A 110,133-nucleotide genomic window follows, 5' to 3' on the forward strand; every position below is an offset into this window, starting at 1 on the left:
GAGGCGGGTGAGAGTGGACGCGTCCGCGGCACGCAGCGCGTGCAGTACCGCGGCGGAGTTGATCCGTCGCAGCAGGGAGGGATCCCCACCGGTGAGCCGCCCCAACGTCCGTCTCCCTCGCTCGGCGTATGGGGCGGATCGTAGCCGGTCAGGGGGTGTGCGGCGAGCCCTGGAGGGGCGCGGGCCGGGTGCCCGTCATGGGCCCCGTGCCCCCGACGGAGGGTCAACGGAGGGTCAATTGTCAGACCTGGCAGGTTTACTGAGGGCATGAGACTGGACGAGCAGTTGAACGCCATCGACCTGTTGTGCCTCCGGCCGTTCCCGGCCGAGCGGGGCCGGTCCGCCTTGGCCGAGAGCGGGCCGGGCTTCCACATAGCCGGTCTGCGGGTCGGCGACGCGCTCTGGGACGCGGACCTCACCGAGGTGGCGGAGGCGGAGGAGGAGTTCGACGCCGGACTCACGGCTCTGGTCCAGGCGCTGTCGTTACGGTGGGGCGCACCCGAAACCGTCGATCTCGCCGCTTGTCTGGAGCGGACGGCGAGGGGCCTGCCGGTGCGGCCTCCGCTGGACACTCTCTGCGGATATGTGCCGCGGATGCACGGCTGGCGGGTACGGGGCCGCTGGATCGGCGTCGGGGTGGGGCAGGGCGGCCGCGAGCTGCCCTTTCAGCTGCTGGTGGCGGTAGGGGAGGAGGACGTGGTGGACACGGTGGACGCGGTGGACAGGGCCGGATAGCGGGGGGAGGAGGACGTGGTGGACACGGTGGACGCGGTGGACAGGGCCGGATAGCGGGCCCGGCGTTCGTGCCGTCCGCCGCGTCGTCCTCAGCCGTGCCGGGGCTCCGTCGCGTCGGGCTCCGGGAACGCCGCCGCGCGCAGGCGTCCGTACTCCTCCGCCATCGTCCGCAGGGTCCAGTGGGCGTTCAGGCCGCTCGGGTTGGGCAGCGCCCAGATGCGGGTGCCGCCCAGGGTGCGCTCCTGCGGTCCGATCGTGGCGCGCTTGTCGTCGAAGGCGACGCGGTACGCCGTGACACCGGCGACGGCGAGCCAGTGGGGGCGGAGCCGGGCCACCTTCTCGGCCAGCAGCCGGCCGCCCTCGCGGTACTCCGCCGCGGTCAGCTCGTCGGCCCTGGCGGTCGCCCGCGCCACGACGTTGGTGATGCCCAGGCCGTGCGCGAGCAACTCCTCCTGCTCGGCGGGCCTGAACTGACGGGGCGTGAATCCCGAGGCGTGCAGGACCGGCCAGAAGCGGTTGCCGGGTCGGGCGAAGTGGTGGCCGGTGGCCGCCGTCATCAGCCCCGGGTTGATCCCGCAGAAGAGCACCCGCAGGCCGCTCGCCGCCACGTCCGGGACGAGGCGGTCACGAGCGGCCTCCAGTTCTTCGGGTGTGAAGCGCATGTCAGAGGATCGCGCCCGGGGTGTACGCGGCGGCCTCCGGGTGCTGCTTGGCGACCTCCTCGATCCGGGCGACGACGGACGCCACCTGGTCGGCGGCGGCACCCGTGAAGGAGAGCTTGTCCGCCATCAGCGCGTCCAGCTGAGCCCGGTCCAGCGGGATCCGCGCGTCGGCGGCCAGCTTGTCCAGCAGCTCGTTGCGCTCGGCGCCCTGCTCGCGCATCGCCAGCGCCGAGGCGACCGCGTTCTCCTTGATCGCCTCGTGCGCCACCTCGCGGCCGACACCGGCGCGTACGGCGCCCATCAGCACCTTCGTCGTGGCGAGGAACGGCAGATAGCGGTCCAGCTCACGGGCGATGACGGCCGGGAAGGCGCCGAACTCGTCGAGCACGGTGAGGAAGGTCTCCAGCAGACCGTCCAGTGCGAAGAAGGAGTCCGGAAGGGCCACCCGGCGCACCACGGAGCAGGACACATCGCCCTCGTTCCACTGGTCGCCGGAGAGCTCACCGGCCATCGACGCATAGCCGCGCAGGATCACCATCAGGCCGTTGACGCGCTCGCAGGAGCGGGTGTTCATCTTGTGCGGCATCGCCGAGGAGCCGACCTGGCCGGGCTTGAAGCCCTCGGTCACCAGCTCGTGACCGGCCATCAGCCGGACCGTCTTGGCGAGCGACGAGGGGGCTGCGGCGAGCTGCACCAGCGTGGTGACCACGTCGTAGTCCAGGGAGCGCGGGTACACCTGGCCGACGGAGGTGAAGGCCCGGCCGAAGCCGAGGTGCGCGGCGATCCGCTGCTCCAGCTCGGCGAGCTTGCCCGCGTCGCCGCCGAGCAGGTCCAGCATGTCCTGCGCGGTGCCCACCGGGCCCTTGATGCCGCGCAGCGGGTAGCGGGAGAGCAGGTCCTCCAGCCGCGCGTACGCCACCAGCAGCTCGTCCGCCGCGGTCGCGAAGCGCTTGCCCAGCGTCGTGGCCTGCGCGGCGACGTTGTGCGAGCGGCCGGCCATCACCAGCTCGGCGTGCTGCGCGGCCAGCGAGCCCAGGCGCGCCAGCACGGCGACCGTGCGGTCCCGCATCAGCTCCAGCGACAGCCGCACCTGCAGCTGCTCGACGTTCTCCGTCAGGTCCCGGGAGGTCATGCCCTTGTGCACCTGCTCATGGCCGGCCAGGGCGTTGAACTCCTCGATCCGGGCCTTGACGTCGTGCCGGGTGACCTTCTCGCGCTCGGCGATCGACGCCAGGTCGACGGTCTCCAGGACGCGCTCGTAGTCGGCCGGCGCCTGCTCGGGGACCTCCACCCCCAGGTCCTTCTGGGCACGCAGCACGGCGAGCCACAGCTTCCGCTCCAGCTTGACCTTGTATTCGGGGGACCACAGCACGGCCAGCTCCGTGGAGGCATAGCGGCCGGCCAGAACATTGGGGATGCGAGGCTTCGCAGACACAGCAGTCACGTGGTCAGAGTCTACTGGCGATTCGCGCAGGCCAGCGCCCCGGTCCCGGCCGTACTTTCCTCCAAGCGGCGTACCGGGCGCTCACGCCTCGTACGGCACCAGTTCGGGGCGCTTGGCCGGACGTCCGTCCCCGGAGGACCGGCCGGTCAGCCGTCGGCCTATCCAGGGCACCAGATGCTCCCGGGCGAAGCGCAGGTCAGCGGCGCGCCGCGCGCCCCAGGCCGGCGGTACGGCGGCCGGCAGCGGCGCGTCCCAGTCCGACTCCGCGGGCAGGCCGAGCGCCTGCCAGACCGCCTCCGCCACCCGGCGGTGCCCCTCGGCGTTCAGATGCAGCCGGTCGTCCGCCCACAGCCGGGGATCGGCCAGGGCCTGTGACGCGTACAGGTCGACGACCACCGCGCCGTGCCGCGCGGCCACCTCGTCGATCCGCGCGAACAGCCGCTCCATACGCGGGCGGCAGCGCTCCAGCACCGGACCCCGCCGGCCCGGGCTGCGCATCAGCACCAGCTGCCCGCCGCCCTTCGCCAGCAGGTCGGCGGCGGTCTCCAGCGTGGCGCACACCCGCTCCACCTCGCACCGGGGCCGCAGGACGTCGTTGAGGCCGCCGACCAGGGTCACCAGGTCCGCGCCCATCGAGGCGGCCGGCCCGCACTGCTCGTCCGCGATCTGCCCGATGAGCTTGCCGCGCACCGCGAGGTTGGCGTACCGGAAGCCGGGGGTGCGGGCCGCCAGCCGGGCGGCGAGCAGATCGGCCCAGCCGCGGTACGAGCCGTCCGGCAGGCCGTCCGACATCCCCTCGGTGAAGCTGTCGCCGACCGCGACGAAACTGGTGTATCGGGCATGCGTCTCCATAGCGCGGAGATTTTATCGGCCGTACGTTCTGCCCCGTCCCAGGGAGGGGGCGGAACGCGGGGCCGAGGCGTCACAGCACCAGCTGCCTCAGCACGTCCTCCATGGTCACCAGCCCCGCCAGCCGCCCGTCGTCGCCGATCACCGCGGCCAGGTGGGTACTGGAGCCGCGCATCGCCGTCAGGACGTCGTCCAGCGGCGTCGAGGCCTTGACCCGGGCGATCGGGCGCAGCGCCGAGACGGGGAACGGCAGCTGCCGCGGGATGGCGCCCAAGGCGTCCTTGACGTGCAGATAGCCGAGGATGCGCTGGGTGTCGTCGACCACGGGGAAGCGGGAGAAGCCGGACGCGGCGGCGAGGCGCTCCAGCTCGTCGGGCGTGGTCCCCATCCGGGCGGAGACGACCTTCCCGACCGGCAGCACCACGTCCCGGACCGGGCGCCGGCCCAGTTCCAGAGCGTCCCGCAGCCGTTCCTGGGCGCGTTCGTCGAGCAGCCCGGCCTGCCGGGAGTCCTCGACCATCCGCGCCAGCTGGTCGTCCGAGAAGGTCGCCGCCACCTCGTCCCGGGTCTCCACCCGCAGCAGCCTGAGGAGCCCGTTGGCGAACGCGTTGATCGCGAAGATCACCGGGCGCAGCGCCCGGGCCAGCGCGACCAGCGGCGGCCCGAGCAGCAGCGCGGTGCGCACCGGCTCGGCCAGGGCGACGTTCTTCGGCACCATCTCACCGAAGAGCATGTGCAGATACGTGGCCAGGGTCAGCGCGATCACGAACGAGACAGGGTGGACCAGCGCGTCCGTGATGCCCACCGCGTGGAACACCGGCTCCAGCAGGTGCGCGATGGCCGGCTCGGCGACCGCGCCCAGCACCAGGGTGCACAGTGTGATGCCCAGCTGGGCGGCCGCCATCAGGGCCGAGACGTGCCGCAGACCCCACAGCACATGGCCCGCCCGGCGGTCCCCGCGCTCCGCGTACGGCTCGATCTGGCTGCGGCGCACCGAGATCAGGGCGAACTCGGCGCCGACGAAGAAGGCGTTGACGACGAGCGTCAGCAGACCGACGAAGAGCTGGAGTGCGGTCATCGGCCGGCCTCCTCACCCCGCGCCTGGGTGCCGTCCGGCGGCGGGGCGTGCAGCAGCACCCGCGCCGCGCGGCGGCCGGTGGCGTCGAGGACGTCCATCGACCAGCCGGCCACCTCCAGGTGGTCGCCGGCGGCCGGTATCCGCCCCAGTCCGGCGGCGATCAGGCCGGCCAGGGTCTCGTACGGGCCCTCCGGCAGCCGGAGGCCGATCCGCGCCAGCTGGTCGGCGCGGGCCGCGCCGTCGGCCTGGTAGAGACCGCGGCCGTCGGCGTCGGTGCCGGCCGGCGCCAGGTTGGGGGTCTCCAGCGGATCGTGCTCGTCGCGGACCTCGCCGACCACCTCCTCGACGATGTCCTCCAGCGTGGCGACGCCGGCCGTACCGCCGTACTCGTCGATGACCACGGCCATGGTCCGCTTGCCCGAAAGCCGGTCGAGCAGCCGGTCCACGGTCAGCGTGGCGGGGACCAGCAGCGGCTCGCGCAGCAGCTCGGCGACCGGGTGACGGGGGCGCCGCTCGGCGGGGACGGTCAGTACGTCCTTGATGTGCGCGATGCCGACGACCCGGTCCAGGCTGCCGCGGTAGACGGGGAAGCGCGACAGCCCGGTCGCCCGGGTGGCGTCGGCGACGTCCTCCGCGGTGGACTGCACGTCCAGCGCCACCACCTGCACCCGCGGCGTCATGACGTTCGCCGCGGTCAGATCGGCGAGGTTGAGGGTGCGGACGAACAGTTCGGCGGTATCGGCCTCCAGCGCGCCCTCCCTGGCGGAGTGCCGGGCCAGCGCCACCAGCTCCTGCGGGCCGCGGGCCGAGGCCAGCTCCTCGGCGGGCTCCAGCCCCATCCGGCGGACCAGGCGGTTGGCGGTGTTGTTGAGGTGCCGGATGAACGGCCGGAAGGCGGCACTGAATCCGCGCTGGGCGGTCGCCACCTTCCGGGCGATGACCAGCGGGTTCGAGATGGCCCAGTTCTTCGGGACCAGCTCGCCGACGACCATCAGGACGACCGTGGACAGCGCGGTACCGAGGACCAGGGCCAGCGAGTCGGCCGCCGCGTGCGGCAGCCCCACCGCGTTGAGCGGCCCCGTCAGCAGAGTGGCGATGGCGGGCTTGGACAGCATGCCGATGACCAGGCCGGTGACGGTGATACCGAGCTGGGCACCGGAGAGCTGGAAGGTGAGGCCACGGACCGCCTTCAGGGCGCTCTGCGCACCCCGTTCGCCGCGCTCGGCGGCGCGCTCGAGGTCACTGCGCTCGACGGTGGTCAGCGAGAACTCCGCCGCCACGAAGACGCCGCAGGCCAGGGTCAGCAGGATCGCCACGCCCAGGAAGAGCAGCTCGGTCATCGAGTCACCTCCGTCCCATCGTCGGCCAGGATCGGAAGGTTCGCGCAGTGTCGCGAGGGCGCTCGACGACTGGGAGGGTCGCCCATGACTGGACGCTCACACACCTTTCAATGGGGGAGGGGAAATCCAATGGTAAAGGATAAGCAAAAACGCTGCGCTTGGCTTGCTTCCCACGTTGTCGTCTGCGGCGCCGTACCTTCCGTTTCGCCGTTGCGCCTGCGGCGGGCGTGGGTGGGTCGGGCGCGGGTCCGCTCCTCCGGACTGGCGTCCTGCGGAGCGGCCCCTCCCGGGAGTGGGAGGGAAAACGGTGAGTGGGGGTGTACGCGAGTGGTCCACTGCCTGCAGGCGATCGGCTACTTACACCCCCCACCGGTCTTCTTCCACCCACCCACGGGAGGGGGCGGACCGCAGAACGAAGTTCGGAGGGGCGCACCCGTGACGTACAGCCCCGCGCAGCGGCAAACAGCCCGCCGCCAGGCGACACGGCGGGAAAGCCAAGAACAAACGGGGCGCCACGACGGGCGCAACGGCGAAACGGAAGGTACGGCGCCGCAGCCAAAAACGTGGGAGGCAAGCCAAGCGCAGCGGAACGGCGCCCGCAGCCAAAAACGTGGGAAGCCCCTAGCGGAGCGCAAGCGCAGCGGAGAGCCACCGGACCGCCCCCGCCCGGAACACCCCCGGCGGCAGCGCCCCGGCGCCCTCCGGGATCCGGCCGAGGAGGGGGGCGCCGGCCGCGTCGGGGAGGTCCGCCAGGTTGCAGCGGGCCGCCAGGTCGGGCGCGGCCGGCCAGCTGCCGATGACCACGCCGGGGCAGGAGAGCCCGTAGGTGCGCAGGGCCAGTGCGGTGAGCGCGGTGTCGTTGAGGGTGCCGAGACCGGCCCGGGCGACCACCAGGACCGGGGCGTCCGCCAGCCTGGCGGCGTCCGCGAGGGTGTGGCCGTCCGCGTCGAGGCGGACGAGCAGACCGCCCGCGCCCTCCACCAGGACGAGGTCGTGCGAGGCGGTCAGCTCGGCGGCCGCCTCGACGATCTCCTGGGGGCCCATCGGCGGCATACCGGCCCGTCGCGCGGCCGTCGCGGGGGCCAACGGCTCGGGGTAGCGGGCGAGTTCGGCGGTGGTGACCGCACCGGCCAGCCGCTCGACCTCCGCCACATCGCCGGGCTCGTGCGCGGCGACGCCGGTCTGGGCCGGTTTGAGCACCGCCACCGACCGGCCCCGGGCGAGCGCCGCCGCGGCGATCGCGGCCGTGGTCACGGTCTTGCCGACCTCCGTGCCGGTGCCCGTCACGAACAGCACTGCCATGGTGTCGTGCTCCTTCAGCCTTCGCGTGCCGCTGCGCACACCGCGGCGCAGATCCGTGCCAGATCGTCGTCATCGGCGACGTACGGCGGCATGGTGTAGATCAGGTCGCGGAACGGGCGCAGCCATACGCCCTCCCGGACCGCCGCCCGGGACGCGGCGGCCATGTCCACCGGATGGTCGAGCTGGACCACACCGATCGCCCCGAGCACCCGCACGTCCCGTACCCCCGGGATGCCCCGGGCCGACGCCAGCCCCGTCCGCAGGCCGGTCTCGATCCGCTGGACCTCCCGCGCCCAGTCCCGGGAGAGCAGCAGCTCGATCGAGGCGCTGGCGACGGCGGCGGCGAGCGGGTTGCCCATGAAGGTGGGGCCGTGCGCCAGCACCGGCACCGCGCCGCGGGAGATGCCGTCCGCCACGGCCGAGGTGCACAGCGTCGCGGCCAGAGTGAGGTATCCGCCGGTCAGTGCCTTGCCGAGGCACATCACATCGGGCGCGACGCCGGCGTGTTCGGCGGCGAAGAGGGCACCCGTACGGCCGAAGCCGGTGGCGATCTCGTCGAAGACGAGCAGGACGTCGTGTGCGTCGCAGGCCTCCCGCAGCACCCGGAGGTAGGCGGGGGAGTGGAAGGACATACCGCCGGCGCCCTGCACCACGGGTTCGACGATCACCGCCGCCAGCTCCCCGGCGTGCCGGCCGATCAGCTCGCGGAGGTGGGCCGCGTACGCCTCGTCCGGCGGGGCGTCGAAGCCGGGCGGCGGGGCGTCCGCGAAGAGCTGCCGGGGCAGCACGCCCTGCCACAGCTCGTGCATCCCGCCGTCCGGGTCGCACACCGACATCGGCTGCCAGGTGTCGCCGTGGTAGCCGCCCCGCCAGGTCAACAGCCGTTGCTTGCCGGGCTTTCCGAGCGAGCGCCAGTACTGCAGGCACATCTTGACGGCGACCTCGACCGACACCGACCCGGAGTCGGCGAGGAAGACGTGCCGGAGCGGTTCCGGGGTGAGGTCGACGAGTTGTTTGGCCAGGCGGACGGCGGGCTCGTGGGTGAGCCCGCCGAACATCACATGGCTCATCCGTTCCAGCTGGCCGCGCGCCGCCTCGTTGAGCACCGGGTGGTTGTAGCCGTGCACCGCCGACCACCAGGAGGACATGCCGTCCACCAACTCGTCCCGGCCCTCGGCCGGTTCGGCCAGCCGCAGCCGGACTCCGGAGGCCGACTCGACCAGCAGCGGGGTGGCCGTGCCGGGCATCGGCCCGTACGGATGCCAGACGTGCTGCCGGTCGAGCGCCAGCAGTTCACGGGCGGTCGGGGCCGGACCGAGCGGCTCAGGCATTGGGCGGGAGGTCGGTACCGGCACCGCGGCGGCGTACGGCGACCAGGTCGCGGTGGGCCTCTCCGGACGGGGCGGTGGCGGCCGGTGCGGTGGTGGCGGCCGGTCCGTCGGTGGCGGCTTCGGCGTCGGCTCCGCCGCAGCCGGGGCGGCGGTGTCCGGGCAGGGTCGCGGTGCCCGGGTCCTCGACCTCGAAGCCGGCGTCCGCGATCATCGCCAGATCGTCCTGGCCGGCCTGGCCCTCGCTGGTCAGATAGTCGCCGAGGAAGATCGAGTTGGCCAGGTGCAGGGCGAGCGGCTGCAGGCTGCGCAGATGGACCTCGCGGCCGCCGGCCAGCCGTACCTCGATGTCGGGGCAGACGAACCGGACCATCGCCAGGATCCGCAGCGCGCGTTGCGGGGTGAGGTTCCACTCCTTGGCCAGCGGGGTGCCCTCGAAGGGGATCAGGAAGTTGACCGGGACGGAGTCGGGGTCCAGTTCGCGCAGTGCGAAGACCACGTCGACGAGGTCGGCGTCGCTCTCGCCCATCCCGGCGATCAGGCCGGAGCAGGCGGACATCCCGGCTGCCTGGGCCTGCTGCACGGTGGAGACCCGGTCGGAGAAGTCGTGCGTGGTGCAGATGTCGCCGTAGGTGGCTTCCGAGGTGTTGAGGTTGTGGTTGTAGGCGTCGGCGCCCGCGGCGCGCAGCCGCTCGGCCTGGCCGTCCGAGAGCAGTCCCAGGCAGGCGCACACCTCGACGCCCTCGTTCTGCTCCTTGATGGCCGAGATGGTCTCCGAGACCCGGTCCACGTCCTTGTCCGTGGGACCGCGGCCGCTGGCCACCAGACAGACCCGCTTGGCGCCGCCGGCCACCCCCGCCGCGGCCGCCTTGGAGGCCTCATCGGGCTTCAGCCAGGTGTACTTGAGGATCCCGGCCTTCGAGCCCAGCCGCTGGGAGCAGTACGAGCAGTCCTCGGGGCACAGGCCCGACTTGAGGTTGACCAGGTAGTTGAGCTTGACCCGCCGCCCGAACCACTGGCGGCGCACCTTCCCGGCCGCGGCCACGACGTCGAGCAACTCGTCATCGGACGTCGCCAGTACGGCCAGTGCCTCTTCGCGGGTCGGCGACTCGCGCCGTAGTCCCTTGTCCACCAACGTGTTCAGCAGGTCCATGGCCATGATCCTGGACTACGCCACCTCCTCGTGTCCAAGGAGGAATCCCACAACGAGCGGAGACCGGTGTGTGGGTATTGCCACACCGTGAGCGTGCGGAACGACCGCTAACGTCTATCGACAGCCCACAATCGAGGCCGAACGACGAAGGACGCCGATGCCGCAGGACTCCGCCCCGCCGCTGCTCCACGACGCCCCGCCGGCCGGGCCGCACGGCGCCCTTCCGTCCCGGCCGTACGAGGCCCCGCCCGCTCCGCGGCCGTACGGCGCGGTCTTCGACTGGATCGACACGGCGCGGGCCGAGCGCCAACGGGCCGGACTCGTCCGCACGCTGCGTCCGCGGCCCGCCGACTCGACGGTGCTCGACCTGGCCGGCAACGACTACCTCGGACTGGCCCGGCACCCCGAGGTCACCCACGGGGCCGCCGAGGCCGCACACCGCTGGGGCGCCGGTGCCACCGGCTCCCGCCTGGTCACCGGCAGCACCGAGCTGCACGCCCGTCTGGAGGAGGAACTCGCCGCGTTCTGCGGCTTCGAGGCCGCTTTGGTGCTGTCGTCCGGTTATGCCGCGAACCTCGCCGCCGTCACCGCGCTCACCGCACCCGGCACCCTGGTGGTCTCCGACGCCGGCAACCACGCCTCCCTCATCGACGGCTGCCGGCTCTCCCGGGCCCGGACCCGGATCGCGCCGCACGCCGACCCGGAGGCCGTGCGCGCCGCGCTGACCGGTCACGAGGGCCGGGCGCTCGTGGTCACCGACTCGGTGTTCTCGGTCGACGGTGACGCGGCGCCGCTGCCCGGCCTGGCCGCGGCCTGCCGGGCACAGGGCGCCGCGCTGCTCGTCGACGACGCCCACGGTCTGGGCGTCCTGGGCGACGGGGGCCGGGGTGCGCCGTGGGCGGCTGGACTGGCCGGTGACGGCGATGTGGTGGCCACCGTGACGCTCTCCAAATCGCTGGGTTCCCAGGGCGGTGCGGTGCTCGGCCCGGCCCGGGTCATCGAGCACCTCGTCAACACCGCCCGGTCGTTCATCTTCGACACCGGCCTCGCTCCGGCCGCGGCCGGGGGCGCGCTCGCGGCGCTCCGGCTGCTCGGCCGGGAACCGCGGCGCGCCGCCCGTGCCGGACGGAACGCCCGCGCGCTGCACGCCCGGCTCACCGCGGCGGGCCTGACGGCGGCCCGGCCGGACGCCGCGGTGGTCGCGGTACGCGCTCCGTCGCCGGACGCCGCGGTCCGCTGGGCCGCCGACTGCCGTGCCGCGGGGCTCGCGGTCGGCTGCTTCCGGCCGCCGTCCGTGCCCGACGGGATCTCCCGGCTGCGGCTCACCGCCCGTGCGGATCTGACGGAAGGCCAGCTCGACCGGGCGGTCGGGACGATCGTGGCCACCGCGCCGACTGACGGGCCGACGGGCTGACGGGCTGACGCGGCGGGGCGCTACCGGGGCGGCGGCCGGAACGCAGTCTTGTCCCGTTCGTCCCAAATCCGGTCTCGCGTAGCAGAGTTCACCGCATCGAGCGATAGATATCTGTATATGTTGGTGGATCCGGCATTGCACCGGCAGCATGGGTGGCAGTCTGACGCACAGCAGAAGTCCGAGGCCGAATGGGCATTCCGAGCGGCATCCCGGCTCCCCAGGTCAGGACCGGAGCCGGGCCTCGGTGGGAAAGGGACGGCTTCGCGATGGCAGACCACCAGGAATCCTCACTCACGCTGCCGAGTGCTCCGGCCTCGGTACTCCTCGCCCGCAGACACGCCTTGACGGTGCTCGCCGAATGGGGCATGCCGGCCGGCTCCGAAACCGCCGACTCCATCCGTCTGATCGTCTCCGAACTCGCGACCAACGCCGTTCAGCACACCTTCGGTCAGTCCCCGACGTTCACCGTCGAGCTGCGGCTCGAGCGTGACGAGGTGCTGCGGGTCGGGGTCACCGACAGCCATCCGCGGCGGCCGCGCCGACTGCCCGCCGCCGTGCAGCAGGACAACGGCCGGGGGATGACCATCGTCCGGTTTCTCGCGGCGGAGGCCGGCGGCCGTCTCTCGGTCGTTCCCACCGCCGTCGGCGGCAAGACCGTCTGGATCACGATGCCGTGGAAGGTCACCGTCCCCTGAGTCCTCCGAGTCCTCGTCGCGGGTGCAGGAACCTTTCGCTACCGGGATCTTCCGTACCGGAATCTTCCGGGGTGTCCCGCCGCCGGCGCGCGTCACGGCGCGGCGGAGTGGCGGGCGAACGCGCCGCGCAGCAGGGCGCGCAAGGTCTCCGCGGCCGGGCTGCCGCCACCGGGACGGTGGACCACCGAGATCCTCCGGAGCAGCTCCGGCGGGTCCAGCCGGCGGATCCCCAGCGGGGTCACCGATCCCTCCGCCATCATCTCGGGGACCACCGCCACCCCGATCCCCGCGCTCACCAGCGCGCACACCACCGCATAGCCGGGCGACTCACAGCGCACCGCCACGCTCGCCCCCGCGGCGGCCAGCGCCGCCTCCACCCCACGCCGGTTGGGGTTCGCCGGGGCCATGCTGACCAGCGGGTGACCGGCGAGCTCGGTCAGCGGCAGCCGTCCGGCCCCCGCCGACAGGGCATGGCCGGGCGCGGTGACCAGCACCAACTCCTCGGTCAGCAAGGGCTCCAGAGCCAGCCCGTCCGGGACCGTCATCGCCTCACCGGGCACATACTCATGCGTCAGGGCCAGATCGACCTCGCCCAGCGCCATCGCCTCGGTCTCCTCCGGCGGTACGTACTCCGTCACGCTCAGCTCCACATCGGGGTGGGCACGGCGGAACGCGCTCAGCACGGGCGGCAGCAGATGCGTACCGGCCGTCATGAACGTGCCGACCCGCAGCACGCCGCCGGAGAGCCCTGCCAGCCGGGCCAGCTCGTGCCGCGCCTGCTCCAGTTCGTCGAGCACCCGCCGGGCCCGTACGAGCAGCAGCTCACCGGCCGCCGTCAGCCGCGCCCCGCGGTGGTGACGGACCAGCAGCGCCGCCCCGGCCTCTCGCTCCAGCTTGGCGAGCTGCTGGGAGAGCGCGGGCGGGGTGTAACCCAGCCGGGCGGCGGCCCGGGTGATGGAACCGGCCTCCGCCACCGCCACCAGAGCGGCCAGTCGAGTGGGGTCGTACATCACAACCTCTTTAGCCCCCCGAAGAAGAATGTCAATACCTATTAAAGGCTCTGACCAGCAATGATGCTGTCATGGACGGACAGCTGATCGCCTTCACCGGAGTCGCCGCGGGCATGATCGCCCTGCCGGGCGCGGACTTCGCGGTCGTGGTGCGCAACGCCCTCGACTCGCGCCGGGCGGGGGTGGCGACCGCCATCGGGGTGGCGGGCGGACTCCTGGTGCACACCGCGCTCGCGGTGGCCGGGCTGGCGGCGGTGCTGGTCGCCGTGCCCGCGCTCTTCGGCGCCGTCCAACTCCTCGGCGGTGCCTACCTGCTGTACCTGGGCGGGCGCGCGCTGCTCGCTCTCCGCGGCCGTCCGGTGGCCGCCGGTGGGGAGCACGCGACCGGCCCGGACGCCGCCCCCGACGGTGCGGGGCCGGCGGCCCGGCTCGGCGCCGCACAGGGACTGCGCCAGGGCTTTCTGACGAACGCGCTCAATCCCAAGGCCCCCGTGCTCTTCCTCAGCCTGCTGCCGCAGTTCGTTCCGGCGGACCGGCCCGCACTGCCCCGTACGCTGCTGCTCGCCGCCATGATCGTGGCGATGGCGCTGGTGTGGTTCCCCGCCGTCGCGCTCCTCGTGGACCGGCTGGGCGGCTGGCTGCGCCGCCCGAAGGTGTCCCGGGCCCTGGAGGCCGCCACCGGCTTCCTGCTCACCGCCCTGGGCGGCATCCTGCTCGTCGAGGTGGTCCTCGCCTGACGCGGGGCGGGCACCGGGCGACGGCCGCTGTCGCCCTGTGGCGGGCAGCGGCAACCGGCCGGGACGAGGTCCGGCCGCGGCTCAGCGCACCCGCCCGTACCGGACGGTGCCGCTCCAGATCTTGTCCAGCCGCACCACGGCACCGGTCTTGGGCGCATGCCAGATCTGGCCCCCGCCGGCGTAGATGCCGACGTGGTAGATGCCGCTGCCCGAGGAGAAGAAGACCAGGTCGCCACGCTTCCGGGAGGGGGCGGAGACATGCCGGGTGTGGCCGTACTGCGCGGCGGCACTGCGCGGCAGGTCCCGGCCGGCGCGCTTGTACGAGTAGAGGGTCAGGCCCGAGCAGTCGAACGAGTGCGGCCCCTGGGCGCCGTACTCGTAGGGGGAGCCCTGCTTGGAGGCCGCGATCCGGAGCGCGCGGACGGCGAGGGACGCGGCTTCCGCGTCCGGGGCCGTTCCCGGGGCGAGAGTGGTCCCGCCGAGGGTGGCCAGTGTCAGAGCGGAGACGGTGCCGGCGCGCGCCAGCAGGTGTGGCGTATGCGTGCGCACGGTCATGCGCAAACCCTTCGTCAGCCGCCTGCGAAGGGAGACCTGTCGGGTTCGGGCAGGCGAAGATGCCCGGCCGTGTGCGTACGGCTTCACCCCAAGGAGTCCGTCGGCCGTGCGGCCCCGGACCCCGTCCTGCTCGGGTCCTCCGCTCCCGCCGGTCCACGTCGTCGACCTGGCATCCGGTACGGCGGCGGGATTGGGCGCCCGTCCGGACCGCCCCGCCGTCTGGCGGGGTCTTGTCGTCGAAGGGATCGTCACGCACCCGCGGACCGAATTCCGAGCGGGAAATGCCGTATGTGAGATGGGTAACATTTGACCCAAATGGCGATATTTCTGTTCCAGACGGCCGAGAGCCGGGTGTGCCGGCCCCCGGACCTGGGGTGAAACATCACCGGCCGAGGGAATTCCGCCCGCTCGCGCAAGTTGACGCTCCCTCACCCCGGACCCGGACGCTACGCCGTCCGGGCGGCCCCGAGGCGAGCGTGCCGGATCAGCTCTCCTTGCCCGGCGGCACCGTCACCCGCCCGGCCCGGCGCTCACCGTCCAGCGCCCGCAGCGCCCGCGCCAGCGTCTCCCGGTGGAACTCGCTCTCGCCCCGGTCATGCATCAGCGTCAGGGCGTCGCGCAGCGCGGTGGCCCTGCCGACCAGCGCCTGGGCGGCGCGCAGCCCGCTGTAGGTGTGGCCGCCGCGCGCCGGGTTGATCCGGCCCAGCAGGTCGACCACCTCCAGATAGCAGTCGATCAGCCGGCCCTCGGCGCGCGTCAGCGAGGGCAGCGGCGGCGGTCCGGCCTGCGGCATCCGGTTCACCCCGCCAGGGGCCGGAGGGCCGACTGCTTGCGCTGCTGGGTGAGCCCGTCGATCAGGCCGTACTCCTGGGCGGCACGGGCGTCGAAGATCTTGTCGCGCTCGATGTCCGCGGCGATCCGCTCGCGGGGCTGCCCCGTGTGCCGCGCCAGCATCTCCTCCAGCATGCTCTGGGTGCGCAGAATCTCCTGTGCCTGGATCTGCAGATCGCTGGTCTGGCCCTGGACCGGTTCGCTGAGCGCGGGCTGGTGGATCAGGATCCGGGCGCCGGGCAGCGCCAGCCGCTTGCCGGGGGTGCCGGCGGCCAGCAGCACCGCGGCGGCGGAGGCGGCCTGGCCGAGGCAGACGGTCTGCACCTCGCACGACACGAAGCGCATCGTGTCGTAGATGGCGGACATCGCCGTGAGCGACCCGCCGGGGGAGTTGATGTAGAGCTGGATGTCCTGCTCGGGCGAGGCGTGTTCGAGGTGGATCAGCTGCGCCATGACGTCGTTGGCGGAGGTGTCGTCGATCGGGGTGCCCAGGAAGATGATCCGCTCGCTGAGCAGCTTCGAGTACGGGTCCATGGTGCGCGAGCCCTCAGTGGTGCGCTCGGTGAACTCCGGAAGGACATAGCGGGCCGTCGGTCGCGTCATGACCGCTCCTCTCCTCTGTTCTGCTCTTCGGTTCTGCTCTGTAAAAAATGTACAGGACGTACATCCCGTTAGAATGGGAGCATGGCCTACGAAATTCCGGTGACGCAAGCCCGTGCGGAGCTGGCGGATCTGATCAACCGCGTCGTCTACGGCGGTGAGCGGGTGGTCGTCACCCGGCACGGCAAGCCGCTGGTGGCCCTGGTGTCCGCCGCTGACCTGCAGCTTCTTGAGGAGCTGGGGCGGCGCGAGGAGGGTGCGGAGGGCGAGCAGGTGATCAGCACGGTGTCGACCGTGCGGCAGCTGTCGTCCGCTCCGGGCGAACGGCGGCGGTTCGGTATCGCCGCGGAACACCGCGACCCGGCCGCCGGGGACCGGCGACCGGGTCGGGAGAGGTGACGGTTCGGCCCGCGGGCTGACCGCGTGTCAGCCCGCGCCGCCCGTACGGGCGGGCCCGCTCAGGAGCTGAGCTCCCACACGGCGTGGGCGATGGCGTCGGTGTTGGTGTCCAGCGCCTTCTCGTCGATGTTCTTCACGGTGTCGCAGGACTGGTGGTAGCAGGGGTCGAACGGCTTGCCCGCCTCGCCGCCCCAGTTCTTCGCCTGCTCCGGGGTCTTGGTGTAGTCGGCTCCGGAGAAGAGGCCGCCGACCGGGATGCCGGCGTCCTTGAAGGACGCGTGGTCCGAGCGGCCGTCGCCCTCGGTCTCGATCTCGGTGGCGATGTTCTTCGCGGCGAACCAGTCCTTGAAGACCTTCTCCAGGCGGGTGTCGTCGTCGTAGACGAAGTAACCCGGGTTCGGCGAACCGATCATGTCGAAGTTCAGATACGAGTCGATCTTCGACTTCTCGGCGCCGAGGGCGGAGACATAGTGCTGCGAGCCGACCATGCCGTCCTCCTCGTCGCCGAACCAGGCGAACCGCAGGTGCTTGGCGGGCTTGAGGTCCGCCTTGGCGACCGCGAGGGCGACCTCCAGGATGCCGGCCGAGCCGGAACCGTTGTCGTTGATGCCGGGGCCCGCGTCGACCGAGTCCACATGGGCCCCGGCCATCACGGTCTTGCTCTCGTCGCCGCCCTTCCAGTCGGCGATGAGGTTGTAGCCCTTGGCGCCGTTGTTGTCGAACTCCTGGACCTGGGTGGTGAATCCGGCCTGGTCCAGCTTGCCCTTGATGAAGTCGATGGACGCCTTGTGGCCCGGCTGTCCATGGGCGCGGTTGCCGCCGTTGGCGTCGGCGATCGACTGGAGCTGGTCCAGGTCGGCCTTGACGGCCTTGACGTCGATGTCCGGTGCGGCGGCCGGCGCGGTGCCGGCGTGGGCGCCGGCCGCGGTGAGGAGGGTGGCGGCCACGGCGGCGACCGTACCTGCGGCGAGCGAGGCCCGGCGTATGCGGGGGGAACGGGACACGGTGAGGCTCCGATACGTGTGTGGGGGGTCGGCGCGGAGTCTGATGAACGCGCCGTTTTGACGCGCCCATGAGGATCGCGATCACCCGGGAGATCGTCAAGAGCGCATATCGGACAGCCGTGTTCGCGGAGCGGCGTGTGTCGTGATTGCGGCGAAAAGAGGCGATGTGCCCCTCGGTCGTGCCACCTGTTCTCGCCGGTCCTGGTGTACCGCCGGGGTGGGAATGCGCCAGGTGTTTCCTTGTGCGGCCGGGGGGTGGGCGCGGCCGTTACGGCGATTGGGGAGCGTGTATTTCCGTGCGGTAACAGGCGGTGGCGCCGTCGTGTTACGTGGGGCACCGGAAGGGGTGCCGAAGGGCCTCTCGGCGTAACGCCGCTGAAATCCCGCCGAACTACTCTCCGGGTGGTGGAGGCTTTTGATGCCAACTGCTGGAACTCGGTTTGCTCCTCCTTTAATTACTGAGTGGTACACCTATTGTTGCGGGTGTGCTCACGCCCGTGACCTGGGTGGATGTGTCCCGGGCGGGAAAACTGTGAGGTGGAACGTATGCAACTGACCCCGCATGAACAAGAGCGGCTGATGATTCATGTGGCGGCGGATGTGGCCGAGAAACGACGCTCCCGCGGACTGAAGCTGAACCACCCGGAATCCCTCGCCCTGTTGACCGTGCACATCCTCGAAGGCGCCCGCGACGGCTGTACCGTCGCCGAACTCATGTCCTCCGGCCGTAAGGTCCTCACCCGCGACGAGGTGATGGAGGGCGTCCCGGAAATGCTGCACGACGTGCAGGTCGAGGCCACCTTCCCCGACGGCACCAAGCTCGTCACCGTTCACGAACCCATCAACTGACCGCGGGAGAGCCCACGATGATCCCGGGACAGATCTTCCACGCCGACGAGCCGGTGCGCCTCAACGAAGGCCTGCCCCGTACGCGTCTGACCGTCCTCAACGCCGCCGACCGCCCCGTCCAGGTCGGCTCCCACTACCACTTCGCCGAGGCCAACCCCGGCCTCGACTTCGACCGTGCGGCCGCGCACGGCAAGCGGCTGAACGTCGCGGCCGGCTCCGCCGTGCGCTTCGAGCCCGGTATTCCCACCGAGGTCGAACTCGTCCCCATCGGGGGCAAGCGGATCGTTCCTGGCCTGCGCGGTGAGACCGGAGGCCCCCTCGATGGCTGAGCTGACCCGCCAGGCGTACGCCGACCTCTTCGGCCCGACCGCCGGCGACCGGATCCGGCTCGCCGACACCGACCTGGTCATCGAGATCACCGAGGACCGTTCGGGCGGGCCCGGCCGAGCCGGTGACGAGGCCGTGTTCGGCGGCGGCAAGGTGATCCGCGAATCGATGGGCCAGTCCCGCGCCACCCGCGCCGAGGGCGCTCCCGACACCGTGATCACCGGCGCCGTCGTGCTCGACCACTGGGGCATCGTCAAGGCCGACGTCGGCATCCGCGACGGCCGGATCACCGCCCTGGGCAAGGCGGGCAACCCGGACACCATGGACGGCGTCCACCCCGAGCTGGTCATCGGCCCGGAGACCGAGATCATCGCCGGCAACGGCAAGATCCTCACCGCCGGGGCCATCGACACCCACGTCCACTTCATCTGCCCCCAGCAGGCGGACGAGGCGCTGGCCTCCGGTGTCACCACGATGATCGGCGGCGGCACCGGACCGGCCGAGGGCAGCAAGGCCACCACCATCACCCCCGGCGCCTGGCACGTCGCCCGGATGCTGGAGTCGATGGACTCCCTGCCGGTCAACGTCGGGCTCCTCGGCAAGGGCAACACCACCTCCCTCGCCTCGATGCGCGGCCAACTGCGGGCCGGCGTCCTCGGCTTCAAGATCCACGAGGACTGGGGCGCCACCCCCGCGGTCCTCGACGCCTGCCTGACCGTCTGCGAGGAGAGCGGCGCCCAGCTCGCGATCCACACCGACACCCTCAACGAGGCCGGTTTCCTCGGCGACACCCTCGCCGCCGTCGCCGGCCGCTCCCTGCACGCCTTCCACGTCGAAGGCGCGGGCGGCGGCCATGCGCCCGACATGATCGCGATGGTCTCCCAGCCGAACGTGTTGCCCGCCTCCACCAACCCGACCCGGCCGCACACCGTCAACACCGTCGAGGAACACCTCGACATGCTGATGGTCTGCCACCACCTCAACCCGGCCGTCCCCGAGGACCTGGCCTTCGCCGAGTCCCGGATCCGGCCCTCCACCATCGCCGCCGAGGACATCCTGCACGACCTCGGCGCCATCTCGATCATGGCGTCCGACGCCCAGGCCATGGGCCGGATCGGCGAGGTCGTCCTGCGCACCTGGCAGACCGCGCACGTCATGAAGCGGCGCCGCGGTGCCCTGCCCGGCGACGGCCACGCGGACAACCACCGCGCCCGCCGCTATGTCGCCAAGTACACCGTCAACGCGGCCGTCGCCCAGGGCATCGACCACCTCGTCGGCTCCGTCGAGGACGGCAAGCTCGCCGATCTGGTGCTGTGGGACCCGGCGTTCTTCGGCGTCCGGCCGCAGCTGGTCATCAAGGGCGGCCAGATCGCCTACGCGCAGATGGGCGACGCCAACGCCTCCATCCCCACCCCGCAGCCGGTCCTGCCCCGCCCCATGTTCGGCGCCACCGGCCGGGCACCGGGCAGCAACTCCGTCAACTTCGTCGCCCCGCAGGCGCTCGCGGACGGCCTCCCCGAGCGCCTTCCGCTGGCGAAGCCGTACGAGGCGATCCACAGCACCCGCGGCGTCACCAAGGCCGATATGCGCAACAACGACGCCCTGCCGCGGGTCCAGGTCGACCCCGACACCTTCACGGTGACCATCGACGGCGAGGTGGTCGAACCCCGGCCGGCCGCCGAACTCCCCATGACCCAGCGGTACTTCCTCTTCTGACCGGCCGGCCGCCATGAAACACCCGAAAGAAGCCTTGAATCCCCTGAATCCCCTGAAACACCTGCAACCTCCGCAACCCCTGAACTCCCCGACGCACACCACGGACCACCGATGACCCGCGCAGCGCTGCTCGTCCTCGCCGACGGCCGGTTCCCCGCCGGAGGGCACGCCCACTCGGGCGGCGCCGAACCGGCCGTCGCCGCGGGGCACATCACGGACGCCGCCACCCTGGAGACCTTCTGCCGGGGCCGGCTGCACACCGCCGGCCTGGTCGCCGCCGGGCTCGCCGCCGCGGCCGCGGCCGGCTGCGACCCGCTCCTGCTGGACGACGCCGCCGACGCCCGTACGCCCGTACCGGCACTCCGTCAGGTCGCCCGGCGGCTCGGCCGGCAGATGATGCGGGCGGCCCGCGCCACCTGGCCCAGCGCCGCCCTCGACGCGCTCGCCGCCGCCCGCCCCCGCGGGGCGCACCAGCCCGTCGTCCTGGGCCTGGCCGCCCGGTCCGCGGGCCTGACGCCGCTCGACGCCGCGTACGCCGTGGCATACGAGACCCTCAGCGGCCCGGCCACCGCGACCGTCCGGCTGCTCGGCCTGGACCCCTTCGACGCCACCGCCGTGCTCGCCCGCCTCGCCGCCGACCTCGAACAGGTCGCACAGGAAGGCACCGAGGCCGCGGCACGCGTCGCCACCGAAGGGACCGACGCCCTGCCCGCCGCCTCCGCGCCGCTGCTCGACATCAGCGCGCAAGCGCACGCCGTCTGGCCGGTACGCCTCTTCGCCTCCTGACCCCGCCCGGCACCCCGCCGGACCCCGGGCCGCCCCCCCGGGTGGCCGTACGACACACCGGAGTTGACCATGCACCTCGACCACCACGAGACCTTCCCCGAGCGCCACACCTACAGCGCGGCCGGGCCGATACGGCCGGACGGGCGTCGCCGGGCGCTGCGCATCGGCCTCGGCGGCCCGGTCGGCACCGGCAAGACCGCCACCGTCGCCGCGCTCTGCCGCGCGCTGCGCGACGAGCTGTCCATCGCCGTCGTCACCAACGACATCTACACCCGCGAGGACGCCGAATTCCTGCTCCGCGAGGCGGTGCTGCCGCCGGAGCGGATCGCGGCGGTGGAGACCGGGGCCTGTCCGCACACCGCGATCCGCGACGACATCTCCGCCAATCTGGAGGCGGTGGAGGACCTGGAGGACGCGGTGTCGTCCGAGGGGGGCGGCGGCCCGCTGGACCTGGTGCTGGTGGAGTCGGGCGGCGACAACCTCACCGCCACCTTCTCCAAGGGCCTGGTCGACGCGCAGATCTTCGTCATCGACGTGGCCGGCGGCGACGACATCCCGCGCAAGGGCGGCCCCGGCGTGACCACCTCCGATCTGCTGGTCATCAACAAGACCGACCTCGCGCCGTACGTCGGCGTCGACCTGGACGTCATGGCCCGGGACGCCGGGGCGCAGCGCGGTGAACTGCCCGTCGTCTTCACCGCGTTGAAGTCGGAGAACGGCGTCAAGCCGGTGGCGGACTGGGTCCGGGCCCGGCTGGCGGAGTGGACCGCGGGCCCGGCGTGACTCCCGCGCCGCTCCAGCAGACCGCGCCGCCCCAGCAGACCGCGCCGCCGCGGACCACGGCCGCGCCGGCCGTGCCGCCGCCGACCGCCGCCTCCGTACTCCCGGTCGCGGGCCTGCGCGCCACCGCCCGCATCCTCGCCCGGGCCGATACGGACGGCACGACCCGGCTGCCGGTGCTCGACGGCGACGGTCCGCTCGCCCTGCGCCGCGTCCGTACGGGCACCGGCCAGGCCCGGGTCTGCCTGGTGGGCGCCATGAGCGCGCCGCTCGGCGGCGACCGGCTGGCCATCGAGGCCACCGTCGAGGCGGGCGCCGCGCTGTGCGTCACGTCCGCCGCGGCGACCGTGGCGCTGCCCGGCCGCACGGCCGCACCCGCCACCTACGACGTGCGGCTGACGGTCGGCGACGGAGCGCGGCTGGACTGGCTGCCGGAGCCGCTGATCTCCGCCGCGGGCAGCGACCTGAGGATGACCACCACCGTCGAACTGGCCCCCACCGCCCGCCTGGTGCTGCGCGAGGAGCAGGTCCTGGGCCGCAGCGGCGAGCGGACCGGAACGCTGCGCAGCCGGCTCACCGTCCGCCGCGCCGGCCGCACCCTGCTCGACCAGGAGACGGCGTACGGGCCCGGTGTCCCGGGCTGGGACAGCTCGGCCGTCCTGGGCGGCCACCGCGCCGTCGGCCAGCTCCTGGTCGTGGACCCGGAGCCGGCGGAGAGACCGGCCGAAGTGCGGCTGCTGGGCGATGCGGCGTCGGACGGGCGGCAGGGCGGCGGTGCGGGCCAGGGTGTCCTGGCCCCGCTCGCCGGCCCCGCCGCGCTGGCCACCGCCGTGGCCCCCGACGCGCTGTGGCTGCGGCGGCTCCTCGACGAGGCGGCCGCCCGGAGCGGCACCGCCGGCTGAGTCCGGTCCCTCCGGCCCGGGTTGCCCTATACCTCCAGCTCGGGTTCGAGCCGGGCCAGGCGGTGGCGGGCCATGGCGAGGTTGGCGCGCTTGCGGTCCAGCACCAGGTACAGGAAGAGCCCGTTGCCGCTCTTGGCGGTGAGCGGACGGATGATGTGGTACTGCGTGGACAGGGTGATGAGGATGTCCTCGATGGTGCCCTGGAGTCCCAGCAGCTCCATGGTGCGCATTTTCGCGCGGATCACGTCGGTGTTGCCGGCCGCGGCGACATCGAGGTCCATCACCTGACTGTCGCCGAGGGTGGCGAGCGCCATCCCGCTGGTGTAGTCGACGAGCGCGGCACCTATCGCGCCCTCGATGGTCGACATCGCCTCGGCGAGCACGGATTCCATATGAGACATGGGGGATTCAGCCTTTCTTTCGGTTCTTCTTCGGTTCTTCGGCGGTGTTCCGGTGTTCCGGTTTCCGGTGTGCCCGGTGCTGCGGTCGTGCCCGGCGCTGTGGTGGTGCCGGGTGCCGCCGCGCGGCGGGTGCCTCCCGGAGGCGGGCGGGCGGCGGGTCAGCGCGGTGCCTCCCCCGCCCTCGGCTGCTCCCGGGCGGGGGGAGGACCCCCATGAGCGGGAGGTACCCCGCCGTCGACCAGCGCGCCGATGCGTTCGGCCGCCCGTCTGGCCTCCAAGTGGAGCCGTCCCACGTTGGTGTCCGGGCCGGCGACGGCCGTGAGGACCGCCCGGCGGCCGGCTGCGTAGGCCGCGACATAGCCACCGGTGCCCCGTGTCAGGGACTCCTCGAAGCCACCCTGCCCGGTCGCCTCGGTGAGGCGCTTGGCGACCCCGATGGCCGCGGCGGTCAGCGCGGCGAGACCGTCCGGTTCGATGTCCGCCAGATCGTGGGCGATCACCATGCCGTCGGCGCTCGCCACCATCCCGCCCTGGAAATGCCGTACTTGCTCGCGCAGCGCCAGCAGCTCGTCCCGTAACCGGGGCTCGATCGTCATCAGTCTCCTTCTTACGGCACGCCGTACGAGGGCGCGCCTCATGCGGTGCGGGGTCCTCGGTCGCAAGGGTTCACAGGTTCTCCTCCAGAGCCGTACGCAGTCGGACGAGGAGGGCGATGTCCGGATCGGTGATACGCGCGAGGTCCGGCAGGTCCGGTACCGCGGGGTGCCAGACCACAGGACGGCGCTGACCGTCGGCGGGCGGTGGCTGTCCCCGCAGCCCCGCGCCGGGCCGCCGCCGGGGGAGCGGCCGCGCCGTCGCCGGCATACGGACCAGGCCGGCCGCCGCGAGCCGGCGGACGTCCAGCAGCGTCACGAACGCGGACTGGCCCAGCGCACCGGCGAGTTCGCAGGGGGTGTGCCGACCGTCGGCGCGGTCCAGCAGCCGCCGCTGCCGGCTCGTGGCGGGGAGGACATTGCCGGCCGGGTGTACGGGGACCACGGGCGCGGTGTCGGCCGCCGCCCAGGGACGCAACTGGTCGAGCAGGGCGCGGCGGCGGGCCGTGGCCCGCAGCAGCGCGGCGGCGCTGATCCGGCGGACGACGCCCAGCCAGTGCCCGGTCCCCGGGGTGAACGAGGTGTCCTCCGGCGGCAGCGGCAGCGCGAAGAACGCCGCGTCGAGCAGCGCCGCGAGATGGCAGATCTCCAGCTCCCCCTGGGTCAACCAGCCCTCGCTGACCAGGAACTGGCCGCCGCGCCGCTGCGGGCCCGCGGTCTCGGCGGCGTACCGCCAGCCCCGCGGCGGCACCTTGCCGGCCGCGGTGAGCCGTACGCCGAGCCCCGGCGCGGCGGTGTCCTCGACGTAGGTGACCGCGCCGTCGAGGAGGTAGACGCAGCCGTGCGGGCCGCGCAGGGCGCCGGTGACGCGCTCGGCGGCGCACCGGTCGAGCAGCCCGGCCGGCGCGGGCTCGCGGGAGAAGGCCGGGTCGGGTAGGCGGGAGGAGGCCGGGTCGGGTAGGCGGGAGGAGGCCGGGTCGGGTGGGCGGGAAGAGGGGGGCAGGCCCATGGCTGGTTCCTTAACCGTTGGTGCGAGGGGGCGGAGCGCGGCGGTCAGGAGGTGACCAGCTCCGCCGCCAGATCACGCAGCCGCAGCCGGGCGACGGCGAGATTCGCCTGTGCCCGGTCCAGCCAGAGGTAGAGGTACGTCTGGCTGTCGAAGGCGGTGTGCACGAAACGGATCAGGTGGTAGCTGCCGGCGGCCGTGATGATGAGGTCCTCCAGTGCCGGGCCGGTGGTGCCCGCGGTGTCGAACGTGGCGTTGCGCGCCACGGCCTGCACCACTTCGGCGGTGTCCGCGGCGGCCGCGTCGGGATCGCCGTGCGGTGCCTGGCCGACCGTGCCGAGCGTCAGCCCGCTGGTCCAGTCGATCAGGCCGGCGCCCAGGACGCCCGGAATCCGCATCGCCTGGGACAACACCTGATCGATACCCGGCACTGCGGAGCTCCTTCGCGACGGCTTGAACGGGCGCTTGAACGGGCGCGAAAACGCCGAAGCCCTCCCTGTGGCGGTGTGTGGGAGAGCCTTCACGGAAGGTTACTGAAGGTGTGCGACAGGCACATGCCTCCGGGACAGGTCAGGTGCAATTGACGTGTTCTCGCCCCTCCTCGGCACTCCGGCGGCCAACGCACCGGGCGCCGGCCCGTACGCCGGCCGGCCGTCGATGCGCGCCGGGGTCCGGCGGTGTACTCACCCCCCTCGTCAACTCACCGCCATCCCTGGTGGGTTGAACGTTCCGCCGCTACGGCGCAGAGTGCGCGAAACCGCGCGCCGCCGCCCGCGCGGCTTGGCTGGAATGTGCCGGCTCACCCACCCTCTCCGGCCGTTCCGCACGGGCCACTGGCGAACCGAAAACCTACAGGTTGGTAAAGAATTGGGGTCCGAGCCTGTTCAGGAGGGGATGCCGGAGGCCAGGATTCCTCCGTAGACCTGTGATCACCACAGCCACAAGTGGCCACCGAGCAGGGGGAAACCACCACGTGAGAAGAACAGCAGCGCTCGGCGCCGCCGGCACCCTGGTGACCGGCGCGCTCCTCACCGGAGCGATAGCCGCCCCGCCCGCCAGCGCGGGCCAGCACCCCAAGAACGGAACGGCCGAAGCGCGCGGCGTACAGACCGCCGCCGCCCGCGCGGCCGAGCAGGGCATCGACTGGCAGGACTGCCCCGCCGACTGGGGCCTCAAGTCACCCGTCCAGTGCGGCTATGTCACCGTCCCGGTCGACTACGCCCGGCCCGAGGGCCGCACCATCAAGATCGCCGTGGACCGGGCGGTCAGCACCGGCAGCAAGAAGGAGCGCCAGGGCTCCCTCCTCTACAACCCCGGCGGCCCCGGCGGTTCGGGCATGAGGTTCCCCAACCGCATCACCACCAAGAGCCCGGTCTGGGCCAAGATCGCCAAGGCGTACGACTTCGTCGGCTTCGACCCGCGGGGTGTGGGCCACTCCGCGCCGATCTCCTGCGTCGATCCGCAGAAGTTCGTGAAGGCCCCGAAGGCCGACCCGGTGCCGGACACCGAGGCCGACAAGCGCGCCCAGCGCAAGCTCGCCAAGGAGTACGCGCAGGGCTGCCTGGAGCGCAGCGGTGACCTCCTGCCGTACATGACCAGCGAGAACACCGCCCGCGACCTGGACGTGGTCCGCGCCGCGCTGGGTGAGAAGAAGCTCAACTACCTGGGCGTCTCCTACGGCACCTACCTGGGCGCCGTCTACGCCACGCTCTTCCCGGACCACGTCCGCCGGATGCTGTTCGACAGCGTCACCAACCCGGCCCGCCACAAGGTCTGGTACCAGGCCAACCTCGACCAGGACATCGCCTTCGAGACCCGCTGGGGCGACTGGAAGAAGTGGGTCGCCCGGCATGACGCCACGTACCACATCGGTGACACCCCCGAGAAGGTCCAGGCGGCCTGGGAGGAGCTGCGCGCCACCGCCAAGAAGCACCCCATCGGCGGCGTCGTCGGCCCCGCCGAGCTGACCGGATACTTCCAGAACGCGCCGTACTACGACTCCAGCTGGGCCCCGGTCGCCGAGACCTGGAGCGCCTACCGCGCCGGCGACAGCAAGCCGCTGGTGAAGAACGCCGGACCGGACCTCAAGGACACCGCCGGCAACATCGCGGCGGAGAACGGCAACGCCGTCTACACCGCCGTCGAGTGCACCGACACCGCATGGCCCACCAGCTGGCGGAAGTGGGACCGCGACAACACCCGCCTCCACCAGCGGGCACCGTTCATGACCTGGGCCAACGCCTGGATGAACCTGCCCTGCGCCACCTGGCCGGTCAAGCAGCAGCGCCCGGTGGAGGTCAGGACCGGCAAGGGTCTGCCGAACGTGCTGATCGTGCAGAGCGAGCGGGACGCGGCCACGCCGTACGACGGTGCCGTCGAGCTGCACAAGCGGTTCGAGGGCTCCCGCCTGATCACCGAGCGGGACGCCGGCTCGCACGGTGTCACCGGGGAGACCAACTCCTGCGTCAACACCCGGGTCGACGCCTACTTCCTCGGCGGGAGGACCGATGCCGCGGACGTGACCTGCGCTCCGCACGCGGAGCCGGAACCGTCCAAGGACAAGGGCAAGGACAAGGCCGCCGCCAAGTGACCCGCCGTCACACCCGACGGTGACACCGAGGGGTGGACGGAGGAGGCAGGAAGGGGCGGCCGGAGTGCCCTCGGGCACACCGGCCGCCCCTTGTGCTGCCGTCAGTACCCGGCGCCGGGCATCAGGCCGCCGGTACCCGGCGCGCGCATCACGCCGTCAGCCCCTCGGCGTGCACCGGTGCCTGGGCCTGCGCCCTGGCGTCGACCGCGTACATGTCGACGTACTCCTGGCCGGACAGGGTGAGGATCGCGTACATGATCTCATCCGTGGCGGCGCGCAGCACAAAGCGGTCGTCCGCCATCCCCTCGTACCGCGAGAAGCCGAGCGGCGCGCCGAAGCGGATGCTGATCCGCTTGAACCGCGGCACCAGCCGGCCGGTCGGCTGCGCCTCGAACGTGCCGATCATCGCGCACGGGATGACCGGCACCCCCGTCTGGATGGCCATCGACGCGACCCCGGTACGGCCCTTGTAGAGCTGGCCGTCGTGCGAGCGGGTGCCTTCCGGGTAGATCCCCAGGAGCTGGCCGTCGCGCAGGACGGAGAGGCCCGACGAGATCGCTGCCTGCGAGGCGCGGCCGCCGGAACGGTCCACCGGAATCTGCCCCAGCCCGCGGAAGAACGCCGCGGTCAGCCGCCCTTTCAGCCCGGACCCGGTGAAGTACTCGGATTTGGCGAGGAACGTCACCCGGCGCGGCACGATCACCGCCAGGACGAAGTGATCCGCGAACGAGAGGTGGTTGCCCGCGATGATCGCGGCGCCGTCCTCCGGCAGATGCTCCAGCCCCTCGATCCGCGGCCGGAATATCAGTCGCAGTAGTGGCAGGAGGACGAACTTCACAGCCTGGTAGAACACGGGGGGCGACTCCCTCTTCCGTCGGATCGTTCGATGGCTACGTCGTTCCAGGTCACGAGGGCTCTCGGGACGGGCGTGAGGCTATGGGCAACCGTCGCGGCCGGTCACCACCTCCGGTCGGATTCCGGCACCGTGCTCCGCTGCCGCCGCAGCTCGCTCCGGCATCTCCGGATGGCATTGAACTGCCCCTGGAGCGGCCTGAGTTGGGGCCTGTGGAGGTGGCGAGGACGCCGGGTGCCAGGGCGTCCGGGGCCGGGGACGGGAGCGATGACATGGCTCGAAAGAGCGGAGCGGCCCGCCGGCGGGGAGCGCCGCCGGCTCCCTCGCCCGGCCGAGTCCGTACGGGCGACAGCACGGCGTGGCCGCTTGTGCCCCGGCAGCGGGCGAGGTGGCCTGAACTCACCGAGCGGTCCCAGGACCGAGCGTTCCCAGGACCGACGTTCTCAGGACCGAGCGTTCTGAAGGAGACATCGATGCCCGTCAGCCGCCGACGCCGATCAGTCCGTGCCGCCGTGCCCACCGCTGTGTCCGTCACCGTGTCCGCGGCGCTGACCGGCACGTTCTGCGCCGCTTCGGCCGTCGCCGCCCCGCCTCCGCAGCCGGACGCCGCGGGACAGGCGGGACTTCCGGCACAGGCCGTGGCCGCCCTCGCACCCCAGCCGCCCGGCAGCGACCAGGGACTGCTGCTGACCGTGTCCGGGGACAGCGGCACCTGGATCCGGGGCGTACGGCTCGGCTGCCCGGACAGCTACGGCAGACATCCGCACGCCCTGGCCGCCTGTAACGCGCTGACCTGGGCGCGCGGGGACATGGACGCGCTGCCCGGCGAGCCGCACCCCTGCACCAAGCAGTACAACCCGGTCACCGTCAGCGCGTCCGGTACCTGGCGCGGCGGCCCGGTGAACTGGCGCAAGGAGTTCTCCAACGCCTGCATGATGGACGCCGCGACCGGCGCCGTCTTCCGCTTCTGAGCCCGGCGGGCCGGCCGCCCCGTCCTCCTGCCGCCCGGTCGGAACCGTCCCGGTCAGACCGGTTTCGCCGCCACCACCCCGAGTGTCACCAGCGCCAGCACCACCCACGAGAACCAGACCCAGCCGTTGGAGCCCATCGCCACGGTGTACGCGGTGGCCACCACCAGCCCGCTCACCGTGAGTACGGCCATCGTCCTAGCAGATCCGGGCATACCCGCAACCTCCTCACGGCAGCCCGCGGCGCATATGCCACGGGCCGCGGCCATGGGACCATCGTCCCCGGCCGCGGCCCGTACCGCCAGACGGTCTCCCCAGAGGGGTGTCCCTGTCGCCGCTACCGCCCCCGGGCGTGGAGAGAGGCGAGGTAGGCGTTGTATTCGGCCAGTTCCTGGTCGCCGTTGCGGTCGGCGGCCCGGTCGGCGCGCCGGGACACCCGCTCCTCGGACTTGCGCCACTGGTAGACCAGCGCGATCAGCACCACGACGGACGGGATCTCGCTGAACGCCCAGGCGATACCGCCGGCCGCCTGCTGGTCGGCGAGCGCCTCGATCCCGAGCGAGGCCGGCGGGTTCACGAAGGTGCCGACCATCGGCTCCGACGCCATCATCAGCGCGATACCGAAGAAGGCGTGGAACGGCATCCCGGCGAACAGCTCCAGGATGCGCATCACATAGCCGGGCCGGTGCGGTCCCGGATCGACGCCCATGATCGGCCAGAAGAAGACCAGGCCGACCGCGAGGAAGTGCACCATCATCCCGATGTGCCCGGCCCGGGACTCCATCAGGAAGTCGAACAGCGGCGTGAAGTACAGGGCGTAGAGGCTGGCGATGAACATGGGGATGGTGAACGCGGGGTGGGTGATCACCCGCATGTACCGGCTGTGCAGCAGCGCCACCAGCAGCTCGCGCGGGCCCTTGCGGCCGCGCCCGGCGGTCGGCAGCGCGCGCAGCGCCAGCGTCATCGGAGCCCCGAGCAGCAGCAGGATCGGGGAGAGCATGCTGACGATCATGTGCTGGACCATGTGCACGCTGAACATCGCCATGCCGTAGTCGTTGAGCTGGGTGCACATCGCCAGCGCCACCGTCACCACGCCCAGCACCCAGGCCACGGTCCGGCCCACCGGCCAGGTGTCCCCGCGCCGTCGCAGCCGGACCACCGCCCAGCCGTAGAGTCCGAGCCCCAGCAGGCAGCCGACGAGGAAGAACGGATCACCCCCGAACTCCAGGCCCCGCGTCAGCGTGAACGGCGGCAGATCCATGTTCATGCCGTGCCCGCTGTGATCCATCCGCTCGCTCCCGATTCGTACCGATGCTCCGGCCACAAGAGTAGAACCGCACCTGGCCGCGCCACGCGGCAGGGGCCGCCTCCCCGGCCTCCCGACGCCGGGCAGGCACACGTACGCCCGCGGTGCGGGACCGCGGGCGTACGGAGAAGAGGCGCCGGAGGGCGCCGGGAAGGGGTCAGGCGGGCTGCTGGGTCGCCGCGGCGATCCGCTCCTGGCGCAGCGCCTCGTACCAGTGGTCCTCCACCGGCGGCAGCGCGTTGACGTCCAGCGCCAGCTTGATGAGCAGGTCGGCGATGTGCGGGTTGCGGGCCATCACCGGGCCGTGCATGTACGTCCCGAAGACCGTGTCGTTGTACGCGCCCTCGTAGCCGTCACCGACGCCGTTCCCCTTGCCGAACCGTACCTTGGCGAACGGCCGGGCGGTCCTGCCCAGATGCGTCACGCCCTGGTGGTTCTCGAAGCCGGTCAGCGGCGGCAGCCCCAACTGCGGGTCGATATCGGCGAGTACGTCGCCGACGCAGCGCTCGCCCTCACCACGGGTGCTGACCACGTCCAGCAGCCCCAGCCCCTGCTGCCGCTCGCCCAGATCGTTGATGAACTCGTGGCCCAGGATCTGGTAGCCGGCGCACACCGAGAACACGATCGCGCCGTTGGCGACCGCGCGGGACAGACCGCCGTCCCGGATCAGCCGCTCGGAGGCCAGCCGCTGCGGCCGGTCCTCGCCGCCGCCGATCAGGTAGATGTCGCCCGAGGTGGGGATCTGCTGGTCGGAACGTACGTCCAGGCGCTGTACGTCCAGTCCGCGCTGGCGCGCCCGCCGCTCCACCACCAGGGCGTTCCCCTGGTCGCCGTAGGTGCTCAGCAGGTCCGGGTAGATCCACACCAGGCGCAGGCTGTTGTCACTCATGCTTGCTCGTCCTTGTCCGTGAAGGTCGGTGGATCCCGGTCAGTTGCCCACGCGGCGGCGCAGGTCCTGGAAGGCGGTGTAGTTGGCGATGACCTCGATCCGGCCGGGCGGTGCCAGCTGCACCGCCTCGTCGAGGCTGTCGCACACCCGGAAGTCCAGGCCCGCGACCTCCAGCCGCACCGCCAGGTCCAGCTTGCGGTCGCCGAGCACGTAGATCGGGTGCCCCGCCAGCCGGGTGTAGTCGACGTCCCACAGCCAGGAGGTGTCCGTACCGTCCGCGCCGCGCGCGTTCACCGACATGATCACCGGGGTCGGCGGCGGGTCGATCAGCGAGAACGTCTCCAGCCAGCCGGCCGGGTTCTTCGCCAGCAGCAGCCGCAGCTCGCGCTGCTGGAACGTGACCACGTCGTAGCGGCCGGCCACCGCCTGCACGGAGAACATCCGCTCCAGGGCGACCTGCGGCGGCACCCCGAAGGCGGCGGCCACCGCGGCGGAGGTGGTGGCGTTGGCCTTGTTGGCGCGGCCCGGCAGCTGCAGCTTGATCGGCCAGGCGCTGCCGTGCGGGTCGAGGACGTGGTCGCCGGAGAGCGCCCAGCTGGGCGTGGGGCGGCGGAAGCCGCACTCGCCGCAGAACCAGTCGTCGCCCGGCCGCTGCATCACCCCGCCGCACGAGGGGCAGGACCAGGCGTCGTCCTTCCACTCCTGCCCGGCCGCCACCCACACCACGTTCGCGGAGCCCGAGGCGGCCCAGACGATCAGCGGGTCGTCCGCGTTGGCGATGATCAGCGCCTTGGAGCCGGACAGGCCCTCGCGCCACTTCTCGGCCAGCATCCGGGTCTCGGCGGCACGGTCGAGCTGGTCGCGCGAGAGGTTCAGCAGCGCTATGGCCTTCGGCGTCACATCGCGCGCCACACCCGCGAGGTACTTCTCGTCGACCTCGATGACGCCGTACTTGGCGTCCGAGCCGCCGGCCAGCGCGGAGGTGATGCCCGCCGGCATATTGGCGCCGAGCGCGTTGGAGACCACCGGTCCGCTGGCCCGCAGCGCCTCCGCGATCAGCCGGGTCGTGGTCGTCTTGCCGTTGGTCGCCGACACCAGGACGACGTCCAGGTGCCGTGCCAGCCGTGCCAGCAGGTCGGGGTCGAGCTTCAGCGCCACCCGGCCACCGATCACCGATCCGCTGCCGCGGCCCGCCGCGCGCGACACCGCTGCCGCGGCCTTGCCCGCCGTCACGGCCAGCTTGGCCCGCGGCGACAGCGGCTCCGTGTTGCCTGCCATCGTCCTTGATCCTCCTTGCGTCCGGCGCCCGTCCGTCGTGCGGCCGCCGGTGGAACGCCCCCTCCGAAGCCGATGACGTGACCGGCCGGAGGCATCGGTCGGGGATCAGCCTATCGAGATCCGGCCGTGGGCCCGAACCCCGCCACCCGTGCGACGACGTCCGGCGGGTGCGGGACCGTACGCTGGAGCCCATGCGTCCCCGCACCATTCCCGGCAGTTCCGGCCGTATCCGCCCCCTGCGCCTCCTCGGTGACCCCGCCCTGACCGGCTCCTGCCAGGAGGTCGCCGCCTTCGACGGTGAGCTGGCCCGGCTGATCGAGGACATGTACGCGACGATGTACGCCGCGCGCGGTGTCGGCCTGGCCGCCAACCAGATCGGCGTCCCGCTGCGGGTGTTCGTCTACGACTGCCCTGACGACGAGGACCGCCGTCACCTGGGGCACCTGGTCAACCCCCGGCTCGTCGAGGCCGACGGCCCGGTCGTCCGCGGGCCCGAGGGGTGCCTCTCGCTGCCCGGTATCGAGGCCGGCACCCCGCGTCACGATCATGCCGTGGTGACCGGATTCAGCGCGTCCGGCGAGCCGCGGACGGTGACCGGCACCGGCTTCTTCGCCCGCTGCCTGCAGCACGAGTGCGACCACCTCGACGGTGGTCTGTACGTCGACCGGCTCACCGGCCTGCGCCGCCGCCGGGCGCTGCGCGCGGCGGCCAGGGCCCCGTGGGCGGCCGGTGCCGGACCGGCGGCCGCGGTCGGCGGCTGAGCGGCCGGTCCGGCCCTTCCCGGGGGCCGGTGCCGCCGTGCGGCCCTTCACGGCCCCTCCCGGGATCCGGTGCCGCCGTACGGCCCTGCTCAGGATCCGGCGCCGCCCGCGCGGTCCTCGACCGCGGCCAGGTGCCCCCACAGCAGATCGGTGAGCTGCTCCACCAACTCCTTACGGGCGCACGGACGTTCGCGCAGCCACCAGTCACCGGCACCGTGCATCATGCCGACGATGCCGTGCCCCCAGACGCGTGCCCTCAGCTCGGCGCCGGCTCCCAGGTCGAGCCGGTCGGTGATCACCTCGGCCAGCTCCTCGCCGAGCCGGCGCAGCAGCGGGGCGGAGTGCCGTCCGACGTCGAAACCGGACTCCGAGGGGTTGTCCTCCTCGGAGGGGTGCATCAGGAAGCGGTACACCTGCGGACGGGTCTCGATGGCGAGCAGATAGGCGTCGAGGGTGGCCTCGACCCGCTCCCGGCGCAGGACCGGCGCGTCCAGCGCGGTCCGCAGATTGGCCAGCAGGGCGTCGGTGTGCCGTACGGCCAGGGCGCGGTAGAGCCCGCCCTTGTCGCCGAAGTGCCGGTAGAGGATCGGCTTGGTGATGCCCGCCTCGGCGGCGATGGCGTTCATCGACGCGTCCGGGCCGTCGCGCAGCACAATGCGCTCGGCGGCCTCCAGCAGCTCCCGCCGCCTGCGCTCGGCCGCCGATTGCCGGGCGCTGTCGTGCTCTGTGCTCTCCATGGTCGTGCTCCCCACCCATTGTGAATCCGTGGCGCTGGCGCAACGTAACACCCGATCTTGCCCCTGAATTCGCCGCAGGGGGAGTTGACATCGCTTACTGGCGAGTAACACACTTCGCGTTACCGCTAGTAACACCAGTACCGCCGCCGCACTGGAGGGGACATGGCCGAGTTCACCATGGCGCTCAACGACGAGCAGAAGGAAGTCCGCGACTGGATTCACGGCTTCGCCGCGGACGTCATGCGCCCCGCCGCCGCGGAGTGGGACGAGCGCGAGGAGACTCCCTGGCCGGTGATCCAGGAAGCCGCCAAGATCGGCCTGTACTCGCTCGACTTCTACGCCCAGCAGTTCTTCGATCCGACCGGCCTCGGCATCCCGATGACCATGGAGGAGCTCTTCTGGGGGGACGCCGGTATCGCGCTGTCCATCGTCGGCACCGGCCTGGCCGCCGTCGGCGTGCTCGCCAACGGCACCGAGGAGCAGATCGGCACGTGGGTCCCGCAGATGTACGGGGATGCCGACGACGTCAAGGTCGCCGCCTTCTGCTCATCGGAACCGGACGCCGGATCGGACGTCGCGGCGATGCGCACCCGTGCCGTCCACGACGCGGCCAAGGACGAATGGGTGCTGAACGGCACCAAGACCTGGGCGACCAACGGCGGTATCGCCAACATCCACGTCGTCGTCGCGGTCGTCGATCCGGAGGCTGGATCCAAGGGTCATGCCTCCTTCATCGTTCCGCCGGGCACTCCCGGCCTCTCCCAGGGCCAGAAGTTCAGGAAGCACGGCATCCGGGCCTCGCACACCGCCGAGGTCGTCCTGGAGGACGTCCGGGTGCCCGGCCACTGCCTGCTCGGCGGCAAGGAGAAGCTCGACGAGCGGCTGGCCCGCGCCCGTGAGAACGCCAGGACCGGAGAGGAGAGGGTGAAGAACGCCGCGATGGCGACGTTCGAGGCGTCCCGCCCGGCCGTCGGCGCCATGGCGGTCGGCACGGCGCGCGCGGCGTACGAAGAGGCACTGGAGTACGCCAGGACGCGGGAGCAGTTCGGCCGCCCGATCATCGACAACCAGGGCGTCGCCTTCCAGCTCGCGGACATGCGGACGCAGATCGACGCGGCGCGGCTGCTGGTGTGGCGCGCCTCCTGGATGGCCACCACGGGCAAGAGGTTCGAGAGCGCCGAGGGCTCGATGTCCAAGCTCTTCGCCAGCGAGGTCGCCAAGAAGGTCACCGCGCAGGCCGTTCAGATCCTCGGCGGCAACGGCTTCACCCGCGAGTACCCGGTCGAGCGGATGCACCGCGACGCCGCCATCTACACGATCTTCGAAGGCACGAGTGAGATCCAGCGGCTGGTGATCGCCCGGGCGCTGTCGGGGATGCCGATCCGGTAGAAGCATTCGCTCCGGTAGGTGTTGCCGCGTCCGCGTCCCGCGGGAACGCCATTCGGAACCATGTCCCCGCAGGCCAGAGCGTGAGACGTCCCAGCATCTCCCCATTCGCCGGGCGGGCCTGGTAGGCGCTGCCGGCCACCCCGCACTCTCGGATCGCCATCTGGGCGCCGGTCCGCGCCAGATGGTCCTACGACCCTGAGGGGGGACGAATGCGACCGAACATTGTCATGAGGACACTCGTCAGCGTCACTGCCGTGGCCGGGATCGCCGCCGGAAGCCTGGCGAGTGCGGGCGCCGCCTTCGCGGAGTCCGCGTCGGCCTCGCGGCCGGCGGTGAGCTCCGAGGCCGCCCACTCGCTCGCGGTGGTCAACAACCTCGGCCTGAACGCCAAGCAGGCCAGGAACGTCCAGGGCTGGCTGAAGAAGTACTGGGGCTACAAAGACAAGATCGACGGGCAGTTGGGCACCAACAGCTGGAAGGCGTTCCAGCGCAACCTCAAGGCGCACTGGGGCTACCGGGGCAAGATCGACGGAGTCGTCGGGCGCGAGACGGTGAAGGCGTTGCAGCGCCTGCTGAAGAACAGCTGGGGGTACAAGGGCGCGATCGACGGAATCGCCGGAGCGGGGACCAAGGCCGCGTTCAAGCGGTTCGCCAACGCCGCATAGGCAGTCCGCGCAGGTACTCCCACCGAGCCGCGCACCGGGCACTCGCCCGGTGCGCGGCTTTCGTATGCCCGTCCGTTGCCCGTCTGCTGCCCGTCTGCTGCCCGTCCGCGTGGGCCCGTGGACTCCGCACCTGCTCGCCGCCCCTTGACTGCTCGCCACCCCTTGACGGGCGAGGGGGCGCGCTCTACTTTCCTTCCGTAAAGCAAAATATTAATTCCGTAATGCGGAATTACGGGGAAGGGTGAGAGCCGGTGCCGCCGGCTCTTCGCCGGAACCAGCCCGTGACCGGCCGACGCAGGAGTACGCGATGCCTCGAATGACAGCCGCCCGTGCCGCGGTGGAGATCCTCAAGCGCGAGGGCGTGACCCACGCCTTCGGAGTGCCCGGCGCCGCGATCAACCCCTTCTACGCCGCGCTCAAGGCCGCGGGCGGCATCGATCACACGCTGGCCCGCCATGTCGAGGGCGCCTCGCACATGGCCGAGGGCTACACCCGCACCCGTCCGGGCAACATCGGCGTCTGCATCGGCACTTCCGGTCCGGCCGGCACGGATATGATCACCGGCCTCTACTCCGCGACCGGTGATTCGATCCCGATCCTGTGCATCACCGGCCAGGCGCCGACCGCGGTGATCCAGAAGGAGGACTTCCAGGCCGTCGACATCGCCTCGATCGCCAGGCCGGTCGCCAAGGCGGCGACCACGGTGATGGAGGCCGCCCAGGTCCCCGGCGTCTTCCAGCAGGCCTTCCATCTGATGCGGTCCGGACGCCCCGGCCCGGTCCTGATCGACCTCCCGCTCGACGTCCAGCTGACCGAGATCGAGTTCGACCCCGGCACCTACCAGCCGCTGCCGGCCTTCAAGCCGGCCGCGACCAGGGCCCAGATCGACACGGCGGTCCGGCTCCTGCTGGAGTCCGAGCGTCCGCTGATCGTCGCCGGCGGCGGCATCATCAACGCCGACGCCTCGGAGCTGCTGGTCGAGTTCGCCGAGCTCACCGGAACCCCGGTCGTCCCCACCCTGATGGGCTGGGGTGTCATCCCCGACGATCACGAGCTGAACGCCGGCATGGCCGGCTTGCAGACCTCGCACCGCTACGGCAACGCGAACTTCCTGGAGTCCGACTTCGTCCTGGGCATCGGCAACCGCTGGGCCAACCGCCACACCGGCAAGCTGGACCTCTACACCAGGGGCCGGAAGTTCGTCCACGTCGACATCGAACCGACCCAGATCGGCAGGATCTTCGCCCCGGACTACGGCATCGCCTCGGACGCCAAGGCCGCACTGGAGCTGTTCGTCGAGGCGGCCCGGGAACTGCGTGCCGCCGGGAAGCTGCCCGACCGTGCCGAGTGGGCCGCGTCCACCCAGGAGCGCAAGGCCCGGCTGCAGCGCCGTACGCACTTCGACGACATCCCGATGAAACCGCAGCGCGTCTACGAGGAGATGAACAAGGCCTTCGGCCCGGCGACCCGGTACGTCACCACCATCGGCCTCTCCCAGATCGCCGGCGCGCAGATGCTGCACGTCTACCGGCCGCGCCACTGGATCAACTGCGGGCAGGCCGGCCCGCTCGGCTGGACCGTTCCGGCCGCGCTGGGTGTCGCCACCGCCGACCCGGAGACGCCGGTCGTCGCCCTCTCCGGCGACTACGACTTCCAGTTCATGATCGAGGAACTGGCCGTCGGAGCCCAGCACAAGATCCCCTACGTCCATGTCCTGGTGAACAACGCGTACTTGGGCCTGATCCGCCAGGCGCAGCGCAACCTCGACCTCGACTTCCAGGTCAACCTGGAATTCGAGAACATCAACTCGCCGGAGATCGGCGTCTACGGCGTGGACCACGTCAAGGTCGCCGAGGGCCTGGGCTGCAAGGCCATCCGGGTCACCGACCCGAACGAGCTGGGCGCCGCCTTCGAGGAGGCCAAGAAGCTGGCCGCCGAGCATCGCGTCCCGGTTGTCGTCGAGGCCGTCCTGGAGCGGATCACCAATATCTCGATGGCCGCCGCGGAGATCGACAAGGTGAACGAGTGGGAGGAGCTCGCGACCGAACCGGGCCACGCGCCCACCGCGATCCTGCCGCTCAAGTCCTGACACCGGGTCCGGTGCGGATCGCGGGCGCACCACGCGTCCCCGCGCGACCGTGCGGGGACCGACGCCCGCGGCGGCCGCCGACGTGCGCGAGGGCGGAGCCCGGCGCACGCTGGAGGCATGACCGCGCATCCGCCTGTCATCGTGCACCCCCCGGCGCCGTCCGGCGGCCGCCGGGTGACCGTGCACGGGCAGATCGTCGGCCTGGCCCACGGCCGTGGCGATGTCGCCGAATTCCTCCGCCGCGCGGGATTCGCCGAGCCGGCCGAGGACATCCGGCTCGACGACCCAGCCCTCGTCGAATGGCGGGGCGGCTCGCTGGACGACTGGCCGATGCCCTAGGTCTATCTGTCCCGGGCGCTTCCGACGGATCTCCGCGGATGCCCGAACCCGCTCTCCAGGAGCGGGAGTTGCCCGGGAGCCGGGCGCGCACACCCGCCCAGGTGGAGGGCCGCGCCCGGGAAGGTGCCCCGGCACGGCGGGCGCGGTGCGGAACGCCGTGTCCGATTTCCGCCAGCGGCACCGGTCGGCCTGCTGCACAGTGGAGTCCGTGAGGGACGAGGACAGCAGGTACGAGGCGGTGCGCAGCAGGGACGCCCGGTTCGACGGGGCGTTCTTCTTCGCGGTGTCCACGACCGGGATCTACTGCCGGCCGAGCTGCCCCGCCACCACCCCACGGCGGCGGAACGTCACCTTCTTCCCGACCGCGGCGGCCGCACAGGGCTCCGGTTTCCGGGCCTGCCGGCGCTGCCGGCCCGACGCGGTGCCCGGCTCGGCCGAGTGGAACGCCCGGGCGGATGCCGTCGGGCGGGCGATGCGCCTGATCGGGGATGGTGTGGTCGACCGCGAAGGAGTCGCCGGGCTGGCAGCCCGGCTCGGCTACAGCACCCGGCAGGTGCAGCGGCAGCTCAACGCCGAGCTCGGCGCCGGGCCCGTGGCGCTGGCGCGGGCCCAGCGCGCCCACACCGCCCGGATCCTGCTCCAGACCACCCTCCTGCCGGTGTCCGAGGTCGCCTTCGCGGCCGGCTTCGCCAGCGTGCGCCAGTTCAACGACACCATCAGGGAGATCTACGCACTCACCCCGAGCGCGCTGCGCGCCGGCCGCCCCGGCGAGGGGTCCAGCTACGGTCCGTCGGCCCCGCACACCACCACGGGTGCCCTGCCGCTCCGGCTGGCCTACCGGGGTCCGTACGCGCGCACGGAGATCTTCGATCACCTCCAGCGGCAGGCTGTCCCCGGAGTCGAGGAGATGACCGGGGACCGGGGCGCCCGTACGTACCGGCGGACTCTGCGGCTGCCGCACGGGCCCGGCGTCATCGAGGTCGACGAGTGCCCCGGGGAGAGGTGGCTGGAGTGCCGGCTGCACCTCACCGAGCTGCGTGACCTCACCACCGCGAGCCAGCGCGTACGCCGCCTCTTCGACCTGGACGCCGATCCCTGCGCGGTGGCGGAGCGGCTCGGCGCGGACCCGTTCCTGGCGCGGCTGGTGGCCCGGTGCCCCGGGCTGCGCTCGCCGGGCACTCCCGACCCGCATGAGCTCGCCGTCCGTGCCGTCCTCGGCCGGGGACTGCCGGACGCCGCCGGCCGCAGGCTCGGCGGAGCGCTGGTCGCCGCCCAGGGAGAGGCGCTGCCGGAGCCGTCCGGTGCGCTCACCCACCTCTTCCCGCAGGCCGGCGCCCTGGCGGAGGCCGCGCTCGCGGAGCTCGGCACGCCTGAGCCGCGCCGCACCGCCCTGCGCACCCTGTGCGCCGCACTCGCCGACGGCACCGTCACCCTGGACGCCGGAGCCGACCGCGACGAGGCCGCACACCGGCTCCTGGGCCTGCGCGGCATCGGTCCCCGGACCGCCGGTTACGTCCGGATGCGGGCGCTGGGCGACCCCGATGTGTTGCTGTCCGGCGACGCCGCCGTACGGGCCGGGATGCGCCGGGCCGGGGTCCCGGCGGCGGACCCGCGCGGATGCGAGCGGGCCTGGCGGCCCTGGCGCTCGTACGCGACGCACCACTTCTGGCACGCGGCCGCCGCGCCGGAGCAGACCGTTCCCACCGGCCTTCCCCCTTCCCGCCGTACCACCGAAACCTCTTCCCACCGGACCACGGAAACCTCTTCCCACCGGACCACGGAAACCTCCTCCCACCGGACCACGGAAAGCGAACGGCCATGATGTCCACGATGCTCTGCACCACACTCGACAGCCCGCTGGGTGAACTCCTGCTGGTGGGCGAGGAGTCGGCCACCGCGCCGGGCGGCACCGCGCTCGCCGCACTGTCCCTGCCGGACCAGAAGGGCGGCACGGCCGTCCTGGACGGCCGGCGGTACGACCCGGCCGCATTCACCGAGATCGCACGCCAGCTGGGCGCGTACTTCGACGGGACGCTGACGCGCTTCCGCATCGAGTACGCGCAGCAGGCGGCCACTCGGGGCACCGACTTCCAGCGGCGTGTATGGCGGGCGCTGGAGTCGATTCCGTACGGGACGACGACCACGTACGGGCGGATCGCCGCCGGCATCGGAGCGGGGCGCGGCGCGGTGCGTGCCGTCGGCACGGCGATCGGCGCGAATCCACTGCTGGTGGTCCGGCCCTGCCACCGGGTGATCGCCGCGGACGGGTCGCTGTCCGGCTACGCGGGCGGGCCGGAGCGCAAACGGCGGCTGCTCGATCTCGAGGCCGCCGCGGCCGCCGGCACGCCCGGCGGGCTCAGAGCACCGAACCGCCGGTGACGTCGATGCGCTGGCCGGTGATCCAGCGGGAGTCGTCGGAGGCGAGGAAGGCGGCGGCATCGGCGATATCGGCGGGCCGGCCGATGCGGTTGAAGACCGAAGCGGCCGCCAGCGCCGCCCGCCCCTCGGGCGTCGCCCTGTGGGACTCGGTCACATGGGTCTCGACCCAGCCGGGGGCGAGGGTGTTCACCGTGATCCCGCGCTCGCCGAGATCCTTGGCGAGAGTGAGTGTGAGGGTGTCCATTCCGCCCTTGGAGACGCTGTAGGCGATGGACGACGGGTGCGCCATACTCGTCACCGCCGACGAGATGTTGATGATGCGTCCGCCGTCCCGCATCCGGCGCAGACCGTGCTGGATGATGAAGAACGGCGCCTTGGTGTTGATCGCTATGGTGCGGTCGAACTCCTCCTCCGTGGCCTCGCCGATGCGCCCGGAAAACCTGGTCGCCGCGTTGTTCACGAGTATGTCGAGACCGGGTTCGGCGCCGTACGCCGCGAGTTCGGCGTCAAAGGCGGTGAACAGCGCTTCGGCGTCGCCGGGAACCCCCAGTTCCGCCCTTACGGTGAATGCCCGCCCGCCGGCGGCTTTGATGCTCGCGAGCGTTTCCTCGGCCTCGGTGTCGCTGTTGTTGTAGTGAATGGCGACGAGCGCACCGTCCTGGGCGAGGCGCTGGGCGATGGCCCGGCCGATGCCCCGGCTGGATCCCGTTACCAGTGCGGTCTTTCCGTTGAGGTCACCCATGATGGTGCGTCGGCCTTTCGTTGCCTCCGGCGGGCGTGCTGCCGCCGGTCACTGTCGATCCGGTTCGGTTCTGATTGCGGTGTGCGGTGTGCGGTGTGCGGTGTGCGGCGTGTGGTCTGCGGTGAAAGCGGGACGGGCCGGCTCGCGGCCGGGTGCCGCGGAGAAGAAGGTACTGCGGTGTGTGCGGCGGGCGTTCAGCCGCGTCCGTCCAGCGCCGTGAGGGTGGACACGAACACCGGCTCACCGTCCTGAAGGCCGGTCACCTCCACCGTCGTGGTGCCGGGCAGCTCGGACGAGAGGCGGCGGGCCTCGATGACGCAGGGGGCGCCGTGCTCGGCGTAGCGGTGGAACTTGGTGGCCAGGGCGTACGGGACGAAGCTGTCGGGCGCGGTCAGGGCGTACGCGGCCTGCTGCGCGGCATCGATCAGCGCCATACCCGGGACGTGGTCGTTCGCCGGGTTCACGACCGCGGCATGGCCGGGGGCTATGCGCAGCAGCCAGCGATCGGGCCGGTCGGTGGGGGAGAGCAGGACCTCGTCCTCGGTGGCGCTGCCCGTCAGCCGGGGCGGTACGGAGGGGGCAACCGGGTCGGCGCTGTGCCGGGCGGTCAGCCGCTCACCGCGGATCCGGCGGTAGACGGCGGGGGAGGTGACGGTGACATGGGAGTGCCCGGTCGCGACGATCCGGCCTGCCGAGCGCACCGTCATATCGAAGCGCCCGTCGATCAGCGTGCCGGCGCGCATCCGCAGATTGCTGCAGATGACGTCGATCGTCAGCGAGGTGGGACCGCCGTCGTTGGCGAGCAGCTCGGGGTGCGTGGTGAAGACGAGGTCCCCGAGGATGAAGTGATGGCCCACCGGTACGCCGAGTTCGGCGTGCGAGAGGAGCAGCCCGGCCTGACGGATGGTCTCGGCGGTGAGGATGAGCGGGTGCCGGCCGTGGTCGGGGGCGAAGTAGCCGTGGTCGTGGGGCCACCGGGCGGTGAGTGAGAAATGGCGGTCGTCCACCCGGCGCCAGGAGGTGACCAGAATGTCGTCGGCGACGGGACGGTGCACGAATTCGCTGGGAACGCGGGCGTCGGCGCGCGTCCCCTGAGCGGCCCGCTCGTTCTCGTCCAGGCACAATTGATGTGGGGACCTGGGCTGAACCGTGCCGCTGACGTGCATCGTGTCGCTCATGACTGCCCCCAGGCGTCTCTATGGATCTTTGGATCTACGGTCGAGGTCTTGCGCTGATAAGATACGTACTATCCGGTTTTATTTTCAATGCTGCGCTGATGGAAAGAGGAAATAAGCTGACCGGGCGGTGACTTGAACTCTACTGAGCAGTTGCGGAACTTGACGATTTCGAGAGACAGGAGGCGTCCTGTGGCACAGCAGGACCGCGCGATCCGGACCCGGCGACTGATCCTGGAGGCGGCGGCGTCAGTCTTCGACGACCGCGGGTATGACCGCGCCACCATCGCCGAAGTTCTTGAACGCGCCGGTGTGACGAAGGGCGCCCTGTATTTCCACTTCGCTTCCAAGGAGCAGCTCGCGCTCGCGGTGCTGGGGGAGCATGTGCTGGACATCGCGGTGGAGCCGCAGCAGGTCAAACTCCAGGAATTCATCGATGTGGGGCAGGTGCTGGCGTACCGGCTGCGCAATGATCCGATCCAGCGCGGAGCGGCCCGGCTCGCCGTCGAGCAGGGCTCCAACCACCTGGACCGCAAGCAGTCGATGCTCTCGTGGGCCGCGTTCATCGAGGGGCTGCTGATCGAGGCGCGGGGCCGCGGCGAAATCCTGGAGAGCATCGATGTGCGCGACACCGCGGAGCTGTTCGTCGGTGCGTTCGCCGGGGTGCAGATGATGTCGCACACGCTGTCCAACCGGGAGGACCTCGGCCGTCGGCTGGCCGTGTTCTACGAGCACACCCTGCCCAGCATCGCGGTGCCGGCCATCCTCGCCAAGCTCAAGCTGGACCCGGGGCGCGGGAAGTGGCTGGACGCCGTGCTGCAGGAGCGGGCGGCCGCGCAGGCGGAGTCCGACGCCGAGGTCGGAGCGGTGGCGAGCTGATCCCGTCCAGGGCGCTTCCTGGAGGCCATTCGGCCGTTCCGTAGGCGGAAATCAGCCGTTCCGGACGGTGAAACAGACCGCACATGCGGTGTGGCGCCGACTGCGGCTCCCGGGCCGGACCGCCGCCGCTTCCGGTGGGGCGGCCGAACTCGCCGAGACGATCCGGCAGTTACCACGCCAGGGGCGGCGACCGCACCACCTCCTCGCCGTACAGCGTCGTTCCGGTCGTTTTCGAGGGGCCCGTCGCCGGGCAGACGGACGACGGCCCGGGCCAGGGGAGCGGTAAGTGGGCCGAAGCCGGTGGTGCCGCGTCCGCGCCACGGAGGTTTTCTGCGAGTCTGAGCGGCGCACGTGCAGTCCCGGCTGGTCAAGGAGGTGCCGGGGGCACCGGCGTGCCGGGCGCGCCCACTCGTTAGTGGTGTGTTAGTGCCTCGTTAGCGGTCCGGCAGTGCGCGGGGCCACTCTGGAAGTACAAACGAACGGACCGTACGCACCCATACGAGAGCTCGCATCCACCGGACGAGGGGGACACTCATGTCGCTCACCATCAAGACACCAGGCCGCGGTCGCCGTGTCGCCGCCGGATCGCTGATCGCCGTCGCGGCGCTCACGCTCACCGCCTGCCAGGACGGGACCACCGGCGCCGCGTCCCGCCCCTCGTCGGCCGCCGCCCCCGCCACCTCCCAGAACGGGGCGCAGAACGGCGCACAGGGCGGCGCACAGAACGGTGTGCGGGGCGGCACCGAGCCGTCCGGCGCGAAGGACCGGTCCTCCTCGTCCTCGGCCACCGCTGAGCGGCCGTCCGCGAACGCCGCGGCCTCCGGCGGCAGCACCTCGAGCGGCACCCCGAACGCCACCGAGTCACAGGCCTCGTCCATGACGGCATCGGACCGCTGCACCGCCGCCGACATGTCGCTGCGCCTCGGCGACGCCGACATCGGCGCGGGCAACATCCGCTACCCCCTCGTCTTCACGAACAGGGGCAAGAAGGCCTGTACGCTGCGTGGCTTCCCGGGGGTCTCGCTGATCAAGCGGGACGGCTCGTCCGTCGGCGAGCCCGCCAGCCGCGAGGGCGGCCGCGGCGAAGCCGTCCGGCTGCGGCCGGGGCAGAGCGCGTACTCCGTGCTGCACACCCTCAACGACGGGGTCTCGGACACCCCGTGCTGGGCCGAATCGCAGCTCGTCTTCGTCTACCCGCCCGGCTCCAAGGAGTCGATGACCACCGGCAGCCACGGGCTGCGGGTCTGCGGCGGACGGTTCGGCGTGACCGCTGTGATGCCCGGATCGTCGCCGGGCTGACAGCCGGTCAGCACCCCTGCGGGCGCCCGTCCATGGGAACGGGCGCCCGCTGTGTGCGCCGGATGCGGTGACGGAGTCCACAACCTCCCCGGACAGAACACCTAGGAAAGCCCGTACAGTGCCTCGATCTCCTTCGCGTAGCGGTCCGCCACCGCCGCCCGGCGCACCTTCAGCGTCGGGGTGAGCTCCCCGGATTCCACCGTGAGGTCCCGGTCCAGGATCGCGAAGGCGCGGATCCGGGCCGGGCGGGCCGCGCGGGAGTTGGCGGAGTCGACCGCCTCCTGGACGAGTGCCCGTACGGCCGGATGGCGGGCCGGGGCGTCGCCGAGGTCGATGGACGTACGGGCGGCCCAGCGGGCGATCTCCTCGGGATCGAGGGTGAGCAGCGCGACGGGGTACGGGCGGCGGTCGCCGATCATCACCGCGCGGGAGAGGTAACGCGACTGCGTCAGAGCCGATTCGACGGCCTGCGGGGCGAGGTTCTTGCCGCCGGAGGTGATGATCAGGTCCTTCTTGCGGCCAGTGAGGGAGAGGAAGCCGTCCCCGTCCAGGGCGCCGAGATCGCCGGTGTGCAGCCAGCCGTCCGGGTCCAGGGTCCCGGCACCGTCCGACGGGCCGCCGTGATAGCCGGCGAACACCTGCGGGCCGCGGGCCAGCACCTCACCGTCCCCGGCGATCCGCACCTCGCACCCCGCCACCGGCCGGCCCACCGTCCCGTACCGCACCGCCCCGGGGTGGTTGAGCGTGAGGACGCCCGCCGACTCCGTCATCCCGTACCCCTCGTACACGGCGATACCGCAGGCCCGCAGGAAGTCCAGGGTCTGCGGGGCGATCGGCGCGGCGCCGGTCAGCGCCCAGCGCAGCCGGCCCCCGAACGCGGCCCGGACGAGGGAGAACAGCGCCCGGTCCGCGGCGCGCCAGCGGTCCAGCAGCGTGCCGTCCGGTTCCTCGCCACGGGCCAGCATCCCGGCCACCTCCACTCCCGTCCGGACCGCCGCGTCGAAGCGGTCCGGTCCGCCCTCCTGGGACTCGGCCAGCGAGCGGACCGTGGCGTGCACCTTCTCGAAGAGCCGCGGGACGGAGGGCAGATGGGTGGGGCGGACCTCGGCGAGCTCGGGCACGATGTCCTCGACCGAGCCGCCGAAGTAGCAGAGCGCGCCGCCGAGCAGCAGGGACACCAACTCGATCAGTTGGGCCAGGAGGTGGGCCAGCGGGAGGTAGAGGTAGGTGGTGTCGCCGGGGCCGCCGTCGAGGAGGGGAGCCGTGCTGTCCAGGACGGCGGTGAAATTGCCATGGGTCAGGCGGCAGCCCTTGGGCGGGCCGGTGGTGCCCGAGGTGTAGACGATGGCCGCCAGGTCGCGGCCGGTGACGGTGGCGGCGCGGGCCTGGAGGTCACCGAGCGGAGCGGGGGAGGGGAGGGCGCCGAGCACCGGATCACCGGCTCCGGCTCCGGCTCCGGCCTCGGCTCCGGCCCCGACCTCGGCCCCGGCCCCGGAGAGCAGGACGATATGGCGCAGGGCGGGCAGCGTGGACCGGAGCCGGCGGACCCGGTCGGCCTGCGCGGGGTTCTCGCAGAACGCCACCACCGCACCGGAGTCGCCCAGTACCCAGGCGAGTTCCTCCTCCCCGGCCGTCGGATAGACCGGCACCACCACCGCTCCCGCGGCCAGGGCCCCGAAGTGCGCGTACGTCCACTCCGGCCGGGTCTCGGAGAGGATCGCCACCCTGTCGCCCGGGCACACCCCCAGACCGCCGATCAGGCCGCGGCCCACCGCCCGTACCGCGTCCCGGAGTTCGTGGTACGAGCGCTCGCACCACCCCGAGCCGGTACGGAAGCGCAGCGCCGGAAGACCGGAGAACCGCCGCGCGGTCCACTCGGTGAACACGGCGAGGGTGCCGGGTCTGTGCTGCATCGCGCCTCCCGTAGAGCCGGCGAGCGGGCCCGCACACCACCAGGGCCCAAGGGCGCGTCCGACGCTAGGGAGAGCGCCGGCCGCCCGGGATGACCAGAACCGTCACGCCCGCTGACCTCTTCGCTCACGACGGCTACGGTGTCCGCCGTGGGGCCGGCGCCGCCACTTCGGCCACGCGGTCCTGGCCGGAGTCCCCAGCCGATGCGGGAAGGCGCCCCCGGGAGGAGGGCCGGTGACGGAGCGCGCCGAGCGGATGCGAGGCCGAGCGAAGCGGGGTTGCGGCATGGGCCGGTTGACGATCGCGATGCACCACGTGCGGGCCGCGCTGAGCGGCGCGGGGCGGCTCGGCATCGACACCGTGCCGCTGCTCCAGACCGCCCGCATCCCGCCGCTGCTCCTCGCCGACGACCGGGCGCGGGTCACGCCGGAACAGTTCGCCCGCCTGGTCCGGGCCCTGCACCGGGCCACCGGCGACGAGTTCCTGGGCCTGGGGCCGGAGCCCAGCCGCCGCGGCACCTTCGCCATGATGTGCCACGCCTGCCTCGGCTGCCCCGACCTCGGCTCCGCCCTGGACCGCGCGGCCCGCTTCTACCGGCTCTTCCCCGGCGGCCCCGAGATGGCCGTGGAGACCCTCCCCGGCCCGGGCGGCGCCGGTGCGGCGGCGGTCTTCGCCGTCCGCACCGACCTGCGCCCCTACGACGAGGGCAACTTCCTCTCCGAGTGCATCCTGGTCATCTGGCACCGGCTCTCCAGCTGGCTGGTCGGCCGCCGCATCCCGTTGCGCTGGGCGACGTTCGCCTATCCCGCGCCGCCCCATGCCCACGAGTACGACACGCTGTTCGGCTGCCCGGTGCACTTCGGCGCCGGGCGCACCGCGGCCGGCTGGGACGCCCACTGGCTGGCGGCGCCCGTCGTACGGGACGAGGCCGCGCTGGCCGCGCTGCTGCGGCGGGCCCCGGCGGACCTGCTCAGCCGCCGCGACTACGGGACGACCGTCGCCGAACAGGTACGCCGTACCCTCGTCCAGGCGCTCCGGGCAGGCGCTCCGGCGCGGCTGCCCGAGGCCGGTGAGGTCGCCGCCCGGCTGGCCGTCAGTCCGGCGACGCTACGGCGGAGACTGCAGGCCGAGGGCACGTCGTACCAGCGGCTGAAGGACGCGGTGCGCCGGGACGCGGCGATCGCCTCGCTCGCGGCGGGGCGGGAGCCGGTCGCCGAACTGGCGGCGCGGATCGGCTTCTCGGAGGACACCGCCTTCCACCGCGCCTTCCGCCGGTGGACCGGGACCACGCCCGGCGCCTACCGGCCCCGCGCGGCGGACGGACGGGCGGGGGCGGGCGTGGACCTGCGGACACCCGTCATACGTCACAGGGCCGGCAGGCCGGTGTCACCGGGCCCGCACACCTGAGACCCGGGTGAGACCCGGGGTCAACAAAGCTGAGCGTCCTGGTCAGTTCCTCCTTACCCGCGAGTCACTACGGTCTCCTCGACCACCCGGCATGCGTGCCACCCGTTACATGCGTGCCACCCGTTATGCGTGCCACCGGCATTCGTGCCACCGGCACTCGTGTCAGCCGTCAGTTGGGAGAGCCGTATGCACCCACGCGCCACCGCACTCGCCACCGCCGCCGTCCTGTCGCTCACCCTCGGCCTCGCCGGCGCCGCCCCCGCGTCCGGGCAGTCCGACGCGCCCGCGAAGGTCCGCCCGGGCGACATCGTGACCGCCGCCCCGACCTCCTTCCACCCCCTGCCCGGTCAGCCGACCGGCACCCGCGCCTGGCACCTCACCTACCGCTCCACCACCGCCGAAGGCACCCCCAACACTGTCTCCGGGACGGTCATCGTCCCCCACGACGGCAAGAAGGGCCCCCGTCCGCTCATCACCTACGCCGTCGGGACCGTCGGTCTCGCCGACTCCTGCGCGCCCTCGGCCGGCTTCCCCAAGGGCACCACCATGGAGGCCAACCTCATCCAGCAGCTCACCGCCCGCGGCTGGGCGGTCGCGGTCACCGACTACGAGGGCCTCGGCACCCCCGGCGACCACACCTACACCGTCGGACGCGCCGAGGGACAGGCCGTCCTCGACGCCGCCCGTGCCGCGCAGCGGCTGCCCGGGGCACGCGCGGCCGGTGTCACCGAGGTCTCCCCGGTCGGCATCATGGGCTACTCCCAGGGCGGCCAGGCGACCAGCTGGGCGGCCGAACTGCACCGCTCGTACGCCCCCGAGCTCGACGTCAAGGGGACCGCGACCGGTGGCGTCCCGGCCGATCTGCGCACGGTCGCCGACGCCAACGACGGCAACATCGGCGCCGGGCTGATCCTGATGGCCGCCACCGGACAGAACGCCGCCTTCCCCGAACTGCGGCTGGACAAGTACCTCAACGCCAAGGGCCGCCACTACGTCGACTTCATGAAGAAGAACTGCGTGGCCGTCAACACCGTCGCCGGGCTCTTCAAGAGGATCTCCGACGTCACCGTCGAGAATCCGCTGGACGCACCCGACTGGCAGCGCCGGCTGGAGGAGTCCCGCCTGGGCACGCAGAAGCCGGATGCCCCGGTGTTCCTCTACCACGGGACCGTCGACGAACTGATCCCCTACGGGGTCGGCAAGCGGCTGCGGGCCGACTGGTGTGCCAAGGGCGCCACCGTCCGCTGGGCCCCGATCCCGCTCGGCGAGCATGTCCTCGGGGCGATCGTGGGCTCCGTACCGGCCGCCGAATGGCTCGCCGGCCGTTTCGCGGACCGGCCCGACGGCGGGAACTGCGGCTGAGCCCACAGGCACCGGCAGGTACCGACAGGCCGGCGGGCACGGGCGTACGGGGCGGGCGCCCGGCCCGCCACGTACGCCTCGCCACGTATGCCCGGCCCGGAACGTCTCCCGCTCAGACCTTCTTCAGCAGCTCGGACCCGAACCAGTCGCGGGGGTGCCGTACGCCGGGCAGGGCGAAGAAGTAGCCGCCGCCGGTCGGAGTGATGAAACGGGCCAGCGGCTCGTTCTCCAGACGTCGCTGTACGGTCGCGAACTGCCGCTCCGGGTCCTGCTGGTAGCCGCAGAAGACCAGGCCGAGGTTCATCCTTCCGTTGGGGTCGAAGCCGTCGTTGTAGTTGTAACTCCGCCGCAGGAAACGTGAGTTGTCGGTCTGCGGCGTCCGCGGGTTCGCCAGCCGGATGTGCGAGTCGAGCGCGATCTTCCGGCCGTCCGGGTCGCTCCGGTAGTCCGGCGCGTCCGTCTCCCGGGTGCCGTCCAGGGGCGCGCCGCTCGCCTTGCGCCGCCCGAACATCCTCTCCTGGTGCTCCACCGGCACCTTGTCCCACTTCTCGACGTGGAAGCGGATCAGCCGGATCACCTGATAGCAGCCGTCCAGCGCCCACTCCGGCTCCCCGCACGGCGGGGTCACCCACATCAGCCGTCTCATCTCCCGGACCGAGTCGGTGTCCGGATTGACGATCCCGTCCTTGAAACCGAGGAAGTTGCGCCGCGCCCCGGAAGGCCGGGACGGATTGAGGAAGGCGTCCGCCCGCCAGCGGGGCCGGAGCAGCCCGTCGGTCTCCCGCGCCAGATCGCGCAGGACATGCACGATGGCGTCCGGGTGCTCCGCACAGACCTGCACCGACAGATCGCCATGGCAACGCGCCGGCACCAGCCGGTCGTTGGGGAACGCCGGCATCGCCTTCAGATGCCGGGGCTTGTGCCCGGAGAGCCCGTACCGGTCGTCGAAGAGCGAAGCCCCCACCCCGATCGTGACGGTGAGCGAGTCGGGGGTCTGCGGCTGGGTGGCGACCAGTTCGTCCTTGGGCTTCACCCCGGCCGTCAGCGCCCGGGCCCGGTGGGTGAGCACTTGGAACAGCTCCACCAGGCCCTCGCGGTTCTCGGCCAGCACATCGAACCCGGCGAATCCGGCGAACAGCTGCTGAGGGGTCACGATGCCGGCCTGATGGCGGCCGTGGAAGGAGATCCTCTCCGGCGGCTGCCGCCTGCCGTCATCGTCCGGCGGGCCCGCCGGACGCTCCGCCGCGGCGGCCTCCCCGTGCGGGCCGGTGGCGGCCGCCATGCCCGTGGCCGCCACCCCCGCGAACCCCGCCGCGCACCTGAGGAAATCCCGGCGTCCGTCGTCCCGCACGGGGACACACCCGTCGCCGCCCCGATCACGTCTCATCGTCCCGCCATCCTGACCGCCCTGAGTGCGTCCTCCGGCACCCGCGTGCCGGCACATACCTGCGCGCCATGCTCGCCGCTCGGAACGGGAGGGACGGGAGCAACACGGCCTCGGCGCCGGATATCACGCGCGCAGACCGGCCGGTCGCCCGAATGGCCCAGCGGACCGGCTCCCCGCGCGACAGCGCCCCGCCGGGCTCCTAGCGTCGGCCCTGTGACCTGCACGAACACGACCCCGGCCAGGGCACGGTGCAGCGCCGGGCCGGCTCGCCGTCCACCAGGCACGACAGGCACCGCCCGCGAGCCCATGGACCCCGCACATGAACGCATTCACCGATGAGAGCGGAGCCACCGCCGAGGGCCCCGGGCCCGCCGATACCACCACGGGCGACCGGGGCACGGAGCGCGACGGGCACGCGCCGTCCGCCGACGGGGAGATATCCGCCGAGGAGAGCCCGGGTGGCGCCGAACCGGCCGGGCCCGCACTCCGGATCGACAGGGGACACGCCGAACCCGAGGAGCTCGCCGCGCTCACCCTCGTCCTCTGCGCCCAGCTCGCCGCCCTGCGGGTACTCGCCGACGAGCACCAGGCCGAGGAGCGCCCGGCCGACCGGCGGCGCCCCAGGGGGCACCGGGCCGGCCGCTCCGCCTGCTGGTCGGGCTGCTGGACGTGCAGCTGACGCGGCGCCGGGGAGGGACGGCCGCCCGGGACGTGGGATGACCGCGGAGGGCGAGGCGCCGGTGTGAACACGGGGGCCCGTCAGCCCGTCACGTGACCGTGGGTCCGTCGGCCCGCCCGTCAGCAGATCGTCAAGCGGAAGTCACACCGCGCAAATATGATGAAGCGGGAAAGACGGGCTCCCTCCACGAGCCCCATCAGGCCAGGTCAGAAGGCCCACGCGGGAACCCGCCGCAGGGAGCGCGCCCCGCGGTGGCCCATGCACCGACGCACCTGGGAGCGATTCATGCCGCGGCGTCGTCCCCCGCGGTCGGCGAGCGCCGACGACCTGCTGGCCACGCTCGGACGGCTGACCGCCCAGGCCCGGGAAGGCGCCGAGAAACAGCGGGCCCGGGTGGAACTGGCCGAGGCGCTGCAGCGCGAGATGCTGCCCGCCCGGCTGCCCGAAGTGCCCGGGCTGCGCACCGCCGCCACCTACGCGCCGGCCCGGCACGGCCTCGACATCGGCGGCGACTGGTACGACGGCTTCCCGCTGCCCGACGGGTCGCTCGCCTTCTGCATCGGTGACGTCCAGGGCCATGACGTGGAGGCGGCCGCCTTCATGGGCCAGATCCGCCTCGGTCTGCGGGCCGTCGCCGCGCACGCCGCCGACCCCGGGGAAGTACTGAGCCGCGCCAACGACCTGCTCCTCTCGGTGGACTGCGGGCTCTTCGCGACCTGCACCTTCGTCCGCTTCGACCCGGTCGGCTGGGAGATCTCCCTGGCCCGGGCCGGGCACGTACCGGGCGTCTGGGCCACCGTCGACGGCCGCTGCCGGCTCGCCGACGAACCCGGAGGCGTGCCGCTGGGCATCGTGCCCGGCGAGCGGTACCCCGTCACCCGGCGCCGGCTCACCGTGAGCGGGACGCTGGTGCTGCTCACCGACGGGGTCATCGAAGGGCCGTCGTTCCCGATAGAGGACGGACTGGAGCAGGTGACCCGGCTGGCCGGCGCCAACGCCGGCGGTGACCCGGCCGCGGTGGCCGCCGCGGTGATGAGCGTGGCCGAACTGACCGGGCACGTCGACGACTCCGCGGTGATCGTGCTGTGCTTCGAGGGCGAGGGGGGAGAGCACCGGGTGAAGCGCGCGACGGGAGCGCGTGTCGTGGCCGCCGACCAGCGGCCGCCGTTGTGTGATGGCTGAGTGGTGCGCACCGAGGAACTCCGCCGACTCGCACCGGCAGCCCTGACGATCTGCGTCCTCGCCGCCGTCTACTACGTGTCCGCCCGGATCGGGCTGCTGGAGCAGGTGGTCATCGCGGGCGCCAGGGTCACCCCGTTATGGCCGCCCACCGGCATCTCCCTGAGCTTTCTGCTCCTGGCGGGCATGTGGACCTGGCCGGGCATCGCCCTCGGCACGCTGCTCGTCGTCGCCTCGCTCGTCCCGCTCGACGCCGGGGTCCTGGGCACCATGACGGGCAACACCCTCGCCCCCGTGTGCGCCTCGCTGATGCTCCGCCGCGTGGGGTTCCGGCCCGAACTCGACCGGCTGCGCGACGGGGTGGCGCTGGTCGTCCTCGGCGCCTTCGTCGGGATGCTGATCAGCGCCACGGTGGGCAGCGGGACGCTGCTGCTCTCCGGCGACCTGCCGGCCGGCGTCTTCTGGCCGACCTGGGCGGCCTGGTGGGTGGGCGACGCGATGGGCGTCCTCGTCGTCACCCCGCTGCTGCTCGCCCTCCGTTCCCTGCGCAGTCCCTGGGACGTCCCCATGATCCGGTGGGCCGAGGCGTCGGCGCTGCTGCTCGCCTCGCTCCTGGTCGCGCTCACGTCCGTGCACAGTGAGCTGTCGCTGCTCTTCCTCGTCTTCCCGCTGATCGTCTGGGCGGCACTGCGCTTCCAGCTGGCCGGCGCGGCGCCCTGTGTGCTGCTGGTGTCCGTACTGGCGATCTCGTCGGCGACCACCCGCACCGGGCCGTTCAAGGGCCACAGCCTGCTGGAAGCGATGATCAATCTGCAGGCGCTCAACGCGTCCGCGGCGCTCACCGCGCTGCTGCTCTCGGCGCTCGTCACCGAGCAGAACGCCATCCGGCACAAGGTCGAGCAGGCCTGCCGCGAACTCGCCGAGGTGGTGGACCGCCTGGCGCCGGGGGAGAGCCGGCGCCGCTGGCCCCGGGAGGGCGACACCCCCTGACGTCCCGCGCTCCTGACACCGTGTCCCGGGCCCGCCGGGCCCTGTCGTCAGCCCCGCAGCAGCTCCCCCAGGTCGTAGCTCACCGGCTCCTCCAACTGGGCATAGGTGCAGCTCTCCGGCGTACGGTCGGGGCGCCAGCGGCGGAACCGGACGGTGTGCCGGAACCGGCTGCCCTCCATATGGTCGTAGGCGACCTCGCACACCCGCTCCGGGCGCAGCGGCACCCACGACAGGTCCTTGCCGCCGCTCCAGCGGCTCGGCCCGCCCGGCATCCGCCGGGACGCATGGGCCGCCTCGTCCGTCCAGGCCCCCCACGGGTGGTCCGTGGCCTCGTCCGTCCGGAGCGGCGCCAGCTCCTCGACCAGCGCGCGCCGACGGGCCATCGGGAACGAGGCGCACACCCCGACGTGCTGCAGCTGCCCGGTGTCGTCATGGAGGCCCAGCAGCAGGGAGCCGACCACCGGACCGCTCTTGTGCAGCCGGTAGCCCGCGACGACGCAGTCGGCCGTCCGGGCATGCTTGATCTTGAACATCACGCGCTCACCCGGCCGGTACGGCAGATCGAGCGGCTTGGCGACCACCCCGTCCAGCCCCGCCCCCTCGAACTGGGTGAACCAGCGCCGGGCCAGCTCCTGGTCCGTCGTCGCGGGCGCGGTGTACACCGGCGCCCGGGCCGGGCGCAGCGCCCCGACCAGCGCCTCCCGGCGCACCGTCTGCGGCGCGCCCAGCAGCGCGTCCGGACCGAGAGCCAGCAGATCGAAGGCGACGAGGGAGGCGGGAGTCCGCTCGGCGAGCGTACGGACCCGGGAGTCCGCCGGGTGGATGCGCTCCAGCAGCTCCTCGAAGTGCAGCCGGCCGTCATGGGCGATGACGATCTCGCCGTCGACGACACAGCGCCGCGGCAGCTGTGCCCGTACGGCGCCGGCCACCTCGGGGAAGTAGCGGGTGAGCGGCTTCGTCGTACGGCTGGCGATCTCGACCTCGTCGCCGTCCCGGAAGACGATGACCCGGAAGCCGTCCCACTTGGCCTCGTACTGCATACCGGCGGGGAGGTCCGCCACCGGCTTCGCCAGCATCGGGGAGACCGGGGGCATCACAGGCAGATCCATGGCATCGATCCTCAGGGCCGGGCGCCCTTCCCGCGCGCCGGGAGCCCGTCCGGGCCCGGCCCTCCGCCCTCCCGTCCGGGACGGCGTCCCGGCGCGCGCCGGAGCCGGCCGGAACCTAGCGTGGAGGCATGGCCGGAGGCGGAGCTGTCGAGCTGGACGTCGCGGGGCGTACGGTGCGCCTGTCGAACCCCGGCAAGGTCTACTATCCGGAGCGCGGCTTCACCAAGCTCGACGTCGCGCAGTACTACCAGGCCGTCGCGGACGGGGTGCTGCGGGCCCTGCGCGACCGGCCCACCACCCTGCAGCGCTTCCCGGACGGCGTCGACGGCGAATCCTTCTACCAGAAGCGGGCCCCCAAGGGCCTCCCGGACTGGCTGCCCACCGCCCGTATCACCTTCCCCAGCGGCCGGTTCGCCGACGAGATCTGCCCCACCGAGCCCGCCGCCGTCCTGTGGGCCGCCAACCTGGGCTGTCTGACCTTCCACCCGTGGCCCGTACGCCGCGCCGACACCGATCACCCCGACGAACTGCGGATCGACCTCGACCCGCAGCCCGGCACGGACTTCGCGGACGCCGTCCGCGTCGCCCGTGAACTGCGCGGTCTGCTCGCCGAACACGGCCTGCGCGGCTGGCCCAAGACCTCCGGCGGCCGCGGGGTGCACGTCTACGTACCGATCCGGCCCCACTGGACGTTCACCGCCGTCAGACGGGCCGCGATCACCCTGGCCCGGGCGCTGGAGCGCCGGATGCCGGACCTGGTGACCTCGGCGTGGTGGAAGGAGGAGCGCGGCGCGAAGGTCTTCGTCGACTACAACCAGATGGCCAGGGACCGGACCATCGCCTCGGCGTACTCGCTGCGCGCCCGGCCGAGGGCGACCGTCTCCACCCCGCTCCGCTGGGAGGAGCTGCCGGACGCCGAGCCCGAGGACTTCGATCTGCGGACGGTCCCGCCGCGCTTCGCGGAACTCGGCGATGTGCACGCCGACATGACGGACCATGCCTTCGGCCTGGAGTCGGTCCTGGAGCTCGCGGACCGGCAGGAGGCGGACGAAGGACTGGGCGATCTGCCCTATCCCCCCGACCATCCGAAGATGCCGGGGGAGCCGGCCCGGGTCCAGCCGAGCCGGGCCCGTAAGCGCTGAACCGGACCGGACTGGACCGGCCCCCCGTACGAACGGAGCAATCGCCGGGGCCGTCGGAGTGGCTGTATGCGGGGGCCGTGGGTGGTACGGCACCACGCGGTACCCATCCGATTGTCAGATTTCCTGTCAAATGGGAGAGGTCATGCGCAAGTTCATAGGACGTTCCGTCGCGGTCGCGGCGCTTGCCTCCGCCATCGTCGTCCCGCTCGCCGGTGTGGCCTCGGCCGCCCCCGAGAAGCCGGTCAGCCAGCGCGACGACATCGGTGAGCAAAGCGTCGGCGAGTCCGGTATCGACGCCCTCGATGGTCTCCGAGGCGGCCTCAACAGCCTCCTGGGGATCTGAACGGCCGTACACGGGCGGGCCGCCGCGGCACTGCGCCGCGGCGGCCCGGTGTGTCATCCGGCGGCGGCGGTCTCCTGCTCGGCCCGCCGGCGCAGCTCCTTCTTGTCCGGCTTTCCGGCGTCGGTCAGCGGAAGTGCCTCGACGAAGGTGATCCGGGCCGGTTCGTACATCGCTCCGCGCTCGGCGGACACCATCGCGCACAGCTGCCGCTCGTCGACCGTGCCGTCGGGTGTCCGCACCACCACGGCGTGGACCCGTTCCATCCGGTCGGCGTCACGGACGCCGAACACCGCGCTCTGCAGTACCTGCGGGTGCGAGTTCAGCAGGTCCTCCAGCTCGGTGGTGTACACATGGCCGCCGACGACGACGATCATGTCCTTGATCCGGTCGACGATCGTCAAGTAGCCCTCGGCGTCGAGGAATCCGATGTCTCCGGTGTGCAGCCAGCCGTCCCTCAGGACCTCGGCGGTCAGCTCGGGCTGCTTCCAGTACCCCTTCATGATCATCTTGGACCGGACGCAGACCTCGCCGTGCTCGCCGGCCGGCAGATCCCGGCCCGACTCGTCGCGGATCACCACCTCGACGTCGTCCATCACCTTGCCCGCGGAGCGCAGCCGGTCGGGGCGGGACAGGTCGTGGTCCTCCGGGCGCAGCACGCTGATGCCGCCCGCCTCGTTCTGTCCGTACCCCTGCAGCAGCACCGGCCCGAACCTCCGTACCGCGTCGGCGATCCGGGCCGGCGACGCCTGGCAGCCGCCGTAGGTCACCGTCCGCAGGCTGGAGGTGTCGGTGTGCTGGGCGTCCGGATGGTCCATCAGCTGGTAGAGCAGCGGCGGCAGCAGGAACATGTCGGTGATGCGCTCGCGTTCGATGGCGGCGAGCACCTCCGCGGGGTCGAAGTCGTCGAGCAGGACGACCGTGCCGCCCGCGGACAGCGTGTTGTCGGCCAACAGTCCGGCGGCGTGCGCGAGGGTCGTGCAGACCAGCTGCCGGCGCTCGGCACCGTCCTCGTCCGACAGCACTCCGCTGAACCACTGGGACTGCTCGAAGGTCGTGCAGATGCCCTTGGGGTGGCCGGTGGTGCCTCCCGTGTGGCGGATGGTGCAGATGTCCTCCGGCCCGGCGAGGCTGTCGAACGGCGCGTCGGACTGTCCGGCGGCCAGCTCGAGCAGGTCCGTGCCCAGCTTCGCGGGGCCGAGCATCAGGACATCCGGACCCGGCGCCAACTCGGTGACCTCGGCGGCCCGTTCCGCGTAGCGCGGGTCGACGATCAGGGCGCGGGTCTCGACGTCGCGGACGATGGCGGCCTGGGAGTCGGCGGACAGCTTGTTGTAGAGGTGATTGACCCGGGCGCCGACCAGGTTGGCCGCGTAACGGGCGGCGAGGGCCTCCGGGAGGTTGCCGCTGAGCAGGGTGACGGTGGCTTCCCGGCCGACGCCCTGGGCGCGCAGCGCCCGCGCCATCCGGTACACCAGCGAACGGAATTCGCCCGCCGTTACCCGGCGTCCTTGGTGGACCACGGCTTCATGTGCAGGGTCTGCGCTAAGTACATCGAGGTTCTCCTCCATGTAGGTACGGAACGTCCGGTCGTCTATGGACATGATGGTGGGCTTCCTCCTGACGCCGGCGGCCGAGGTCGCTGCCGCCGGGGCGCGCTACGATATTTAGTTGCTGGAGGCAACAAAGGTAGGATAGTCGCTCGAGATCGACATCCCAAGTCGGATTTCGCGGACCGGGAGCCGCCGGCTGTCCCCCCGCTGCCCCCCTTCGGTGCGAGTCCCGCTTGCGGCGCTCCACGTATTCCGTCGTGGCGGGTGCGCGCGTCCCTTAGGGGGCGGTCGAACGGATCCCCTAAGGGATGCGAGCGCCCCCTGTGGGGCCACAACGGGCAGGGGGCGGGCGGGTATTCCCGGGATCGGCTGCGGATTCGTGCGGCGCTGCATCCGTGAAGCTCTGCATCCGTGAAGCTGTGCATCCGTGAAGCTCTGCATCCGTGAAGCTGTGCATTCGTGCGGCTCCGCATCCGTGTGGCTCCGCATCTGTGAAGCTGTGCATCCGTGTGGCCGCGTATGGGTGTGGCTGCGTACGCGCGTGGTTTCTGCGGCCGGCCGCGATCGGGCGACGCGTACCGAAGACCGAACGTCGGCCGGATCCGCCGTCCCGGATCCGGCCGCATCCCCGGTCCCCCGATCCGGCCGGATCCCCCGTCCCCCGATATCGCCAACTCGGTCGCCGGTGCGCGGAGGGTGGCGGATAATGCTCCCTCGCGCAGGGGGCGCCCCTGCCCTGCGGCTCTCGCTCTCCCTGCGGGGCCGTCCCGTGTGGAGGGATGATGGGGGGCAGCGGCGAGTACGGCGAGAATCGGCCGATGTGCGGAGGCCGATACAGGGATGCCGATGTACGGAGAGCGCCATGGCTGTCGGTCCGCGGTGACCGGCGGAAGGAGTGCCGGGATGGGTGCGACCGACGCGATCCCCGACGGCGCTGCCTCGGTCGGGGCGACGCCGGGGCGGCCCGGCGGTCTGCTGGACGTCCTGGGCGTCGCCGCCGTGATGCTGGACGCGGACGGGCGGATCGCCCTGTGGAGCCCCCAGGCCGAGAAGCTCTTCGGCTGGACCGCGCGGGAGGCGCTGGGCCGGCCGGCCGCCCGGCTCCTGGTCGCACCCGAACACGTCGAGCTGGTACTGCGGCTGTTCTCGCAGGTCATGGCCGGCGGCGAGAGCTGGGCCGGGGTCTTCCCGGTACGGCACAAGGACGGCAGCACCCGGCTCGTCGAATTCCGCAATATGCGGCTGCTCGACGAGCACGGCGAGTCCTACGCCCTGGGTATCGCCACCGACCAGGCCGTACTGCGGCGGGTGGAGCGGGATCTGGCGCTGTCGGTACGCCTGGTGGCCCAGTCGCCGATCGGCCTGGCGGTCCTGGACACCGGGCTCCGCTACGTCATGGTCAACCCGGCGCTGGAGCGCATCAACGGCCTCCCCGCCGACAGCCACATCGGCCGTCACGTCAGTGAGGCGCTGTCCTTCCTGGACACCGAGGCCGTCGTGTCCCGGATGCGGGAGGTCCTCCGGACCGGCCGGCCGCTGCTCGACCAGTTCACCGCCGGCGGTACCGCCGCCGACCCCACCGCCGACCAGGCCTGGTCGGTGTCGTACTACCGGCTGGAGGACCCCCACGGCCGGGTCCTGGGGCTGGCCACGTCCGTCGTGGACATCACCGAACAGCACCGGGCCGCCGCCGAGGCGGCCCGCGCCCGCCGCCGGCTGGCCGTCATCGCCGACGCCTCCGCGACCGTGGGCACCACCCTCGACGTCGACCGGACCGCACGCGAACTGGCCGAGGTCATCGTGCCCGAACTGGCGGACCTGGCCGCGGTCGATGTCCTCGACTCCGCCCTGGACGGCCGGCGCACCGCCGCGCCGTCCGGCGGCGGATCCGTCCGCTTCCGCGCCCTCGCGGCGTCCGCCGCCCACCCGGCGGACGCCCTCCGCGCCGCCGACCCCACGGGCGGGCTCGTCTCCTACGAAGCCGACCGGCTCATCACCCGCTGCGTGACCGAGGCCCGGCCGGTGCTCGTCGCCCAGGTGACCGAGAAGGACCTGGTGCGCATGGCCGCGGACCAGGACGGCGCCGCCCGCCTCGGACAGGCCGGAGTGCACTCCTCTCTGGCCGTGCCGCTGATCGCCCGCGGCGAGGTGCTCGGGGCGCTCTCGCTGCACCGCACCCGCAATCCGGTGCCGTTCGACGAGGACGATGCGGTGCTCGCCGTCGAGCTGGCCGCCCGGGCGGCGGTGTGCATCGACAACGCCCGCTCCTACCAGAGCGAACGCCGCACCGCGCTCACCCTCCAGCGCCACCTGATGAACCACCGGCCGCCGCAGCCCACGGCCATGGAGATCGCCTACCGCTACCAGCCGGCCCAGGCGGCCAGCGAGGTCGGCGGGGACTGGTTCGACGCCATCCCGGTGGCCGGTGACAAGACGGCCCTGGTCGTCGGTGACGTCATGGGCAGCGGCATCAACGCCGCAGCCACCATGGGCCAGTTGCGTACCACCGCCCGCGCGCTGGCCGACCTCGACCTCGACCCCGCCGAGGTGCTCCGACACCTCGACCACATCGCCACCGGCCTCGACCCGGCCTTCGCGACCTGTCTGTACGCGGTCTACGACCCGCACCGCAGCCTGTGCCGGATCGCCGTCGCCGGGCATCTGCCGCCCGTCCTGGTGCGCGCCGGACAACCGCCGGAACTGCTCGACCTGCCCACCGGCGCCCCGCTCGGCGTCGGCGGTGTGCCCTTCGAGCAGACCACGATTCCGCTGCGCGACGGCGACCGGCTGGTCCTCTACACCGACGGCCTGATCGAGACCCGCGAACAGGCCCTCGACACCCGCCTGGACACGCTGCTCGCCCTGCTCGCCGTGCCCGGGCCCGAGCACGACCTGGAAGGCCTCTGCGACCGGCTCCTGGGCGAGCTGCGCGACGCGCATGGCCACGACGATGTCGCGCTGCTCATCGCCCGGGTCCGGGCGAACCAGGTTCCCGCGAAGGGGAGATGAGCACGCTACGCGGGAGTAGCCGGCGGAATCCGTAGTCGATCTACTTCGCCGCGAAATCCGCTTCGATGGCGCGTATTGAGTGTGGATACGGGTTCGTGACGGCACTTTCTGCTGCGGATTTCGTTGTCTCGCACTCTTAACAGGGTCTTGACGGCAGTCGACGGCAGGGGTTGTATTCGGTCACCAAGTGGCGCCTGTGGTGAGCCGGGTTCCTCCCGTTTCGCGGCGCACGTCCCTCAGCGCGGTCCCCTCCGCCGCCAGGATCGATGGGATACGGATGACCGACACCCCCCAGCTGACCCGGTCGATCGGTGTGGTCGGCGGCACGCTGCTCACGTTGTCCTGTCTGACCCCGGCGTCCTCGCTCTTCGTGATCGTGCCGGACTCGTTCGCCGGTCTGGGTACGGGCACCGCGCTGACCATCGCCGTCGCGGGCCTGCTCTGTGTCGGGGTGGCCTTCGCCTACTCCGAACTCGGCACGCTGATCCCCAGCTCCGGCGGGGAGTACGCCATGGTCGGCACCCTCATGGGCCGCCTGGCGGGGTGGCTGGTTTTCGTCCTCTCGCTGATCGTCGTCATGATCGTGCCGCCCATCATCGCCCTGGGCACCGCCGACTATCTGGCGCCGCTCGTCCCACTGGATCCGCAGTACACCGCCGCCGGCGTGATGCTGCTGGCCACCGTCATGGGCCTGCTCGACCTGCGCGCCAACGCCTGGATCACCGGTGTCTTCCTCGTCCTGGAGATCGTGGCCTGCGCGGTCGTCGCCTTCCTCGGCTTCAGCCACACCCGGCGCTCCGCGTCCGTCCTCGTCCAGCCCGTCGTCGACGCCGGCAACGGACAGAGCACGGCCGTGACCGCCGGCCTCATCGTCACCGGGCTCGCCACCGCGCTCTTCATCCTCCAGGGCTTCTCCACCGCGGTGTACCTCGCCGAGGAGATGGAGAACCCGCGCCGCAACGTCTCCCGCACGGTGCTGTGGACCCTCGCCATCGGAGCGGCCGTCGTCCTGGTCCCCGTCGTCGCGATCACCCTGGGCGCCCCCGACCTGAAGACCCTCGGCGCCGGTGACGTCGCGGGCATGGTGCGGGGGTGGAGCAACTCCGGCACCGGTGTCTTCGTGAGCCTCTGCATCGCCCTGGCGATCATCAACGCCGCGATCGTGATGGTGATTCAGAACTCCCGGGTGGTCTTCGCCTCGGCCCGCGACGCGGCCTGGCCGGCCGCGGTCAACCGGGTCTTCTCCCATGTCGGAGGGCGCTTCGGCTCCCCCTGGGCGGCCACCCTCGCGGTCGGTGTTCCCGGGGCGGCCCTGTGCTTCGTCCACCTCGACACGCTCAGCGAGGTCACCGGCGTGGCCGTCGCCGCGATGTACGCCTTCGTCGCCGTGGGCGCCCTGGTCGCCCGCCGGGGCGCGCTCAGGCACCGGATGGCCTGGCGGATGCCGCTGTGGCCGGCGGTCCCGGTGCTGCTGATCGCGGTCCTGGTCTGGGTCCTGGGCCGGCAGAGCACAAGGAGCCTGGTCATCACCGGTGCCGTCGTCGCCGTCGCCGCGCTGTACTGGGCGTGCTATCTGCGTCCGCGCCAGGACACGCACTGGGTCATCGCGGTCCCCGAGGACGGGCAGGCCCCGGCCGGGACGTCCGCCGGGCAGTCCGCGGAGGCATCGGCGTCCGCGCCCGTGTGAGGCGGCCGAAGCGGATGCTCTTCCGGGGCGGACTCTCTCCCGGAGCGGCGTGCGGGGGTGGGGCGGCGGAAGCCCCGCCTGCCGGTCCGCGGGCTGCTACCGGCCTACCGGTCCGCCGGCTGCGACAGCGCCAACGCGTCCAGGAGCAGGCACACATGGTCGACGGCATCGCGGCCGGCCGGGCCCTCGGCCGTCTCCGCGTCGTCGAGCAGCCCGGCCGTCCTCCGCAGCAGCACCGGCAGCGGCTCGCCTGGGCCGTCCGACGGTTCGGCGTGCACCAGGACGGACCGGACCTGCTCGCCGGTCAGCGGTGCGCCGGTCTCGAGGAAGCGGAACAGCGCCAGGGCGACCCGCCGGTCGGCGTCGCCGGGCTTCCACTGCCCCCGCGCGTGGCTGTCGATGAGCGCCGCCGCGTCGGCACGGATCTCCTCGGGAACATGCATGCCCAAGAACGTCTCACACCGCCACCGCGGGCCATATGGCCGCCGTCACGCTCCTGACCGCACCCGCGTCCCGGCTCCCCGCGTCCGGTGACCCCGTCTGACCAGGCGTGTTGTGCAGGGCGCCGGATCGCTCGGCTGGCCTGAAACCGCCGGACGCGAAACCAAACCTGTGGGGAGAGTTACACGGCCGGTCCAGAACCCGGGCACCGCGCGGTCCGCGGGCGGCGGCACAACCCACCGCCGGGACGTCCCGCCCTCTGGCGCCGGGACCCGGATCACGGGACCATCCTCGAACAGTCCGTGAGGCCCCGGCACGGGTCTGAGCTGCTGCTGCGCTCCGCAGTGCGTGGCTCGCCCACCGTAAGCGGGAGGTGTAGAAAGAGGACATGGCCGGACGCTACGGCCGCCCGCGTTCGGTTCCGAGGATGCGAACTGTCGCAGGCCAGGTCTTTCTCCTGCAGGTCGCGATCGTGGTCATGCTCGTAGCCGCAGCCATGGCGGCGCTCGTGCTGCAGTCCCGGTCCGACTCGGAGCGCGAGGCCCGCCACAGATCGGTCGCCGTCGCCCAGTCCTTCGCCGCCGCACCCGGCCTCGAAGCGGCGCTGCGGAGCTCCGACCCGACCGCCGCGCTGCAACCGCGAGCCGAGACCGCCCGCAAGCTCTCCGGCGTCGACTTCATCGTCGTGATGAACACCCAGGGGATCCGCTACACCCACCCGCTCCCGGACCGGATCGGCAAGCGCTTCGTCGGCACGCTGCGGCCGGCGCAGCACGGCGGTGTGGTCACCGAGAAGATCACCGGCACCATCGGGCCCCTCGTCCAGGCCGTGGTCCCGGTCCTCGGCAAGGACGGCAAGATCGTCGGGCTGGTCTCCGCAGGGATCACCATCGAGAAGGTCAGCGGCGTCGCCGACCAGCAGTTCCCGCTGCTGTTCGGCGCCGCGGCCGGCGTCCTTCTCCTCGCCACCGGCGGTGCGGCGCTGGTCAGCCGGCGCCTGCGCCGCCAGACCCATGGCCTCGGGCCCGCCGAGATGACCCGCATGTACGAGCACCACGACGCGGTGCTGCACGCCGTACGGGAAGGCGTGATCATCGTCGCCGGTGACGGCCGGGTGCTGCTCGCCAACGACGAGGCCCGCCGGCTGCTCGGCCTGCCGGAGGACGTCGAGGGACGCCAGGTCGCCGACCTCGGCCTCGACCCCGGGACCGCCCGGCTGCTGGCCTCCGGCCGCGCCGTCACCGATGAGGTCCATCCGGTCGGCGAACGGCTGCTGGCCGTCAACCAGCGCTCGACCGACCAGGCCGGCGGCCCGCCCGGGAGTGTCACCACGCTCCGGGACACCACCGAGCTCAGAGCGGTCACCGGCCGGGCCGATGTCGCCCGTGGACGCCTGAAACTCCTCTACGACGCCGGCACGGAGATCGGCACCACCCTCGACGTGGTCCGCACCTGCGAGGAACTCGCGGAGTTCGCCGCGGCCCGGTTCGCCGACATCGTCACCGTCGACCTGGCCGAGGAGGTACCGACCGGCGCGGAGCCGGCGCCCGCCCTCGCCACCGGCGTCGAGATGCGGCGCACCGCGGCCGTCGGCCTGCCCCCGGACAGCGGCCTGTATCCGGTCGGCAAGCCGGTCCGCTTCGACCCGGCCACCGAGCTCGGCGCCGGGATCACCAGCGGCCGGCCGGTCCTCGAAACGGACCTGTCCACCTACCGCGGCTGGCAGCGGCAGAACCCCGACCGCGCCCGGAAGATCGTCGCGCACGGTATCCACTCGATGATCGCCGTCCCGCTGCGGGCCCGCGGCACCCTCCTCGGCGTGGTCATCTTCTGGCGCTCCCGGGATCCCGCGCCGTTCGAGGAGGAGGACCTCTCGCTCGCCGAGGAACTGGCCGCCCGCGCCGCCGTGAGCATCGACAACGCCCGCCGCTACACCCGCGAGCACACCATGGCGGTCACCCTGCAGCGCAGCCTGCTGCCGCGCGCCCTGCCCGAGCAGAACGCCGTCGAGGCCGCCTACCGCTATCTGCCCGCCCAGGCCGGGCGCGGCGGACTGGGCGGCGTCGGCGGCGACTGGTTCGACATCATCCCGCTGCCCGGCGCCCGGGTGGCGCTGGTCGTCGGCGATGTCGTCGGGCACGGCCTGCACGCCGCCGCCACCATGGGCCGGCTGCGCACCGCCGTCCACAACTTCGCCAACCTGGACCTGCCTCCCGACGAGATCCTCTGGCACCTCGACGAACTCGTCACCCGGATCGACCAGGACGAGGGGTCCGGCGGCGCGGAGGCCACCGTCACCGGCGCCACCTGCCTCTACGCCATCTACGACCCGGCGTCCGGCACCTGCACGATGGCGCGCGCCGGCCATGTCCAGCCCCTGGTCCTGCGGCCGGACGGCACCGCCGAGGTCGCCGAGGTGCCCGGCGGCCCGCCGCTCGGCCTCGGCGGTCTGCCCTTCGAGACCTGGCAGCTGCGGCTGCCGGAGGACAGCCGGCTGATCCTCTTCACCGACGGGCTCGTCGAGGACCGCGACCGCGATTTCGACGCCGGCATGGCGCTGCTGACCCGCACCCTCGCCGGCCACCCCGAACGGACCCCGGACGAGACCTGCGAGGCGGCGCTCGGCGCGCTGCTGCCGGAGCGTCCCAGCGATGACATCGCGCTGCTCGTCGCCCGCACCCGGGTCCTGGACGCCACCCAGGTCGCCGACTGGGACGTGCCGCCCGACCCCTCCGCCGTGGCTGGGGTACGGGCCATGGCCGTCCGCAAGCTGACCGAGTGGGGACTGGCGGACGAGGCGTTCACCACCGAACTGATCCTCAGCGAGCTGGTCACCAACTCCATCCGCTACGCCTCCGGCCCCATCCACGTACGGCTGATCCGCGACACCTCGCTGATCTGCGAGGTCTCCGACCGCAGCAGCACCTCGCCGCATCTGCGCCAGGCCGCCACCACGGACGAGGGCGGCCGCGGCCTGTTCCTGATCGCGCAGCTGGCGGAGCGCTGGGGGACCCGCTACACGAGCGGCGGCAAGGTCATCTGGACGGAGCAGCCCGTCTGAGCGCGGGGCCGCACGACGCCGGGCGCGTGCGGCCCCCGGGGCCGGTGCTCAGTGCTCGGCGGGCCGGGCCGGCGGCTGGTTGGCCGCCGTCACGTTCACCGCGGCCCAGGCCTTGTCGACCGCCTTGTACTCGGTGCTTCCGGCGCCGTGGAGGTCCTTCGCCGCGTGCAGCGTCGCGGTCCGGGCGTCATGGAAGTCGGTCGTGGAGACCATGTACCGGGTGAGCGCCCGGTAGAAGATCGCCGTCGCCTTGTCCCGGCCGATACCGGTCACCTTGGAGCCGTCGTGGGTGGGGGAGTCGTAGGCGACGCCGCCGATGGTCTTCGCTCCGCTGCCCTCGGCGAGCAGGTAGTAGGCGTGCGAGGAGACACCGGAACCGGCGTGCACCTCGGTGTCGTAGGACTTCTGCGACCAGTAGTCGACGGCGCCTTCGAGCTTGTCGAGGGACGGCTTGTCCAGGCGGCGCAGGAACTTCTGCCGCAGGCCGAGCTTCTCGCCCATCAGGTAGTTCGGCGGGTTCTTCGGGTTGTCGGTGGCGAACTCCACCGCGCTGCCGAAGATGTCCGCCAGCGACTCGTTGAGCGCGCCGGGTTCGCCGAACTGGTTTCCCTCGGCGTCGACGCGGGTGGGCCGGAGGCCGGCGGTCGCGTCGACGACGCCATGGGACAGCTCATGGCCGGTGACGTCCAGGACGACCAGGGGTTTGGTGAAGGTCTTGCCGTCACCGTCGCCGTAGAGCATGCAGCCGCACTCCGACGACCAGTAGGCGTTGCCGACCTTGTTGCCGAAGTGCACCAGGGCGCGCGCCCCGGCGCCGTCATTCTTGATGCCGTTGCGGCCGAACGTCTTCCGGTAGAAGTCCAGGGTGCGGGATATGCCGTACTGCGCGTCCACGGCGGCGGTTTCCCGGCTGTTCGTGGTGCCGTCGCCCCAGCGGTTGGTGGTGCTGGTGAACGCCGTGCCGCTGGTGAACTTCTCCAGCTCCTTGCCGCCGGCGTCCCGGGTCTCGGTGTTCCCGCGGGTGGGGTCCTTGAGGACGAAGGACTTCTGCGCGGTCCGGGTGGTGGGCAGCGGCACACTGCCGACGAAGAAGGAGGAACCGGTGCCCTCGGCCGCGGCCGGGGCCCGGCCGGCGGCGGACGGGGCGGCCGCGGCCGGCCCGGTGGCGGGGGCGAGCCGTTCGCCGCGCTCGCGCAGCTTGGCCTGGACGGCCGGTGACAGGAACGAGTCGTTGGCCGGGGTGTTGCCGAGCACCTCGCCGGAGGCCGCGTCGAGGACGACCGTACGGGCGCCGCCGCCCTCGGTGGTACGGCTGCCGGCGACGCGCACCTGGTAGGCCAGCGTCGTCCGGCCGTCGCGGGCGTCCACGACCAGTTCGGCCTCGTCGGCGTCGCCCCTGGCCACGCGGGCGGCCTTGGCCCGGGCCTGACCGGCCGACAGTTCCGGTTTCGTGGTGGGCAGATCGACCTGGTGGCGGAAGGCCCGGGTCACCCCCTCGTACGCGGACGCGGCCGTGAGGTGGACGACGAGGTCGCCGCCGAGGACCGGGAGTCCGCGATGGGTGCGGACGAACCGGACGTGCTGCCGTCCGTCCGGGTCGACCATCGTGTCGACGGCTTCGAGGGTGTCCCGTGTGCCGACCCCGGTGGCCGAGGCGTGGGCGAACGCCGCGGCGCGGGCCTTGCCGACGAGGGCGGAGAGGGCGGGAGCGGCGGAGGGGGCGGAGGCATCGGCCGGCGGGGTGGCGGGGGACGCGGACGCGGTGGCGGCCGCACCGGCGGTGAGGGTGGCGGCCGTGGTCACCGCGAGGGCGACGGCCAGACGGTGCTTGCGTATGTGGGGTCTACGCACTGCTGAGGGTCCTTAGCGCTGCGGGGGCGGCCGGCTGCCCAACCGCCCGTACGCGTGGTGCCGTTGTGCACCACGGGGGCTGCCGTGCGGCCCCGCGCAAACCCTCCATGCCCTGGCATGGGCATGTAAAGAGAAATGATCAGAATTAAAGATCCGTAGTCTAAATTTGACAATTGATCACCTATGAGTGAAGGAGAGGTGACCAACTGTGCTCTGCCTCGGAAGACCCGCGGTGACGCGAAAGGGTTGCTCAAGCTGCTTGAGCGCAGGCCGGAACGCCCGCGCGGTGCGCGCGATGCGCTGAGCGGGAGGTCATCGAGGGAAGGGCGCCCGGTTCACCGGAGGCCAGGGCGCCCGGATTGCCGGAGGCTAGGAGTCTTCGCGCTGCCGGCTCTGCGGGTCCGCCGCGGCGGTCGCCGCGCCCTGCGGGCCGAAGAGCTCCTCCAGGGACGCGTCGGCGCGCTCCCCGCCTCGTACGGCTTCGACGACGGCCTGGTGGAAGCTGCGGCTGGCCTCTTCGGTGGGGCAGGGGACGGGGCTGCCGGCCATGGTGTACCAGTCCGAGGAACCGGTGTGCTGCACAGCCACATGCGCCAGGTCCTCCGACCAGGTCGTGTGGATGGTCAGGTCGCCGTTGAGTACGCCGATCTCCTCGGTGCGCACCGTATCGGGAAGCGCGTGGATTCCGACGGTGGTCCAGGATGCCCAGGTCATGATGTTCCCCTCGGCGACAAGGGCCCCGGCCGGCGGCCGGGCGCGGTGCCTCAAGTCTGGCACTTGCGGTGTGCCGGCGCACCGTATGCGGAGCCATGAATTCCGGACACACGGCGTGGGCCGCGGGTCATTTCTTCTTCAACGAACCAGCCGGTGCCCGTCCCGCCCGCACAGGCCCCGGCGTCACCGTCCGTACTGGCATCCACCGCCTGATCGATCACGACCGCGGGGCGGGCGCCGGCGCCGGGCCGGCCGACGTCGACGACCTGGCCGCGCGGGTCCGCCGGCTCGCCGAAGTCCCGTGCCGGCTACGGGACTTGGGCGACGCCGTGCCCGGGGTGATCCTGAACGGCGGAACACGCGGCGGGGAGTTCAGGCGACGGGGCCGGTGACAGCGCCGGCGACAGCGGCCGCGGCGGGAATGACGACAGGGTCGGGTCGGGGGATGGCGGAGTTCAGTCGATGACGGAGTGGAAGAACGTGACCCCGGCGCCGAAGGCCGCGCCGCCCACAAGGGCCGCGGAGGCCAGGGTGCCGCCGTTGCACCAGGTGAGGACACCGGCGCCGAGGGCCGTGAGGACGCCCAGCAGCAGGATGACGGCGGCGCGCTGACTCAGCAGAGCCGCTTTGTCGTTCAGTGCTGATCTGTTGTCGGACACATCAACTCCCAACTGCGCGGGAGCGAGAAATCGCTCGGTGCGGATGCTGATGCTGGGCTCGATCTTCTCATCCGGCACCGGACACAGCCGGTAACACACGGCGAAAACCCCGGCGTTTCCCCTGTTTTGGGCGGATTTGGGGCTGCTGTTTGGGCGGATTCCGGGCTACTGGGCCTGCCCACCGGGCAACGCCGTCACGCCAGGGCCTGCGTCGCCGGGCGCAGCCGCGCGGAACGGGGCGGAACGGTGCGGAGCGGTGCCGCAGAGCCCTGTGCGCGGAGCGAGCGCCCGTGTCGTCGGCCGCTCCGCACCGTCCTCCCGATAGCGTCGTCGGCGCACCGAAGCGACGGAAGCCGGCGAGAGCGCGGGAGGCGGGCCATGGCCACCTGGTCCACCGTGCTCTTCGCCCTGCTCGCGGCGGTCAGCAATGCGCTGGCCACCGTGCTGCAACGGCGCGCGGCGCGCACCGTCCCGCTGTCCCGCCGGCTGCGCCTCGGCCTCTTCGTCGATCTGCTGCACCGCGCCGCCTGGCTCGGCGGGATGCTCGGGGTGCTCGCCGCCGCCTGCTTCCAGGCACTGGCGCTCTCGCGCGGCGCACTGTCGATCGTCCAGCCCCTCTTCGTCCTCGAACTTCCGATGGCCCTGCTCATCGGCCGGCTGCTGCTCGGCGGACGGATCCCGCGCGGCGGCCGGCGCGGCGTGGCGCTGCTGGTCGTCGGCCTCGGCTCCGCCCTCGCCGCCGCCGCGCCCACCATCGGTACCGACCACGCCCCGTTCGAGCGTTGGGTCCCCGCCCTCGCGGTCTGCGGCGGGGTGATCGTCACCACGGCGTGGGCCGGACTGCGCCGCCGAGCGGGCAGCGTCCGGGCGGCCTGCTTCGCCGCGTCCGCGGCCGTCGCCTACGCCCTCACCGCGGCCCTGCTGAAGGACGCCACCTACCTCTGGCAGGCCGGCGGACCCGCCCGGTTCTTCGCCTCGTGGCAGACGTACGGCTTCGCGCTCCTCGGGGTGCTGGCCCTCTTCCTCTTCGAGAACGCCATGCAGTCCGGTCCGCTGACCGCCTCTCAGCCCGTCCTCACCCTCGGCGACGCGCTGGTGAGTCTGTCGCTGGGCGTCACCCTCTTCGACGAACGGGTCCGGGCCGGCTGGTGGCTGGTCCCCGAGACGCTGGGCATCGCCCTGGTCCTGTGGGGTGCCGTACGGCTCTCCCGTGTCGCCCTCGCCCAGGACCTGGCGGGCACCGCACAGGGCCGGACGGCCGAGCCCGCGGGTGACCGGCCGCGCCAGTGATCGTTCCCAGGCCGTGAACACCGATCTCACCATGAAGACCGCCACGGCCACCGCGCTGACCTCGTCCGCCCTGGCCCTGTCCGCCGTGACCCTGTCCGTCCTGGCACCGGCCGGACCCGCCTACGCCGATGGCGGCACCATGCCCGATGTGACCGGAAGGCCCCTGGTCGCCGCGTACCAGGCCCTCGACTACGACACCACGGTCCGGTTCGCGGACGGGCGCGGTGCCCGCCGCCTGGTGCTCTGGCCGGGGTCCTGGAAGGTCTGCGGCCAGAGCCCGCGGCCGGGTACCCCGCTGGACGGCCGGAGGGTCACGCTCACCGTCGTCAAGCACAGCGAACGGTGCGGCACCGGCACCGGGTGAGCACCGCGGCACGACGAACGCCGCGGGAGATCACCGTGTACGAGCGGGAGATCTACGACCGGAAGATCACCGCGTACGGCGCGGCCGGGTAAGGGCGCCGGACCCGTACCGGTTTGGCGGAGCCGCCCCCGGCTACGTACAGTTCCGCCGAAGCTTGCACGGACAACTTCTTGTACAGGCTTCGTGACCAGGACGTACGACCCCAGGAAAGCGGCAGCGGCGATGACGGTGACCGAAGCAGGCCGGGCCGATGGCGCGGGTATCGACGCGGAGCGGATGGCGGTCTGCCTCAGCGTGCTCGAGGAGCTGGACGCGCTGCCCGTCGACCACCCCGACGCGATCACCATACGGCGCGCCACCGCCGGCATCTACCGCACGGTCAAGCAGCGCCGGCGGCAGGAGCGCCGGGCGGCGAAGACCGCCAACGACCGCGCCGTGACCGCGGCCACCGCCACCGGCGCACCCGACCGGATCGACGACGAGACCCAGGGCCTGGCCCTCACCACCTCGGTGACCACGGAGATCGCCGGAATCCTCGAGCGCCCCCGGTGCTGCTACGTCTGCAAGGACCGCTATACCGAGGTCGACGCGTTCTACCACCAGCTGTGCCGCTCCTGTGCCGAGGAGAACCGGGCCCGCCGCGACGCGCGCACCGACCTCACCGGCCGGCGTGCGCTGCTCACCGGCGGCCGGGCGAAGATCGGCATGTACATCGCGCTGCGGCTGCTGCGCGACGGCGCCCACACGACGATCACCACCCGCTTCCCGAACGACGCCGTCCGCCGCTTCACGGCGATGCCGGACAGCGCGGAGTGGCTGCACCGGCTGAAGATCGTCGGGATCGACCTGCGCGACCCGGCCCAGGTCCTGGCCCTCACCGACGCGGTGAGCGCGGAAGGCCCGCTCGACATCCTGATCAACAACGCCGCGCAGACCGTCCGCCGCTCGCCGGAGGCGTACGCCCAGCTGGTCGCCGCCGAGTCCGCCCCGCTGCCCGCCGGTGAGCTGCCCGCCTCCCTCGTCCTCGGGCACTTCGGCAGCGGCACCCCCACGGCTCTGCCGGCGTCCTCGGCGACCGGGTCCGGCGCGCTGAGCGCCGGCGAGGTGACCGCGCTCGCCCTGACCACCGGCTCCGCCTCGCCCGCCCGGATCGAGGCGGGCACCGCCATCGACGCGGGCGGCCTGGTGCCGGACCTGCACGCCACCAACAGCTGGATCCAGAAGGTGGACGAGGTCGACCCGGTGGAGCTGCTCGAAGTCCAGCTGTGCAATATGACCGCGCCGTTCCTGCTGGTCAGCAAGCTCCGCCCGGCGATGGCCGCCTCGCCGGCCCGCCGCAAGTACATCGTCAACGTCTCGGCGATGGAGGGCCAGTTCAGCCGCGGCTACAAGGGCCCCGGTCACCCCCACACGAACATGGCCAAGGCCGCGCTGAACATGCTCACCCGCACCAGCGCCCGCGAGATGCTGGAGACCGACGGCATTCTGATGACCGCCGTGGACACCGGCTGGATCACCGACGAGCGGCCGCACCCCGAGAAGATGCGGCTGGCGGCCGAGGGCTTCCACGCCCCGCTCGACCTGGTCGACGGCGCGGCGCGGGTCTACGACCCGATCGTCCGGGGCGAGAGCGGTGAGGATCTCCATGGCTGCTTCCTGAAGGACTACGCCCCGATGGCCTGGTGACCGCCGGACACGCGTACCCCGGCGCGACCGGCATTCAGCCCGGGCCCGCCGCCAGCCCATGGCGGGCGAGCAGCGGCCCGACGTCCGGATCGCGCCCGACGACCGCGCGGAACGCTGCGAGGGGGCCGACGGTGCCGCCCTTGGCGAGGAGTTCCCTGCGGAAGATCTCCCCGCTCTCACGGATCGTCCGCCCGTTCTCGCGGAACCACCGCACGGCATCGGCGTCCAGCACCTCGGCCCAGCGGTAGCCGTAGTAGCCGGCCGCGTAACTGCCGCTGAAGGCATGGGCGAAGTAGCCGGTGCGGTAGCGCGGCGGGATCGCGGCCAGGGCGAGGCCCCAGCGCTCCAGCGCGGCGGCCTCGAACGCCTCCGCGCCGTCCGCGCCCGGCGGCCCGCCGGCGGGCAGGGTGTGCCAGGACCAGTCGAGCATCGCCGCGGCCAGGTGCTCCACCATCCGGAAGCCGGCCCCGAAGTCCTCCGCCTCGCGCAGCCGGGCCGGCAGCTCCGGCGGCATCGGCTCACCGGTGACATGGTGCCGGGCGTAGTGGGCCAGCACCTCGGGCCACTCCGCCCACACCTCGTTGACCTGAGAGGGGAACTCGACGACGTCGCGTGGCACCTGGGCACCGGCCAGCAGCGGATAGCGGACGTCGGAGAAGAGTCCGTGCAGGGCGTGCCCGAACTCGTGGAAGAGCGTGGTGACCTCGCGCCAGGTCAGCAGCACCGGCTCACCCGCCGGCGGCCTGCCGATGTTCAGGTTGTTGACCACCACCGGCCGCCGCCCCAGCAGGTGCGACTGGGTCACCAGCTCGCTCTCCCAGGCACCGCCGCGCTTGGACGCCCGGGCGTGGAAGTCGCCGATGTACAGGCCGAGCGGGCCGCCGTCGGCGTCGTGCACTTCGAAGACCCGCAGGTCCGGGGGCCCCGACCAGGTCGGGGCGCTCGGTGAAGGTGATCCCTTGAAGTTCTCTCCCGGGTGAATCCGGGAGATTCGCCCCTGGATCGCTCCGGGGAGTTTGACAGGCCATGCCTGTCCGGCGACGACCCTCCCGGCCGCCGGAGCAAGTACGTGACTCGCTCGGGTTGTTGGGGACTTGGTTATCGCCCCCGGCAATGCGGCGAGCGTACCAGATGCTTTCCGAACGGACGTGGCCGAGCAGGGCGGCGCGCTCGGCCCGCAGACCGGCCAGGGCGACGGCCACCGGCCCGTTACGGTCGGCGCCCCGGTCGAGCGAGGCGGTCAGCAGCCGCTCGCGCAACCCCGGGTCGTCGAGGGCACCGAGCTGGGTCTGCTGGGTGAAGTTCTTCATGCCGAGGACGAACCTGCCGTCCTGCCCGAGTGCCCCGGCGGCTTCGGCGGCGGCCGCGATCTCGTCCTCGGGCAGTCCGGCCAGCTCCTCGGCCCGGTCCAGCACCAGGGCCGCCCCGGCGGTGGCCGCGCGCAGGTTCCGCCGGAACTCGGCGCGCCGCGCGGCGATCTCGGTGTTCAGCTCGCGCAGCCGCCGCTGCCGCTCCGGACCGAGCCGCACCCCCGCCCGTACGCGGCGGGTGTGATGCTGCTCCAGTACGCGCAACTGCTCGCCGTCCAGCCCGAGTTGGTCACGCGTCCGGTACAGCTCGTCCAGCCGGGCGAAGAGCGCGGGGTCGAGCAGCAGCGCGTCCTCGTGCGCGGCCAGCCGGGGAGCGAGCTCCGCCTCCAGCGCCTGGACCTCGTCATCGGTGTCGGCGGCCGCCTGGTTGAGGAACACCGGGCGTACCCGGCTCAGCACCGCGCCGCTCCGCTCCAGTGCCTCCACCGTGTTCTCGAACGTCGGCGGTGCGGCGAGGGCGCCGATCGCCGCCACCTCCCGCAGCTGCTCCGCCATCCCGCGCTCGAAGGCCGGCAGATAGTGCTCGTGCCGGATCCGGGCGAAGGGCGGCAGCCCGTAGGGCAGCTCACTCGGCTCGAAGAAGGGGTTCACCGTCACGGACGCCGACCCTACGCCCGGGGGCGGGACCGGGTCCGGCGGTCGCCGAAGACGGCCGAAAGGCGGTGCTCCACCGGGGCCGTTCCGACCGACGTCGGACGGCCGCGCGTGGGCGCGCGCCGCGGCCCGGTCCCGGGGAGCGGCGCCGGGTCATCCGTGGTGTCATCGAAAGCGAGGCAAGCAACGCTCCTGAGACGGGAGGAACCATGGCCGGCAAACTCACCGCGCGAGACATCATGACCGGCGGTGTGCGCTGCGTGGGCGCGCATGAGTCGCTCTACGACGCGGCCAGGATGATGCGTGACCTCGACGTCGGTTGTCTGCCCATCTGCGGCGACAACAACCGGCTCACGGGCGTGATCACCGACCGGGACATCGTCGTCACCTGCTGTGCCGACGGGATCGACCCGGCGACCGTACAGGCCGGCACGCTCAGCGGCGACCTGTACTGGATCGACGCCGACGCGGAGGCCACCAAGGCGCTGGAGATCATGGAGAACAACCACGTCAAGCGGCTCCCGGTGATCGACGTCAAGGGCGGCCACCAGCTGGTCGGCATGATCACCGAGGCCAACGTCGCCAAGAACCTCAACGACAAGCAGATCGCGGAGTTCGCCACCGGCGTCTACGCGACCGCCTAGGTCCGTTCCCCCGGGCAGGCCTTGTCGCCTGTTCCCCGGGGCGGACCTCCTCGCACGACGGCACCGCCTCTGGCGCCGTGGCCCCACCCGCACCTGCGGGCGGGCCGTCCGCGGCGCCACGGACGGCCTGCTACCCCACGCCTGGGAATACCCGGGTATTCCGCCTGCGCTTCTCCGGCGCCTGGCCGGGATTCGGTCGCTTCAGTCGCTGCTCAATCGGTCCGCTTTTCGTGCCGAGTTGTGTGTTCTCAGTCGAGGGTGTTCAGTTCGGTGTTCCGTTGTGGTGGGATTTCGGTACGGCCAGCCGCATACCGGGGAAAATGAGGTCCGGATCCAGGCCGATCGTCGCGCGGTTCACCAGATAGAATTCCTGCCAGCGGAATCCGCGTACACAGGCGATTCCGCTCAGCGTATCCCCGGAGTTGACGACGACCGAGCTGCCGGAGAGCGGGGGATGCTGCACCTTGTACCGCTTCACGGGGGCCTGCGGGTGCCGGACGCGTTCCCGGGCCGCATGGGCCTCCCGTTGCGGCGCGCGGCGCGGGGGTGAGACACGCGGAGCGCGGTGCGGTGTGGCCGAGTTGAGGCCGAGCCGCGCCGAGCAGGCCGGCCAGGCACCCCAACCCTGCCGGGCCAGCACCCGTTCCGCCACGTGGATCTGCTGTGTCCGGCTGGCCTGTGCCGCCCGGGATCCGTACGCCCGGCCGCCGTAGGACCGCCAGGTCGAGTGGGCGAGCTGCAGCCCGCCGGAGAAGCCGTTGCCGGTGTCGATGCGCCAGTTCCCGCCGCTCTCGCACCCGGCCAGGCGGTCCCATGTGCCGCTCGGCGCGGCCTCGGCCGGCTGCTCGGCCGCGACGTTCAGCGTGCCGGCCGCCAGCAGTACGGCCGCCGCCGTGATACCGCGCACCCCGTACCCCCGGAATTCACTCCGGGCGGTCGACTCCGATTCCTGAGGAAATTCCATGTGTGTGCTCCCGTCGTCCGCCGCGCGGTTTCCCGGCGGCTGTTGAGGAAACCCGACGCCTTACGGTCATCGATTTCGAGCGGGGCCCGAAATGCGATTTCCGTGCGGCGCCGTGAATTCGACGGGGATGAGACAACCACGCACCGAGTTCGCATCGGCAGAGCGCGCGGTAGCGCCGTCCCGGCTCGGCCTGCTCCCTTGTCTCCGGAGTACGGGCATGCCTGCCCACGGCGCGCCCGCTCCGACCGGCAGGGGCGCATCGGGCGCCTCGTCTGCGCACGGTGCTCCTCGGCCGGACGATCACCGGTGCGGTCCGGGGGTGTCCGCCCAGCGCATCCACCGCGTTCGGTGCACGCGCTGCGCAGTACCGCACACACCGCGCACAGACCTTTGGGGAGTGCACCGTCCGGTCCCGCCCCGGGGGTGCGGGTGCAACAACCCATCCATCCGGGCAAGTTCGGAACCGCCTTCACAGGGGCGAAACGGGCGATGCAGGTGATCGAGTGGAAACCGCGCCTTCCGGGCAGATCGCTAAGGCCTGCTGACACCCCGTCTCCTCCGTTGCGTATGCGAACCCCCGCTTTTCGAACGGGAGTTACTGGCCGTTAAACCTCCTGAGAGTGTGGCGTTGATCACCCCTGAAGAGGGAAAGCGCAGGTGGGCGCACAGTCTGCACTTGATCGATCACTTTGTGCTGCTTATGTACGAACCCTGATTAACCCTGGGGGCCCTTCCCGTCGGTGAGAGGGGCAAGGAACGCGACTCCTGTTCCGCCCCACCCGTAACGACGCGGGTGGCAGCAACTCACATGAAGGGAGGGCTCGTGGAGCACTTGGGGCACTCATGGCCCTGGTACGCGCTGGGACTGCTCGGCGTCTACCGGTTGACCGCCACAGGACTCGACGCCCTTGTCCGGCGCGTGGTGCGCACCGCCTCGCAGACCCGAGCGGAGCACCACCACGCCACCGTCACCACCCGTACCACCGTTGCATCCCCGTGGTGCGGCACCCTCACCCCGGACCGCCCGTGGCACGGCGCCCCACCGGAGGCCACCGTCCCGCCCCCGCCGCGACCACAGGCGGACCACCGCTGTGAGGAGACCCGGTGAACGAGCACTCTCCCCTGGCCAGCCCGACCGACCTGCCGCTGGACTTCGAGGTCTTCTTCCAGCGTGAACAGAAGGCCCTCCTCGCCCTCGCCGCCTCCCGCCTCCGGGACCGCCGGGACGCGGAGGAAGCCACCCTGGAGGCCGGCTGCCGGATGTACACCAAATGGGAGCGCATCCTCGCGCACGACAATCCGAAGGCTCTCGCGTACACCATCCTCAACGGCGTCATCGCCGACTTCTACCGCCGCGAGATCCGCAACAGCCGCGTCCAGCCGTACGCCGACCCGCCCGACACCGCCTACCTCCAGGAACTGCGCAGCTACGAACCGCTCGACCGCGCACTGGACGAACTGGAGTCCGCCGCGCCGCTCCAGGCCAACTCCGTACGCCTGCGCCACCTCGCGGGCCTGTCGTACGACCAGATCGCCGAGCGCCTGGGTACCACCCCCGGTGCCGTGAAGGTCAGCACCAGCATCGGGCTGCAGCGGCTCAAGGAGATCATGACGCACGGTTCCCGCGGGACCGGAGAGGACAAGTGATGCTCGAAGACCTGCTACGACGCCAAGCCGAGGCCTTCGGCAGGGAGTTCGCCGACCACGACCCGGTGGCCTTCACCGAGCTGCTGGCCGCCCGGATCGCCGACGGCATCGGACGCGACCGCGACCCCGTCACCCGCGGAACGATCGGCGGCATCCGCCCCACACCGGTGCGCCCGGCGCCCTCCCGCGCCCGCCGGCGCCGCCGGCCCACCCCCATCCTCGACCAGGCGACCGCCCCCGGGGCCGTCCTCGCGGAGGCCCGGCGGCTGTGCCACGTCGTGCTCCGCTCCAAGGACATCGACACCCTCGGGGCGTTCGCCGCCGACTACGACGCGGCCGGCGCACGCACCTTCGCCTGCCTCCTCTACACCCTCGACAAGTGGGACAGCGCCCTGTACTGGTGGCGCTTCGCGGCCGGCGCCGGCGACGAGCTCGCCGCCCACCTGCTCGCCGTGCATCACGCCGCCGTCGGCCGCACCACCGACGCCCGGCTCTGGCGGGCGATCGCCCGGATGATGGGATTCGCCCCCGACCGCCACCTTCCCGTCCCGGTCAGAGGAACCTCGGAACCGGCCCAGGGATTCGCGCGCACGTGGGACGGGAGCCTGCAGACGTTTCTTCGGCAGAACCACCTGCCGCGGGAGCTGGCGCTGGGCTGACTTCCCACGTTGTCGGCCGTCCCGCCGCGGGTGTTTCTCGCCGTGACGCCTGCGGCGGGCGTGGGTTTGTCGGGTGCGGGTCCGCTCCTCCGGACTTCGTCCTGCGGAGCGGCCCCTCCCGGGAGTGGGAGAAAAAACGCTGAGTGGGGGTGTACGCAAGCGGTCCACTGTCAGCAGACGATCGCTTACGTACACCCCCACCGGTCTTCTTCCACCCACCCACGGGAGGGGGCGGACCGCAGAACGAAGTTCGGAGGGGCGCACCCGTGACGTACAGCCCCGCGCAGCGGTAACGGCCCGCTGCCAGGCGACACGGCGGGAAAGCCAAAAACGTGGGAGGCAAGCCAAGCGCAGCGGTTAGCCAAGCGCAGCGGAAAGCCCACGCACATAAGCCGCCTGGCCCGCATGCTGCAGCCCATCGGCGATGACGCTGATGAGCCGGACGCCCAAGGTGACGGGCGGCGACCAGGAGCGGTCGACGACGCGGGTGAATTCCTTGTCCGGGATACCGGCGACATAGCGCACCGTGCTGTCGTGAACGGCTTGGTGATAACCCGTCAGCAGTTCGGCGGTCAGACCGCGTACCTTCGCCACATTCATGCGGGAGTGGCCGTAGCCGGTGTCCTCGGCGGCGAACGGCAGCGCAAAGCGCCCGTACCAGTCGTCGGCGGTCCAGACCTGCTCGGTGCCGGCCGCATCGGCGACGTGATCGTCCTGGACCCTGGTGAGGTGCCAGACCAGCCAGCCGATCGAGTTGGCGCTGTCATCGGGACGGGCGGCGAGCTCCTCGGGGCCGAGTCCGGTGACCACCTCCTCGACGACTTCCCGGATACGGCCGAAGGCATCGACGAGCAGATCCGTGCTGGTGGTCATGGAGGCTCCTTTGCGGTGGCGGTGGCGGTGGCGGTCGGGGGTCGGGGGCGGGCCCGGCAGGCCACGCGGGTATCGGTCCGGCGGCGCGCCCATGGTCGCAAGCCGGGGCGGCGAATCGTGGGAGGCCGACACATCTGGCCGAGTCCGTATGCCGGGTCGGTCACGCCCGCAACCGAGGGGGCGGGTCGTTGGTCATACCGGTCATGAGACGACGACTGAACCTGTGCATACGGCGGCGGTCCGGCGTCGGCCGCCGGGCGGGCGCGGCGCTCGCCCTCACGGCGCTGACCGTTCCGCTGACCGTGGCATTGGGCTCCACCGCCCAGGCCGCCACCGCGTCCGCCTGCATCGCGGTCCGCGGCCCCTACCAGAAGCAGGCCGAGAAGTTCCTCGGGCTCACGGTCGACGGCCGGCAATCGGCGTCCGACTGCCGGGCCATCCGTGCCTTCCAGACCAGCCACGGCATCACCCCGAACATCGGCTACGCCGGGCCCGTCACCTGGGGTGTGATGAACCTCGTCGCACAGCAGCGGGCCGCCGGGAAGAACCCCGGCAAGGACCGCAAGTGCCCCACCGACAGGGGGCGCATCGCCTGCGTCGACCTGACCCGGCAGCTCAGCTGGATCCAGGACGGACGGCGGCTGGTGTTCGGACCGGTGCCGGTCCGCACCGGCCGGGACGGCCACGAGACCCGTACCGGCGCCACGAAGGTCTACTGGCGCCATCTGCACCATGTGTCGACCCTGTACCACGTGGCCATGCCGTACAGCCAGTTCTTCGACGGCGGACAGGCCTTCCACGCCATCAGCGGCAGCGTCTGGTCCGCACCCGGTTCCCACGGCTGTGTCAACATGCGGAGCGGTGACGCCAGGACGTATTGGTCCCTGCTCCGGACCGGCGACGACGTCTACGTCTACGGCCGGAAGCCGGGCACCTGACCCGGCGGCACGGGCCGGCGGCCCCGGCCCGTGCCGCGGCTGTGTGGCGTCAGTCGGTGGCCAGCAACTGGTACAGCGACATCGGCGTCACATAGCCGGGCCAGCGGCCATCGGCGAACAGATGGACCCCGGCGTCCAGATAGCACTGGTCCACGAGTTGGGAGCAGATCATGTGCCGGGTGCTGGCGATGTAGCGTCGCAGCCCCGGCACGGGGACATGGAAGCGGTGAGCGGCGATCGCGAGGTAGTCGAGGAAGCTGTACGGCACCCCGATGTAGCGGGTGGCCGCCGCGCAGATACCGGCGCGCCGCTGCTCGGTGAGCCCCGCGGGGCAGACGTAGAGCACCTCGCCGTCGGCGTACCGCGGCAGAGAACGGATGCGGGAGCCGCCCGGCTGGGCTTCCAGCAGCCGGTCGCCGGGCAGGACGAGGAAGGCGTGTTCGTAGTCGGCGGAGCCATCGCCGATGATCCACTGTCCGAAGCGGATCAGGCGGCCGGTGGTGCCGGATATCTGAGTGAGTCCGATGTCGCCGGGCAGGGGAGGGGTATGCCTCATGAGCGGCTCCCGGGAGCGCGAAGAGGGGTTCCCCGGGGTGATACCCGCTGTCCGGCCGCGCGCACCGCGTCCTCGGCGGTCTCGTTGGCGGACCGGATCCCCGGCCCTCGGCCCCGGCAGCCGTCGAGGCCGTCCGACTGCCGGTGATGGCCGGCGTCCATCCGCCGCCGGCCATCATGCTGATGTCAACCCTCAGGCCATCAGCGCTTCTTGACGAAGGCCCGGCCGTGCTGCGCCCCGGAAGAGCAGGAGGCCTTCTCCGCGTCGGTCATCTTGCGGGTCTTGACCGTCACCGCATTGCTCTGCCCGTCCGTGCCGTTGGGCGCGGGACCGGTGACGGTGTCCGGCACGTACCAGTAGTAGTGCCCCCACTTCGGGCTGTCGTAGTGCGTCTGCCAGGTGCCCGACACGGTCTGCATGACCTGTGCCCGCGAGATCCAGCCCACTTCGCCGGGCTTCACCGTCATGTTGAGGGAGCTGCCTTCGGTGTGCGAGCTCGACCAGGTGTGGCTGTACGTCGCGGTCACGCTCAGGTCGATCAGACCGGCGATCTTGCCGCCGGCGGTGACCGAGACACCCGCGGTGTCCGTCGAGCCCACGGTGTCCGACCAGGTCATCGACTGTGTGGCATCCGAAGTGCTGCAGTTGTAGAGGGAGTTGGAGACCTGGCGGAAATCGCCGAGGTACGCCTTGCCGAGGACGGGCTCGTTGAAACTGCACTTCCCCTCGCCGGAGGCGCAGTCGGCCATGAGCTGCTGACGGGCCGGGCCGTCATCCGCGGCGGCCGCGGGTATCGCCATCGCCGCGACCAGCCCCAGCGAGGCTGTGGAGAGCGCCATCAGGCGGCTTCCGTAGCGGATCGTTCTGCTGTTCCTGTGCGTCATCTTGCTGTTGCCTCTCGTGCCTTTCGGCAGTTCGCACGGCCACATGGAAGCGACGGTTCCGGTGTGTGGAAGTCCAGATTCCGCCCGTCGCTGTTGCGTTCGAGGCTGCTGCAAAAACCGAGTCAACTACACCAAGGATTGGTAAAGTTGTAGTTGATGGTGAAACGGTGCGTCTCCTGTGCGGAAGCGGAGGCTCCGTCAGGTGGCGGTGCAAGCCCCGTTGAGGACCGTATGGACGGCCCGGGACACGAAGTCCTCGTCGACGGGGGCCTGGCGGAGGACGATGCGCAGCCAGGCGGCCCCGGCCAGCAGGTCCACCAGCAGCATCGGATCGGCGTCCGCCGGGAGTTCGCCACGGGCGACCGCGCGAGTGAAGACCGGCTGCTCGCGGGAGATGCGGTCGGCGAAGAAGTCGCGCAGCACACCGGCGAGTTCCGGACTGTGGGTGACGGCGCCGAGGGCTGAGATGGCGATGTCGCAGGCCGGCGGAGTGCTGAGGAGTTCCACCGCTGTCCGCAGCAGGGCCTCCAGGTCTCCCTGGAGGCTGCCCGTGTCGGGGAGGGTGAGGTCGAGCTGTCGCCCTCCGATGAGCGCGGCCCCCAGGAGGGCGCCCTTGGACGGCCACCAGCGGTAGAGCGTGGTCTTGTTGACGCCGGACCGCTGGGCGACCCCCTCGATCGTCAGCCCTGCGTAGCCCTTCTCCGCGAGCAGGTCCAGCGTGGCGTCGAAGATCTCCTGCGCCTTGCGTGGGCCGCCGCCGCGCCCTGTTCCGCCGGTTCCGTCCTGCTTTCCGTCCCGCTGCTGACGCTTCTCGCTCATGTGAAGGGAGGGTAGCAGTGAAATGCAACGCAACGTTGCGTTGTATTTGCGGTAGCGTGCCGGGCATGGATGCGAACGAACAGGCGCTGCCCATCGTCTTCGTGCACGGCATGCGTGTGAGCGGCACGATGTGGCGGGCCGTGATCCGGGCCATCGGAACCCGGCACCCCACGGCGGCACCCGACCTGCCGGGCCATGGCACCCGGCGCGGCGAGCCGTTCACCATGCCCGGTGCCGTGGCGGCGGTCGCCGAAGCGGTGGACGAACTCGGCGGCCGGGCACTGGTCGTGGGACTCTCCCTGGGCGGCTACGTCGCGCTGGCCACGGCCGCAGCTCATCCGGAACGTGTCCGCGGCCTGGTGGCGATGGGCTGTACGACTCTGCCCCGCGGCCCTGTGGCCGTCGCCTACCGGGGAATGGCACGTGCGGGCGGCCGGTACCCGGAAGCGGTCAACCGTCTCAGTGCCTTCGCGCTCCGGCGCGGGCTTCCCCGTCCACTGGCCGAAGCCATGGTCGCGGGCGGTCTGAGCAGCGAGACCATGCCGGACATCGTCAACTCCGTTGCCGGGCAGGACCCGTTGGCCTCTCTCGCGGCGTATCCGGGTCCCGTGTGGCTGGTGAACGGCGAACGCGACCACTTCCGCCGCCACGAACGCCACTTCGTGCGCTCCTGCCGTCAGGGACGCCTCGTCCTCCTGCCGGGCCGCGGACACCTCACCAGCCTCGCCGATCCGGCGGTGGTCGCCCGCCAGGTCCTCGACGCCGCGGCCGTCGCGGCGCCGGGCCCGGGGCAGGGGTAGGGGCGGGGGGCAGGGGTGGGGGTGAGGCGGGCTGATCGCCGCATCCGCCCGTAACGGAAAGGCCGTCACGGGAAAGGCCGTCACGGGACGGGAGGCCGTCGCTCTTCCGCCGGATGACGGCGCTCACACGACCATCACGATCGCGGCGCCCAGGCCGCCCAGCCCCAGGGCGAAGGCCGCGCTCGCCAGTCCGCCCTCCCGCCACCGGAAGGGCCTGTCGAGGGCGAAGCGGCCGGGGCCGACGGCGGCGACCGTGAGCGTGGCGGCCCCGATGATCAGGGGAAGCTCCATCCCGCCCTCGTTCACCCAGAGGCCGTACGGCGCGGCGAGGGCCATGGCGTTGATCATTACGCCGAGCACGGCGGCGGCCGCGAGCGGGGTGAACAGCCCGACCGCGAGGCCGAGGCCGCCGAGGAGCTCCGAGGCTCCGGCGATCCCGGCGAAGAGCTCGCCCGGGTGGTAGCCGTACTGCGTGAAGACCTTGCCGGACCCGGTGAGCCCCGGGCCGCCGAAGAGGCCGAAGAGCTTCTGGGCGCCGTGGCCGGCCATGATCAGCCCTGTCGACAGGCGAAGGAGGAGCAGGCCGAGATCGGCGCCGAGAGAGCGAGAACGGGAGGTGCGGGACCGGGCGCTTCCGCCCGGTGGCCGCTCGGCGAGCAGTTTCATGACGGTGTCGCTTCCCGCACCGGCCCGGCCGCCGTGGGACCACGGTGTCGTACACCGGCGCCGGTGCGCTCGTGGGGACCCTCACCACTGATCGTGCTACGGGAGAAGCCGTCTGCCTAGGGGCCGGGCGGAATCGCCCGCCCCTTCGGGGTCCGGGCGCGCACGCCTACCGTTCGGTACGCGAGACCACTGCCACGCGAGACCACCGCACTGTCCGTCTGATCACATCCGATGCGCCGTCTGGTCACGTCCGGTGCGCGACCGCGCTCGACTTCGCCCTCCGAGCCACCGCCTGGCATGATCCCGCTCATGGCTGAACGCGTGATTGCCGCTTGTGACGGCGCATCGAAAGGAAACCCCGGGCCCGCGGGCTGGGCCTGGGTCGTCGCCGACGCCCAGGAGACCGTCATCCGCTGGGAGGCCGGTCCCCTGGGTGCCGCGACGAACAACGTGGCGGAGCTCACCGCCCTGGAGCGCCTGCTGGCAGCCACCGACCCGGCCGTGCCGATCGAGATCCGGATGGACTCCCAGTACGCGATGAAGGCCGTCACGACCTGGCTGCCCGGCTGGAAGCGCAAGGGGTGGAAGACCGCCGCGGGCAAGCCTGTCGCCAACCAGGAGCTCGTCGTACGCATCGACGAACTGCTGGCGGGCCGCACCGTGGAGTTCCGGTACGTGCCCGCACACCAGGTGGACGGTGACCGGCTGAACGACTTCGCCGACCGGGCCGCGAGCCAGGCCGCGGTCGTCCAGGAGGCGGCCGGCAGCGAGCTCGGTTCGCCGGAGCCGCCGGCCTCGGCGGACGCCGTCCAGGGAGCGGGTGGTACGCGCCGTCGCACCTCGGGTCCGGGGGCGAGGACGAAGGCGGCGAGCCCGAAGGCGGCGAGGACGTCGTCGCGGACCCTCAACGCCAAGTTCCCCGGTCGCTGCCGCTGCGGCCGGTCGTACGCGGCAGGTGAGCCGATCGCCAAGAACCCGGACGGCTGGGGGCACCCGGCGTGCCGCTCCGGAGCGGAGCCGGCCGAGGTCTGAGAAGTCCGGCGGAGCTCGGACATCGAGATGTCTCAGATGTCCTCGACGAGCCGGCGCACCCCGGTCTCTGCCTCCGCGTCGTCGGGCAGGTAGCACAGGAAGTGGTGTCCCGGCTCGTCCAGGGCAGCCAGCTTCACATAGCGAAGGCGCAGTTCGCCCGCCTTCGGGTGCCGGAAGTGCCGCACTGCGGGCTGGTAGACCGCGGTCTCCCGCTGCTCGTACCAGCGGGCGGCATCCGGGTCCCGGGTGATCTCGTCAGCGATCTCCGCGTACCTCCGGTCCTCGGGGTGGCGGGCGGCGTTGGCGCGGAACTGGCCCAGCAGACCGCGCGCTTCGGATTCCCAGTCGACGAGCAGAGTGCGGGCCGGCGCCCAACGGAACACCAGCCACGGCAGATTGCGCCGCTTCGGAGGGAGACGTGCGGGATCGGTCAGCAGCGCGGCGTAGCCCGCGTTCCAGGCAAGCAGGTCCCAGTGCGGGTCGATGACCACGGCCGGGTTCGGCGCCACCGACTCCACCAGGGACAACAGGTTCCGGGAGACCCAGCCGGGCGGGCGGGCGGCCGCACCGGCGGTGTCCTCGACGAAGGAGAGGACGTGCGCGGTCTCCGCCCCGTCCAGGCACAGCGCCCGTGCCACCGCGCGCAGTACCTGCTCCGACGTACGGACGCGCCCCTGCTCCAGCCATGCGTACCAGGAGCTGCTGATGCCGGCCCGTTCGGCCACCTCGTCGCGCCGCAGCCCGCGGGCGCGACGGCGCGGGGCCACCGGCAGGCCCAGCGCGGCCGGGGACAGCCGTTCCCGGCGTGAGCGGAGGAAGGCGCCGAGCTCCCCGCGGCGGGTGGGGGTGGTGGGTTCTCTGCGGAAGGCAGGGGTGGTGGGGTCTCCGCCGAGGGTGGGGATGGTGCTCGCCTCGCCGTCGGCCGGCGGTTCTGTGACCCTCATCGCGTCGTCGTCTCCCTCTCTTACCGCGGTGTGGTGCGGGGTGTGCCGCCTCTGGGTCGCCTCCCCTGGGCTGCCGTCCCTGGGCTGCTGTCCCTGAGTGTGCCGAGAGCGTCTGTCACGTCGTCTACCTCGTCCGCACAGTATGTCCCGCGTGCTCGTACGGCGGCCCGCTCAACGTATGAGTGATCGTCACCGTTTGACGAGCGGGACCGGACGCGGTGAGTGGTGGGCTGGAGGGGAACCGGGCCCGGAGACCGCTGGGCCGGGCAGAAGGGAGCAACTCCTCCGTGTCCATACCGTCCGTTCCACCCACTCCACCCATGCCGTCCGCTCCCTCCACTCCCTCCACCAGATCCGGTGGACCGGCCCCGTCCGCGCCGTCTGCGCCGTCCGACCCGTCTGCCCCGACCGCGCCGCCGCTGCCGCCGGCCACATCGACCGCCCCGTCCACCCGCGCACTCCGTCTGCTGCGGGCCGCGGGCCTGGTCAGCAACTTCGACCGGTTCTGCATCGCTCCCATGCTGGTGCTCATCGCAGGCCCGCTCGGCACCGATCTGTCGACCATGGCGCTGGCCGCCGGCGTCTACTACCTCGCCTACGGGCTGATGCAACCGGTGTGGGGCCTCGCCAGCGACCGGATGGGACGGATCCGCGTCCTGCGGCTCTCCCTCGCGGCCGGCTCCCTCGCCGCGGCGCTCTCCGCGCTCGCGCCGAACGCCACCCTGCTGATCGTGGCCCGCGCCCTCTCCGGAGCCTGCTTCGCGGCCTGTATCCCGGCCACCCTCAGTCATGTCGGCGACGTCGTCCCCGCCGAGCGGCGGCAACGCCCGCTCACCGACCTCATGACCGCGTTCTCCCTGGGCACGGCGCTGGGCACGGTCACGGCCGGCGTGCTGGCGCACTACGCCGGCTGGCGGCTGGTCTTCGCACTGCCGGCCCTGCTCGCCGGGTACCTCTGGCACGCCCTGCGCCACCTCCCCGAACCGGCCCGCCGGCCCTCCGGCTCGCCCCTCCTGGCGCCGTTCCGGGTCGTGCTCGGATCACCGTGGATGTGGTACGTCATGGCCGTCGCCCTGCTCGAAGGCGCCGTACTGCTGGGCTTCTTGACGTATCTGGCGCCGGCGTTGGAGGCCCGGGGCGTGCCGGCCTCGGTGGCCGGGGCGGTGTCGGCGCTCTACGGTGTGGGCGCCATGGCGTGCGCACAGCTGGTGAAGAAGCTGGTGGACCGGTGGAGCCCCGCCGTGCTGATCGTGGCGGGCGGCGCACAGGCGGGTGCGGCCTATGCGCTCGCCGCGGTGAGCCGGTCCGTACCGGTCCTGGCGGTCACCGCGTTGCTGCTCGGCAGCGGCTGGTCGTTCCTGCACACCACGATCCAGACGTGGGCCACTGCCGTGACCCCGGAGGCGCGGGCCACCGGTGTCGCGATGTTCGGTGTCAGCCTCTACGGCGGCAGCGCGCTCGCGGGCGGCCTGACGGCCGACGCGGCGGGACACCATGCCTACGGCGGCATCTTCCTCGCCGCCGCCCTGCTGACGATTCCGCTGACCCTCGCGGCCGCCGTCGGGCGTGCCCGCTACCGGTGACGCACGCTCGCCCCCGAACGTCCGTGGCGAGGGCGGCGAACTTCAGAGAACGGCAGGCAATCCGCAGAAAACCCACAGAGGACGGCAGGAAACAACGGAAACAGCGGAAATAGCTGAAAACGGCAGGAAACTTCAAGACACAGCAAGACACAGCAAGACACAGCAGGGTTCGGCCAGTTGCGTGAAAGCGCCTGGCACACCTCCCCCGGCACGGCGACCATGGCGTGATGACCACAGCGGACCGCCACGGACACGTCATGACCGATACGGGTACCGAAGCCGTTGCCCGGTACGAACAGGCGCTGGACGACCTCCTCTTCTTCCGCCCCGAGGTCCTGGACACCGCGCGGTCGGTGCTCGCCGCCTCGCCGCGTTCGGTGATGGGCCAGGTCCTCGTCGCCTACCTGGGCGTCCTGGGGACCGAGGAGAAGGACGCGGCCGCCGCCCGTGAGGCCTTCCTCCGCTTCCGCTCAGGCCTCGACTCCACGCGGCTGACGCCCCGCGAGCGCGGGCATACCGCCGCGGCCACGGCATGGCTGGACGGCGATGTCCACGGCGCCGGCCGCATCCTCGGCGACCTCTCCATCGCCTTCCCCCGTGATGCGCTGGCGCTCTTCGCCGGGCATCAGCACGACTTCCTCACCGGCGATGCCCAGCGCCTGCGCGACCGAGTCGGCGCCGCACTCGACGCCTGGGACCAGGACGACCCCCACCACGGTCCCCTGCTCGGCATGTACGCCTTCGGCCTGGAGGAGTCGGGCCACTACGAACACGCCGAACAGGTGGGCCTGGCGGCCCTCGCCCAGCACCCCGGCGACGTCTGGGGCATCCACAGCGTGGTCCACACCTACGAGATGCGCGGACGGTTCGCCGACGGTATCCGCTTCCTCGACGCCCGTACCGACGACTGGGCGAGCGGCTCTCTGCTCACCGTCCACAACTGGTGGCACTACGCCCTCTACGCCCTGGAGACCGGCGACATCTCCCGGGTCCTGGAGATCTACGACTCCGCCCTCCAGCACGACGAGTCGACCGGTGCGGCGATGGAACTGCTCGACGCCGCCGCGCTGTTGTGGCGCCTGTACCTGGCCGAGGCCGAGGAGGTGCCGGGCGCCCGGTGGGCCAGGCTCGCCGACGCCTGGGAGAGCCGCCAGGACGGTCCGTACTACGCCTTCAACGACGCCCACGCGGTGATGGCCTACGTCGGAGCGGGCCGTATCGCCCAGGCCGAGCGCCTCGTCCAGGACCGGGAACGCTGGCTGGCGTCGGCGCCCGGCGTGACCAACCGCGCGATGACCGCGGACATCGGCCTGCCGGTCTGCCGCGCACTGATCGCGTACGGACAGCAGGATCACGCCCGGGCAGCGGATCTGCTGCTGCCGGTCCGCCACCGTCTGAACGACTTCGGCGGCAGCCACGCCCAGCGCGACGCGATCCAGCGGACCCTCGTCGAAGCCGCCCTCCGCGCGGGCCGCGCCGCACTCGCCCGCACCCTCCTCAGCGAACGTATCCAGTTGCGCCCGATCTGCCCGTACAACTGGTCGGCCAAGGCCCGCCTGGAAGAACAACTGGGCGCCCCGGCCCGCGCGGCAGCCGCCCGCGCCCGGGCCGCCGCCCAGGCGGGAGCGTGACGACGGCCGGCCGTGCAGGACGGTCAGCCGCGCTCAGGGCGTGCGCGACGGAACAGAGCCGTCCAGAGGAAGGATTCGCCGAAGTGCGGGGATCCCGGCGGCTGGTGGCGCATCCGGCGCAGTTCGACCTCCGTCAGGCCGGAGAAGATCCCGCGCAGGGACTCCGCGGTGTAGGCGAGGCCGCCATGGAGGCGGGCCTGGCGGTAGAGGTCGGCGTCATCGAGTTCGCAGCCCGTTTCACCGGGCGCGAAGCAGGTGAGGGCGAAGTGCCCGCGCGGGGCGAGGTGCCGCTCGAGGAGGGCGAGGTAGCTGATCCGGCGGTGCGGTGGCAGGTGATGGAAGCAGCCGGAGTCGTAGACGAGGTCGTACGGGCCGCCGAGTTCGGTGCCGACGAGGGTGAACGCGTCACCGCACCGGAACCTGGCCCCGACCCCTGCCGCACGGGCGCGGTCCTCCGCCCAGGCGATCGCCGCCGGTGAGAGATCGACGGCGTCCACCTCGAAGCCCAGCGACGCGAGATGGAGCGCGTTGCGGCCCGGGCCGCACCCCACGTCGAGGGCACGGCCCGGGGCGATCAGACCGCGGTCGAGGTACGAGACCAGGTTCTCGTCCGGCTTCGCCACGAAGAACGGCACCGGCCTGGAGCGGTCGGCGTAGAAACCGTCCCACCAAGCGGCGGCATCACTGGTCCACCGGTCGGCCTCCTGCGCGAACAGGCCGTCCAGGAGCCTGAGTACATCGTCGACCGTGCGGATGTTCCGGTCCATCCGGACTCCTTTCCCGATCCGCCGATGGTAGGGCCGGACGGGATGAAAGCCCAGGTCAGCAGCTATGCCCGCACGCTCCTACGGACCGCGGGAGGGGCTCGGCCAGGGACGGGAAGGGGATCGGTCAGGGGCTGGGGAGACGGGGCGCGGGCACCCCTGCCGAAGGGCGTTACGGGGGCGGTGTGCGCTGAGCCGGCCCGGCTTTCCGAGGGTGGTGGGCCGACCCGGGCACGGTCGGCTCGGTCAGTCCTCCGCCCGCTGTGTGACGGGTGCTTCGGTACGGTCGCCCAGGAACTCGTACCACCGGCGGCGCAGGCACACGTACCGGGCATCCGCCTCGACGAGGCCGAGGAACGAGGTGACGGTTTCGCCGAGCCGTTCCTGGAGCCCGGGATCGGTCAGCTGGCCGTCGTCGGTGAAGCCCTGGTGGGCCGCGGCGAGGCTGAACATGTCCGGGTAGACCCGGGTACCCAGGTGCTCCAGCGGAACCCGCAGGGCCCACAACCCCCGGTTGCCGCCGACCAGCGACGGGGAGGCGGACAGCAGAAGCGCGTGCTTGGTCTTGAACGGCTGCGGCCGGACCCGCGAGACCCAGTCGATGGCGTTCTTCACTACGCCCGGTACGGAGGCGTTGTACTCGGGTGAGGCGAGGACGAACGCGTCGCACCGCTCCAGCCGGTCGCGCAGCGCCAGCGCGCCGTCCGGCAGCCCCTGTTCCGCCTCCATGTCACCGTCGTACAGCGGCATGTCGAACTCCCGCATCGCGGCGAGGTCCACATCGGCGCCGGAGCGGGAGAGCATACGGGCGGCGAGCGCGGCCAGTCGCGCGTTGGTCGACTCCGTCCGGAGCGCGGCGCCGAGGACGAGTACGCGCAGCGGTCCGGGCGCGGCAGCGGTGGCGGGCATCGTCGGATCACGTCCTTCCGTTATGCATGTCTTCCGTCAAGCGCGGTCTTCCGCCAGGCACGTCTGTCGTCATGCGCGGTCTTCCGCTAGGCACGTCTTCGTCATGCACGTCTTCGTCATGCATGTCCTTCGGTCATGACATTCGCGATATATGGGGTAAGTGTGACGGTGCTTCCGCTCGCCACGCGTGTGCCGCGCCCGGGGCGGCCGTACGGCTGGAGTCAGGAAGGCGGGGTAGGGCAGGGAGCGGCGGGGAAGGGGAGTGAGCTGACGGGGGGAGTGAGCTGACAGGGGGTGAGCTGACGGTGAGTGAGCGGGGGAGTGAGAGGAGGCGAGGCGGATGCTGGTTCTGGCGCGCGCGGAGGTCGAGGCGCTGCTCGACATGGACGCGCTGATCGACGCGCTGGCGTCGGCGATGACGGACCTCAGTGCGGGACGGGCCGCCGCCCCGGACCGGGTCGCCGCGCCGGTTCCCGGACGCGACGGCTTCCTGGCGGCCATGCCGGGGTTCGTCCCGTCCGCCGGGGCGCTGACCAGCAAGCTGGTCTCCGTCTTCCCGCGCAACGCCGGCACACCGCTGCCGACCCACCAGGCGCTGATCGCCGTCTTCGACCCGGACACCGGCGAGCCCACGGCGCTGCTGGACGGTACGGCGATCACCACGGCACGCACCGCCGCCTGCTCGGCGCTCTCGGCGCGGCTGCTGGCCCGCGAGGACGCCTCCGTCCTGGCGATCCTGGGTACGGGCGTCCAGGCCAGGGCCCACGCCGGGGCGATGTGCCGGGTCCGCCCGATCCGGCGGGTCCGGGTGGCGGGCCGGGACCGTGCCAAGGCCGCTGCCCTGGCCCGCGCGCTCTCGGCCGAACTCCGGCTTCCCGTCGAGGCGGTGGCGACATACGCCGAGGCGCTCGACGGTGCGGACATCGCGGCCGCGGCCACCCACACCGTCGACCCGGTGGTCCGCCGACCCTGGCTGGCACCCGGCGTGCATGTGACCTCGGTGGGCTTCAACCCGGCCGGCCGGGAGATCGACGATGCCACCGTCGCCGAGGCGCTCGTCTGCGTGGAATCGCGGCAGGCGGCACTGGCGCCCTTCCCCGCGGGCAGCGAGGACCTGCTCGGCCCGATCCGCGCGGGCGTCATCACGGAACATCATGTCCACGCCGAGCTCGGCGAACTCCTCACCGGCCGCAAGCCGGGCCGGTCCTCGGAGGACCAGCTCACCCTCTACAAATCCGTCGGAGTGGCGGTGCAGGACGCCGCGGCCGCGGCGCTCGTCGTGGCGGCGGCCCGTGAGCGGTCGGCGGGCGCGGAGGTCCGGTTGTGGTGAAGCGAGCGCTGTGGTGAGGCGAGGGCTGTGGTGAAGCGAGGGTTGTGGTGAAGGCGAGGGGGCGGTGCGAGTGCGCCCCGGCGCGCGTTTCCGCCACGGGTCCAGGCTGCTTCCGGCGGGAGCATCCTCGAACGCCGCTGTAACGTCCGCGACTCGGCTCCGCGCGTACCGTCTGTGCATGCTTCTATGGATCAACGGCCCCTTCGGCGGTGGAAAGACGCAGACCGCGTACGAGATCCAGCGACGGCTTCCGGGCGGTGTCGTCTGCGACCCCGAGCATGTCGGCTTCGGCCTCCACCGGACGCTGCGGATGCTGCCCGCGTCCTTGCGCCGCGACTTCCAGGACCTCCGGGCCTGGCGGCAGGGCGTCTTCGAGGTGCTCGACCTGGCGCTGACCCGGTACGACGGCACGGTCATCGTGCCGATGACCGTGGTGGAGCCGGTCTACTTCCGGGAGACTGTGGGACGGCTCCGGGAGCACGGCCACGACGTCCGGCACTTCGCGCTGCTGGCCGACCGGGAAACCGTTCTGAGGCGCCTGCGGGAACGGGGCGTCGGCCGGCTCGTACGTGCCCTCGCGGGCGAGCGGACGGCGTTGCGGCGGGAGAGCTTCGCGGTGTCGAAGCTCGACCTCTGCCTGGAGCGCCTCCGCGCGCCCGAGTTCGCGGAGCACATCCGGACCGACCGGATCACCGTTCCGCAGGTCGCCGATCACATCGCCGCCTCGGCCGGGCTGACCCTCTCGCCGAACACGGACGGAGCCCTCCAGGGGCGCCTCCGCCGGGCCTGGACGGGGGCGAAGCACATCCGCATCGACTGATCGACTGATGGCGTCGTGATGGGGCGCGGCAGGGACGGCAGCATGGGGCGCGGCCCGGGAAGACCACCCGTGGCGGCGCGCACGGTCGCAGACCACACGGCATCGCAGAACACGCGACAGAACATGTATTCGAATCTGTGGTTACGCTGGAACCATGGGCATGCATCTTCAGGGCTCGCTCTTCGACCAGGCCGACGAGATCCGCCTCGGTCCGCTGCACGGGCTGCGCCGGACCGAGCTCGGCGACGGGGCCTGGATCGATCTGCTGCCCGGGTGGCTGAGCGGGGCGGACGCCCTGTTCCTGTGGCTCGTCTCCGAGGTTCCCTGGCAGGCCGAGCGACGGCATATGTACGAGCACGTGGTGGACGTACCGCGGCTGCTCGCCTTCTACCACGCCGGCGACCCGCTGCCGCACCCGGTGCTGACGCGGGCGCGGGACGCACTCTCCGCTCACTACGCCGATGAGCTGGGCGAACCGTTCACCACGGCCGGTCTGTGCTACTACCGGGACGGCCGCGACAGCGTGGCCTGGCACGGTGACCGGATCGGCCGCGGCGCCCGGGCGGACACGATGGTCGCCATCCTCTCAGTGGGAGCACCACGCGACCTGATGCTCCGGCCGCGGCACGGCCACGGCACCGTACGGCGGCCACTGGGACACGGTGACCTGATCGTGATGGGCGGCTCCTGCCAGCGGACCTGGGAGCACGCGATCCCCAAGACGACGCATGCGGCGGGACCGCGGATCAGCATCCAGTTCCGGCCCCATGATGTGCGATGACCGGCCCGCCGATCCGATCGCGACAACTTGGCCCGCCGGTTGGCCGGAAGTCGCCCGGAAGGCAACGTACGACGGCGGACCGGCCGTCCTAGGGCACACACGCCGGATACCTTTATTCCCTTCTTCTCTGGGGGTGGACGATGACGATGCGACGGCTGGGGACGACGGCCGCGGTGCTGTTGCTGACGGGAGCGGGCCTGCTGGGCACGGCCGGAGCGGCCGGCGCCGCGACCGTACCGACGAGTGCGACCGCACCGACGGGTGCGGCCGGCCCGGCCGGGCCGGGCCAGGCCTGTTCGACGAGCTGGGGCAGTACGAACAAGACGGTGACGGGCGCGTACGCCGAGCCGTTGCGGAACATCAGGACCGGGCGGAACGCGTGTTACGACCGGATGGTCTTCGACATCGGCGGCGCGCAGGACGGCAGGGTCGGCTACCACGTCGGCTACGTCGACGCGTTCCACCAGGACGGGTCCGGCGAGCGGATCCCGGTCGGCGGCGGGGCCATTCTGCAGATCTACGTGACGGCGCCGAGCTACGACCCCTCGACGGGGGAGCAGTCCTACGCGGGCGAGGCCGGCAAGCCGCTGCCGGGCGTGGACCTCAGCGGCTACCGGACGTTCAGGGACACCAGGTTCGGCGCGAGCTTCGAGGGGCAGACCCAGATCGGCCTGGGGGTACGCGCCAGGCTGCCGTTCCGGGTGACGCAGTCCGGTGACCGGCTGATCGTGGACGTGGCGCACACCTGGTGACCTGATCTGACCTGACTTGAGCTGACCGCGGCCGCGGTCCCGGGGCCGGACCGCTGTCAGATGACGTGGGTTTCGGGCCGGCTCCGGTGCCCGGCGAACCGGGCCGCGGTGAGCGGTGCGACATCGACCGCCGGAGTGGTGCCGAGGTACAGATCGCGGACGGTCTCCCCGACCGCGGGCGCCTGGAGGAACCCATGGCCGGAGAAGCCGGTGGCGTACAGGAACCGGCTGATCCCGTCCGCCTCACCGATCAGCGCGTTGTGGTCCGGGGTCATCTCGTACAGGCCGGCCCAGCCGCCGGTGACGGGCAGCTCGCTCAGCGCGGGCGCGCGGCGCCGGGCGGCCGCCCGGAACGGCTCCAGCCATTCCCGGGTGAACTCACGGCCGAAACCCGGTTCCTGACGGGGGTCCGACATGCCCAGCAGGAGTCCGCCCGCGCCGTCGTTGTGGAAGTAGAACGTGGAGTCCGGATCGAGGGTGAACGGGATCCGCGGGGGAGCCGGCCACAGCGGCCCCGTGAAGGCGACCTGCCGCCGCAGCGGAGTGACCGGCAGGCTCACGCCGGCCATCGCCCCGACGGCGGCGGACCAGGCTCCCGCACAGCAGATCACGGTCCGGGTGCGTACCGCGCCGTGCGGTGTGCGCACCGCCCGGACCGTCCCGTCGGTGGTGTCGACCGCGGTGACGGGGCAGTCGCCGCGCACGGTCGCCCCGTACCGGCGGGCCGCTCCCAGATAGCCGGCCACCGCCGCCGCGGGCAGCGCCCAGCCGTCACCGGGCGAGTACGCGCCGGCGACGATTCCGCCGGGGTCGATGAGGGGGCACAGACCATATGCCTCGCGCGGAGTGACGAGGCGGCTCGGCACGCCCAGCTCGCGCTGTACGGCGATGCTCCGCTCGAAGACGGCCGCCTGCTCGGCGTCACCGTGCAGGAACAGGTACCCGGCGCTCTCCAGTCCGATATCGGCACCGGGCCGACGGGCGAAGTCGCGCCAGGCCTCCAGACTGCGCCGGCCGAGCCGGATGTTGACCGGATCGGAGAACTGGGCCCGCACCCCTCCGATCGGCTTGCCGGACGAACCGGATCCCGGCCGGTCACGCTCCAGCAGGAGCACCTTCCCGGCACCGGCCTCGGCCAGGTGGAACGCGATGCTCGCCCCGATGACACCGCCGCCGACGATCACCACGTCGGCGGCCTCGGGGAGGGCGGCGGCAGCCGCGGTGAGAGCCATCCCAGGCCTTCCCGTCTTCTCGTCGTCTCGTCCGGACCCAGACCACAAAGCTCGTCCGGAACAGACCGCACAGCTCGTCAGGAACAGGGCACAGCTCTTCCGGAACAGACCACACAGCCGGCGGGCACCCCGCGCCCGGACGGCCTGCCGCCCGCCCGCCGCTGTACAGATCGTCGCGCGCCGCGCCCGGGGCGTCCAGCGCCCTACAGCCGCCAACGGTGAGGTACGGCGCCAGGGCTCCGGCCCGGCGCCGGACGCCGCCCCGGTGTCACCCCACCGCAGGAACTCTCCACGAACCAGCCGGTCGCACCCGGGCCGGAGACGGCGCCCTGCTTACCATCACCGCAACCCCGGACACCCGTCCGGGCACCCTGCCACCAGCACGATCATCGAGTCGGGAGAGGCCGTATGAACGCCAGAGCGGGCTCGGTTCAGGCGCTGACCATCCAGCCGGCCGGGGGAGCCGGGCAGCACGCCGGCCGCCTGGAAGCCTTCGCCGACCCGCTGAAGGCCCGGCTCGTCGACAGCAACTCGCTCCGCCCGGTGCCCGGTGCCGAGGTGACGTTCTGCTGGACGTCCACCAGCCAGCAGGCCCTCTTCGAGGGCGACGAGATCGCCGTCACCGTACGCACCGACGCCGGCGGCTACGCCGAGACCCCGCCGCTCGTGGCGGGCGACGCGGCCGGCACGGCCCTGTTCACGGTGACCGCCGAAGGCGCCGCCCCGGAGGAGTTCGAGGTCACGGTCGACCCCTGAACCCGCCCCGCCGGGACGGGAGCGCACGGAATCCGGGTGCGGCACGGTGCCGTTGTACGGAGTCCGTGGGTATAGGTGCCCTCGCGGCCGCGACGGATGCCCCGGAGTGGCGGAAGGGAGTGGTGGCGATGGAGCGGACCACATGCTGTGTGGTGGGCGGCGGTCCCGCCGGAATGGTGCTGGGGCTGCTGCTGGCCCGGGCCGGTGTGGCGGTCACGGTCCTGGAGAAACACGGCGACTTCCTCCGCGACTTCCGCGGCGACACCGTCCACCCGTCCACCCTGGCGCTGCTGGACGACCTGGGGCTGGGCGAGCGGTTCGCCCGGCTGCCGCAGCGGCGGGTGACGAGGGTTCAGCTGCCGCTCGGCTCGGACGGTTCGCTGGTCACCGTCGGGGACATCGGCGCGCTGCGCGGCAGGTTCAACTACATCGCCATGGTGCCCCAGTGGGACCTCCTCGACCTGCTGGCGGACGAGGCGGGGCGGGAGCCGTCCTTCTCGGTGCGGATGAGCACCGAGGCGACCTCCTTCCTGACGGAACGGGGCCGGGTCACCGGTGTGCGGTACCGCACCGCCGACGGCCGTACCGGTGAGCTGCGGGCCACCCTCACCGTGGCCTGCGACGGCCGGGGCTCACTGGCCCGCTCCCTGCCCGAACTGGGCCTGCGGCGGTTCACCTGCCCCATGGACGCCTGGTGGTTCCGGCTGCCACGGCGCGAGGACGACCCGCACGGACTGGTGGGAGGCGTCGGCGACCGGCTGCTCGCGGCCATGATCGACCGCGGGGAGTACTGGCAGTGCGCCGTGCTGATCCCCAAGGGCACCGACGCCGAGCGCCGCGCCGCCGGCCTCGCGCCGTTCATGGCCGACTACGCGGTAGCCGCCCCCTGGCTCGCCGACCGCGTCCACGCGCTCGGCTCCTGGGACGAGGTGAAGCTGCTCGACGTACGGCTCGACCGCCTCCGGCGCTGGCACCGCCCGGGGCTGCTGTGCATCGGCGACGCCGCGCACGCGATGTCGCCGGTCTTCGGCATCGGCATCAACCTCGCCGTCGAGGACGCGGTGGCCGCCGCCCGGTACCTCGTCGAGCCGCTGCGCGCGGGGACGGTCGGCCTGCGCGACGTACGCGCCGTCCAGCGCCGCCGGTGGCCGACGACCGCGCTGACGCAGGCGCTTCAGCGGGTCGCCCATGCCCGGGTCATCGGACCGGTGCTGGCGGGGGAGGCGCCCTTCGGCAACCCCCGGCGGGCCCGGCGGATGGCCGAGTGGGTCACCACCTCACGCTGGCTGAACCGGGTGCCGGCGTACTTCCTCGCCTACGGCGCCGTACGGGAACGCCCGCCGGCCGCGTCGGTGCGGTGAACGCCCGCACCCGGTCCGAGCCATGGTCCTCTCGCTGTCCCGTATCTCTATTCCGTATCCCTATCCCGCCGTCCCGAAGTCCTGTGTCCAGTAGTCGCCGGGCTGCGCGAGACCCACTCCGATTTCCTTGAAAGAGCAGTCGAGGATATTGCGCTTGTGGCCCGGGCTGGTCATCCAGCCTTCCATCACGCTCTCGGGAGTGGAGTAGCCGTAAGCGACATTCTCGCCGTAGGAACTCCACTGGTAGCCGGCCCGTGTGATCCGCTCTTCCGGCGCCGAACCGTCGGAGCCCGTGTGGGACATATCGCGGTGTTCCGCCATGTCTTCGCTGTGATCCTGCGCGGCCTTGGTCAGCTTCGTATTCAGCTTCAGCGGTGCGCATCCGGCCTTGCCGCGTTCACTGTTGACGAGTTCCAGAACGCGAGCCGTGGCCTTGGACGCCGGAGCGGCGGATTCCGAGGTATTCGGGGACGGAGCGGCGGCCTTCGATATCTTCGTCGTCTGCGTCGATGCCGGGCTCTGCCACCGGCCAGGGCCTCGGCCGTCCGTGTTCCCCTCCCCGTCCAGACAAGCCATCGCGGCGGAGGGTACGGCCACCGCGCTGATGGCGACGGCGGCGATCGCTATCTTCCGGTAATGCCGCTTTCTGCGGTGCTTCGTCATCGACGACCTCACTGAGCTGGGGATATGCCGTGGGGTCGTCATTCTTGGGACGGCTTGGGGAGAGGGCAAGGGAACGCTTCTACTAGCCACTTTCGTAGAAACGGGTGCTTCTTGTCAGGGGCGTATCGACGTGCTGCCGGAGACAGGGATCTTGAGTGAATGGCTGGCGCCCCGTCAGAATCCTTTCAGTGGTGAATGAGCGGGCACGGGTAATGGCTCGGGCGAACAGCGGACGGCTGTCTGCGGGCTATTCCTCGATCAAGGCGGACAAATCCCCTATTGTCGCCGAGGAGGCTTTCTACTAACCGCCATAGTTGACGCCCGGTCCCCCTATGGCGGATGTCACAAGGGGACCGGGCGCCGCTTTCCGTAGCGTGACGTCACTCGCTCTGCTGCAGAGCCTGGAGCGACGCCACCAGCTTGTCCACCTCCTCATGTGTGTTGTACAGCGCGAGTGAGGCACGGGCCGCGCTCTCGAGTCCGTAGTGGGCCAGCGCCGGCTGGGCGCAGTGGTGACCGGCCCGGATGGCGATGCCGTCGCTGTCCAGCCAGTCGGCGATCTCCACCGGGGTACGGCCCGCGAGGGTGAAGGTGAGCACGCCGATCCTGTCGGGCGCCGAGCCCAGCAGCTCGAATCCGGGCACGGTCGCGAGGGCCTGCTGGGCGTACGCCATCAACGAGGTCTCGTAGGCGGCGATGGCGTCCTGGTCGAAGGACGTCAGCCAGTTCAGTGCGGCCAGCAGGCCGACGACGCCGGAGATGTGCCCGGTGCCCGCCTCCAGGAGATGAGGCACCGGGGCATAGGTGGTACGGCCGAAGTCGACCGACTCGATCATGTTGCCGCCGCCCTGCCACGGCGCCATCTTCTGCAGGACCTCCGGCTTGGCGTACAGGGCGCCGATGCCCGTCGGGGCGAACAGCTTGTGGCCGGAGAACACATAGAAGTCGGCGTCCAGGTCCTGTACGTCGACCGGGAAGTGCGCCACCGCCTGCGCCCCGTCGACCAGGACCTTGGCCCCGTAACGGTGCGCGAGCGCGGTCATCTCGCGCACCGGCGGAACGGTGCCCAGCACATTCGACGCATGACTGATCGCCACCAGCTGGGTGCGCATGGAGAGCAGGTCGTCGAACGCGTTGAGGTCGATCTGCCCGTCCGGTTGCAGTGGTACGGGTACTACCCGTGCCCGGGTCTCCTTGGCAATCATCTGCCAGGGGACGATGTTCGAGTGGTGCTCCAGCACCGGTACGAGGATGTCGTCACCCGGACCGAGGTTGGCCCGCCCCCAGGTCTGCGCCACGAGGTTGATGGCTTCGGTGGTGCCGCGTACGAAGGCGATGGTGTCCGGGGACGGTGCGCCCAGGAACCGGGCGACCGCGGCCCGGCCCGCTTCGTACGCCTCGGTGGCCTCCCGGGCCATGGTGTGCGCGCCGCGATGGATGTTGGAGTTGGCGGATCCGTAGAAGCCGGCCAGCGCCTCGATGACCTGTCGCGGCTTCTGGGTGGTGGCCCCGTTGTCCAGCCAGACCAGTGGGTGACCGTTGACCATCCGATGCAGGATCGGGACGTCCCGGCGCGCCAACTCGGGGGAGAACGCGGCCGGTTGACCGAGATATCCAGTGGTCTGGCCCGGCAGTCCGGTGGTCTGGCCGGGGAGTCCGGCCGGCGGTACGGTCTGGTCGGCGGCGGGCTGGGCGGTGGCGGCGGACAGGCCTGGGTCCCAGGCTGCGGAGGGATCCGCGACCGGGATCGCGGTGGCCGGCGCTCCGGGCACACCGGCGGTCGATGGGGAGGCCGGGATCGACGAGGGTGCCGGAACCGCACCGGACGCCGCCGGCGGATTCAGTCCCAGCCCCTGCGTGACATCGGGAGTCCGCGTGGCGTCAAGAGTCCGCGTGACGTCAGGAGTAGTCATGGTAGTTGTTGACCTCGACGTTCTGGAGCACGGCCACCGCGTCTTCCACCAGCACCGCGGCATTGAAGTACGCCGTCATCAGGAACGAGGTGATGCCCTTCTGGTCCATGCCCATGTTCCGCATCGACAGGCCGGGTTCCATCTCGTCCTCGATCTTCGCGGGCCGCAGACCCACCACGCCCTGTTCGGCCTCACCGACGCGCATCAGCAGGATCTCGGAGGTGCCGACCCCCGCGCCTTCGGAGAACCGCACCTTGTCGGAGGGGAGCAGCGGCACTCCGCGCCAGGACAGCAGCGGGCTGCCGAACCGGTTGTCGATGACCGGGGGGACACCCCGGCGCGTACATTCCCGCCCGAACGCGGCGATCGTCCTGGGGTGCGCGAGGAAGAAGCCGGGCTGCTTCCACACCCGGGTCAGCAGCTCGTCCAGGTCGTCCGGCGTCGGTGATCCGGTACGGGCCTGGACCCGCTGCCCCGGCGCCACATTGTTGAAGAGCCCGAACTCCGGGTGGTTGAGCAGCGAGGCCTCCTGCCGCTCGCGCAGCGCCTGCGCCGTGAGCGTGGCCTGGGCGCGGACCTGGTCGATGGGGCCGTTGTAGAGGTCGGAGACCCTCGTGTGCACCCGCAGCACCGTCTGGGCGAGGTTCATGTGGTACTCGCGGGGCGCAGCCTCGTAGTCGACGAACGTTCCCGGAAGGTCCGGTTCACCGACGTGCCCGGTCGCGAGGTCGACCGGGGACTCCGAACCCGGCAGGGGGACGTCGCCCGCGAGGTAGGCGTCCATCGCGCCCCGCAACGCCGCGTCGCGGTCGCACAGTCCGTCGAGCACGCCGCGTTCGACGCGCAGCGCCACACCGGGGGTGAGCGCCCGGACGCGATAGGGCAGCGGCTCCGAGCGGGTCCAGGCGTCGAGGTCGAAGAACTGGCCGTCGCCGATGACCTCCAGCACGCCGTCCTCGCCGTAGCGGCCGCTCACCCGCTTCTCGGCGCGGCCCTGGACGATCACCCACAGCTGCTGGTGCGCGTCGCCTTCCTGCGCGAGCATCTGCCCCGCCTCGAAGCGCACCTCGGTGAAAGCGCCGGCGAGTTCGGCGAGGAGGGCATCGTCCGCCTTCCGGAGATACGGCAGTTCCCGCAGGTCGCCGGGGACGACCTGGGGCGAGCCGCCGTCGCTGTGGGTGCTGATGCGGTCGTCCCCGAGGACGTACGTACGACGGCGGTTGACGCGGAAGACGCCCGCTTCCACGTCCACCCACGGCAGGGCGCGCAGCAGATATCGCGGGGTGATGCCGCGCATCTGCGGGCTGGTCTTGGTGGTGGTCGCAAGCTGCCGTGCCGCATCCGGGCTGAGGCTCAACTGGTCGTTCACGGGACCCCTCCTCATCGCAAGGCACGCCGATCGGCCGGCGCACGGCCGAACGACACGCGGGAACGATCCGATCGTGTTGTCGGAGTCCGCAGCCTCGCAACCGACCGTCCGCCGGTGTGAGGCCGGAAATGCTCGCTGAACTGAAGGACCGGTTCCGCAAAAATGTGCGACTACTCGTGGTGACAACGCCGCTACCACGTACGGGAATCCCGGGAGCAGGAGCTTCAGGGGCATCCGGACGCTCCGCCCCGTACCTTTCCGCACCCAGGTATCCGACCAGATTTACTCTCATAACACTGCTTTGCATTTCTTAAAGGATGGCTTATCGGTCTCCTCCGTGTCTTCCTGCGCCTTGCTGCGCGCGGTGCTCACCCGCCACCTGCGGCAGGTTGCGGCTGCCGTGCTGGTCAGGGCACCCTTGCGGGCATGTCGCAGGTAAGGCTCGAGGCCTGGATCGGTGGGGAGTGGCTGGAGGTGGACGCGGTGAGCGTCACCGTGGGCGATTCCGCACTGACGCTCTCTTTCGAACATCAGCGGACCGAAGCCGGTTACCGGAGTCTCATTTGGGAGCCACTGGAGAAATTTCTGCGGGAGTACCGCGACGAGCCGCTCGTCGTGGTGCCGCTCGGCCGCAGCTTGCCGGTGATGTTCGGCCCGGGCGCCGCCGGGCCGTTCCGGCTGGCGGAGACTCCGGGCGGCTGATCGCCGTGTGGTGGCGGCTCGCCGGGGCCGGGGGCCGGGGGTTATCGGAGCCCGGTCTCCGCCTTGCTGAACAGCACACCGTCGGAGTAGAAGAACACCGCGTTGCTCGTCCCGTCGGCGCCGTAGCACGTCCACGTCACGGGGTAGCCGTCGGCGGGTGACGCCTCATGTTCCTGCTGGCACGTACTGGCGTAGCGGAACAGGGTCTTCTCGTCGCTGCCGGCCTTGATCTGCTGGTACTCGGCGAAGGTCAGCGGATCGCCGGCGGCGGCGAAGCCCTCGTAGGCGCCGATGGCCACGAGGAGGCCGAGGCCGAGGCCGCAGAGGCCGGCTATCGCGCTCTTCTTCATGGGTCCTTCTGAGGTGCAGGGGGGCAGGCCGAAGGAAGATTCTATGCGGTTCTCTGTGGTGATCCGGAGCGGCGATCCGGAGTGCGCCTGGTGGGGCGGCGAGGACGGCCGGGGATGGCCGGGGACTGCCGCCCCACCAGGGTCGAGCCTCTTCCTGTGGGCCCGGAAGACTCAGCCGATCAGCGGGATCCACCTCTGATCAGCGGCTCCCGTGCACCGGGCGAGGGCCACCGAGTTGCGGTTTCCGGAGTCGGTGATGCAGCCCTGGGCGAACTTCCGGCTGATCAGGGCGGAGCCCGCTTCTCTGTTCGCGTAGTCCCAATACTGGGCCTGAATGCCGGAATTGCAGTCCGCCAGCGCAATCTGCTGCCCTATGCCCTTGGCCGTGATGCACCGGCCGGGGTGGTGTGCGCTCTCCAGTTGGTAACCCTGGAACCGTCCGGGCTTCAGATAGAAGTCCTGAGTTCCGGAGGTGTCCGGGGACCAGGCCTTCACGGTATCGTTTCCGAAGGCGTCGAGGTTACGGTCGCTGTCGACGTTCTGGAGTGTGTACCGAACGTCCGGCTGAACCGTGGAAACGGTCGCCGCTTGCGCGCTGCCGGCAGTCAGCAGACCCGTGCTGAGCAGGGCCGATGCGGACAGAACGGCGGCGATGGCCTTGCGACTTGCCACGATCTCCTCCTGGCCTGTGACTTCTGCGCGTCGGGTATGAAGTCGACGTTCGCAGGTCACCTGAAAAGGTTGAGTGTGCACGTTCCTGGGGCATGTGCCCCGGAAAGGAACATACGGTTGGCCGGGCTTTTTCCGGAAGGTATGTTCCGGACGTCAAGGCGACGTGATGATTGCGCCGTCAATTTCTTTGCATTCCCGCAGAGATCGCTTCCGGGCAAGTGGGAATTCGGGCCATTCGCGGGCCGGCCATGAGAGATGAGGGGTGGTTCGGCCGAACCTCAGGAATTTCCGGCCACTACCCGGAGGTCAGTATCCGCACCCGGCCGGGCGCGGATAAAGGGGTCGGGGCTGCGGACGGTGCGAGAAGACCAAGGAGCCCCCGCGGCGGCACACCCCCCAACGTCGCCTCACGGGCCTGAGCGCGTGCGCGCGCCACCGCTCGCCCCGGGCTGTGGCGTGATCCGGCGGGCCGACGACAGGCAACCGGCTGGCTGAATCCCTCCATAGCCCGACATCGTGGCCTATACACCCAGTTCGCCGTCTCATGCCTCACCAGGCCAGGAGGTGACCGCTTAGTCCACTTGGCTCCCAGTTGTGGCTGTTATGGCAGTGATATGACCTTGATTCCGTTCTGCCGTGCTTCCATCTCGTCATGGAGGTGCTCAGGTGATGGCTGGAGACCCACAGCAGGACGTCCAGCAGGTCGTCCGACCCCACGCGGGTGCGCCGCGACGCCGCCTGCTGGCCGCGGCCGCGCTGGCCCCGATGCTGGCCGGGGCGTCGCCCCCCGCCCGGGCTTTGGCCGCGGGACGGGCCGGGGCGAAGAACCCCAGGCCGGTCGAGCCGGTTCCCACCACCCTGGCGGGCTGGGAGGGCGTGGCCCACACGCTGGGCCGGCCGGGCGACATGAAGCGAAACCTGATGTACCACACGGCTCTGCCGCGCCGGGACCTCCTCGTGCGCTCCCGCAACGTCCTCGTGAAACCGGCGCTGGCGCTCGGCTCGCATGTGTCCTTCGTCCGCTACGCCGACGAGACCACGCTGGTGATGGGCGATGTGGTGGTCGCCGAGCGCGAACTGCAGCCGTTCGTGGATGCCCTGCACGCGTACGGGATCGGGCTGACCGCGATCCACAAGCACCTCCTGTCGCAGACCCCGGACATCTGGTGGGTCCACATCCACGCACACGGCCACGACACCCTGGCCATGGCCCGCGGCCTGCGTGCGGGGTTCGACCGTACGAACACCCCGCCCCCGCTGCCGCCGGCCCCGCCGCAGCCACTCGACCTGGACACCGCCGGTATCGACGCCGCGATGGGCGCCGAAGGCTCTTATGACGAAGGCATCCACAAATGCGTCTTCGTCCGCCGCGAGACCGTCACCGACGGCGACCGGGTGCTGCCACCAGGCCTGGGATCGACCAGCGCGTTCAACTTCCAGCCGCTGGGCGGCGGTTTCGCCGCGCTCAGCGGAGACTGCGCCATGATCGCCGACGAGGTCCACGACGTCCTGGTGGCCTTGCGCCGTGCCGGGGTGGAACTCGTCGAGCTGCACAACCACGGCCTGACGGACGAACCCCGCCTGTTCTTCGTCCACTTCTGGGCCGTCGGTGACGGCGTCGCGCTCGCCCGGGCCCTGCGCCCAGCGGTGGCCGCCACCAACGTCGTCCCGATCGGCTGACCCTGGCGTGAAGCGGAGTTCGGACGCACCCGGCTGTCCGCGGGCGTGGGCCGCCGGAGGCGGTCACGGCTCGGGGTGTGCGCCGCTCGTGGGGGTACGCACACCTAGCCCTCGGACGATACGGGCCAGGTCGGCCGGGGCGGCCGCGAGGCGGACCGGCGCGCCCGCGTCGTCGAGTTCGGCGATGTGCCAGCTTCTGGGCACCGTGTCGCCGTCGCTGCCCCGGGCGCGCCGCACCTCCTTGACGGTGAGCCGCTCCACCGGGATGTCCTTCGCCGCGAACCGGCCCGGGCCGGGGTGCGGCGTCACCGCGGGCGGGCCGTCTCCCAGGACGATGTGGGTGCCGAAGCCGTACGGGTTGTAGTCGGTGTGCTCCAGGAAGCGGGCGGCCAGGAACACCTCCTTCTCCCGCTCGGCGGAACCGTCGGCCGCTGCTCCGGCTTCTTCCGTCGCTTCAGCCTCTTCGGCTTCCCCGGGCGTACGGATGCGGGTGGCGCGCCAGGCCCAGAGGAACAGGCCCAGCGTGGCCGACGAGCCCGCGGCCGCCCATGTGACCGCCACGGGAGAGGAGAGCAGGGTCGTGGGCGTGGGGTGGAGACAGCAGAGCGGCAGCAGCCACAGGGCCGTACCGACGAGCGCACCCGCGAACGGCAGAGCCGAGGGGAGGACCTCGTCGTCGGGCAGCCGGCGCCCGCGCAGGCGGAGCAGCGTCTGCGCGCCGGGGTAGCCCGCGGCGAGGGCGAGCGCGGCCGCGACGGCGGCCAGGTCCCCGCCACCGGCGAAGTGCTCACGCCACTCCTGGTGCTCGCCGGTGACCTTCATCACCGCGCCCCGCCAGTAGGTCAGTTCGACGCTGTCGCCGGGCCGGAACCCCTCGGCGGTCTCTTGCGAGACCGCGAGCCGGTCCAGCGGCCGGCCCCCGGCGAAGTACAGCCAGCTGCGCTGTTTGGGCCGGTTGACCTCGGTGTCCTTGATCACGGCCGGCAGGGTGGTCAGGCAGCTCCCGCGCTCCGTGGCGGGCGTCGCGGCGGTGCACGGACGGGCCGACTGCCACGCCCGCTCCTCCGCGGCCGCGTACGGCACGAACCACGCGACTGCGATCGCGCCCCCGAGCAGCAGCGCGCACAGCCCCAGCGGCCCGGCCCAGCCACGCCCGCCGGTGCGGTACGAGATGACGGGCACGTGGCCCGACTCCGGGGCTCCGTAACGGCGGTGCAGCGCGCGAAGCGCGTCCAGCTTCGCGTCGAAGTCCGGGTCGGCGGGGGACCAGCTGTGCGGCAGGGGCAGGATCCGCTTGCGCCCGTCGTGCCGTACCAGGATGACGCGACGGGTCTCCTCGACCCGTGGGGTGTTCGCGTACTTCAGGCGTACACGCAGGTCGGCGACGTCGCGCCAGGGCACGCTCCGGCGGCGCAGCAGCGTCCGCCAGTGCAGGCCGTATGCGTCGGCGCGCACCCGGGTGGTGACCGCGCGGAGCGACGCGATGCCCACCAGGGCGAGCAGCAGGCCGGTGCCCAGCCACACATCCAGAAGCGTGCCCCGGTACGCCATGCGCACCGCGGCCAGGACCGCCCCGGCCACCCCGGCTCCGACGAAGCACCACAGGGCGCGCTTCAGGAGGGGCCGGCAGGTCACTTCCCGGATATCGGTCATGCCGGAAATCCTGCCACCGCCCGGTTTGCACGTGCTTGTGCGGGGTGCGGCAGAGTTCTGGGCGGCAAGGCTGCCGTATGCCCGAAAGGCGAGGCCCGGCCTGCGCCACCCCACTCCCTTCCTGTGCCGTGGAATCCTTGCCGTGAAAAAATCCTCGCCCGCTGATCCCGACCTGGGGCAGTCTGCTCGCATGATCGAGCTACAGGTACTGACGGCGGACGACTGGCCCAGGTGGCGCGAGCTGCGGCTGGCCGCGCTCGCCGAGGCGCCCTATGCCTTCGGCTCCAGGCTCGCGGACTGGCAAGGGGAGGGCGACCGGGAGGAGCGATGGCGTTCCCGGCTGAGCATCCCCGGCTCGTGGAATATCGTCGCCGCACTCGACGGGAAGCCGGCCGGGATGGCCGGCGGCATTCCGGGCTCGCGGAAGGGCGTCGTGGAACTGATTTCCCTGTGGGTCGGCGCAGAGGCTCGGGGGAGGGGCGTCGGGGATCGCCTGGTTCAGGCGGTGGGGCAGTGGGCCGTGCAGGGGCGGGCGGAGGTCCTGGAGCTCTTCGTCACGCCCGGCAACGCACACGCGATGGCGCTGTACCGGCGCCATGGATTCGAGGACGCCGGGCCCCTGGGTGAGGTGCTGCCCGATGGACGGAGAGAACACCTCATGACGAAGAGGCTCTCCCCCGGCTCAACATCCTGGTCCACGGCACCGCCCCTGCGGGCTCGGTAGCTCGGTAGCTCGGTAGCCGCACTCCGCCCCGCCCCACCTCACCCCGCCCCGCAGCATCCCGGCCAAGTTCCCGGTGTGCGGGCGGGACCGGGCCCGCTGCGGTCCCGGTCCGACCGGTGGTCGGCTCAGGCGTGGATCGGAGTCAACAGGGCGGCTGCGCAGGGTAGTTGGACGAACTGGACCTGGCCTTGCCCCACTCCGGTGTGCAGAGGCGCGTGACCGGACACCGGCCGGATCTGTACACGTACCCGTGACGAACCGCACAGGATGATCTTTCATCATGGATGCGGGTGATGATCCTCTGCTTCTCGCCATAACTCGCCATAGCTCTGTCCAGATCGGCCTAACTCGGCATAACTGGATATAACTCGGCATAAGGAGCCACATTGTTGCAGCGCACCATCCGGACCGGCCTCGTCGCCCTGGCGGCACTGGGGATCGCGGCAACCTCCGCCCTCCCCGCTCAGGCTGCGTCCGTGACCTGTCGTAAGAGCGACTTCTGTCTGTTCAGCGGCCATCACCAGACCGGTGAGGTGCTCTACCGCCTCCCCGTGAAGGTGACCCGGAGCGGCTTCACCTTCCCGGAAGTCGACGAACTGGCCCTTCCGGTGGCCCCGTTGTCGGCACGCAATCCGATACCCGATGACTTCGGCTGCATCGTGAGGCTCAACGACAGGCCGCATTTCGCCGGGAGCGAACAGGAGATAGACGGCTTCGGTGAAGCGGAGCTGACCGGAGCTCCGGTGGCCTCGATCACCCCCGACTGCGGCTGAGGGTCTCTCCCGCCTGCAAGGGCGCCGGAATCAGTGCGTCCAGCGCGTGGTCGAGGGCGCGCAGCAGCGCGTCCCGGTCGTCGGGTGCGTACAGCAGTCGCAGGGCCAGCCCGTCGGAGAGTGCGATCACGGCATCGGCGAGGGCCAGTCGGCCGGCGGCCGCGTCCGGGCCGCTGCCGTGCCCGATGGCTGCCAGCCAGCCGCCGAGGGCCGTGCGGACGTCCTCGTCGATCTGCCGGCGAATTGCGCCGAGTCCGGGGTGATGGGCCGCGCGGGTGGCGAAGGCCAGTTGAGCGGCGGCCTCGGCTCGGCGTTCCGCGTCCAGGGGGAGGGTGGTGAGGACGAGGGCGCGGAGCGCCTCACGTGGTGGGAGGCCGGAGTCGACGGCGGCCATCCGCTCCTCGATGCGCTCGCCGGCCAGCTCGGCGGCGAAGGCTAGCATCTCGTCCTTGGTGCGGAAGTACTTCTGGACGGCCCCCGGGGAGCGGCCGCTGGCGGCGGCCACCGTGCGCACACTGACCTCGTCCAGTCCCAGCTCGGAGGCGAGGCGCAGCACGGCGGCGCCGATCTGCCGCCGCTGTTCGTCGCGGTCCACGGTCTTCGGCACGCTGCGCGGCTCCTCGTTTCCACTTCTGTGTTTCCACTTCCGCCCTGCGGTTTCCCTGTTCCCCGTTCTCCCCGTTGCCCGGTTCCCCGCTGCCCCGTCAGGATACGCCCGTATCCTTTTAGGGATACAGTCGTATCTTGAAACTCGGCCGTGCCGACACCGGCCCAGTCGAACGGCGAACAGTGAACGGCGAACAGTGAAGGGCGAAGGGTGAAAGCCGAGTCAGGTGGCGAGAGGTACAAGACGATGGGGACACCGATGGATGATCGACATGAGCCCGCCATACGGATCGCGGACCGCGAGCGTGACGACGTGCTCGACCGGCTGGCCGCCGCGCTCGCCGAGGGGCGGCTGGACGCGCACGAGCACGAGCAGCGTGCGCGGCAGGCGCTCCAGGCGCGTACGGGTGCAGAACTCGCCGCACTGACGGCGGACTTGCCCGCACCGGAGCTGTCCGCGCGGGAACGGGACCGCAAGGACCTGCGGGACTGGCTGGAGGAGTGGCGCTACTGGCTCGGCGGTGCGGTGGTCATGTCGGCGATCTGGGGCGTGAACTGCTTCCGCAAGCACGAGTTGACGTACTTCTGGCCCTTGCCGCCGCTCGGGATCTGGGCGGCCGTGCTGGTTGCGATCGCGGTGTGGCCGCGCGGCGAGGAGAAGAACGACTCGTAGCCGTCCCCCCTCGCTGCCCCCCTCGCTGTCCCCCCGCTGCCCCGCCGGCTGCCTCGACTGGCGTCGTAGGCCGCTCACCTGCGGAATCCAGCCAAGAAAGCGCTTTATCGTCAATCGCGGGCAACTGGGAGGCAGCGCTGCCGGGCTCGGGCTACACATGAGGGCCGGCAGGGACGTTGGCTTTCCTCGTGGCGAGGAGGGCCACACTCGGGGGAGGGCTGGGCGATTGCTGACGATCAATGTTGCGGTAGGGCTCGCTGTCATCGTCGTCCTGCGGCTACGCCGCCGAACGGAGGCCAGGAGCCGGTTCGACGAGAAGCTGACCGTGCTCATCGTGCTGGCACTCGGGGTGTTGATCGCTCCGACACCGGTGGGGCACGCGATCCTGGAC

The 110,133-nt window shown here is 71.8% G+C and carries 108 protein-coding genes, 1 pseudogene and 1 riboswitch (2 of these 110 running past the window's edge); of the genes and pseudogenes, 57 read left to right on the forward strand and 52 right to left on the reverse strand.

Annotated features, from left to right (window positions below; all coding sequences use genetic code 11):
• Positions 1-105: the start of an ROK family protein gene (locus ACFY12_RS11255; protein ID WP_390715505.1), read on the reverse strand. Its footprint begins 1,053 nt before the window's first position; the window shows 105 of its 1,158 coding nt (coding positions 1-105); its start codon is at positions 103-105; its stop codon lies beyond the left edge, outside the window.
• A gap of 162 nt (positions 106-267) precedes the next feature.
• Between ACFY12_RS11255 and ACFY12_RS11260 the strand changes: the two genes are divergently transcribed.
• Positions 268-735 (forward strand): hypothetical protein, encoded by a 468-nt coding sequence (locus tag ACFY12_RS11260; protein WP_390715506.1) that lies wholly within the window; start codon positions 268-270, stop codon positions 733-735.
• Between the two features lie 89 nt (positions 736-824).
• On the opposite strand, the gene mug is transcribed toward ACFY12_RS11260, so the two are convergent.
• The 8 genes from mug to bioB form a co-directional block, all read right to left on the reverse strand.
• On the reverse strand, positions 825-1,397 hold the full coding sequence (gene mug / locus ACFY12_RS11265) for a G/U mismatch-specific DNA glycosylase (protein ID WP_390715507.1): 573 nt from the start codon (positions 1,395-1,397) through the stop codon (positions 825-827).
• A 1-nt stretch (position 1,398) separates the two neighbouring features.
• Positions 1,399-2,832 (reverse strand): adenylosuccinate lyase, encoded by a 1,434-nt coding sequence (gene purB / locus ACFY12_RS11270; RefSeq protein ID WP_390715708.1) that lies wholly within the window; start codon positions 2,830-2,832, stop codon positions 1,399-1,401.
• Between the two features lie 90 nt (positions 2,833-2,922).
• A complete protein-coding gene (locus ACFY12_RS11275) occupies positions 2,923-3,693 on the reverse strand; it encodes an SGNH/GDSL hydrolase family protein (RefSeq protein WP_390715508.1) in 771 nt (256 codons plus the stop codon).
• A 70-nt stretch (positions 3,694-3,763) separates the two neighbouring features.
• The gene (locus tag ACFY12_RS11280; RefSeq protein WP_390715509.1) at positions 3,764-4,768 is read right to left on the reverse strand and encodes a hemolysin family protein; all 1,005 of its coding nucleotides are present in this window, start codon (positions 4,766-4,768) and stop codon (positions 3,764-3,766) included.
• Positions 4,765-6,108, reverse strand: coding sequence for a hemolysin family protein (locus tag ACFY12_RS11285; protein WP_390715510.1), 1,344 nt, complete (start codon positions 6,106-6,108; stop codon positions 4,765-4,767). Before ACFY12_RS11285 ends, ACFY12_RS11280 begins: the two co-directional genes overlap by 4 nt.
• Before the next feature lie 621 nt (positions 6,109-6,729).
• Entirely contained in the window at positions 6,730-7,410 is a 681-nt protein-coding gene (gene bioD / locus ACFY12_RS11290) for a dethiobiotin synthase (RefSeq protein ID WP_390715511.1), read from the reverse strand.
• 14 nt (positions 7,411-7,424) lie between these two features.
• A complete protein-coding gene (locus ACFY12_RS11295; protein ID WP_390715512.1) occupies positions 7,425-8,741 on the reverse strand; it encodes an adenosylmethionine--8-amino-7-oxononanoate transaminase in 1,317 nt (438 codons plus the stop codon).
• Positions 8,734-9,891, reverse strand: a complete 1,158-nt coding sequence (gene bioB, locus ACFY12_RS11300) for a biotin synthase BioB (protein ID WP_390715513.1) — start codon at positions 9,889-9,891, stop codon at positions 8,734-8,736. The genes ACFY12_RS11295 and bioB overlap by 8 nt, the downstream gene beginning before the upstream one ends.
• Before the next feature lie 157 nt (positions 9,892-10,048).
• Between bioB and ACFY12_RS11305 the strand changes: the two genes are divergently transcribed.
• Both ACFY12_RS11305 and ACFY12_RS11310 read left to right on the forward strand, forming a co-directional pair.
• Positions 10,049-11,305 (forward strand): 8-amino-7-oxononanoate synthase, encoded by a 1,257-nt coding sequence (locus ACFY12_RS11305; protein WP_390715514.1) that lies wholly within the window; start codon positions 10,049-10,051, stop codon positions 11,303-11,305.
• 266 nt (positions 11,306-11,571) lie between these two features.
• Positions 11,572-12,000, forward strand: a complete 429-nt coding sequence (locus ACFY12_RS11310; protein ID WP_390715515.1) for an ATP-binding protein — start codon at positions 11,572-11,574, stop codon at positions 11,998-12,000.
• Positions 12,001-12,092: 92 nt separating this feature from the next.
• Here the strand turns inward: ACFY12_RS11310 and ACFY12_RS11315 are convergent, their stop codons facing one another.
• Positions 12,093-13,010, reverse strand: a complete 918-nt coding sequence (locus ACFY12_RS11315) for a LysR family transcriptional regulator (protein WP_390715516.1) — start codon at positions 13,008-13,010, stop codon at positions 12,093-12,095.
• Between the two features lie 71 nt (positions 13,011-13,081).
• Here ACFY12_RS11315 and ACFY12_RS11320 point away from each other — a divergent pair, with 71 nt between their 5' ends.
• Positions 13,082-13,747 (forward strand): LysE family translocator, encoded by a 666-nt coding sequence (locus ACFY12_RS11320; protein ID WP_390715517.1) that lies wholly within the window; start codon positions 13,082-13,084, stop codon positions 13,745-13,747.
• Positions 13,748-13,828: 81 nt separating this feature from the next.
• Here the strand turns inward: ACFY12_RS11320 and ACFY12_RS11325 are convergent, their stop codons facing one another.
• The 3 genes from ACFY12_RS11325 to ACFY12_RS11335 form a co-directional block, all read right to left on the reverse strand.
• Positions 13,829-14,302 (reverse strand): C40 family peptidase, encoded by a 474-nt coding sequence (locus tag ACFY12_RS11325; RefSeq protein ID WP_390715518.1) that lies wholly within the window; start codon positions 14,300-14,302, stop codon positions 13,829-13,831.
• A 4-nt stretch (positions 14,303-14,306) separates the two neighbouring features.
• A riboswitch (cyclic di-AMP (ydaO/yuaA leader) is annotated at positions 14,307-14,484 on the reverse strand.
• 302 nt (positions 14,485-14,786) lie between these two features.
• On the reverse strand, positions 14,787-15,095 hold the full coding sequence (locus tag ACFY12_RS11330; protein WP_390715519.1) for a hypothetical protein: 309 nt from the start codon (positions 15,093-15,095) through the stop codon (positions 14,787-14,789).
• A 5-nt stretch (positions 15,096-15,100) separates the two neighbouring features.
• Positions 15,101-15,736 (reverse strand): ATP-dependent Clp protease proteolytic subunit, encoded by a 636-nt coding sequence (locus tag ACFY12_RS11335; RefSeq protein ID WP_390715520.1) that lies wholly within the window; start codon positions 15,734-15,736, stop codon positions 15,101-15,103.
• Between the two features lie 81 nt (positions 15,737-15,817).
• Here ACFY12_RS11335 and ACFY12_RS11340 point away from each other — a divergent pair, with 81 nt between their 5' ends.
• Positions 15,818-16,132 carry a type II toxin-antitoxin system Phd/YefM family antitoxin gene (locus ACFY12_RS11340; RefSeq protein ID WP_390715521.1) on the forward strand — a complete coding sequence of 105 codons (315 nt, stop codon included), beginning with the start codon at positions 15,818-15,820 and terminating at the stop codon, positions 16,130-16,132.
• Between the two features lie 59 nt (positions 16,133-16,191).
• On the opposite strand, the gene ACFY12_RS11345 is transcribed toward ACFY12_RS11340, so the two are convergent.
• The gene (locus tag ACFY12_RS11345) at positions 16,192-17,136 is read right to left on the reverse strand and encodes a M28 family metallopeptidase (RefSeq protein ID WP_390715522.1); all 945 of its coding nucleotides are present in this window, start codon (positions 17,134-17,136) and stop codon (positions 16,192-16,194) included.
• A gap of 546 nt (positions 17,137-17,682) precedes the next feature.
• Between ACFY12_RS11345 and ACFY12_RS11350 the strand changes: the two genes are divergently transcribed.
• The 6 genes from ACFY12_RS11350 (at position 17,683) to ACFY12_RS11375 (ending at position 22,496) form a co-directional block, all read left to right on the forward strand.
• Positions 17,683-17,985: an urease subunit gamma gene (locus ACFY12_RS11350; protein ID WP_390715523.1), complete on the forward strand. Its 303-nt coding sequence runs from the start codon at positions 17,683-17,685 to the stop codon at positions 17,983-17,985.
• Positions 17,986-18,002: 17 nt separating this feature from the next.
• Positions 18,003-18,314 carry an urease subunit beta gene (locus ACFY12_RS11355; protein WP_390715524.1) on the forward strand — a complete coding sequence of 104 codons (312 nt, stop codon included), beginning with the start codon at positions 18,003-18,005 and terminating at the stop codon, positions 18,312-18,314.
• On the forward strand, positions 18,307-20,028 hold the full coding sequence (locus ACFY12_RS11360) for an urease subunit alpha (protein ID WP_390715525.1): 1,722 nt from the start codon (positions 18,307-18,309) through the stop codon (positions 20,026-20,028). Before ACFY12_RS11355 ends, ACFY12_RS11360 begins: the two co-directional genes overlap by 8 nt.
• 111 nt (positions 20,029-20,139) lie before the next feature.
• On the forward strand, positions 20,140-20,814 hold the full coding sequence (locus ACFY12_RS11365; RefSeq protein WP_390715526.1) for an urease accessory protein UreF: 675 nt from the start codon (positions 20,140-20,142) through the stop codon (positions 20,812-20,814).
• A gap of 69 nt (positions 20,815-20,883) precedes the next feature.
• Positions 20,884-21,597, forward strand: a complete 714-nt coding sequence (gene ureG, locus ACFY12_RS11370) for an urease accessory protein UreG (protein WP_390715527.1) — start codon at positions 20,884-20,886, stop codon at positions 21,595-21,597.
• Positions 21,594-22,496 carry an urease accessory protein UreD gene (locus tag ACFY12_RS11375; RefSeq protein ID WP_390715528.1) on the forward strand — a complete coding sequence of 301 codons (903 nt, stop codon included), beginning with the start codon at positions 21,594-21,596 and terminating at the stop codon, positions 22,494-22,496. Before ureG ends, ACFY12_RS11375 begins: the two co-directional genes overlap by 4 nt.
• Before the next feature lie 26 nt (positions 22,497-22,522).
• Here ACFY12_RS11375 and ACFY12_RS11380 read toward each other — a convergent pair whose 3' ends face one another.
• The 4 genes from ACFY12_RS11380 to ACFY12_RS11395 all read right to left on the reverse strand — a co-directional run bounded on the left by ACFY12_RS11380 (position 22,523) and on the right by ACFY12_RS11395 (position 24,927).
• Positions 22,523-22,897 (reverse strand): hypothetical protein, encoded by a 375-nt coding sequence (locus ACFY12_RS11380; protein ID WP_390715529.1) that lies wholly within the window; start codon positions 22,895-22,897, stop codon positions 22,523-22,525.
• A 158-nt stretch (positions 22,898-23,055) separates the two neighbouring features.
• On the reverse strand, positions 23,056-23,493 hold the full coding sequence (locus ACFY12_RS11385) for a roadblock/LC7 domain-containing protein (RefSeq protein ID WP_390715530.1): 438 nt from the start codon (positions 23,491-23,493) through the stop codon (positions 23,056-23,058).
• Between the two features lie 70 nt (positions 23,494-23,563).
• Positions 23,564-24,499: a hypothetical protein gene (locus tag ACFY12_RS11390; protein WP_390715531.1), complete on the reverse strand. Its 936-nt coding sequence runs from the start codon at positions 24,497-24,499 to the stop codon at positions 23,564-23,566.
• 44 nt (positions 24,500-24,543) lie between these two features.
• Entirely contained in the window at positions 24,544-24,927 is a 384-nt protein-coding gene (locus ACFY12_RS11395) for a hypothetical protein (protein ID WP_390715532.1), read from the reverse strand.
• Between the two features lie 542 nt (positions 24,928-25,469).
• On the opposite strand from ACFY12_RS11395, the gene ACFY12_RS11400 reads away from it, so the two are divergent.
• Positions 25,470-27,086 (forward strand): alpha/beta hydrolase, encoded by a 1,617-nt coding sequence (locus ACFY12_RS11400; RefSeq protein ID WP_390715533.1) that lies wholly within the window; start codon positions 25,470-25,472, stop codon positions 27,084-27,086.
• 148 nt (positions 27,087-27,234) lie between these two features.
• Here ACFY12_RS11400 and ACFY12_RS11405 read toward each other — a convergent pair whose 3' ends face one another.
• Positions 27,235-27,939, reverse strand: a complete 705-nt coding sequence (locus tag ACFY12_RS11405; protein WP_390715534.1) for a lysophospholipid acyltransferase family protein — start codon at positions 27,937-27,939, stop codon at positions 27,235-27,237.
• A gap of 512 nt (positions 27,940-28,451) precedes the next feature.
• Here ACFY12_RS11405 and ACFY12_RS11410 point away from each other — a divergent pair.
• Entirely contained in the window at positions 28,452-28,910 is a 459-nt protein-coding gene (locus ACFY12_RS11410) for an SSI family serine proteinase inhibitor (protein WP_390715535.1), read from the forward strand.
• 53 nt (positions 28,911-28,963) lie between these two features.
• Here ACFY12_RS11410 and ACFY12_RS11415 read toward each other — a convergent pair whose 3' ends face one another.
• From ACFY12_RS11415 to ACFY12_RS11430, 4 genes are all read right to left on the reverse strand, one after another.
• Positions 28,964-29,122: a hypothetical protein gene (locus ACFY12_RS11415; protein WP_390715536.1), complete on the reverse strand. Its 159-nt coding sequence runs from the start codon at positions 29,120-29,122 to the stop codon at positions 28,964-28,966.
• A gap of 122 nt (positions 29,123-29,244) precedes the next feature.
• Positions 29,245-30,195, reverse strand: coding sequence for a cytochrome c oxidase assembly protein (locus tag ACFY12_RS11420; protein WP_390715537.1), 951 nt, complete (start codon positions 30,193-30,195; stop codon positions 29,245-29,247).
• Positions 30,196-30,370: 175 nt separating this feature from the next.
• Positions 30,371-31,102 (reverse strand): type 1 glutamine amidotransferase, encoded by a 732-nt coding sequence (locus ACFY12_RS11425; RefSeq protein ID WP_390715538.1) that lies wholly within the window; start codon positions 31,100-31,102, stop codon positions 30,371-30,373.
• Between the two features lie 39 nt (positions 31,103-31,141).
• A complete protein-coding gene (locus ACFY12_RS11430; RefSeq protein WP_390715539.1) occupies positions 31,142-32,380 on the reverse strand; it encodes a MurT ligase domain-containing protein in 1,239 nt (412 codons plus the stop codon).
• A gap of 191 nt (positions 32,381-32,571) precedes the next feature.
• Here ACFY12_RS11430 and def point away from each other — a divergent pair, with 191 nt between their 5' ends.
• Entirely contained in the window at positions 32,572-33,141 is a 570-nt protein-coding gene (gene def, locus ACFY12_RS11435; protein WP_390715540.1) for a peptide deformylase, read from the forward strand.
• An 89-nt stretch (positions 33,142-33,230) separates the two neighbouring features.
• Here the strand turns inward: def and ACFY12_RS11440 are convergent, their stop codons facing one another.
• On the reverse strand, positions 33,231-33,878 hold the full coding sequence (locus ACFY12_RS11440; RefSeq protein WP_390715541.1) for a TetR family transcriptional regulator: 648 nt from the start codon (positions 33,876-33,878) through the stop codon (positions 33,231-33,233).
• Positions 33,879-34,040: 162 nt separating this feature from the next.
• On the opposite strand from ACFY12_RS11440, the gene ACFY12_RS11445 reads away from it, so the two are divergent.
• The 6 genes from ACFY12_RS11445 to ACFY12_RS11470 all read left to right on the forward strand — a co-directional run bounded on the left by ACFY12_RS11445 (position 34,041) and on the right by ACFY12_RS11470 (position 40,739).
• The gene (locus ACFY12_RS11445; RefSeq protein WP_390715542.1) at positions 34,041-35,267 is read left to right on the forward strand and encodes an acyl-CoA dehydrogenase family protein; all 1,227 of its coding nucleotides are present in this window, start codon (positions 34,041-34,043) and stop codon (positions 35,265-35,267) included.
• Between the two features lie 209 nt (positions 35,268-35,476).
• Complete coding sequence (locus ACFY12_RS11450; protein WP_390715543.1) at positions 35,477-35,932, forward strand: peptidoglycan-binding protein; 456 nt, start codon at positions 35,477-35,479, stop codon at positions 35,930-35,932.
• A 307-nt stretch (positions 35,933-36,239) separates the two neighbouring features.
• Positions 36,240-38,021, forward strand: a complete 1,782-nt coding sequence (gene gcl, locus ACFY12_RS11455) for a glyoxylate carboligase (protein ID WP_390715544.1) — start codon at positions 36,240-36,242, stop codon at positions 38,019-38,021.
• 117 nt (positions 38,022-38,138) lie between these two features.
• Positions 38,139-38,360: a hypothetical protein gene (locus tag ACFY12_RS11460; RefSeq protein WP_390715545.1), complete on the forward strand. Its 222-nt coding sequence runs from the start codon at positions 38,139-38,141 to the stop codon at positions 38,358-38,360.
• Positions 38,361-38,568: 208 nt separating this feature from the next.
• Positions 38,569-40,182 carry an AlkA N-terminal domain-containing protein gene (locus ACFY12_RS11465; RefSeq protein WP_390715546.1) on the forward strand — a complete coding sequence of 538 codons (1,614 nt, stop codon included), beginning with the start codon at positions 38,569-38,571 and terminating at the stop codon, positions 40,180-40,182.
• A gap of 8 nt (positions 40,183-40,190) precedes the next feature.
• A complete protein-coding gene (locus ACFY12_RS11470) occupies positions 40,191-40,739 on the forward strand; it encodes a methylated-DNA--[protein]-cysteine S-methyltransferase (RefSeq protein WP_390715547.1) in 549 nt (182 codons plus the stop codon).
• On the opposite strand, the gene ACFY12_RS11475 is transcribed toward ACFY12_RS11470, so the two are convergent.
• Both ACFY12_RS11475 and ACFY12_RS11480 read right to left on the reverse strand, forming a co-directional pair.
• Positions 40,717-41,481, reverse strand: coding sequence for an SDR family oxidoreductase (locus ACFY12_RS11475; protein WP_390715548.1), 765 nt, complete (start codon positions 41,479-41,481; stop codon positions 40,717-40,719). The genes ACFY12_RS11470 and ACFY12_RS11475 overlap by 23 nt on opposite strands.
• A 194-nt stretch (positions 41,482-41,675) precedes the next feature.
• Entirely contained in the window at positions 41,676-42,659 is a 984-nt protein-coding gene (locus ACFY12_RS11480) for a ScbA/BarX family gamma-butyrolactone biosynthesis protein (RefSeq protein WP_390715549.1), read from the reverse strand.
• A gap of 189 nt (positions 42,660-42,848) precedes the next feature.
• Here ACFY12_RS11480 and ACFY12_RS11485 point away from each other — a divergent pair, with 189 nt between their 5' ends.
• Positions 42,849-43,535 (forward strand): ScbR family autoregulator-binding transcription factor, encoded by a 687-nt coding sequence (locus ACFY12_RS11485; RefSeq protein ID WP_390715550.1) that lies wholly within the window; start codon positions 42,849-42,851, stop codon positions 43,533-43,535.
• A gap of 534 nt (positions 43,536-44,069) precedes the next feature.
• The gene (locus ACFY12_RS11490) at positions 44,070-44,834 is read left to right on the forward strand and encodes a DUF4232 domain-containing protein (protein WP_390715551.1); all 765 of its coding nucleotides are present in this window, start codon (positions 44,070-44,072) and stop codon (positions 44,832-44,834) included.
• 101 nt (positions 44,835-44,935) lie between these two features.
• Here ACFY12_RS11490 and ACFY12_RS11495 read toward each other — a convergent pair whose 3' ends face one another.
• Entirely contained in the window at positions 44,936-46,747 is a 1,812-nt protein-coding gene (locus tag ACFY12_RS11495) for an AMP-dependent synthetase/ligase (protein ID WP_390715552.1), read from the reverse strand.
• 283 nt (positions 46,748-47,030) lie between these two features.
• On the opposite strand from ACFY12_RS11495, the gene ACFY12_RS11500 reads away from it, so the two are divergent.
• Entirely contained in the window at positions 47,031-48,152 is a 1,122-nt protein-coding gene (locus tag ACFY12_RS11500; protein WP_390715709.1) for an AraC family transcriptional regulator, read from the forward strand.
• Between the two features lie 186 nt (positions 48,153-48,338).
• Entirely contained in the window at positions 48,339-49,514 is a 1,176-nt protein-coding gene (locus ACFY12_RS11505) for a lipase family protein (protein ID WP_390715553.1), read from the forward strand.
• A 112-nt stretch (positions 49,515-49,626) separates the two neighbouring features.
• On the opposite strand, the gene ACFY12_RS11510 is transcribed toward ACFY12_RS11505, so the two are convergent.
• Positions 49,627-50,901, reverse strand: coding sequence for a Dyp-type peroxidase (locus tag ACFY12_RS11510; protein ID WP_390715554.1), 1,275 nt, complete (start codon positions 50,899-50,901; stop codon positions 49,627-49,629).
• Positions 50,902-51,220: 319 nt separating this feature from the next.
• Here ACFY12_RS11510 and ACFY12_RS11515 point away from each other — a divergent pair, with 319 nt between their 5' ends.
• From ACFY12_RS11515 to ACFY12_RS11525, 3 genes are all read left to right on the forward strand, one after another.
• A complete protein-coding gene (locus ACFY12_RS11515; RefSeq protein ID WP_390715555.1) occupies positions 51,221-51,580 on the forward strand; it encodes an acyl-CoA carboxylase subunit epsilon in 360 nt (119 codons plus the stop codon).
• Positions 51,581-51,865: 285 nt separating this feature from the next.
• Positions 51,866-52,762, forward strand: coding sequence for a PP2C family protein-serine/threonine phosphatase (locus ACFY12_RS11520; protein WP_390715556.1), 897 nt, complete (start codon positions 51,866-51,868; stop codon positions 52,760-52,762).
• Positions 52,763-53,749 carry an MASE1 domain-containing protein gene (locus ACFY12_RS11525; protein WP_390715557.1) on the forward strand — a complete coding sequence of 329 codons (987 nt, stop codon included), beginning with the start codon at positions 52,763-52,765 and terminating at the stop codon, positions 53,747-53,749.
• A gap of 47 nt (positions 53,750-53,796) precedes the next feature.
• On the opposite strand, the gene ACFY12_RS11530 is transcribed toward ACFY12_RS11525, so the two are convergent.
• Positions 53,797-54,858: an ATP-dependent DNA ligase gene (locus tag ACFY12_RS11530; RefSeq protein ID WP_390715558.1), complete on the reverse strand. Its 1,062-nt coding sequence runs from the start codon at positions 54,856-54,858 to the stop codon at positions 53,797-53,799.
• A 128-nt stretch (positions 54,859-54,986) separates the two neighbouring features.
• Between ACFY12_RS11530 and ligD the strand changes: the two genes are divergently transcribed.
• Together ligD and ACFY12_RS11540 are read left to right on the forward strand one after the other, a co-directional pair.
• Positions 54,987-56,000: a non-homologous end-joining DNA ligase gene (gene ligD, locus ACFY12_RS11535; protein ID WP_390715559.1), complete on the forward strand. Its 1,014-nt coding sequence runs from the start codon at positions 54,987-54,989 to the stop codon at positions 55,998-56,000.
• Between the two features lie 142 nt (positions 56,001-56,142).
• The gene (locus ACFY12_RS11540) at positions 56,143-56,343 is read left to right on the forward strand and encodes a hypothetical protein (protein WP_390715560.1); all 201 of its coding nucleotides are present in this window, start codon (positions 56,143-56,145) and stop codon (positions 56,341-56,343) included.
• 53 nt (positions 56,344-56,396) lie between these two features.
• On the opposite strand, the gene ACFY12_RS11545 is transcribed toward ACFY12_RS11540, so the two are convergent.
• Positions 56,397-57,944 (reverse strand): AMP-binding protein, encoded by a 1,548-nt coding sequence (locus tag ACFY12_RS11545; protein ID WP_390715561.1) that lies wholly within the window; start codon positions 57,942-57,944, stop codon positions 56,397-56,399.
• Between the two features lie 852 nt (positions 57,945-58,796).
• Between ACFY12_RS11545 and ACFY12_RS11550 the strand changes: the two genes are divergently transcribed.
• A complete protein-coding gene (locus ACFY12_RS11550) occupies positions 58,797-60,902 on the forward strand; it encodes a SpoIIE family protein phosphatase (protein WP_390715562.1) in 2,106 nt (701 codons plus the stop codon).
• 277 nt (positions 60,903-61,179) lie between these two features.
• Positions 61,180-62,589 (forward strand): APC family permease, encoded by a 1,410-nt coding sequence (locus ACFY12_RS11555; protein WP_390715563.1) that lies wholly within the window; start codon positions 61,180-61,182, stop codon positions 62,587-62,589.
• 104 nt (positions 62,590-62,693) lie between these two features.
• On the opposite strand, the gene ACFY12_RS11560 is transcribed toward ACFY12_RS11555, so the two are convergent.
• Positions 62,694-63,032, reverse strand: a complete 339-nt coding sequence (locus ACFY12_RS11560) for a hypothetical protein (RefSeq protein WP_390715564.1) — start codon at positions 63,030-63,032, stop codon at positions 62,694-62,696.
• 386 nt (positions 63,033-63,418) lie between these two features.
• Between ACFY12_RS11560 and ACFY12_RS11565 the strand changes: the two genes are divergently transcribed.
• Positions 63,419-66,091, forward strand: a complete 2,673-nt coding sequence (locus tag ACFY12_RS11565) for a SpoIIE family protein phosphatase (protein WP_390715565.1) — start codon at positions 63,419-63,421, stop codon at positions 66,089-66,091.
• Between the two features lie 48 nt (positions 66,092-66,139).
• On the opposite strand, the gene ACFY12_RS11570 is transcribed toward ACFY12_RS11565, so the two are convergent.
• Both ACFY12_RS11570 and ACFY12_RS11575 read right to left on the reverse strand, forming a co-directional pair.
• The gene (locus ACFY12_RS11570; protein WP_390715566.1) at positions 66,140-67,942 is read right to left on the reverse strand and encodes a M4 family metallopeptidase; all 1,803 of its coding nucleotides are present in this window, start codon (positions 67,940-67,942) and stop codon (positions 66,140-66,142) included.
• A gap of 369 nt (positions 67,943-68,311) precedes the next feature.
• On the reverse strand, positions 68,312-68,656 hold the full coding sequence (locus ACFY12_RS11575; RefSeq protein ID WP_390715567.1) for a hypothetical protein: 345 nt from the start codon (positions 68,654-68,656) through the stop codon (positions 68,312-68,314).
• A 95-nt stretch (positions 68,657-68,751) separates the two neighbouring features.
• Here ACFY12_RS11575 and ACFY12_RS11580 point away from each other — a divergent pair, with 95 nt between their 5' ends.
• Positions 68,752-69,048, forward strand: a complete 297-nt coding sequence (locus ACFY12_RS11580; protein ID WP_390715568.1) for a hypothetical protein — start codon at positions 68,752-68,754, stop codon at positions 69,046-69,048.
• A 63-nt stretch (positions 69,049-69,111) separates the two neighbouring features.
• Here ACFY12_RS11580 and ACFY12_RS11585 read toward each other — a convergent pair whose 3' ends face one another.
• Positions 69,112-69,315: a hypothetical protein gene (locus ACFY12_RS11585; RefSeq protein ID WP_258528033.1), complete on the reverse strand. Its 204-nt coding sequence runs from the start codon at positions 69,313-69,315 to the stop codon at positions 69,112-69,114.
• Positions 69,316-69,693: 378 nt separating this feature from the next.
• On the opposite strand from ACFY12_RS11585, the gene ACFY12_RS11590 reads away from it, so the two are divergent.
• The 3 genes from ACFY12_RS11590 to ACFY12_RS11600 all read left to right on the forward strand — a co-directional run bounded on the left by ACFY12_RS11590 (position 69,694) and on the right by ACFY12_RS11600 (position 72,655).
• Positions 69,694-70,605, forward strand: coding sequence for a DMT family transporter (locus ACFY12_RS11590; protein ID WP_390715569.1), 912 nt, complete (start codon positions 69,694-69,696; stop codon positions 70,603-70,605).
• 13 nt (positions 70,606-70,618) lie between these two features.
• Positions 70,619-70,969, forward strand: a complete 351-nt coding sequence (locus ACFY12_RS11595; protein WP_390715570.1) for a PASTA domain-containing protein — start codon at positions 70,619-70,621, stop codon at positions 70,967-70,969.
• Between the two features lie 222 nt (positions 70,970-71,191).
• Positions 71,192-72,655 (forward strand): SDR family NAD(P)-dependent oxidoreductase, encoded by a 1,464-nt coding sequence (locus ACFY12_RS11600; RefSeq protein ID WP_390715710.1) that lies wholly within the window; start codon positions 71,192-71,194, stop codon positions 72,653-72,655.
• Between the two features lie 34 nt (positions 72,656-72,689).
• On the opposite strand, the pseudogene ACFY12_RS11605 reads toward ACFY12_RS11600, so the two are convergent.
• A pseudogene (locus tag ACFY12_RS11605) lies at positions 72,690-74,622 on the reverse strand (M3 family metallopeptidase).
• A 206-nt stretch (positions 74,623-74,828) separates the two neighbouring features.
• On the opposite strand from ACFY12_RS11605, the gene ACFY12_RS11610 reads away from it, so the two are divergent.
• Complete coding sequence (locus ACFY12_RS11610) at positions 74,829-75,263, forward strand: CBS domain-containing protein (RefSeq protein ID WP_390715571.1); 435 nt, start codon at positions 74,829-74,831, stop codon at positions 75,261-75,263.
• 262 nt (positions 75,264-75,525) lie between these two features.
• Here the strand turns inward: ACFY12_RS11610 and ACFY12_RS11615 are convergent, their stop codons facing one another.
• On the reverse strand, positions 75,526-76,227 hold the full coding sequence (locus ACFY12_RS11615; protein ID WP_390715572.1) for a transglycosylase family protein: 702 nt from the start codon (positions 76,225-76,227) through the stop codon (positions 75,526-75,528).
• Between the two features lie 823 nt (positions 76,228-77,050).
• On the opposite strand from ACFY12_RS11615, the gene ACFY12_RS11620 reads away from it, so the two are divergent.
• From ACFY12_RS11620 to ACFY12_RS11630, 3 genes are read left to right on the forward strand one after another with little or no spacing between them, the layout of a single operon-like run.
• Complete coding sequence (locus ACFY12_RS11620) at positions 77,051-77,335, forward strand: hypothetical protein (RefSeq protein ID WP_390715573.1); 285 nt, start codon at positions 77,051-77,053, stop codon at positions 77,333-77,335.
• Complete coding sequence (locus ACFY12_RS11625) at positions 77,332-77,874, forward strand: RNA polymerase sigma factor (RefSeq protein WP_390715574.1); 543 nt, start codon at positions 77,332-77,334, stop codon at positions 77,872-77,874. The genes ACFY12_RS11620 and ACFY12_RS11625 overlap by 4 nt, the downstream gene beginning before the upstream one ends.
• Entirely contained in the window at positions 77,874-78,533 is a 660-nt protein-coding gene (locus tag ACFY12_RS11630) for a hypothetical protein (protein ID WP_390715575.1), read from the forward strand. The genes ACFY12_RS11625 and ACFY12_RS11630 overlap by 1 nt, the downstream gene beginning before the upstream one ends.
• A gap of 357 nt (positions 78,534-78,890) precedes the next feature.
• Here the strand turns inward: ACFY12_RS11630 and ACFY12_RS11635 are convergent, their stop codons facing one another.
• Positions 78,891-79,406: a DUF664 domain-containing protein gene (locus tag ACFY12_RS11635; RefSeq protein WP_390715576.1), complete on the reverse strand. Its 516-nt coding sequence runs from the start codon at positions 79,404-79,406 to the stop codon at positions 78,891-78,893.
• Positions 79,407-79,609: 203 nt separating this feature from the next.
• Here ACFY12_RS11635 and ACFY12_RS11640 point away from each other — a divergent pair, with 203 nt between their 5' ends.
• Positions 79,610-80,344 carry a L,D-transpeptidase family protein gene (locus tag ACFY12_RS11640; RefSeq protein ID WP_390715577.1) on the forward strand — a complete coding sequence of 245 codons (735 nt, stop codon included), beginning with the start codon at positions 79,610-79,612 and terminating at the stop codon, positions 80,342-80,344.
• A gap of 49 nt (positions 80,345-80,393) precedes the next feature.
• On the opposite strand, the gene ACFY12_RS11645 is transcribed toward ACFY12_RS11640, so the two are convergent.
• The 3 genes from ACFY12_RS11645 to ACFY12_RS11655 all read right to left on the reverse strand — a co-directional run bounded on the left by ACFY12_RS11645 (position 80,394) and on the right by ACFY12_RS11655 (position 82,603).
• Entirely contained in the window at positions 80,394-80,900 is a 507-nt protein-coding gene (locus ACFY12_RS11645) for a hypothetical protein (protein ID WP_390715578.1), read from the reverse strand.
• Between the two features lie 200 nt (positions 80,901-81,100).
• Positions 81,101-81,739, reverse strand: a complete 639-nt coding sequence (locus tag ACFY12_RS11650) for a hypothetical protein (protein WP_390715579.1) — start codon at positions 81,737-81,739, stop codon at positions 81,101-81,103.
• A gap of 243 nt (positions 81,740-81,982) precedes the next feature.
• A complete protein-coding gene (locus tag ACFY12_RS11655; RefSeq protein ID WP_390715580.1) occupies positions 81,983-82,603 on the reverse strand; it encodes a TetR/AcrR family transcriptional regulator in 621 nt (206 codons plus the stop codon).
• A 65-nt stretch (positions 82,604-82,668) separates the two neighbouring features.
• Here ACFY12_RS11655 and ACFY12_RS11660 point away from each other — a divergent pair, with 65 nt between their 5' ends.
• On the forward strand, positions 82,669-83,403 hold the full coding sequence (locus tag ACFY12_RS11660; RefSeq protein ID WP_390715581.1) for an alpha/beta fold hydrolase: 735 nt from the start codon (positions 82,669-82,671) through the stop codon (positions 83,401-83,403).
• Positions 83,404-83,526: 123 nt separating this feature from the next.
• On the opposite strand, the gene ACFY12_RS11665 is transcribed toward ACFY12_RS11660, so the two are convergent.
• Positions 83,527-84,069, reverse strand: a complete 543-nt coding sequence (locus ACFY12_RS11665; protein ID WP_390715582.1) for a DoxX family protein — start codon at positions 84,067-84,069, stop codon at positions 83,527-83,529.
• A gap of 297 nt (positions 84,070-84,366) precedes the next feature.
• Here ACFY12_RS11665 and ACFY12_RS11670 point away from each other — a divergent pair, with 297 nt between their 5' ends.
• Complete coding sequence (locus ACFY12_RS11670) at positions 84,367-85,101, forward strand: ribonuclease H (protein ID WP_390715583.1); 735 nt, start codon at positions 84,367-84,369, stop codon at positions 85,099-85,101.
• A 32-nt stretch (positions 85,102-85,133) separates the two neighbouring features.
• Here the strand turns inward: ACFY12_RS11670 and ACFY12_RS11675 are convergent, their stop codons facing one another.
• Complete coding sequence (locus ACFY12_RS11675) at positions 85,134-86,045, reverse strand: helix-turn-helix transcriptional regulator (protein ID WP_390715584.1); 912 nt, start codon at positions 86,043-86,045, stop codon at positions 85,134-85,136.
• 320 nt (positions 86,046-86,365) lie between these two features.
• On the opposite strand from ACFY12_RS11675, the gene ACFY12_RS11680 reads away from it, so the two are divergent.
• A complete protein-coding gene (locus tag ACFY12_RS11680) occupies positions 86,366-87,628 on the forward strand; it encodes an MFS transporter (RefSeq protein WP_390715585.1) in 1,263 nt (420 codons plus the stop codon).
• 227 nt (positions 87,629-87,855) lie between these two features.
• Entirely contained in the window at positions 87,856-89,259 is a 1,404-nt protein-coding gene (locus ACFY12_RS11685; RefSeq protein ID WP_390715586.1) for a tetratricopeptide repeat protein, read from the forward strand.
• A gap of 23 nt (positions 89,260-89,282) precedes the next feature.
• On the opposite strand, the gene ACFY12_RS11690 is transcribed toward ACFY12_RS11685, so the two are convergent.
• On the reverse strand, positions 89,283-90,026 hold the full coding sequence (locus tag ACFY12_RS11690) for a class I SAM-dependent methyltransferase (protein ID WP_390715587.1): 744 nt from the start codon (positions 90,024-90,026) through the stop codon (positions 89,283-89,285).
• A gap of 243 nt (positions 90,027-90,269) precedes the next feature.
• Entirely contained in the window at positions 90,270-90,932 is a 663-nt protein-coding gene (locus ACFY12_RS11695; protein ID WP_390715588.1) for an NADPH-dependent FMN reductase, read from the reverse strand.
• 340 nt (positions 90,933-91,272) lie between these two features.
• Here ACFY12_RS11695 and ACFY12_RS11700 point away from each other — a divergent pair, with 340 nt between their 5' ends.
• The 4 genes from ACFY12_RS11700 (at position 91,273) to ACFY12_RS11715 (ending at position 94,615) form a co-directional block, all read left to right on the forward strand.
• The gene (locus tag ACFY12_RS11700) at positions 91,273-92,262 is read left to right on the forward strand and encodes an ornithine cyclodeaminase family protein (RefSeq protein WP_390715589.1); all 990 of its coding nucleotides are present in this window, start codon (positions 91,273-91,275) and stop codon (positions 92,260-92,262) included.
• Positions 92,263-92,440: 178 nt separating this feature from the next.
• A complete protein-coding gene (locus ACFY12_RS11705; protein WP_390715590.1) occupies positions 92,441-93,082 on the forward strand; it encodes an AAA family ATPase in 642 nt (213 codons plus the stop codon).
• Positions 93,083-93,236: 154 nt separating this feature from the next.
• Positions 93,237-93,863, forward strand: a complete 627-nt coding sequence (locus ACFY12_RS11710) for an alpha-ketoglutarate-dependent dioxygenase AlkB (protein ID WP_390715591.1) — start codon at positions 93,237-93,239, stop codon at positions 93,861-93,863.
• A gap of 146 nt (positions 93,864-94,009) precedes the next feature.
• Positions 94,010-94,615, forward strand: a complete 606-nt coding sequence (locus ACFY12_RS11715) for a hypothetical protein (protein ID WP_390715711.1) — start codon at positions 94,010-94,012, stop codon at positions 94,613-94,615.
• A 56-nt stretch (positions 94,616-94,671) separates the two neighbouring features.
• Here the strand turns inward: ACFY12_RS11715 and ACFY12_RS11720 are convergent, their stop codons facing one another.
• Positions 94,672-95,847, reverse strand: a complete 1,176-nt coding sequence (locus ACFY12_RS11720; RefSeq protein ID WP_390715592.1) for an NAD(P)/FAD-dependent oxidoreductase — start codon at positions 95,845-95,847, stop codon at positions 94,672-94,674.
• 408 nt (positions 95,848-96,255) lie between these two features.
• On the opposite strand from ACFY12_RS11720, the gene ACFY12_RS11725 reads away from it, so the two are divergent.
• Both ACFY12_RS11725 and ACFY12_RS11730 read left to right on the forward strand, forming a co-directional pair.
• Entirely contained in the window at positions 96,256-96,603 is a 348-nt protein-coding gene (locus ACFY12_RS11725; protein ID WP_390715593.1) for an Ig domain-containing protein, read from the forward strand.
• Between the two features lie 128 nt (positions 96,604-96,731).
• Complete coding sequence (locus ACFY12_RS11730; RefSeq protein WP_390715594.1) at positions 96,732-97,964, forward strand: FAD-dependent oxidoreductase; 1,233 nt, start codon at positions 96,732-96,734, stop codon at positions 97,962-97,964.
• Between the two features lie 60 nt (positions 97,965-98,024).
• On the opposite strand, the gene ACFY12_RS11735 is transcribed toward ACFY12_RS11730, so the two are convergent.
• The 3 genes from ACFY12_RS11735 to ACFY12_RS11745 all read right to left on the reverse strand — a co-directional run bounded on the left by ACFY12_RS11735 (position 98,025) and on the right by ACFY12_RS11745 (position 101,909).
• The gene (locus tag ACFY12_RS11735; RefSeq protein WP_390715595.1) at positions 98,025-98,627 is read right to left on the reverse strand and encodes a CAP domain-containing protein; all 603 of its coding nucleotides are present in this window, start codon (positions 98,625-98,627) and stop codon (positions 98,025-98,027) included.
• Positions 98,628-99,007: 380 nt separating this feature from the next.
• Positions 99,008-100,540 (reverse strand): SufS family cysteine desulfurase, encoded by a 1,533-nt coding sequence (locus tag ACFY12_RS11740; protein ID WP_390715596.1) that lies wholly within the window; start codon positions 100,538-100,540, stop codon positions 99,008-99,010.
• Complete coding sequence (locus ACFY12_RS11745) at positions 100,527-101,909, reverse strand: family 2B encapsulin nanocompartment shell protein (RefSeq protein ID WP_390715597.1); 1,383 nt, start codon at positions 101,907-101,909, stop codon at positions 100,527-100,529. Before ACFY12_RS11745 ends, ACFY12_RS11740 begins: the two co-directional genes overlap by 14 nt.
• 426 nt (positions 101,910-102,335) lie before the next feature.
• Here ACFY12_RS11745 and ACFY12_RS11750 point away from each other — a divergent pair, with 426 nt between their 5' ends.
• Positions 102,336-102,611, forward strand: coding sequence for a hypothetical protein (locus tag ACFY12_RS11750; RefSeq protein ID WP_390715598.1), 276 nt, complete (start codon positions 102,336-102,338; stop codon positions 102,609-102,611).
• A 41-nt stretch (positions 102,612-102,652) separates the two neighbouring features.
• Here the strand turns inward: ACFY12_RS11750 and ACFY12_RS11755 are convergent, their stop codons facing one another.
• Positions 102,653-102,961: a hypothetical protein gene (locus ACFY12_RS11755; protein ID WP_390715599.1), complete on the reverse strand. Its 309-nt coding sequence runs from the start codon at positions 102,959-102,961 to the stop codon at positions 102,653-102,655.
• A 171-nt stretch (positions 102,962-103,132) separates the two neighbouring features.
• A complete protein-coding gene (locus ACFY12_RS11760; RefSeq protein ID WP_390715600.1) occupies positions 103,133-103,633 on the reverse strand; it encodes an RICIN domain-containing protein in 501 nt (166 codons plus the stop codon).
• Between the two features lie 669 nt (positions 103,634-104,302).
• On the opposite strand from ACFY12_RS11760, the gene ACFY12_RS11765 reads away from it, so the two are divergent.
• The gene (locus ACFY12_RS11765) at positions 104,303-105,313 is read left to right on the forward strand and encodes a DUF1259 domain-containing protein (protein WP_390715601.1); all 1,011 of its coding nucleotides are present in this window, start codon (positions 104,303-104,305) and stop codon (positions 105,311-105,313) included.
• A gap of 63 nt (positions 105,314-105,376) precedes the next feature.
• Here the strand turns inward: ACFY12_RS11765 and ACFY12_RS11770 are convergent, their stop codons facing one another.
• Positions 105,377-106,966, reverse strand: coding sequence for a PH domain-containing protein (locus ACFY12_RS11770; RefSeq protein WP_390715602.1), 1,590 nt, complete (start codon positions 106,964-106,966; stop codon positions 105,377-105,379).
• Between the two features lie 190 nt (positions 106,967-107,156).
• On the opposite strand from ACFY12_RS11770, the gene ACFY12_RS11775 reads away from it, so the two are divergent.
• Positions 107,157-107,690 carry a GNAT family N-acetyltransferase gene (locus ACFY12_RS11775; RefSeq protein WP_390715603.1) on the forward strand — a complete coding sequence of 178 codons (534 nt, stop codon included), beginning with the start codon at positions 107,157-107,159 and terminating at the stop codon, positions 107,688-107,690.
• 389 nt (positions 107,691-108,079) lie between these two features.
• Positions 108,080-108,463: a hypothetical protein gene (locus tag ACFY12_RS11780; RefSeq protein ID WP_390715604.1), complete on the forward strand. Its 384-nt coding sequence runs from the start codon at positions 108,080-108,082 to the stop codon at positions 108,461-108,463.
• Here the strand turns inward: ACFY12_RS11780 and ACFY12_RS11785 are convergent.
• Positions 108,444-109,070: a TetR/AcrR family transcriptional regulator gene (locus ACFY12_RS11785; protein ID WP_390715605.1), complete on the reverse strand. Its 627-nt coding sequence runs from the start codon at positions 109,068-109,070 to the stop codon at positions 108,444-108,446. The two genes, ACFY12_RS11780 and ACFY12_RS11785, sit on opposite strands and share 20 nt — an antisense overlap.
• Before the next feature lie 258 nt (positions 109,071-109,328).
• On the opposite strand from ACFY12_RS11785, the gene ACFY12_RS11790 reads away from it, so the two are divergent.
• Both ACFY12_RS11790 and ACFY12_RS11795 read left to right on the forward strand, forming a co-directional pair.
• Positions 109,329-109,742, forward strand: a complete 414-nt coding sequence (locus tag ACFY12_RS11790) for a DUF1707 domain-containing protein (protein ID WP_390715606.1) — start codon at positions 109,329-109,331, stop codon at positions 109,740-109,742.
• 226 nt (positions 109,743-109,968) lie between these two features.
• Positions 109,969-110,133, forward strand: the 5' portion of a protein-coding gene (locus ACFY12_RS11795; RefSeq protein WP_390715607.1) for a hypothetical protein. The gene runs 45 nt beyond the window's last position; the window shows 165 of its 210 coding nt (coding positions 1-165); the start codon lies at positions 109,969-109,971; its stop codon lies beyond the right edge, outside the window.

The organism is Streptomyces sp. NPDC001339, assembly GCF_042895955.1.
In the GTDB taxonomy this organism is placed as follows: domain Bacteria; phylum Actinomycetota; class Actinomycetes; order Streptomycetales; family Streptomycetaceae; genus Streptomyces.

Excerpts from the sequence above, each read along its gene's own strand:
- ACFY12_RS11260 (WP_390715506.1), top strand. The coding sequence starts at position 268 with ATGAGACTGGACGAGCAGTTGAACGCCATCGACCTGTTGTGCCTCCGG.
- mug (WP_390715507.1), bottom strand. The coding sequence starts at position 1,397 with ATGCGCTTCACACCCGAAGAACTGGAGGCCGCTCGTGACCGCCTCGTC.
- ACFY12_RS11275 (WP_390715508.1), bottom strand. The coding sequence starts at position 3,693 with ATGGAGACGCATGCCCGATACACCAGTTTCGTCGCGGTCGGCGACAGC.
- ACFY12_RS11280 (WP_390715509.1), bottom strand. The coding sequence starts at position 4,768 with ATGACCGCACTCCAGCTCTTCGTCGGTCTGCTGACGCTCGTCGTCAAC.
- ACFY12_RS11285 (WP_390715510.1), bottom strand. The coding sequence starts at position 6,108 with ATGACCGAGCTGCTCTTCCTGGGCGTGGCGATCCTGCTGACCCTGGCC.
- bioD (WP_390715511.1), bottom strand. The coding sequence starts at position 7,410 with ATGGCAGTGCTGTTCGTGACGGGCACCGGCACGGAGGTCGGCAAGACC.
- ACFY12_RS11295 (WP_390715512.1), bottom strand. The coding sequence starts at position 8,741 with ATGCCTGAGCCGCTCGGTCCGGCCCCGACCGCCCGTGAACTGCTGGCG.
- bioB (WP_390715513.1), bottom strand. The coding sequence starts at position 9,891 with ATGGACCTGCTGAACACGTTGGTGGACAAGGGACTACGGCGCGAGTCG.
- ACFY12_RS11305 (WP_390715514.1), top strand. The coding sequence starts at position 10,049 with ATGCCGCAGGACTCCGCCCCGCCGCTGCTCCACGACGCCCCGCCGGCC.
- ACFY12_RS11310 (WP_390715515.1), top strand. The coding sequence starts at position 11,572 with ATGGCAGACCACCAGGAATCCTCACTCACGCTGCCGAGTGCTCCGGCC.
- ACFY12_RS11315 (WP_390715516.1), bottom strand. The coding sequence starts at position 13,010 with ATGTACGACCCCACTCGACTGGCCGCTCTGGTGGCGGTGGCGGAGGCC.
- ACFY12_RS11320 (WP_390715517.1), top strand. The coding sequence starts at position 13,082 with ATGGACGGACAGCTGATCGCCTTCACCGGAGTCGCCGCGGGCATGATC.
- ACFY12_RS11325 (WP_390715518.1), bottom strand. The coding sequence starts at position 14,302 with ATGACCGTGCGCACGCATACGCCACACCTGCTGGCGCGCGCCGGCACC.
- ACFY12_RS11330 (WP_390715519.1), bottom strand. The coding sequence starts at position 15,095 with ATGCCGCAGGCCGGACCGCCGCCGCTGCCCTCGCTGACGCGCGCCGAG.
- ACFY12_RS11335 (WP_390715520.1), bottom strand. The coding sequence starts at position 15,736 with ATGACGCGACCGACGGCCCGCTATGTCCTTCCGGAGTTCACCGAGCGC.
- ACFY12_RS11340 (WP_390715521.1), top strand. The coding sequence starts at position 15,818 with ATGGCCTACGAAATTCCGGTGACGCAAGCCCGTGCGGAGCTGGCGGAT.
- ACFY12_RS11350 (WP_390715523.1), top strand. The coding sequence starts at position 17,683 with ATGCAACTGACCCCGCATGAACAAGAGCGGCTGATGATTCATGTGGCG.
- ACFY12_RS11355 (WP_390715524.1), top strand. The coding sequence starts at position 18,003 with ATGATCCCGGGACAGATCTTCCACGCCGACGAGCCGGTGCGCCTCAAC.
- ACFY12_RS11360 (WP_390715525.1), top strand. The coding sequence starts at position 18,307 with ATGGCTGAGCTGACCCGCCAGGCGTACGCCGACCTCTTCGGCCCGACC.
- ACFY12_RS11365 (WP_390715526.1), top strand. The coding sequence starts at position 20,140 with ATGACCCGCGCAGCGCTGCTCGTCCTCGCCGACGGCCGGTTCCCCGCC.
- ureG (WP_390715527.1), top strand. The coding sequence starts at position 20,884 with ATGCACCTCGACCACCACGAGACCTTCCCCGAGCGCCACACCTACAGC.
- ACFY12_RS11380 (WP_390715529.1), bottom strand. The coding sequence starts at position 22,897 with ATGTCTCATATGGAATCCGTGCTCGCCGAGGCGATGTCGACCATCGAG.
- ACFY12_RS11385 (WP_390715530.1), bottom strand. The coding sequence starts at position 23,493 with ATGACGATCGAGCCCCGGTTACGGGACGAGCTGCTGGCGCTGCGCGAG.
- ACFY12_RS11390 (WP_390715531.1), bottom strand. The coding sequence starts at position 24,499 with ATGGGCCTGCCCCCCTCTTCCCGCCCACCCGACCCGGCCTCCTCCCGC.
- ACFY12_RS11415 (WP_390715536.1), bottom strand. The coding sequence starts at position 29,122 with ATGCCCGGATCTGCTAGGACGATGGCCGTACTCACGGTGAGCGGGCTG.
- ACFY12_RS11420 (WP_390715537.1), bottom strand. The coding sequence starts at position 30,195 with ATGGATCACAGCGGGCACGGCATGAACATGGATCTGCCGCCGTTCACG.
- ACFY12_RS11425 (WP_390715538.1), bottom strand. The coding sequence starts at position 31,102 with ATGAGTGACAACAGCCTGCGCCTGGTGTGGATCTACCCGGACCTGCTG.
- ACFY12_RS11430 (WP_390715539.1), bottom strand. The coding sequence starts at position 32,380 with ATGGCAGGCAACACGGAGCCGCTGTCGCCGCGGGCCAAGCTGGCCGTG.
- def (WP_390715540.1), top strand. The coding sequence starts at position 32,572 with ATGCGTCCCCGCACCATTCCCGGCAGTTCCGGCCGTATCCGCCCCCTG.
- ACFY12_RS11440 (WP_390715541.1), bottom strand. The coding sequence starts at position 33,878 with ATGGAGAGCACAGAGCACGACAGCGCCCGGCAATCGGCGGCCGAGCGC.
- ACFY12_RS11445 (WP_390715542.1), top strand. The coding sequence starts at position 34,041 with ATGGCCGAGTTCACCATGGCGCTCAACGACGAGCAGAAGGAAGTCCGC.
- ACFY12_RS11450 (WP_390715543.1), top strand. The coding sequence starts at position 35,477 with ATGCGACCGAACATTGTCATGAGGACACTCGTCAGCGTCACTGCCGTG.
- gcl (WP_390715544.1), top strand. The coding sequence starts at position 36,240 with ATGCCTCGAATGACAGCCGCCCGTGCCGCGGTGGAGATCCTCAAGCGC.
- ACFY12_RS11460 (WP_390715545.1), top strand. The coding sequence starts at position 38,139 with ATGACCGCGCATCCGCCTGTCATCGTGCACCCCCCGGCGCCGTCCGGC.
- ACFY12_RS11470 (WP_390715547.1), top strand. The coding sequence starts at position 40,191 with ATGCTCTGCACCACACTCGACAGCCCGCTGGGTGAACTCCTGCTGGTG.
- ACFY12_RS11475 (WP_390715548.1), bottom strand. The coding sequence starts at position 41,481 with ATGGGTGACCTCAACGGAAAGACCGCACTGGTAACGGGATCCAGCCGG.
- ACFY12_RS11480 (WP_390715549.1), bottom strand. The coding sequence starts at position 42,659 with ATGAGCGACACGATGCACGTCAGCGGCACGGTTCAGCCCAGGTCCCCA.
- ACFY12_RS11490 (WP_390715551.1), top strand. The coding sequence starts at position 44,070 with ATGTCGCTCACCATCAAGACACCAGGCCGCGGTCGCCGTGTCGCCGCC.
- ACFY12_RS11495 (WP_390715552.1), bottom strand. The coding sequence starts at position 46,747 with ATGCAGCACAGACCCGGCACCCTCGCCGTGTTCACCGAGTGGACCGCG.
- ACFY12_RS11500 (WP_390715709.1), top strand. The coding sequence starts at position 47,031 with ATGGGCCGGTTGACGATCGCGATGCACCACGTGCGGGCCGCGCTGAGC.
- ACFY12_RS11505 (WP_390715553.1), top strand. The coding sequence starts at position 48,339 with ATGCACCCACGCGCCACCGCACTCGCCACCGCCGCCGTCCTGTCGCTC.
- ACFY12_RS11510 (WP_390715554.1), bottom strand. The coding sequence starts at position 50,901 with ATGAGACGTGATCGGGGCGGCGACGGGTGTGTCCCCGTGCGGGACGAC.
- ACFY12_RS11515 (WP_390715555.1), top strand. The coding sequence starts at position 51,221 with ATGAACGCATTCACCGATGAGAGCGGAGCCACCGCCGAGGGCCCCGGG.
- ACFY12_RS11520 (WP_390715556.1), top strand. The coding sequence starts at position 51,866 with ATGCCGCGGCGTCGTCCCCCGCGGTCGGCGAGCGCCGACGACCTGCTG.
- ACFY12_RS11530 (WP_390715558.1), bottom strand. The coding sequence starts at position 54,858 with ATGGATCTGCCTGTGATGCCCCCGGTCTCCCCGATGCTGGCGAAGCCG.
- ligD (WP_390715559.1), top strand. The coding sequence starts at position 54,987 with ATGGCCGGAGGCGGAGCTGTCGAGCTGGACGTCGCGGGGCGTACGGTG.
- ACFY12_RS11540 (WP_390715560.1), top strand. The coding sequence starts at position 56,143 with ATGCGCAAGTTCATAGGACGTTCCGTCGCGGTCGCGGCGCTTGCCTCC.
- ACFY12_RS11545 (WP_390715561.1), bottom strand. The coding sequence starts at position 57,944 with ATGTCCATAGACGACCGGACGTTCCGTACCTACATGGAGGAGAACCTC.
- ACFY12_RS11550 (WP_390715562.1), top strand. The coding sequence starts at position 58,797 with ATGGGTGCGACCGACGCGATCCCCGACGGCGCTGCCTCGGTCGGGGCG.
- ACFY12_RS11555 (WP_390715563.1), top strand. The coding sequence starts at position 61,180 with ATGACCGACACCCCCCAGCTGACCCGGTCGATCGGTGTGGTCGGCGGC.
- ACFY12_RS11560 (WP_390715564.1), bottom strand. The coding sequence starts at position 63,032 with ATGCATGTTCCCGAGGAGATCCGTGCCGACGCGGCGGCGCTCATCGAC.
- ACFY12_RS11565 (WP_390715565.1), top strand. The coding sequence starts at position 63,419 with ATGGCCGGACGCTACGGCCGCCCGCGTTCGGTTCCGAGGATGCGAACT.
- ACFY12_RS11575 (WP_390715567.1), bottom strand. The coding sequence starts at position 68,656 with ATGACCTGGGCATCCTGGACCACCGTCGGAATCCACGCGCTTCCCGAT.
- ACFY12_RS11580 (WP_390715568.1), top strand. The coding sequence starts at position 68,752 with ATGAATTCCGGACACACGGCGTGGGCCGCGGGTCATTTCTTCTTCAAC.
- ACFY12_RS11590 (WP_390715569.1), top strand. The coding sequence starts at position 69,694 with ATGGCCACCTGGTCCACCGTGCTCTTCGCCCTGCTCGCGGCGGTCAGC.
- ACFY12_RS11600 (WP_390715710.1), top strand. The coding sequence starts at position 71,192 with ATGACGGTGACCGAAGCAGGCCGGGCCGATGGCGCGGGTATCGACGCG.
- ACFY12_RS11610 (WP_390715571.1), top strand. The coding sequence starts at position 74,829 with ATGGCCGGCAAACTCACCGCGCGAGACATCATGACCGGCGGTGTGCGC.
- ACFY12_RS11615 (WP_390715572.1), bottom strand. The coding sequence starts at position 76,227 with ATGGAATTTCCTCAGGAATCGGAGTCGACCGCCCGGAGTGAATTCCGG.
- ACFY12_RS11630 (WP_390715575.1), top strand. The coding sequence starts at position 77,874 with ATGCTCGAAGACCTGCTACGACGCCAAGCCGAGGCCTTCGGCAGGGAG.
- ACFY12_RS11635 (WP_390715576.1), bottom strand. The coding sequence starts at position 79,406 with ATGACCACCAGCACGGATCTGCTCGTCGATGCCTTCGGCCGTATCCGG.
- ACFY12_RS11640 (WP_390715577.1), top strand. The coding sequence starts at position 79,610 with ATGAGACGACGACTGAACCTGTGCATACGGCGGCGGTCCGGCGTCGGC.
- ACFY12_RS11645 (WP_390715578.1), bottom strand. The coding sequence starts at position 80,900 with ATGAGGCATACCCCTCCCCTGCCCGGCGACATCGGACTCACTCAGATA.
- ACFY12_RS11650 (WP_390715579.1), bottom strand. The coding sequence starts at position 81,739 with ATGGCGCTCTCCACAGCCTCGCTGGGGCTGGTCGCGGCGATGGCGATA.
- ACFY12_RS11655 (WP_390715580.1), bottom strand. The coding sequence starts at position 82,603 with ATGAGCGAGAAGCGTCAGCAGCGGGACGGAAAGCAGGACGGAACCGGC.
- ACFY12_RS11660 (WP_390715581.1), top strand. The coding sequence starts at position 82,669 with ATGGATGCGAACGAACAGGCGCTGCCCATCGTCTTCGTGCACGGCATG.
- ACFY12_RS11665 (WP_390715582.1), bottom strand. The coding sequence starts at position 84,069 with ATGAAACTGCTCGCCGAGCGGCCACCGGGCGGAAGCGCCCGGTCCCGC.
- ACFY12_RS11670 (WP_390715583.1), top strand. The coding sequence starts at position 84,367 with ATGATCCCGCTCATGGCTGAACGCGTGATTGCCGCTTGTGACGGCGCA.
- ACFY12_RS11675 (WP_390715584.1), bottom strand. The coding sequence starts at position 86,045 with ATGAGGGTCACAGAACCGCCGGCCGACGGCGAGGCGAGCACCATCCCC.
- ACFY12_RS11680 (WP_390715585.1), top strand. The coding sequence starts at position 86,366 with ATGCCGTCCGCTCCCTCCACTCCCTCCACCAGATCCGGTGGACCGGCC.
- ACFY12_RS11685 (WP_390715586.1), top strand. The coding sequence starts at position 87,856 with ATGACCACAGCGGACCGCCACGGACACGTCATGACCGATACGGGTACC.
- ACFY12_RS11690 (WP_390715587.1), bottom strand. The coding sequence starts at position 90,026 with ATGGACCGGAACATCCGCACGGTCGACGATGTACTCAGGCTCCTGGAC.
- ACFY12_RS11695 (WP_390715588.1), bottom strand. The coding sequence starts at position 90,932 with ATGCCCGCCACCGCTGCCGCGCCCGGACCGCTGCGCGTACTCGTCCTC.
- ACFY12_RS11700 (WP_390715589.1), top strand. The coding sequence starts at position 91,273 with ATGCTGGTTCTGGCGCGCGCGGAGGTCGAGGCGCTGCTCGACATGGAC.
- ACFY12_RS11705 (WP_390715590.1), top strand. The coding sequence starts at position 92,441 with ATGCTTCTATGGATCAACGGCCCCTTCGGCGGTGGAAAGACGCAGACC.
- ACFY12_RS11710 (WP_390715591.1), top strand. The coding sequence starts at position 93,237 with ATGGGCATGCATCTTCAGGGCTCGCTCTTCGACCAGGCCGACGAGATC.
- ACFY12_RS11715 (WP_390715711.1), top strand. The coding sequence starts at position 94,010 with ATGCGACGGCTGGGGACGACGGCCGCGGTGCTGTTGCTGACGGGAGCG.
- ACFY12_RS11720 (WP_390715592.1), bottom strand. The coding sequence starts at position 95,847 with ATGGCTCTCACCGCGGCTGCCGCCGCCCTCCCCGAGGCCGCCGACGTG.
- ACFY12_RS11725 (WP_390715593.1), top strand. The coding sequence starts at position 96,256 with ATGAACGCCAGAGCGGGCTCGGTTCAGGCGCTGACCATCCAGCCGGCC.
- ACFY12_RS11730 (WP_390715594.1), top strand. The coding sequence starts at position 96,732 with ATGGAGCGGACCACATGCTGTGTGGTGGGCGGCGGTCCCGCCGGAATG.
- ACFY12_RS11735 (WP_390715595.1), bottom strand. The coding sequence starts at position 98,627 with ATGACGAAGCACCGCAGAAAGCGGCATTACCGGAAGATAGCGATCGCC.
- ACFY12_RS11740 (WP_390715596.1), bottom strand. The coding sequence starts at position 100,540 with ATGACTACTCCTGACGTCACGCGGACTCTTGACGCCACGCGGACTCCC.
- ACFY12_RS11750 (WP_390715598.1), top strand. The coding sequence starts at position 102,336 with ATGTCGCAGGTAAGGCTCGAGGCCTGGATCGGTGGGGAGTGGCTGGAG.
- ACFY12_RS11755 (WP_390715599.1), bottom strand. The coding sequence starts at position 102,961 with ATGAAGAAGAGCGCGATAGCCGGCCTCTGCGGCCTCGGCCTCGGCCTC.
- ACFY12_RS11765 (WP_390715601.1), top strand. The coding sequence starts at position 104,303 with ATGGCTGGAGACCCACAGCAGGACGTCCAGCAGGTCGTCCGACCCCAC.
- ACFY12_RS11770 (WP_390715602.1), bottom strand. The coding sequence starts at position 106,966 with ATGACCGATATCCGGGAAGTGACCTGCCGGCCCCTCCTGAAGCGCGCC.
- ACFY12_RS11775 (WP_390715603.1), top strand. The coding sequence starts at position 107,157 with ATGATCGAGCTACAGGTACTGACGGCGGACGACTGGCCCAGGTGGCGC.
- ACFY12_RS11790 (WP_390715606.1), top strand. The coding sequence starts at position 109,329 with ATGGATGATCGACATGAGCCCGCCATACGGATCGCGGACCGCGAGCGT.